Raw genomic sequence first — 115,343 nt, forward strand, 5'->3', positions numbered from 1 at the left:
GCATTGGAACATATTGAAGTTAAAGGCCGGGCACAAACGCTGTACCGGGTTGACTCGTCTAGCCTGGCTACCCGCACCGATACGCCGCTGGATGAAGTGCCGCAAAATATTCAGGTATTGTCGGAAGCATTAATCCGCGATCAGGCGGCGCGGCAAATTACTGATCTGTATCGCAGTATGAGCGGCGTCAGTAGCTTTAGTTATTCTGGCGTAACCTTTCGTGGTTTTCGCCAGGACGAAATTTTATATGACGGCGTGCGCGGTGATCCATTTAACGGCTTTGCAGTGCCACAGCTGTTTAACGTTGCTGAAATTCAGGTGCTAAAAGGCGCTGCCGGCGCCCTTTATGGCAGTATGGCCCCTGGTGGCCTGATTAACTACAGCACGAAAAAACCGACAGCGGTGGCCGAGCGGCAGCTAAAAGTAGGACTGGGTAATGACAGTTTTTACAGCGGCTCGCTTGAGCTAAGCGGCCCGTTAACCGACGACGCTGCCCAGCGTTATCGTGCCGGTATTTACAAAGACAGTGAAAAACCGTTCCGGCAGAACACTGATGTGGAAAACCAGATTATTGATTTAGGTTACGCCATAGATTTCACACAGGACACCACGCTGACACTGCAATACACCGATGTAGAGCAAGACTACGGTGGTGCCCGCCTGCGCGGCGTCGTTACCGATGCTAATGGTAACTTTCTGGCCGACCGTAGCTGGAACCATAACGAAAGCACTGATTTTCAGCGGCTAACCGCCGAAGTGTATCAGGCAAGATTAGAGCATCAGGTTAGCAGCCAGTGGAGCACCGATATTACCGTGCGTGGCTACCAGAATCAGGAGCTGCAAAACTATCATGAACCGCTTTGCAGTTATGACACCGATGGCGATGGCGTTATTGATTATTGCCGCCGCCAGTTTCGCGACCAAAACCGCGAGAATGACTCGTTCAGCCTGACCTGGAATAATATTATTGAATTAAACACCGCTGATATTGAGCATACGCTGTTAGTGGGTGCTGACTATTTTCAGCAGGACTCCTATTTCTCCGGCCGTAACGCTATACCGCTTGAAAACGGCGGTACTGTGCCGGGCTTGAGTTTGCGTGACCCGGTATACGGCCTGACCAGCCGGGCCGATTATAACCTGGACGCCGTAACACCTAACATTACTGATACCAGGACCGAGCATAAGGGCCTTTACCTGCAGGATCAGTTAACACTGTCAGACAACTGGAACCTGCTATTGGGTGTACGCTGGGATAGTTTTGAAGACACCAACAAGCGTAATGGCAGTAAAGTATCGGGTAACGATACGTCGTGGCGGCTGGGTACCACTTACCAGCTAACCGACTATGCCCGTGGTTATCTGGTAGCGGCTACCGGTTTTGTACCGCAGGCAGCAGCCTCACAGGCAGAGGAAGTGGGTGGGCCCTTTGAACCGGAAACCTCGCGTTTATATGAAGCCGGTGTACGCTTTTCGCTGCTAAACGACAGTGTGCGGCTAAATACTGCCGTGTATGAAATTACCCGGAAAAATATTCTGCAGGCCGATCCGCGCGGTGATGTAGGAAATGACGGCCTGGACGATTTAGTGGCGCTGGGCGAAGTGCGCAGCCGTGGTTTTGAGCTGGATGTGTTAGGCGATTTAACCGACAATTGGGTAATGAACCTAAGCTACGCCTATAACGATACCAGAGTAATGCAGGACAACGATGGCATTACCAATGCGTTTAACGGCCGCTTTGCCAATGCGCCACAGCATCAGTTAGGTTTGTGGAGCCGCTATGAACTGCCGGCGCTGCATTCATCTTTTGCTGCCGGTGTCGACTACGTTGGCAAGCAACAGAGTATTGGTGGCCAGCCGGTAAAAGCTTATACGGTGTTTGATATCAGCTGGCAAACCGAATGGCAAAGCTGGCTGGTACAGCTAAACGTAAAAAACCTGTTTGATAAAACCTATGCCAGCAGCGGCTTTATCGACCGTACCGGGCATTTTCCGGGCGAGCCACGCCGGATTTATCTGACAACCACTTACCAGTTCTGATATGACGAACAGGCAATGGTTTGCCCTGCATTCCTGGGCTGGTTTTGTGCTGGGAGCGCTGTTGCTGCTGGTGTGTGTCACAGGTGTACTGGCAGCATTGAGCTATGAAATACAGTACCTGAGTGACAGCAAATACCGCGCACTTAGTAGCCGCAGCGGCCCGGTTAACTGGGCACAGCTGGAGCAAAGCCTGGCAGCAGCCTACCCTGATAGCCAACTGCTAAGCGTGCAGGTGCATCAGCAGGCTTATCTTGCAGGCGAAGCATCATTGGCTACGCCTGAAGGGTTTCGCTTTGCTTATTTTGATCCGGCCAGCGGCAGCCTTACCGGCAGCGGAGACTGGGGACGGTTATCCCGCTTTTTACGAAATTTACATATGTACTTATCCGTAGAAGGTGCGGGTAAGGTTGTAGTAACGTCGCTGAGCTTTTTATTGCTTATATCTGTTATCTCCAGTTTTTATGTCTATCGTAACTGGTGGCAGCAATGGCTACGCAACCCCGGCAAATGGCGTTGGTCAGTGCGTAGCAACTGGGCATCGTGGCACAAGCTTATTGGTTTATGGAGCTGGTGGTTTGTATTGCTGATGACGTTAACTGGCCTATGGTATTTTACCGAGCACTGGCTACTAAAAACACCGCTGCAATTTTACCCACCGATACCAAGAGCTACATTAAGCACCGTAGCGCCAACACAGCCGCTATCGCTGACACAAATAACTGCCATAGCCCAGCAGCATAGACCAGAGCTGGATATCCGTACTGTGCTATATAACAGCAATGCCAAAGCACCAATAGTGGTAACCGGGCAAGCAGGTGATTTACTGCTGCGCGACCGGGCTAACCGTATTTACCTGGATAGCACGGGTAATGTAATGGGTAGCCAGAGCAGCGCCGATTTAGCTGCGTTGGCTTACTTAACCGATATGGCCGACCCGTTGCATTTTGGTAATTTTAGCGGCCTGGCCGTTAAGCTAATTTACGCGCTATTTGGCACCGGCCTGTGTATTTTGGTGGCCGGGGGTATGCGAATGCACTGGCTGCGCACCAAACATAAGCAGCCGTCGCTGGCACGCTGGCTTGGAGTATTTGGTTGGTTAGCGTTACTTGTTGCAATAAGCAGTATTGCCTGGACAGCAGCAGCATTCTCTCAGCGTGAGCTGGAGCGTGCTCCGTTGTCACCGCTACTGGGTACGCTGGTGGTGGCTCAGCCGTCTTGATCTTCTGTTGCCGCCGCTTGCTGATACAGTGTCTCCAGTGCTTCGCGTAATGTGGGGTAAAAACTAAGCTGGCCTGGCACGGGCTTTACCCCTGCTTTAGCCAGAGTTTTTAGTGGCTGAAACTGTAAATCGGCTATTATCAGCTGGGTTTTGCTTTTATGGCACTTATTGATCAGTTTATTCAGAGCAGCCAGGCCACCGGCATCCAGCAAGGGCACGCCGTCCATATACAGTACCAGGCCACGGCTATGGTCACTTAAACGGGCGATATCGGCAAAAATACGATCGGCCGCGGCAAAAAACAGCGGCCCACTGATTTTTAGCACCTGCCAGCCAGAGGGGATCGGTTGTTCAACCTGTTTACGGTTATGGCTGATATCGGTCACCTTGCTCATTTCGGCTATTTCTTTAACAAAGAGTAAGGCTGCCAGCAGAATACCGGCGGTAATGGCGATCACCATATCAAACAGCACGGTAAGGGAAAAACAGGTAATAAATACCCAGATATCGCTGCGCGGGGCGGTTTTCAGTAAGTGCACAGCTTTGGGCGCTTCACTCATATTCCAGGCTACTATTATCAGCAGTGATGCCAAAGCAGCCATGGGTACATAAGATAACACCGGTGCCAGCAGCATCAGCCCCAGTAGCAACACCAGCGCATGCACCATAGCCGCTACCGGCGACTGGGCACCGGCTTTAAAGTTGGCTGATGAGCGTGCCAGTGCGGCTGTAGCGGTAATGCCGCCAAAAAATGGCGTAATAATATTGCCAAGACCCTGGCCGAACAGTTCGCTGTTGGCGCTGTGGCGCCTGCCAGACATACCGTCCAGCACCACAGCACACAAAAGAGATTCAATAGCACCCAGCATGGCCATAGCAAAAGCAGCTGCCAGTAAATCCTTAACCAGTTGCCAGCTAAAGCCTAGTAGTTCGCCATCGGGGCCGGGGCGCAGCCAGGGCCAGTCAAAATAAGGCAGGTAGGGCGGAATACCGCTGCCGCTGGCGCCATCGGGTGTGGTGTAACTAAAGCGCGAGCCTATGGTGTCCAGTTCAGCGCCCACCCCCAGCAGCACTAACGCCAGCAAGGTGCCAATAAACAGCGCCGGTAAATGGGCAGGTATAAAAGTTTTTAGCCTGGGCCACAGCAGCATAACGGCCAGTGTTACTGCAGCAACCAGCAGGCTGGGCCAGGATAATTGTGGCAGCATTTGCCCCAACAGCAGCAGTTTATCAACAAAGTGCTCGGGCATGGTTTGTATTGGCAGGCCAAAAAAGTCTTTAACTTGTAAAGTCGCAATAACCACGGCAATACCGCCGGTAAAGCCTAAGGTGACCGATTCAGGTATGTATTCAATTAAGCGCCCCAGCCGCATGGCCGCCATAACCAGCAGCAAAACACCGGATAGCACAGTGGCAATAAGTAAGCCGCTTAAACCGTACTTTAACGCTACCGGGTACAAGATAACCACAAAGGCTGCAGTGGGGCCGCTGATGCTGTAGCGCGAGCCACCGGTTAGTGCAATAACAAAACCGGCAATAATAGCGGTGTAAAGGCCGTACTGCGGTGCCACGCCAGAGGCAATAGCCAGCGCCATTGCCAGTGGTATGGCAATAATGCCTACGGTAATGCCAGCCAGCAGGTCTTTGCCAAGTTTATTCAGGCTGTAACCTTCGGCCAGCACTTCACGCAGGGCATGGCCAGCACGCAAAGAAAACAGGTGGGATCGGTCAGACATAACAGCATCCACTGTAAAAGCCGCTAAGGGATAAACTTAGTGTAGCGCCAACAAAGGCTTACGCCTATGCGCTTTTAGTATGGTTGTGCTGCTTTAATAATAGCGCAATACTGCTTACCTGAAATAACTACAAGGCCAAGCCAAAAGGAGTCGCTATGATAAAAGCGGTAAAGTTTATTTTGATATCCGGCATATTAATGTTTTGCAGCCTGCTGATAAAAGTACACGCAACCAGCCTGGTGGTTGAAAGCTTTAATATTCGTTACGACAACCCAGCCGATGCAATAAATGCCTGGCCAAACAGGCAGCAGCTGATTTATGCCCATTTAAAAACGCTGCAGCCTGATGTACTGGGGTTGCAGGAGGTGTTGCACCATCAACTTAGCTGGTTAAGCGAGCAATTGCCTGATTACAGCTATATTGGCGTTGGCCGCGACGATGGCGTTATTGCCGGTGAGTTTGTGCCGTTGTTTTACAATAAAAACACCATTAAAAAGCTGGATAGCGGCAACTTTTGGTTGTCTGAAACACCCGATGTTGCAGGCTCAATCGGCTGGCAGGCTCATCTTCCCCGCGTTGCCAGTTGGGGGCATTTTGAAAAAAACGGCAGTGATTTCTTTGTATTTAATGTGCATTTTAGCCATGTAAGTGATGTGGCCCGGCAAAAAAGTGCTGAATTTTTGCTGACACATATTCCGGCTATTGCCGGGAATAAGCCGGTTATTTTAATGGGAGATTTTAATATGCTGCATGATAGCGCCGCATATAAAACGCTCACCTCTGACCGCTTGTTACCGCTGACAGATACCGCAGTTCTGGCAAACGACGAAGTTGTTGGCACCTACAACGGTTTCGCCGCAGGTGACAGCGAGCGTATTGACTATATTTTTATCAGTAACGGCTTAAAAAGCCATAACTACCGCACTTATCAACTAAGCGTTGCCGGCGTATATATTTCTGATCATTTTCCTATTTCGGCGGTAATTACCTTACCGAAAAAGCCATAGTGCAATACAACTGCACTGAGGTTGGCCCCGGTGCAGTCATTTTTAATTACATTTACCCAGATAATAAACAGCTTATAGCCAGGCAGAGTGGCTTACAGATATTGTTTTAACCAGGCGGCAGTTTCTGCGTTAGCTTCAGCATGGTTGGGGTTTAAATCATGGTCTGCGTCAGCGTATTCAATATAGTTATACGGTTGTTTCTTCTGTTTTAACGCTGCGGCCATATTTCTGGCCTGAGATACATCAATTCTGGCATCTTTGTCGCCATGCAACAGCAGAATAGGTAACTGCTGAGGCAGTTTATCCAGCCAACGTAAAACTGAGCGCTTTGCTAATTCAGCACTTTTATTGTTGGCGTAATTGGGGATCAACTTGTCATAAACCTGCATGTCTGGCCTGGTTTCCAATGCGATTTCAAGATCAGACCAACCTGAGTAAATTACTAAAGCTTTAAGCTGTGGCATTCTGACTGCAGCCTGATAGCTCATTATACTGCCACGGCTAACTCCAATCATTGCTATGCGTTTGCTGTCTGATGCTGGCATGCCTTCAATGATAGGGAGCAGGTTAACAACATCATTAACGTCAGCACCGCCGTATTCATCAAGTATCAGGTCGCGGGATGCTGATGTCTCCCATCCGGCAGCACCTCTATATTGGCTAGCAATGACAATATAGCCTTGCTCGGCAAGGTGCATCAGGTTTTGCTGAATGCTACCGTAGTTTAGTGTACTGTTGCGCGGGTTGCCTCCACGGTTATAAATGATAATCGGTAGTTTCTGTTTTTCTGGTGTAGCTTTTGGTTGCAACATGACGCCTTCAACCAAGATACCATCCGATTCATAAACAAAGATTCTGCAATCAATAGTTTGCTGGCGTTTTTCAATATCAATTCTGGGGAACTGTTTGCTAAATACTTCGGTATTAAATTTTGGCCTTTTACTTAGCCAACTCAACCAACTGTCATAGCTGGCAAAGGGGCCTATATAGCAGCTGAAGTTTTCTTTTAGCGAGGCGGCTGTGGAAAACGCCGGTAATAGTTCCGGCCCGGTTTTTGGTTTTGTCTGTTCAGCCTGTACGGCAGTAGCCAGCAGTAAGCTGCTGAGTAAAATCAGAAAAGGTTTCATAGACACTCCTTGTTAATTTACCAGGTACAGTAAATTAACAATACGGAGTTGGCAAGCTTAAAGAAAAACCGCCGCTAAACCAGCCAGCGGTTTTAGGGAGAGTCGGTAAACTTCAGTTCGCACTTTGCAATAGCAGCAGGCCAAATGGTGCCAGTGTATTGCCATCCAGATCAAACGCCCAGCCAGCGCTTAAACCTTTACGGTTAATAGCGCTGATATCCTGCGCGCTGTCACTCAGGTTTAAGATAAACAGGCTCTTACTGCCGTTTAGCTCACGGCTAATTTGCACCACACCGTTTGCGAATTGCGTCACAGCATAGCTACCGTCAGTGCCGAGCTCTGGCCGTTGTTTTTTTTGTGCTATTAAAAATTTATAAAGTGACCAGATGGAATCTGGCTGCGCCTGCTGTGCTGCTACGCTGCGATCTTCTGCCTGCAGTTGCTTAGCGAGAAAATCCGGATACCAGTTAGGGAAGCCTTTACCAAACAGGTGCATTTGTTCTACCCAACTGTTATCGGCTTGGGTAAAGCCTGCCTGTTTGCTGTTGTCCCACAGCATGGGCGCGCGTTTAAATACGTCGTGGCCGCTGCGATCCTGAGTTAGGCCAATTTCTTCACCGTAGTAAATGTAAGGCGTACCGGGCGAGCTAAACAACATGGCTGCTGCCAGTTTGGCTTTGGCATCGTGCTGTTTAAGTTGATAGGCGATGCGTTCCTGATCGTGGTTGGTTAAAAACGGCGCAAAAAAGTGCAGCGGTGCCTCAGATTCTGCACGTTGTTGTACATTCTGCTGTAATACCGAGGCATCTGCTACCTGCTGCTGTGCAGAGTGCATAGTGCCAAACTGCGCTTCGCCCCCGGCGTTGGGCTGCAGCAGGCCAAGAATTTTATAGCCGACTTCAAAATCAAAGCCCTGATCCAGGCCTTTACCTTCACCGTAGTAGCGCGCCGCTACCGGAATATCTACCCAGGCTTCGCCGACTAAGTAAGCCTCGGGGTTAACGCTTTTTACGTACTGGTTAAAATCCTGCCAGTAGGCAATAGTTTCATCGGTGTCGGCCTGAGCATCGGGGCCGCCTTCCATCGCAAAACGCACGGCATCCAAACGGAAGCCCGCCACGCCTTTATCCAGCCAGAATTTAGCCATTTTTTCCATTTCGGCAACGACATCGGGGTGGCGCAGGTTTAAGTCAGGCTGGCTGGCACCAAAAGCGGCGTAGTAATAAGCCTTACGCGTGTCGTTATAGTGCCATACGGCTTCGGGTTTATCATTGTCGCTCCAGGCGTGGCCCCAGCCACTGCCTGCTGGTGGCATATCGTCACGCCAGACAAAGTAATCTTTATATGGCACTTCACCGGCTGCCGAGCGTTTAAACCAGTCATGCTCGCTGGAGATATGGTTAATTACTAAATCCAGTATTACCTTCATGCCTTTGGCATCAGCAGCCTGAATAAAAGCTTCAAACTCGGCCATAGTGCCGTAATCACTTTCTACCTGGTAAAACTCGGTAAAATCGTAACCGTGGTATGAGGGCGCTTCAAACATTGGCGTCAGCCACAGTGCATTTACCCCCAGCTCCTGTAAATAGGGTAGTTTGGCGGTCATGCCGTTAAAGTCGCCGTGGCCATCGCCACTGGTATCATAAAAGCTACGCGGCCAGATTTGATAAAACACGGCATCTTGCCACCAGTCTTTGGCTGCTGCGCTTTCTTTAGTTGCCGCGCTTTGCTGCACGGCGGTTGCTGCCTGTGTAGTATTGGGTTCAGTGCTGTTGGTTGGTGCCGGCTTACAACCGGCCAGTAATAAAGACAGCGCCAGTGCGCTTAAGGTAAAAGCTTTCATTGCGTCCCCGTAAAAGTATTATTTCAGGCACCATTATTTTATGTCGCACTCTGTTGTGTTGAGCGAGATGCAGCAATTTGGTGCAGTTTTGCTGGTTAATGGTTGGTAATAACGCCAAAACAGTGCAACAACAAGATGAATACGTATGCACAGTTTTGCGCAAAATGGCTGCTATCGTGTAGTTTAGGCCAACATAAGAAGCATCATAATAGAATAAAAGTATCCGGGGACCTGTAATGAAACAACCTAAGCTCTCTTTCTGGCAGATCTGGAACCTCAGTTTCGGTTTTCTGGGTGTGCAAATTGGTTTTGCGCTGCAAAACGGTAACGTCAGCCGGATCTTATCTGATCTGGGAGCCGACTTATCATCATTGTCGTTATTCTGGCTGGCAGCCCCGATTATGGGCTTACTGGTGCAGCCTATTGTCGGTGCGGCGTCGGACCGTACCTGGAATAAACTCGGTCGCCGGTTACCCTTTATGCTAGGCGGTGCCATAGTTGCAGCGGCGGCTATGGTATTGCTGCCTAACTCGTCAATGATGGTGGCTTTTATTCCGCCAATGTTGTTCGGCCTGATTATCTTCGCTATTAAAGATGCTGCTTTTAATGTGACCTTTCAGCCGTTTCGTTCTCTGGTATCTGATATGGTGCCGCCGGAACAGCGTAACATCGGTTACTCTGTGCAAACCTTGCTGATCAATATTGGTGCGGTATTTGGCTCTATTTTGCCTTTTGTTTTAACCAATGTGGTTGGGCTGGAAAACGCCTCTAAAGCCGGTGAAGTAGCGCCTTCAGTTATTTGGGCATTTTATATTGGTGCCACCGTGCTGTTGGGTTCTGTGCTGTGGACAGTATTTCGTACCAAAGAATACGCACCTGAGCAATATTACGCCTATAAAGGGCTGGATTCAGAAGCTCAGGCTTTGGCCGAACAGGTGCGCCAGTCGCGCTCGCTGGGTGAGAAGTTAACCGATTTCTGGCAAACCATGAAAAGCATGCCGCGTATTATGAAACAACTGGCGCTGGTGCAGTTTTTCTCCTGGTTTGCGTTGTTTATTATGTGGACCTATTTTCCCGCGGCCATTGCGCAAAACACCTGGGGTGTTGGCGTAGAGTGGTATAACGGCGCCTATATTGCCCAAATGGGTGGTGTTCCGGCGCATATTGCAGCCGCTAAAGGCGCAGCCGGTGACTGGGTTGGTATTTTATATGCCGGTTACTCGCTGTTTGCTGTGCTTTTTTCATTAGTCATGGCCAAACTGGCTAACCTGTTTGGCCGCAAGTTTGTTTATTCAATATCGCTGTTAGCCGGTGGCCTGGGTTATTTAAGCTTTGTGCTGTTTACCGACCCCTCCATGACACATGTAAACCTGTTAATTACTCAGGTAGAAATTCCTAAAGGTGCACTGGGCCTGATGATCCCAATGCTAGGTGTGGGTATTGCCTGGGCGGCTATTCTGGCTATGCCATACGCAATACTGGCTGGTGCCTTACCGGCGAATAAAACCGGCGTGTATATGGGAATTTTTAACTTTACCATTGCCGCACCGCAGATTATCTCCGGCTTAATTGCTGGTTGGATCTTAGGCTCGGTATTTCAAAACCAGGCTGTATATATCGTAATGTTAGCCGGTGCCGCCATGGTGCTGGGTGCACTGTCGGTTTGGTTGATTAAAGAGCAGGACGATACTGCGGCTAAATAGTGTGCTTACTGGCGGTCGCGATAAAAGGTTACGGTATTGCGACCGCTGCGTTTGGCTTCATACAAGGCTTCGTCGGCCTGCTTTAGCAGGGTTTGAAAATCCAGGCCACTGAATTGTTTAGCGTAGGTTGCACCAATACTGATAGTCAGGTTAAGTGGTTTACCTTCAACCGTACCTGCGTGCTGCTCAACTTGCTGGCGCAAGCGCTGGCCAATACAGCGGGCGTCAGCCTCTGAGGTATTGGGCATTACTATGGCAAATTCCTCTCCACCCATACGGCCGATTAAATCTGTTTTACGCAGCACCTGTGTCAAAATTTGTGCGACCTGCTTTAACGCTGCATCTCCCACAGCATGGCCAAAGGTGTCATTGATGCTTTTAAAATGATCCAGATCCAGCATCATCACCGCCAATTGCGTATTGGCACCACCCTTGGTTAGATAAGCTGACGACTCACGCATAAAATGCCGTCGGTTTGGTAGCAGTGTTAATTCGTCTAAATTGGCTTGTTGCACCAGCAGCTGTTCACGGGTGATAAAAAACAACAGTGGTAGTAGTGCCGCTGCTACGGTAGTAAGTAGCATATGGCTGAGTAAAATCAGTTGTAACAAGGCTACTGTGTGCTGGGGTAATGCTGTGTGCCAGTGGTTAAGATACAAATAGGTTTCTGCCAGCATGGCAAATGCATGCAGTGCCAGTGCGCATTGCAACAATCTGCTGGCAAACTGCGGTTTTGTTAAGGCCTGAAGCAACCTTATACACCAGATACAACTTGCGGCAATAGCAATAGCATTAAGCACTGCGGCACTGTGTGAAAACGTGTAGCTGGTACTTAGTAGTAACAAATATGCTATAGCACACATGCTGATAATTCTGAATGGCAGGCCTGCTGAAGGGCCGTGGATAAAGCGGACTAAACCGGTACCAACCAGCAAAGGCGGCAGTGCCAGCAACGCATGCGCCAGTAGCACACTGAGCACAGGCGGCACCTGATACAATCGGCTGGCAGCAAGCAGGCTGGCGATAACAAAAATCAGGCAGGATAACGCCCAATGCCAAAATGCGCTTTGCTGTGGATGCAACTTTGCCAGTAACGCCATATAACCGGCCACCAACAGATTAACTGTTAGTGTCAGAAAGATTAAGGTGGGCAAGTCCAGAACTGGCATATAAAGGTATTGTTAATAAGAAGGCGAATAAATTGTAAATGCAGAGAGGGTAATTAGCCAGTGTTTCTGTTGTGTGCACACGGTCTGGCAGCGGGCATTTTCATTTAATAGCGGGTAAAAAGATTTAGTGCTGTTGATTAATAATGTCTACCACGGCATTGGCTGATTGCACGGCCGACTCCAGCAACGGCACGCCCTCCCATGCCCATGAGCCACAAAAAAACACCTGGCGGCCGCTTTGGCTGTGCCATTGCTTAAGGGCTTTATGCACTTGTGCAGTGCCCGGAGTAACAACAGCACGTTGTAGCGGTATCCGTGCCAGTACGGTATCCGGTTTGGGTTCAAACAGTGGGTTCCAGGTTTGAAACACCGGCACGCTATCTGTAAGCGTAGGTTCTACCTTGTTAACCCAGACAGTAAACATCGGTTTTGTTAGTGTTTTATCCAGCTGAAAATTCAAAGCTGTCCAGTCTTGTTGTTTTAGCGGCATAAAGCGGCTGTCCTGATGCACCCAAAGCTCGCCTGAGTCAAAGCCAATACCTTGCAGTATTTCACGCTCAGCACCAAACTGTGCGTCATCCAAAAAACTTAGCTGGTTAGCCTGGGTGGCAACAATTACCCGGTCGAACACGCCACCATCACCGCATTCATTATAAACCTGCACCCCTTGCCCGACTGTTTTAACCTGCACTACAGGGCTGCCACTATGCAAAGGCAGGTCTTTAGCCAGCGCCTGCACCAGTGCTGAAGTGCCGCCTTCCAGCCTACAAAGCTGGCTGCTGTGCAAAATACCATTCAGTAATAACAGCAACTGCGCTGCGGGCCAGTTTAACAGGTGTTTTTCCTCACAGGTGCAAATGGTGGTAAGAATGGGTAGCACCAGGCCGCGCCAGAACAAGGGATCAAAGTTGTGCTGCTGTAAAATGTCAGCCAGCGTGGCATTGTTCACAGTGGCATCGTTGCTGTGGTGCTCAAGCTGGCGGGTTAGCCGCCGTAGTTGCCAGATACCTAATCCCATGCGCAAGGCGTTGCGGTTCAGGTAGCGCCACGAGCCAATAAAGGGCCAGCCCAGCAGTGGAACTTCGCCACTGCGAAACCAGGTATGCCGGTTAGTCCGGCTGCAGGACGTATTTGTACGCACGTTAAAGGTGCCTATGCCAACTTCTTTGGCCAGCGCAAGCAGGCTGGGCCAGCTTTCGGGGCTCATCACGCGCAAAGGTACATCTACCATGCCGCCATTTACGTTAAGGCGGTGGGCATCCATACCGTGGCAGTTATGAGCTTCAAATACTGTAACATTATGGCCGGCACTGCGCGCCCGGTAGGCCGCCGCTAACCCTGCCATACCGCTGCCAACTACAGCAATAGAGTATCTGGCCCTACGTTCAGCCATCAATGCCCTCCCGGTTCTACATTAGCAACATCTGGCGATGTTGTTTTCAGACAATAGGACACAGTAAAACACATTTCGGCGCCGGGTGTCGCCAAACGGTAAAAATGGTAGGGCTGGGTAGGGTTAAAGTATGCCTATTTCTGTGCGCGATAATAGGCAACCAGCGCATTGGCGTGGCCGTGGCCAATGCCATGCTGCGTTTTTAAAAACGCTACCTGCGCCATATGCGGTTGATCCTTAACGTTATCCAGCAAGGTTAACCAGTGTTGTATGCTCTGGCCGTAGTTTTTTTCAATCGACGGAAAATAAGACGCCGGGCCTTTAACAGCTTGTTCTTTGCTCATTGGGGTTCCTGTTAGCTAAGTGATACTAAGGTGTAGTCGTACCATAGCGGGAAAATTCGACATGGCAAATAAAGAATATTCAAAAAGTATTCTCAACCAAATATGCAACCATAAGGTTGCATATTTGGTTGTGCTGTGCTTTAGTTAAGCCGTAGTAAAACTAAACTCAAATACGAGGCAACTTATGCAAAATATTATTCAGCGCGACCTTACTATTAACGCCACAGCAGAGCGCATATATAACGCCATTGCCACACCAGAGCAGGTGGTAAAGTGGTTTCCCGATACGTTAACAGGCGAATACCGGCAGGGCGCACAAGCGGTATTCAGCTTTGGCGAAAAACACAGAAGCAGTGTTTACATTGAAGCCGCCAACCCTTACAACTACTTTGCTTATCGTTGGGTGCCAGGCGGCAATAATTTTATTGGTGAAGTACTTACTGTACCGCATACTCTGGTTGAGTTTCGTATTACAGAGCTGGAACCGGGCCGCTGTAAAATCAGCTTAACTGAAACCGGCTTTGCCGATTTACCGGCAGATATTGCCGCCAGCAGTCTGGCGCAAAACAGCAATGGCTGGGACTTTATGCTGACACGGCTACAACAATATTTTAGCAAGGAGGGCAAGTGAGCCAGGCTGCTATAGCACAAATATTTAAAGCACTGGGCGACCCGGTGCGGTTGCAGATAGTGCAACGCTTATCGAATGGCGCTGCACTTTGTATGGGTGAACTGTCTAAAGATCTCGGTATTAGCCGCCAGGGCGCGCGTAAGCAAATTCAGGCGCTGGTGTCAGCAAAAGTAGTACAGCTGCACCCGGCCGGGCGCGAAGTAAAAGTGCAGTTAGACTCGGCTGCCCTACAGCAAGGGCGTGATTTTATCACTGCGCTGGAAGCACAGTGGGATCAACGCTTGCTGGCATTAAAGCAGTTTACCGAGCAGTGAATGCCAGAGCGTGTGATATTTAAGGCAGTTGCAGCAGGCGCTCGCTACGCCAGACGCGGGCCAGGCTAATGCAGTCTGCCTCGCGCAGATAAACCATACGAAACGGCGGTAGGATAATTTCACGGATATTGGCCTGATTAAACTCGGGCACTATCCTGCCGGAATCTGGTTGAGCAGTAAGGCGCTGTGCTGCGGCCAAAATATCTGTAATAAACCGCTGGCCAATATGCGGCACGCCTTGCTCCAGATACCAGGCTTTTATCGCCAATAAGTCAGACATTGCCGACTGAGCAAGCTCTAACCGCACTCAGCCGATCCCCAGCAGCTGTTTAGCCTGTTCTGCAGTAATAGTGTTGCCATCACGAATATCCGCCAGGCCGGTGGCAATTGCTTTAACAAAGCGCAATTCTTCAGCGGTGTTTTCGTAATCCTCCAGCGCCTGCACCACGGCAACGCCGCGGCCACGGCTGGTAAGCAGCACTGGCCGGTGGGTGCTATTGGTTTGCGTTACCACTTTACCGGGGTTTATTTTTAAATCCGATAACGGCACCACGTCTTCAGAGAATTTGGTTTGCATCATCAGCTCCTGCTATTAATAGTGTCATTAATAGCACCTGTTAAAAGGTGCCGTCAAGTGGTGTTAGTGTCAGAGATTTAATAATGGCAGGCTTTTCATAGGCACTTTTTATCAATTGCTATATTCCTTGCCAGGCACCACAATGTTTTAGTTAACCCACCACAATCAAACATTAAAGGACAGGACTATGACTCTGCATATTGACCTTATTCCAGTGCTCTCCATCGTTGCCGGCATTTTGATACTGATCCGGCCCAGGATCCTAAACTATGTAGTGGCTATTTATCTGATCGCCGTCGGTGTAATCCAGATTTTTGGCTTGTAAAGTTGATTAACGGGCAAACATAAGCAATCAATTTGTTCTGACTGTTTGCTCTTCATTCCAACGATTGCCGCTAACAAAAGTGGACAGATCATTACACCTAACCCCTTGTTCGCGTATCACCTTAAGGGCTTGTGTGGCCACCAGTTGGCGTAAATAGAATGGCTGATGCACCACAAAATGATGGATAGTATGGGTGCTGCCAAAGTTAAAACAAAATAGCTGCAGCGGCATAAAATACCAGCGATCCAGAATTTGAGTTTGCTGTAGCACGTTATGTACGTTGCCATAATAATGCATATGAGAAGTGATAAAATTTAAACAGAACGAGCGAAGAACGTTAGGGGCGATTAGCACTACTACGGCGAAATCAATGCCTTGCATTAGCCATACTAAGCTCTCTGGATAGGAACCTGCGCTAATGCCGCCGAATAGCGCATCATAGGCGTGGAATAACAAAAACACATACCAAGTTAAAAAGTACAGGCTGGCCAGCGGAAAGCTCGCTTGCAGCAGCTTTTGTACGGAAAAGTTATCGACTTCCCGGCGCAAAATAGCGCGGCGTATAAACAGACCCGATAACCCATCAAACATCACGATAAAACGGCTAAAGCCATAGGCGATGCCATTGCCTACCAGGCGTTCTTCTATATCGTTGGTGCTGCCGGAGACTTTATGATGTAACAGGTGCATACCGCGCCTGTACCAGGGGCTAACTGTGTTAGGGCGCATCAACCAGGTTAGCAGCATCATGCCGTGGTAGATAATTGGCGTGTTACGAAAATACTGACGATGGATCAGATCATGTTCAATTTCATGCGACACGGATGCACACAGTGCGGCCACGATTATACAAACCCAGGCCGGAATTAACTGCAGGTAATATAAACCAGCGGCAGTTACCATCCCCGTTAGGGCAAATAATAAGATACCCAAACCAAGCCAATCCTGGTAGCGCAGGATGGCATAGCGTTCGCGCCAATAATGTTCTTCGGCCCGAATAGCCTGAATGATGTAGCGGACCCGTTGCTGTGCGGATAGCTCATCTGATGCGTTGCTTACTGACATCTACGTAGCCTTTGCAAATAGAGCAGCCTAACAGATAGTTCAGCTGACAGCTGAAATTAATGCACTAAGCACCCTTTCGCTATGTCTGGCATGGCAATGCGGCTTGCACTTTACAGCGTGTTTCAGCCGCTTCTACTGTGCTGAAACTAACGAATATCCAGCACCAACGTGCCGCGGGCTGGTACGGTAAGTTGTTTATCCAGCTTAATGCTTTTACCGGTGATTACCTCTGTTGCGGTTTTGCCTTGTGGTAATACTTCATTAAAACGGGCTAAGTCCAGCGTTACTGCTTTGGCTTGTTTATTCATTACCACCATTACCGTTTGCGTTTCGTTGTAGCGGAAAAAAGTATAAGTGCCATTATCGGGAGCAAAGTGCATTAGCTTGCCGCTGTGAATGGTGGTTGCGGTTTTGCGCCAGTTAAGCAGGGTTTTTACCAACTGCTGGGCGCTTTTTTGTGTGGCGTTTAAACCTTTACCGGTAAAGGCATTAACCTTGTCGCCGGCCCAGCCGCCGGGGAAGTCGGCGCGTACTTTGCCGTCGTCGCGCTGTTTCGGGCTTTGCATCGCGATTTCGGTGCCGTAAAACATTTGTGGTATACCGCGCATGGTAAGCAGGTAGCTAACGGCCATGCGGTACAAGTTAAAATCTTCATCCAGCACAGAAAACAGCCGGGCTGTGTCGTGGTTGCCTTCAAAGGTAACCAGATTAAACGGGTCGGCGTATACATGGTCGTTGCTGAGCATTTCATACAGGCCAATCCAGCCGCTGTTCCAGTCTTCAGCGGTGGTGAGTGCTTTTAACAGCGCCTCATACAGCGGAAAATCCAGCATTGCGGGGGTGTGTGACACATAACCATCTTTATTTTGTTTACCGCGCTGCCAGTACGATACGATTAGCGGGTTGGGGCTCCATTCTTCACCAACGATATTAAAATCGGGGTACTCCTGCATAATACGACGGCCCCATTCGCTTAAAAACTGTTTGTCGGCATAGCTGTAGGTGTCTTCGCGGATACCGGCCAAATTAGCGTATTCCACCCACCAGATACTGTTTTGAATCAGGTAAGTGGCCAGTAGCGGGTGGCGCTGGTTAAGGTCGGGCATGGTGTCGACAAACCAGCCGTCGGTAAACAGTTCGGTGTCGGCTTTGCTGGCGTAAGGATCTTGTATGGTACTGCGGCTGTGGTTGGTGCCAATAAAGGGCACGCCTTGTTGCAGAGTGTCTTGCTTGTTTAGCCAGTTGTCATCGGGTAAGTCGGCTAGCCACCAGTGCTGATGGCCAATATGGTTCAGAATAATATCCTGAATAACCTTAATGCCTTTGGCATTGGCTGCCACAACAAAATCGCGGTATTGCTGGTTAGTACCGTAGCGCGCATCAATATTGTATAAATCGGTGGCGGCATAGCCGTGGTAAGAATAAGCGCTTTGGTTGTTTTCTGTCAGTGGCATAGGCCAGATGGCGGTGTAGCCCATGTTGGCAATATAGGGCAGAGCATTTTGCATACCGGCAATATCGCCGCCGTGGCGGCCGCTGTCATCCTGGCGGTTTGCCTGTTCCAGCATGCCGGGCATGTTGTCGTTGCCCGGATTACCGTTGGCAAAACGGTCTGGGGACAGCAGGTAAATAACATCGGCCGGGTTAAAGCCCTGGCGTTTGGCCGAGTTGGCGCTGCGCTGTAATAGCGGATAGCTATGGCTTAGCACCGTTTCGCCGTTGTGGCTAAAATGCAGGGCAATATCGCCGGGTTTTACATTGCCGGCCAGTGTCAGGTTAACAAACAGGTAGTTAGGGTTGTTGGTGCGGGTTACGCCGCTAAGTGTTACGCCGTCGTACTTTACCTGTGGTTGCAGTTGGGCGATATCTTTACCATATAACATTAACTGCAGTTCGGGGTGCTGCATACCTGCCCACCAGTTGGCTGGCTCCAGCCGTTCAATAACAAAGTTATCCGCCATTACATGGCTACTCACCAGGGTGGTTAGGGCAATAAGGGTTTTGTGGTACATAGCAAAAAGTCCGCTGACACTTGGGTAGCCTATCGTGAAGCAGTGCACCATTATGACGCAAGGTTAGCAGCGGTTTTTGCATACGTATTCAGCTACAACCCGGACCAGTGCCGGTAGCTGTCAGCGGTGTAATGCTGCTATTTGCTGCTGCAAAAAGCGTTGTTCGGGGGCCTGTTTGCAATAACTTAATGCCTGTTGGTAAGCCTGAAGTGCTTCGGCTTTAAGGCCAAGCTGGCGCAGCAAATCCGCCTTGGCGGCGTACAGCAGGTGATACCGGCTTAGTTCACCTTGTAACTCCAACTCGCTTATCAGTGCCAGCCCGGCTGCAGGGCCGTCGCGCATGGCAATAGCAACGGCCCGGTTAAGCGCAATAACCGGCGACGGATCGGCCTGTAGTAGTAAATTGTATAAGCCGCAAATTTCCTGCCAGTCGGTGTGTTCTGCACTTGGGGCCTCGCTGTGAATAGCAGCAATAGCGGCCTGCAGCGTATAAGGGCCAATACGGCGGGTGCGCAATGACCATTGCACTAGCTCACTGCCTTCCTGTATTTCGTTTTGTTGCCATAAACTACGGTTTTGCTGTGGCAGCAATACCAGCTCGCCGTTGGTACTGATGCGGGCGTTGCGCCTTGCATGTTGCAGCAGCATTAGTGCCAGCAAACCTGCGGTTTCGGCATTGGGCAGTAGCTGCAGCATTAAGCGGCCCAAGCGGATGGCTTCATCACTTAAGCTGACATCCAGTAACTGCGCACCCGCGGAGGCAGAATAGCCTTCGTTAAACAGCAGATAAATAACCTGCAGTACGGCATCAAGCCGTTGTGGCAATGCTGCCGGTGGCGGTACTTCGTAAGGGATACGCGCATCACGTATTTTGCCTTTGGCGCGTACTATGCGCTGCGCCACTGTGGTGGGGCTGGTTAAAAAGGCGCTGGCTATTTGCTCGGTGGTTAAGCCGCATACTTCACGCAGCGTCAGCGCCAGCTGTGCATCGGCAGCTAAACTGGGGTGGCAACAGGTAAAGATCAGCCGCAGCTGGTCGTCGGCTATCGGTTGTTGATCCGGCGTATCTTCGGCTGCCAGTTGTTGCAGTATTTCATCCGGCAGTTGGGTCAAGCGGGCCGTTTTACGCAGTTGATCAATAGCTTTAAAACGCCCGGCCGATACCAGCCAGGCGGCTGGGTTAGCTGGTATGCCATCTGTTGGCCATTGCTTAAGTGCAGCATGAAAGGCTTCGTGCAGTGCTTCTTCGGCTAAGTCAAAATCGCCCAGCAGGCGGATCAGCGTAGCCAGCACTTTACGTGACTCATGCCTGTATAGTGCGCTTATCCGCTGTTGTATGCTTATTGCTTCAGCCTCTTGCTTCTGCTGCACGGTTTTTATAGCTCAAGCTGGCGCACGGGCCGTACTTCTACCGAGCCTACCCGTGCTGCCGGTATGCCGCTGGCGATTTGGATTGCTTCGTTTAAATCGTGCGCCTCTACCAGATAAAAACCGGCCAGTTGCTCTTTAGTTTCTGCAAAAGGGCCGTCGGTAATACTGACTTTACCGCTGCGCACCCGGATGGTTGTGGCTGTGCTTACCGGTTGCAGGGCTTCGGCGGCCAGCATACGGCCGCTGCCGTGTATTTTTTCAGCGTAGGCATTGCACTCACTGTCATGCGGGCTGTCGGGCAGGCTATGCAGGGTGTTTTCGTCGCTGTATACCAGACACAGATATTTCATGGTTAAACTCCTTCCGGTGCCAAATCTGACAAAATAGTACCGCTTTCCATATCGAATGGCATTGAGTAATGTTCGTGCACAATTTTCCAGCCGTTGCTGCCATGCTGCCAGCATTGGGTGGCGCGCATCCAGCAGCGTTGCATTTCACCTTTTTCATTGGCGCCGCCGCAGTGGTTAAGGCTGTGGCTGAAAGCCAGTTGGCCATTAGCCTGCACTTTTAACTGATGCAGCTCAAACAAGGATTCGCCGCTGCAAAACTCCATACAGCGCTGCCAGTGGGCGCGGTACGCATCTATGCCTTTAAACTGTAGCTGTGCTATAGCGTCAAAGGCGACAACATCAGCATGATAAAGGCGGGTAATAGCGGCAACATCTTTTGCCCGTACGGCGAGGGTCCAGTTAGCCAGAAGATCGCTGATTTGTTGCGCACTTTGGTTGTTGTTCATACTGTAGTTCCTGTTGTTCACATTGATTGGTATAACTGGTCGCAACAGCGGTGGCTAATTCGACAAAGCTGGCATTATTTTTAGCAACTTCTTTATATCGGGTCGGGTTTTTACTGCGCAAAGTGTCAGCAATTAATCGGTAAATGCGGCATAACACGGCTGACACCACACCGTTTCTTTTATTTTGTCCTATGCTGGAAACAATGGAGTGGTAATAGAAGGGCAAGCCGGATGAAAACGAAGGTTAGTTGCAAGCAGTTTTACCAGTTAATAAGTTGGATTCTGGCACTGATGATTTTTACCGTATTGGCAACAGAGCAGCGTTTTTCTGAGTTTGAACAACGGGTATTTAATGTGGTGATGGCGCCTCAGTTATCAGCAGAAGAGCGCTGGCAGGAGCTGGTGCAGTTGAAAAACGAGCCAGAAAGTGAGTTGCCTGGCAATAAAGCATTGCTGTTAATGCAGCAATGTCGTCTGGCCTACAGGCATAACTTCGGCGATCAAGCCGGCATTCTTCAGCAATCTGCCGCATTGCAGCAGTTAGCTGGGTATCAGCAAGGCGCAGCAGCATACGTTAAATGTCAGCAATACGAGGCGACAGCGCTGGATCATACTGAGCGCATATTTGAAAGAGGCTACCAGGCATATCACGCACTGAACAATACCGATGTAACCTTAATGCATATGTGGCTGGCCTATGATTACGCCAATGAAGCGCTGGAAGCAGGGTATACAGATGAAGGTATTGAAGCCATCAATCGATCACTGAATATTGCGCAATATAATCAGTTGCCAGAATGGGAGGGAGAGAGCCTGGGAGTATTGGCTGTGCTGCAAAGTGTATTAAAGCTTTATGATGAGGCACTTGAAACCAGTAGTCAGGCGCTGGCTATCATTACATCGCCACTTATCGAACGTAATTTGTTATTAAACCGTGGCTACATTTTAACCCAAGCCAAAAAGTTTGATGATGCTATAGCCTTGTATCAGACATTGTTGCAAAGCACTGAAGGGCAGGACCGGCGGTTATTTTTAATGGCAGGGGCAAATATGTCCGGCATTTATAACGAGCAGAATAAGCTGGATGAAAATCTGGCATTGACAGAAAAGCTGGTAGCAGAAGCTGAACTGGAAGGCGACGATTACCTCTGGTCACATGCCGCAATGGCCAGAGCTTATGCTCTGCTTGAGGCGGGCGACAAAGATGCCGCACGATCATTATTCTCCCGCAGCAAGGTATGGTTTGAAAACAACGATGTACTCATGCCGTTAAGTGAAAGCCTGGTGAATTGGGCACACCTGCTTTACCGCAAAGGTTTGTATCAGGACGCTTATGACGCGTTATTGGAAAGTAAGCTACTTAAGACACAAACTGATGAAGCCAGACGTACACAGGATGCTTTGCTAAGTAACGCTGTGCTGGCAACCGAGCAACAACGGCGGACCTTGCTGTTAGTGCAGCAGGCACATGAGCGTGACCGGGCATTGTTAACACAGAAACAGCTGGAGCAGCGTCTTTGGCTGATTGTTATCATTGCAACAATAATGCTAAGTGCGGCAATATTTTACGCCTATTACCGGCTGCGCCATGCACACAGCTTACTGGAAGAGAAAAACCAGCAACTGGATTATGAGAGCAATCATGATCCGCTGACTAAAGTATTTAACCGGCGTTATTTTAACCAGTTTATGCGCTCTAAGCTTGTCGCCAGCAACGATGCCTTATTGCTGCTGATGGATATTGATTTTTTTAAGAAAGTAAATGATACCTATGGCCATCATGCCGGTGATCAGGTGCTACAGATTGTTAGCAAACGGCTGGCCAGCCGGCTGCGGAACGGTGATTGTATTGTGCGCTGGGGTGGTGAAGAGTTTTTGCTGTATATAGACAGGCCGGCAGATATTAATAATTGCCAGATACTGATACAACGGCTGTTGGCTGAGGTAGAAGGCTCACCTATTAAGCTGGATGATGCTGAACTTAAAGTGACCGTCTCAATCGGTTTCGCCTATGTACAGTTAACCACACAAGCAGAGCTGGAACAGCAACTTATGCAAATAGATAGTTTTCTGTATCAGGCAAAACAACAGGGCCGAAACCGTGCGGTTGGTTTATTTTCCGGCGATACAAAAGCGCAATTGCCGACGGTGATTACATCTTCGCCAGCACCGGCTTAATTCTGGTCATGTTGGTAATAACTAAGCTATAGGCTCTTTTTCGGCGGCAGTGCTACGTTGGCAAAAATCAGCCCGGCTACCAGTGCCATTAAAATTAAAAAGGTTTGTTGGCCTACGCGGTCAGATACAACAAAATCCTGGCCGGAAATCAGTGAGTTTAAACCAATATAGGTTTTACTGCCCGGCACCAGTACGATTAAGCCGTGCATGGCAACAATAACGGCTGGTGCATTGGCCAGCCGGGTAAACAGGTTGCTGTATAGGCCAACGGCAAAGGCACCGAGAAAGGCGCCCATCGTATAGTCAAATAATGTCGCGCCGGTAATACTGACACCATAAGCGACAAAGCCAGCAGCCAGCGACCACAATGTATATTTGCCGCGGCTTTTAAACAGCACAATCAGCGAGCTGACCAGAATACCTACCGCCAGCCAGGCAAAATGGCGTGAAATTGGCGGCGGCTTAACAAAATCGACCACACCAAACAGGGCAAAACCAATAGCGATACCCAGCAAGGCGCCAAAATACAGCTTAAACAGCAGCATCAGCGCATCCATAATGCGGGCATTGCCCGATACCAGATGCCGTGCTGCCAGTTCAGCAAAGCCGATGGTTAGCGCCAGGCCCGGAATAAACGAAATAATGGCTGATAACACTGCCAAACGAATATTAATGCCGGGGTCTATATAACTGCTAATGGCGCAGGCAGCAATACCGGCGGCCAGTGCCACTAATGGCTCCAGCATATTGGCAATGCGCGGCGAGCGCGCGGCCCACAGCATAAACAGATAAACCAATAGCGATAATAACGATGACCACAATACATCATTCCAACTGGTGGCCATGAGCATGGCAAAAGCCCCGCCAGATGCCATCATCGCCACTGCGGTGGCCAGCTTACCGTAAGAGCTGGGGCGGGTATCAATAGCATCCAGCAGCGCATCGGCTTCATTAATACTGACTTTACCCTGCAACACCTGATCTACCAGTTCGTCGGTACGCGACAGTGCACCTAAATCCAGATCGCCGGGGTTAACCCGTGAGGCATGGGTGTACTCCTGCTCGTGGCCGTCGGTCCACAGTACAAACGTCATCGAGGTTGGGGAGATAATAAACGAGCCTTTTAAATTCAAATGGCTTGTCAGCTCGGTTAAATGAGCTTCCAGCCGATAGGCCGGAGTGCCGTACTTGTGCAGCATCTTGCCCAGTTTAACGACAAATTTGCGTTTATTATTAAAATCAGCAGTGTACACAAGCGGCATCCGTCAGGTTGGTAACTTGTTCATTGTAATGCAAAAGCGCGCTGTTACCACCTCTGGTTGGTAGTTATTTCCGGTAGTGGCTTATTAGAAATTTTGGCGGCATTCATAAAGCAATCAGATAATAAACAGTTTCCAATAATTGCTTCGGTCAATAGAATGCCAGATACCCAGTACTGGTTTGTTGCACCTTGATATGGAGATTGCATGAGTGAGCTAATTCTTTACACCACTGAAGACGGCCAGAGTAAGATCCAGCTACGGGCTGATAATGGCACGGTATGGTTAACCCAGTTGGAAATGGCGGAATTATTTAATGCCACTAAACAAAATATCTCGCTGCATTTAAAAAACCTGTTTGCTGATGGTGAATTGAGTGAGCATTCAGTTGTCAAGGAATCCTTGACAACTGCTCTGGACGGCAAGAGTTATCGCACTAAGCTGTATAACCTCGATGCTATTCTGGCGGTGGGCTACCGGGTACGTTCCCTGCGTGGTGTGCAGTTTCGCCGCTGGGCCAGCACGGTATTGAGTGAATACCTGCACAAAGGCTTTGTGATGGATGACGAGCGGCTGAAAAACCCGGATGGCCGCCCGGATTATTTCGATGAGATGCTCGGCCGCATCCGCGATATTCGCGCCTCGGAAAAGCGTTTCTATCAAAAAGTGCGCGAGCTGTTTGCCCTTAGCAGCGATTACGATAAAACCGATAAAAGTACCCAGCAATTTTTTGCTGCAGTACAAAATCTGCTGCTGTACGCTGTAACACAGCAAACTGCCGCTGAACTGATTTGCGCCCGTGCTAACCCGAATGACAACCACTTTGGTTTACTCAGCTGGAAAGGCGATAAAGTGCGTAAGCAGGATATTTTGATCGCCAAAAATTACCTGAGCGAAGATGAAATAGATACGCTGAACCGGCTGGTGGTTATTTTCCTCGAAACCGCCGAGCTTAGGGCGAAAAGCCGCATTGAAACCCGTATGGCATTCTGGCAGCAACGTGTTGGTGAAATTATTAGCAGCAATGGTTTTCCGCTGCTCACAGACGTCGCTGCTATCAGCCATGCCAAAATGGAGCAGCTAACTCAGCAGCGTTATGCCGATTTTGACCAGCGCCGTAAAACGCAGGAAGCAATAGTGGCCGACCTTACCGACGAAACCGAGCTAAAAGCGCTGGAAAGTAAACTTAAACACCGACCAACACGATAAGTTTAAATTACCACCGGTGTAAACCGGTGGCAGCAAGGTTTAAGTGTTACCTACCTGATAGTCAGCTGCGTTTTATCCGCCTGCCAGGTAATTTTTATTTTTAACTGCTTACTGGCTTTATCGTACCAGGCCACATTTTGCATACGGTTAAAGCGACTTTGCTGTGGTACCAATTGAATATAGCGGCCATCTACGCTGATGTGCTTAGGCGTGGCTGTTTGGTTATGCACTACCAGTGTAAGCTCACGGCTATCCGGCTTGCCGGTATAATCGCCGCTGCGACGCAATTCAAATTTCTGTTCGCCATCCTGCTTAAGGTAGTAAAAGTTCAGCAACTCAAACTGGCCATTGGCAATAGCATCCGGCGTTTTGCCATCGTCTTCATACATTTCACCTTTGGCGCACTCTACACTTGGGTCGGCATAATAATGCAGTGTCAGCTTGTTACTGGAGTAATCCCGTGTGCTTTGCACCAGTTCAGTCATCGGTACAAAGCTGCCGGCTTTTACCAGCACCGGTATGGTATCCAGCGTTACCGGAATTTCAACGACTCTGACCCCTTGAAAACGTTTGCCGCTGAAATAATCAAACCAGACACCGCCGGGCAATTGCACCGGCCAGCTTGTTACGCCGAGCTCTGTTACCGGCGCGACTAAAAAGGCGTCACCCCAAAAATAACTGTTCTTCTCGTCTATTAGTGCCAGGTTTTGCTCATCCGTAAAGAACAGCGGCCGCATTAATGGCATGCCGGTCAGGCTGTTTTGATACGCCAGCGTATAGTTATACGGCAGCAACTGATAACGCAAATTCAGCCAGGGCCGCAGGGTTTCGATGGTGTCGGTATCGTGAAATACCATTTCTGGTGCGATATGTTCCTGCGCATGTGGCCGGTATACCGGCTGGAACACGCCGTACTGCAGCCAGCGGATATACAGCTCTTTATCGAATTGTTCGCCACCGGCAAAGCCGCCTAAATCAGAGTGGATATAGCCAAAGCCAAACAAGCCCATGCTAAGCGCCAGTTCTACCTGTGGCTTTAAACCGCCCCAGCTGCGATCAACATCTCCGGTCCAGGGCACCATACCAAAGCGCTGGCTGCCTGGTGCGCCTGCCCGCATCATAATAAAAGGCCGCTGCGAGGGGAAATCACGCCGCATGCCGTTGTACACCATATCGGCCCACTGGTGGCCGTAGGCATTATGTATTTCGTTGGCCATGCCAACGGCATGCACTGTATCGTCCGGGTGTACTTCTGGTTCGCCTAAATCGCCCCAAACACCAGCCACGCCTTGCTCAGCCAAGCCTTTATAAATTTGCCAGAACCAGCTTTGGCCTTGCGCGCTAAACACATCAATTAAGCCGGTATTACCAAAGTAAAAATCAAAGGTTTTTGGCTTGCCATCTAAACCCGGCGCTATAGCACCGGCCGCTACCGCTTCCTGCCAGCGTTTTGAGCTGGTAAGCACAAAGGGCTCGGTAACTAAAATGGTGTTAACGCCGTCGGCCTTGAGATCAGCCAGCATTTTTTCCGGTTGTGGAAAGGCGTTTTTATCCCAATCCAGGTTACCCATATGGCCCTGAATATCCGGGCCAAACCAGTATAAATCTAGCACTAAGGCATCAAGCGGCAGCTTTAACTCACGGAATTTTTGCACCACAGAGCGGGTTTCTGCCTCATTGCGGTAACCAAAGCGTGAAGCATAATTACCTAAGGTCCAGCGTGCAGGTAGCGGCTGGCGGCCGGTTAAGGCGGTGTAGTTGTTGACTATTTGCGGATAAGAATCGCCAGCAACAACCACATAGCTGCTGCGGCCGCCTTCAGCGCTAAACTGCATAATGTCAGGCTCAGTGTGGCCTAAATCAGCTTCGCCTTTGGCTGAGTTATCAAACAATAACAAATACTTATTGCTCGACATAACGGCTGGCAGGCTAAAGTACATCTGGCTGGACTCTGTGCTGTAGCCATAATGGGCTTTGTTATACAGCGGGAATTTTTGCCCGCGCCGATCCATACCTAACACGCGCTGGCCGCCGCCCAGCAGTTTTTCGCTATCGCTTAGCGCAAAACGAAAGCCATGCTGTTGCGGCTGTTGTTGACGCTGCTGCTGTTGAAAATAACCTTGCTCTTCTGCCAGCAGTAATTTGCCCTGGTAGTAATAACTAAGCTGTAACGGCGCTTTATTAATTTTTACTGTTAAACTGGCCGAGCCCAGCGTTAAAGCGGCAGCGCTTTCTGTCAGGCGCAGTTGCTGCGGTTCGCTGTGCTGGCTAATTGAAAACGACGGTAATTGCTTTACGCCTTCGCCCTGATAAAACGCTTCTACCACATCGTTTTGGTAAAATGTCAGGCTAAGCTGGCCGCTATCGGTTTGAATAGTTAGTGTATTACCCGTAAGGCTATGTTGCTGGTACTGCGCTGCCTGTGCTGCAACAGTGCAGCACAGTGTGAATAAAACAAAGAATAACCGCTTCATATTAAAGCTCCAGAATAACCGATGCCAGCGGAGCCAGTTGCAACGCCACTGTTCCCGTGCCGTTTGCTACCTGCAGGCTGTATTGTGTATTGGTTAACTTGTCGGTTAACGGGTATTGGCCATCGGTTAGCTGCCATTTTGCAATTAGTTCTGTGGGTACGGTTAAGCCAAAACTTACGTCATTATCGCTGTTAAAGTGGCTGACAATCAGCAGTTTTTGCTTATCGTTATAGCGGACAAACGCCAGTTGTTGTTCGCTGTAGGCTGTGCCTGCTGCCAGGTTGGCACTATGCAGCTCGGTGTAATCACCCATTAGCGCCGGTGCGTTGGCGGTAAAACTAAGCAGGGTTTTATAAAAATTATGCAGCGCCAGCTCGTTGGCACTTAAGCCTGCGCCATCAAACTTGCCGCCGTTCATCCAGCGCTGGTGGTGCGGTACGCCCCAGTAATCAAAAATGGTAGTGCGGCTGGCTTTACCAAAACCGGCATCTGCAGCACCCGGCTCGCCAACGTCCTGACCAAAGTACAGCATGGTGGGCGATGTACTGATCGTTGCGGAGACTACCATAGCAGGCATGCCTTTGCGGGCATCACCGGCAAACTCCGGGCTGGCAATACGCTGCTCGTCGTGGTTTTCTAAAAAGTGCAGCATATGGTGTTCAATATCGGCCATGCGCTGCTGGGTTTCTATCAGGGCAGAAGTAGGGCCTTTACCCTGCATCACCAGTTTTAAGCTATCGTAAAACTCTACTTTGTCGTACAGGTAATCCATTTTACCTAAGCGGATATAGTCGCGGTATAAATGTGGCTGGTACACCTCGGCCAGCAAAAAGGCTTCGGGGTTTTTGTGTTTTATATGCGAGTTTAAATAACTCCAGAATTCTACCGGTACCATTTCAGCCATATCATAGCGAAAACCATCTACGCCTTTATCCAGCCAGTACTGCGTAATATCACGAAATTTATGCCAGGAGTCGGGTACGTCTTTACCCTGCCAAAAGGTGTAATGTGCCTGCCAATCTTTGTCAGCGTAATCGGCCGGTAGTTTATCAAAGTCGTAGCTGCCGTCCGGGCGTACGCCATAGTTAATTTTTACTGTTTCGTACCAGTCATCAAAATCTGGCTGCGCTGCACGCGAGCCATTGCCGGTCCACTTAGCCGGTGTTTCATTAAACCTGCCATCGGCTGCAGGGTGGGCTTCGCCGCCCAGTACTTTATAACTGGCAGGAAAGGCCGGTACACTAAAAGGCTGGCCCGGTACATAGTAAAAGTTATTGTCGCGGGCATATTCCACGCTGGTGTCATCATTGGCACCAAAATCAGTAACACCTGCCGGGTTTGATAATGACTGGTAAGCGCGTGCCACATGGTTAGGTACGATATCAATCAGCACTTTCATATCATGCTGGTGTGTGCGTTTAATTAAGGCTTCAAACTCGGCTAAACGGTTAGCCGGATCGGTGGCTAAATCGGGGTTAACGTTGTAGTAGTCTTTTACTGCGTAGGGTGAACCGGCGCGGCCTTTAATTACGTCAGGGTCGTCATGGCTAATGCCATAAGCGCTGTAGTCACGCACCAAAGCATGGTGTGGTACACCGGTATACCAGATATGGCTGGTACCCATAGCTTTAATGGCGCTGAGGGCTTCTGGCGTAAAGTCGGCAAATTTGCCCACACCGTTTTGCTCCAGCGTACCCCAGGGGGCATTAGTGGTGTTCTGGTTACCAAATAAACGGGTGAATACCTGATACACCACCACTTTATGTTCAGCAGTATTCAGCATAGTGGCATTATGCTCTGTGGGTTCTGCCTTAACAGGCGTGGCTTGTTCCTGTGTTTTGCCGCCGCAGGCCAGCAGCATGCTGCCAGCAAGGCTTAGCAGCAGAATAGTGGCTGTTTTGTTCATCTGTCTACCCTGTATTGTTCTATTTGTGCTGTAAAGTAACCGAGTGTATTACAGCTGGCTTGCCTTTTTATGGTGCATACGTATGCAGGCATGGCTAAACGGCTTATAAACTAAGGTCGCATCCTGCTTTCTTTCCACATTGTTTACACTATGCTGTAACAGAATCAACTTGTTATCGCTATTTTGCGGAGCCTGCCTATGTTTAACTTTAAGCTGAAAAATAAAATGCTGCTGTTGGCGGTTTTGCCAATAGTAACAGTGGTATTAGCGCTGATGCTGCTGATATACAGCCAGATGCGCGCTATGGGGGAAGCAGAAGTTGTGCAGTTTCGCGCTGATATGATGCACGAAAAACAAAATGCACTGGAGCATCATGTTGCTATAGCCATAACTGCAGTGGCACCGTACTTTAGCGGTGGTGAGCCGTCGGCAGAACAGCTGGATACTGCCAAGGCAGTGATCCGCGCCATGAAGTTCAGCGATGATGGTTATATGTTTGTGTACGATTTAGCTGGCGTAAATATAGTGCACGGCTCTAATGCCGCGCTGGAAGGGCGTAACCTGATCGAGTTAAAAGATCCTAACGGTGTACTGCTGATCCGCGATTTAATTGAGGCCGGTAAAAAAGGCGGTGGCTTTGTTACCTATATGTGGGATGAGAAAACCCGCGGTGGCTTAACGCCCAAGCTGGGCTATGCCGCACCCATGTATAATAACCGCTGGGTTTTAGGTTCGGGCTTTTATATCGACGATATTGACCGGCGCGTGGCAGAGCAGGAAAGGCAAATCAGCGAGCGTATCCGTAATACCCTGCTGCTAATCACCGGTGGCGCCATAGTGATGCTGGTGCTGGTGGTATTACTGGCATTATTTGTGGCAAATTTAGTGGTGTCGCCACTGCAAAAAGCCTCAGCAGCATTAATTAACATTGGCCAGGGCGAGGGCGATTTAACCCAGCGGCTGCAGGTAGAAACGTCCGATGAAGTAGGCGAAGTAGCGCGTGGCTTTAATGAGTTTGCGCAGAAAATCCAGCAACTGGTTAATGAGGTAAAACAAGCGGTACTGGCACTGAGCCATTCTGCTTCTACCATGCAGCAAATTGTGCGTTTAACTGATCAGGATGCGGGCCGGCAAAAGGCTGAAACCACTCAGGTTGCAGCAGCAGTGTACCAAATGTCTACCGCCGTGCAGGAAGTGGCCGGTAGTGCCGGTTTAGCTGCCAGTGCGGCGCAGGAGGCCGACAAAGAAGCCGTTGGCGGCCAGCAAAGTGTGTCGCTTACCATCAGTTCAATTAATAAGCTGGCAGATGACGTAAACCGCGCCGGTGATGCTATTGAAAAACTGGGCGCTAATGCTGATCAGATAGGGTCGGTGGTGAATGTTATCCGCGGCATTGCCGAGCAAACTAACCTGCTGGCGTTAAACGCCGCAATAGAAGCTGCCCGTGCCGGTGAGCAGGGCCGTGGCTTTGCCGTAGTAGCAGACGAAGTACGTACACTGGCAACCCGCACGCAGCAAAGCACTAATGAAATTCAGCAAATGATTGATCTGTTTCAGCAGGGCACCCGCGATGCCGTGCAGGTAATGCAGCGTGGTAAAGAGCAATCGCTGCAAACAGTAGCTCAGGCCGATAAAGCCAGCGAGTCGCTGCAAACTATTACTAAATCGGTGAGCACCATTACCCAGATGAATATTCAGATTGCCACCGCAGCCGAGCAACAAACGGCAGTGGCAACTGATATCAGCCGCAGTATTCATGAAATTGCCCAGTTGGCTGATCAGGCTGCAAATAATGCCTCTGAGCTGGCAAAATCGACCGACGAGCTGGGTACTATTGAGCAACGCCTTAGTGCCCTGGTACAGCGGTTCCGGGTTTAACTGCAGGTATTGTATGCGCCGGTGCGGGCCGTTCAGCCAGTGGCCGGCGCACAAACCAACGGCCAAGGTGCCACAGCAGCCACAATGACAACAGTGGAAACACCAGAGTTTGCAGGCTGTACACTACAATTAGCTGAATCAGCTTTTCTACCATATTGTCGGAAAAGCTTTTAACCGCCGCAAACATATCGTTAGCCTGCGCGGCCATTTGCTTCAACCAGCTTAATGAACCTTCATTACCGCTTTGCAGCGGCTGATCTACCCGTTGTAAAGCCGCTGTTTCACCGCTAAGGGCAGCCTCTGCGGCAATACGCTGTGGTTCCAGTACCCAGTCTGACAATTCAGCCACGCCAAAAGCAGCCAACGGTACACCAATGCGGATAACCAGTAACAGGGCAATAAAAATACGTAACAGGTAGGTAGCGGTGCTGCGCCAGGCAGGCGGGCCCAGCAATAACATAACGGCCGACAGCAGAATGCCGGTGCCAAACAACGGCAGGGCCGCCAGTTTGCCAAATTCCAGCAAAAACAGCTGCAGGCCAATAGATGTCATGGCCAGTACCATTAAATCAGAATAGCGTACCGCCATATCCTGCAGCGGTTTTAACAACTGGCCGGGCTTTATACTGGCCACGCCAACACCAACCTGAGCTTCTGATACAAAAGCAATACCGCGGTCAATTAAGCGGGCAGTGGCAAAAGAGGCACTGCTAAGCATTAAGCTGCGTTGCAGGGCGCTATTTGCTCTGTCATCCAGCGGTGACAGCGCAGGGTTTAACAGCCGTTGTTGCAATATACCGCTATAAATACCGGCAGAAAGTGCCAGCAGAAGCAGTAACAACGCAAATAAACGTTGAGCAGGGCTAAGCGTGGTGAGTTGTTTCATGGCAGCCTCCGGTTAACAGCATGGCGGGCGCCTGCTTAAGCCAGTATTAACCATTTTGCTGTTTGGTAATAGTATTGCAGGTAAAGTAAAGGCGCCCTGAGGCGCCTTACGGTTTAAAACGAGTAACTGACACCAAGCATAATATTGTCGGCTTTATTACCTTCCAGGTGGTAGCGGTTAAATACCGCCTGTAAGGCGATGTGCTCGTCCAGTGCATAACTGGCACCAAGCGCCCAGTAGATGTCGGTGTCGCTGGTTTTATAGCGGATCAGGTTATCACCGGCGGTGCTGTTGGTTTCGCTGTTCCAGGCGAATACACCGGCCTGCACAGTAGCTGACCAGCCAGCATGCTGCCATACGTGATAAGACAAGCCGCTACGTACACCTTTTGCCAGCATAGGGCCAATGTCTGATACTGCTTTATGAAACGCTTCCGGGGTCAGTGTTTCACCGCGCATGCTGACACTGGCGTCGCCTAAGTCAACATAGTGTGCCTGTACTGCCAGCCGGGGCGTAAAATAATAGCTCAGCCCCAGCGCCCAGCTTTTCCCGCTGTCATCATATTGCAGTAACTCTGCGTTTGCAGGTAGCTGGGCAAGGATTTCTGCAGTTGACTGCTTAGTTGTGCTTTTACCAAACATAGCATCAAGCGACCAGTTTGCCTGAGTGTTAAAACTTAGCAGAGCGGCTAACAGCAACACGGGCTTTTGCAGCATTTTGCGCCGCCGGCCCAGTGCCAGCCCGGCCAGTAATAACAGTGGCCAGCCATTTAGCACACCACCAGACGATTTATTTACCACTGTAATAACCTCATATGCTGTTATTGATATTGTCACTGTGCCATTAACACTGCCGCCACGCTGATCGCTTACTGTAAAACTAACGGTATCAGTACCGCTATAGCCTGCTTGCGGGGTGTAGCGCAGGGTTTGCGCTGCAGTGATTGTTACACTGCCGTTTTGCGCGCTGGCACTGCTGATAATCAGTGTGTCGCCATCCGGATCACTGGCATTGGCCAGCACATCAATGTCAACCGGTGTTTTATCATTAGTGCTGGCTGTTGCATTGCTTACCAGCGGCGGCCTGTTGTAGTACACCTCCACTGTAACAGTGGCGCTGGCGCTGCCGTTATTACCGTCGCTGATTCCATAGCTAAGGGTGTCAGTACCAATAAAGTCCTGCGCCGGGGTATACAGCAATGTCTGGCCATCATCACTGATGCTTACGCTACCAAATGCTGCTGCTGCCTGATTAATGCTCAGTGTATCGCCATCCGGATCGGTGTCATTTTGCAACACTTCCAGAGTATGGCTTTGGTTCCATTGTACGGAGTAGTTATCGTCTGTAGCTATTGGCAACTGGTTACCATTTAGCACAACGGCAACACCACCCGGGTCAACAATAGTGCCGTTAGCTAAACCGTCGGCATCGTTCGGGCCGCCATCTTCAATGGTCAGCTGAATACACCAGTGGCCGGCTGTTAAACCCGGTTGCCAGTTGCTGCCGCCAGGCGGTGGGCAGAAGCCCGGTTCGCCGGCAGTACTGAACAACTGGTTGCGCTCGTTTTGTACAAAGTTAGTCCAGCCGTTGGCAGGCGTAAACTTACGGTAAACTGCGTTTTGTGGCACAGGTTGCCGCTGTGGTAACACCAGTGCATAGCTCGCACCGGCAGTTGGCAGGTTGCGCAGAATAAAGTCAAAGGTGCCGCCAATATTAGTGGCCTGCATGTCTGGTTCCAGCCATTGCATATCAGCACCGGTTAACTGAATGCCGCCGGTATTGCTAAGCGCCGCGGTAGCACCTTTACGCAGGCAGATACCCGGTTCACCTTCAGCTACAAACTGGGTTACAGTTATCAGTTGCTCTGGCATTACGTTACAGTCAAAGCCTGGGTCCAGATAATCCGGAATACCATTGCCGTTGCTGTCACCCAAACCTTCTACATTGTCCGGGATCAGGTTGTTGTTGCTGTCGCTGCCATCCAGCACCGGCAACACATCCTGTACCAGCAGGTATACTTCGGCGGTATAGCTTAGTGGTTCTGCTGCATTATCTGTTGCGGTTAGCGCTATCTGATAAACACCACTGCTCAGGTTTGCCGGGTTAAATACAAACTGCGATATATCGTTTGAAATATTGGTCAGTGCTGCGTCAGCCTGCCATTGCAGGCTAACTGTATCACCAGGGTTTGGATCAGTAACCTGTGCGGCAACAGTAACGTCACCGGCAGTTTTGCCCACGGTCAGCCGGATTTGATTTTGCTGCTGTGCTTCCAGCATAACCACAGGAGCCAGATTAGCTTCTGTCGCCGTAATGGTTGTGCTGGCATTGGCGCCCAGGTTCAGGCTGTTGCTAAGCGTAACAACAATATCTTTTTCTGCCTGGGTAGTTAAATCAGCGAAGATATCGAAGCTGATGCTGGCACGCAGGCCGGAGCTTATTTGTACTGAACCGGCAGCCAGATTATGTTCTGTCACTGCGCTGGCTGAGCCACTCACACTGTAAGCAACCTCAAGCGGATAAGCCGGAGCCGGGCCATTTAGAATAACCTCAATGGTAACGGTGCTGTTGTTAATAACCGTTTGCGGCTTGCTTAGTGACACCAGAGGATTAATTTGCAGTAGCTGGGTTACAGTGCTGCTAACGCCGTTGGCATCAGTTGCCCGCCAGTATAATTCATGGCGGCCTGACGCAAACAGCGGCGAGCCGTTAACTAACGATACTGCCAGCCGGTTACCTGAGCTATCAACTGCCGTCGCCACACCCACATTTACTTTGGTAAACAGGCCGCTGGCATTAACAATTAAATCATCCGGTGCTGTAATTACCGGCGCATCAGGGTTACTGCCGTCTATTTGCAGGGTAACTTTTGCCTGATCACTAAATTCACCGTCAGTAATGCTGTAGCTAAAGGTGGCTGTACCACTGAAGTTTTCCGGCGCGTTAAATTGCAGTTTATTAGCCTGAATACTCACCAGGCCAATACTGGCTTTGGCAGCGGTAATGGTTAAGGTATCGCCATCCGGGTCAGTATCATTTGCCAGTACATCCAACAGGTAAGTATGGTTGCTGCTAAATGGCAGGGTGAAATTATCATCTACCGCTACCGGAGCTGCATTAACGTTAATCACTTCCAGGTTAAAGGCATCCAGGCTGGCAGTATATTCGCCATCAGACACACTGATCACAATACCGCTGGTAGTGCCCACATGCTCTTTCGCTGGAGTACCGGTTAGTGCGCCTGTAGCAGTATCAAAACTTGCCCAGGTAGGTTTGTTTTCAATACTGAAGGTCAGCGTATCGCCGTCCGGATCCGAGGCAGTTGGCACAAAACTGTAGGCTTCATCTTCATTGACGCTGGTCAACGGTGTACCACTGATTACCGGGGTTTCATTTACATTGATAACTTCAATGCTAAATGCCGCCAGCGAAGCGCTGTACTCGCCGTCAGATACGCTAATTACAATACCGCTGGTAGTGCCCACATGCTCTTTCACCGGAGTACCGGTTAGTGCGCCTGTAGCAGTATCAAAGCTGGCCCAGACAGGTTTGTTTTCAATACTGAAGGTCAGCGTATCGCCATCCGCATCTGTGACGGTGGGCACAAAGCTGTAGGCTTCATCCTGATTAACAGACGTAAGAGGTGTTCCGCTTATTTCCGGAGCGTCATTTACTGCAGTCACTTCAATGCTAAATGCTGCCAGCGAAGCACTAAGCTCGCCGTCACTCACACTGATAACAATACCTGTAGTTGTACCTACATCATCCCGTGTTGGTGTGCCACTTAGTTCGCCAGTCGTTGTACTAAAGCTGGCCCAGGCTGGTTTGTTGCTAATGCTAAAAGTCAGGCTATCGTTTTCAGCATCAGTAGCAACCGGGGTAAACAGGTAAGCGTTGCCACGGGATACCTGAGTTTGCGGTGTTCCGCTAATCTCTGGTGCACTGTTCAACGTAATGCTGTTTGACGCCGCAGAAGCTACGCTGACACCTGCGGAGTTAGTGGCAGTAACAGTGAAGGTGTAGGCTTTACCTCCAGTTAAACCGGTTATGGTTATTGGAGAGCCGTTACCTGATACCGACAGATTATCCGGAGTGGATGTCACGGTATATGAGGTTATGTCGCTACCGCCGGTAAAAGCTGGTGCGCTAAAGGTTATGCTGGCTTCTGTGCCTGACAATGGCGTGGCTGTGCCTATTGTTGGTGCTCCAGGTACAACGGCTGTAACACTAAAGCTGCGGCTAATTTGCGGCGCGGCTAAATAAGCAGCATCGCCCGGTTGATCGGCGTTGATAGTACAGGTGCCGATAGTCACAAAAGCTAAGGTGCCGCTACTGCTAACACTGCACACATCAGTGGTAGATGAACTAAACGTTACTGCTAACCCAGAGCTTGCTGTTGCCGTCAGAGTTGGGGCACTACCGAAAGCCTGAGAGCCGGGATCGGCGAAGGTAATACTCTGGTTAGCTACCGGAACTACAGCACTTGATGGTGCAGAAGGGGCGCTGTTACCTGCCGAGTTGACGGCTACTGCAGTAAAAGTGTAGCTGGTGCCATTCGTTAAGCCGCTAACCGTGATAGGCGAGCTGCTACCGCTGGCTGTCAGGCCGCCCGGAGAAGACGTAATAATATAGTTAGTTATTGGCACACCACCGTTAAATGTGGGGGCTACAAAAGTAACTGCAGCTGTAGTATCACCTATAGTTGCAGTTATTGCAGTTGGTGCACCAGGCACAACTGCATTGACATTGAATGTTTGCTCTACCTGAGGAGCAGCAGAATATGCCGCATCACCGGCTTGATCGGCCCGAATAGTACAAGAGCCTGCCGTGACAAAGTCTAAGGTTGTGCCATTCACAGTACACACGCCAGGTGTTGCGGAGCTGAAAGTAACAACATAAGCGCCACCGGCTGACGAACTTGCTACCAGTGTTGGTGTAGTACCAAAACTCTGCGCTCCGGGGTTAGCAAAGGTAATAGTCTGGTTTGTCACTGGCGTAATCTGGTTGGATGCAGGCGATGCAGCACCGGTACCAGCAGAGTTAGTTGCCGTTACGGTAAAGGTATAGGCGGTACCATTAGTTAAGCCATTAACGGTAATCGGTGAAGCTGCACCTGTACCGGTAAAGCCACCGGGGTTAGAGGTAACAGTATAACCGGTAATATTAACGCCACCGGTATTGACTGGTGCGGCAAAAGCAACGCTTGCTGTAGTATCACCCGCAGTGGCAACAACCGCCGTTGGTATGCCGGGCACTACCGGGTTAACTGTAAAGGTATTACTTACCTGAGCGGCTGGCAAATAACTGGCGTTACCGGCCTGATCAGCATTAATGGTACACATACCTGCGGTAACAAAGGTTAGTGCCCCGCCGCTGGTAATAGTACACACGGCAGTCGATGCAGAGGTAAAGGTTGGCGTTAAGTTAGAGTCCGAAGTTGCCGTTAGCGTTGGTGTAGTACCAAAGTTTTGTGCACCCGGGTTATTAAAGGTAATGGTTTGAATGGCCGCCGGTGTCACGGAGTTAGAAGCTGCTGACGCGGCACCTGTTAAGCTTGAGACGTTGGTTGCAGTTACAGTAAAGGTATAAGCGACACCGTTGGTTAAGCCTGTAACAACAACAGGAGAACCGGAACCCGTGCCGGTAAAGCCACCGGGGCTGGACGTAACGGTATAGCTGCTAATTGCCACACCACCGGTATTAACCGGCGCTGTAAAGGCAACGCTGGCCTGGGTATCACCTGCTGTTGCTACCGGGTTGGTTGGTGCAGCTGGTGCTATTGCATTGACATTAAATGTCTGTTCTACCTGAGGAGCTGCAGAATATGCCGCATCACCGGCTTGATCGGCCTGAATAGTACAAGAGCCTGCCGTAACAAAGTTTAACGTTGTGCCATTAACAGTACACACGCCAGGTGTAGCGGAGTTGAAAGTAACAACATAACCGCCACCGGCTGATGAACTTGCAACCAGTGTTGGCGTGGTACCAAAGTTTTGCGCGCCAGGGTTATTAAAGGTAATCGTTTGCGGCGCTGCCGGTGTAACGGAGTTTGATGCGGCAGATGCCACACTGGTACCTGCCGAATTAGTGGCCGTTATGGTAAAGGTATAAGCCACACCATTGGTTAACCCGCCTACCGTAATCGGAGAGCTTGTACCGGTGCCTGTTAAGTTACCAGGGTTGGACGTAACGGTATAACCGGTAATTGCCGCGCCACCGTTATTGGCTGGTGCGGTAAATGTTACCGAAGCCTGGCCATTGCCAGCTGTAGCAGTACCAACAACAGGGGCATCTGGCACCGTAGGTATATCTACCGTATGCGCAGTACCGCCGGTATAGGCCGGGCTGGCATTGCTTGCAGCATCGGCAATATTGGTGCCTGCACGCAAATCTAGCCGTATTGCACCACTGCCGCTAATGCTATTTACCGTCACAGTATAAACCGCCCCGGAGCCAGCCACACTGGCGATGGTTCCTGCGGCATTGCCGGTTGTTGTTGTTAATGTGAAATCATCGGTAGACACTCCGGTTACCGCTTCACTGAAGCCAACCGCAAAGGTTACTGTGGTTGCATCAGGTAACGAACCGCCCTGCGGTGCAATACTGGTTACTACAGGTACAACATCATCAATTACTGTAACTGTAAATGCCTTCTCGACACTGCCGCCCGCATTATCCGTGGTGCGGATACGCACACTGTATGCCCCCGCCGTCAACGCAGACGAATCATTGGCACGTAAAGATGCACTACTGATGTTAAAGCTGGCGTTATGGGTATCACCAACGCCGGCTACCAAGGTGTAGGTAAAGGTATCGCCTATGTCCGGGTCTGATGTGCTTAATGTGCCGACGCTGGCATTAGCGCCACCACTTTGGGCAACACTGTTATTAGATAAACTTATGTCGGAGGGCAACGTATTGACTGCAGCGGTATATGCCGATGTTGCAGCCTGAATACCGCCATAACCATCATTTGCGGTGACAACCACACGCAGATACTTTTGGGCATCGCTGGCGGTCAGGGTGTAGCTGGCACTATTAGCACCGCCAATAGCTGCCAGGTTGGTACCACTATTGTCATCGGCTCTGTACCACTGGTAGCTATAAGTACGGCCATCACCGTCGGCATCGCTCCAGGCGCCATTGCTGGTTGAAAGAGTACTGCCTACCGCAGTGGTGCCAATGATGCCTGGTGGTACACTGTTAACCGGCACTGAGTTAAGGATCTGCGTATAGGTTGAGTTGGCAGGCGTGGTGCCGCCATTGCCATCGTTGGCGGTAACAACAACCCGCAGGTATTTATGCGCATCACTGGTCGTTAGCGTATAACTGGCCGTGGTGGCGCCAGCAATCGCGGCCATATTGGTGCCAATGTTGTCATCGGCTCTGTACCACTGGTAGCTGTATGTACGGTTATCACCATCGACATCGCTCCAGGTACCATTGGTGGTTGAAAGGACGTTGCCCACAGTAGCGGTACCACTGATACTAGGTGGCGCACTGTTCACAGGCGCAGTGTTGGCGACCTGTGTGTAGGTCGAGTTGGCAGTTGTAATACCACCATTGCCATCATTAGCTGTTACCACCAGTTGAATATATTTATGGGCATCGCTGGTAGTCAGGGTATACGTAGTACCGGTTGCTGACGCAATAGCCGCACGATTGGTGCCGCTGGCATCATCAGCCCGGTACCATTGGCGGCTATAGGTTAGCGTGTCACCATCGGCATCGGTCCAACTGCCGGTGCTACCGGTAAGTGCATTACCTACGGTGGCAGTGCCGGTAATGGTAGGAGCAACATTGTTTACCGGGGCGGCGTTGACAACCAACGGGCCAACCGACAAGTCATCAATACCAAAATAGTTAGCATTAATTTTAAACTGCAACTTACGTACGCTGGCAAAACTGCCAGAAACAGTGCGTGTGGGAGCTGTATTATAAGTACCATTATTACGGGTATAAACAGAACTGGCAGGGTTGGCAAAATTGATGGTAATGGTATCGGTATCGTATACCGCATCATATTTTATAGAGGCGACTTGAACTCCCGAACCATCCAAACCAATAATTTCAAACACATCTGCCGATGGGATTCCCGTGTGGCCAGCAACGGGGCGATAGGTTATAAACCTGACCGAGACCGAATTCGGGATAAAGTCGGTATTATCCGTCTTAGATAGCTCCAGGTATCGGGGCCTGCCGCCTGATCCCCAACCGCCCCCATTTATCCACAACTGACCATTCGCTGAGCCTGCAGGTTCTACGGCCGAGCCCTGAGCAGTAGGTCTGTAATTGCTGTGCGCATATACACTCTGATCCTGGTTAACCGACACTGGCCGAACAGATAAGTCTGAGCCAACAGTTATCGGGCATGTGTTAATTCCGTAATTATCATAGACATAACACGTAGCATCTTGTTCAAAATCATATACCGTCGCTAACACATTGTTATAGGCAAGCAAACGCTTAATGTTAAAGGTCTGCGCCACACCAATAATTTGTTCGCCGGTAAAATACTCTAAGTCCCAGTCAGAAGGCTGTTTGGTTTGTTCGATGCCGGAACCGGTCAAATTCACAGAGCCAGCCACATCAGCGCCGGTTATTTGCGCCAGCTCAGTTACAAAACCTTTGCCCAGCCCGGATTTCGCCACATCACAGCCGAATAACTGTAACTGCCCATCTTCCGTTAACAATGCACCCAATTCTTGCAGTTGTTGTTTGTATTCATTCAGGTTTCTGGCAGAAATAGACTGCCCGGCCAAATAAATTTCACCATCAGCCCCATGCGACAGGATATTTAAAACCTTCACCTGCCCCATGGTTTTTACTTTGGCAATAATTTGTTCAAGTGGCGATTCACCTGCTTTTAATAGCAGCACTTCACCGGATTGCACGGCATCAGATAATATTTCCCACTGATCAAGAGCCGGATCAATCACCGTTAAGATCGCGTTGTCAGCAACAAAGAATTCTTCGTTATTGAGTGAGGCAAGTGATTGCTGATAAGAGTCATCCGCACTTTGGTTAGCCAATAAATGCAGTGACTGAACTGACCGTTTTGCCTGACCAACAGCTTGTGTTGGTGCTGCTGATGTAAAATCGGCTGCGGCTTTCGCCTGAATATAATTTTGGGTTTGCGCCGTTAATTGACGATTTACTGACGACGATAAGACTTCGTCGGCATTGGCAAATTGCCCCTGCAATAAAGCCAGAACTGCCACAAAAGACAAATTTAAGGACAATTTCTGAAACCAGCGATAGCCTGAATAAACCCGGCTCAATTGACCAAGGGCTTTTTTCTGCAATGCACCGACATTTACCTGACGCTCAAGCAGATCCAAATAGCGAAGCACAGCACGGCGCTGTTTGCGTGTAGGTATGACCCGCTCATCAATTTTGTATTTGGCGAGCAACCCACTTTCTTTTAGTAACTTGTGCCCATTCATAACTTGTCCTTTCACATCAGTTTTCATTTATTGATTTTTAAGCCAAACAGCGCCTTGTCCTGCAATGCAAGCTTGAAGAGCATCAGGCCTATCAGGGTCATATAAATTGGTGGGGCCAGGCTCAGTGAGCACTTTCAGGTCAAAAACCTCATCCACCCCGTCCGGTAACAGCACATCACCGATAACTTCTTTTTTTAGTAAATCTACAATAATAAAACCGGGCTTGATGACCCGTTTGGCAATAGGTAAAAAGCCAAAGCTACTGGTTTTTCTTAACCGCGACACACCGATAAACGCGTAGTGCTGATAAAAATCCATGCCTCTTAAAAAGCCCTCTGCCTGAACTAATAATTGGTTTTGCCCGGTGGCAGGATCAAAACAATATAATTGCTCTGCTGCGGAATTCAGGTAGTACAAACGCCCCTGATGCCAACGCGGGCTATGGGGCATAGACAAACCTGTAACGACAGGCACCTGTGTTTGCACATCAATCACGACACCCGTTTCCATACCTGCATTCTGGCGCCAGCTTTCGTTGCTGTTGCTTTGGCTAAACGCCGTTACATAACGGATCTGCTTTTGCTCGTCGGTAGCCATACCATTCAAATGGCAGCAATCGGTAAAACTGACATCGCCGACAAAATTGGGTTGCCAGACACTCTTGTAGTGCAGGTAATCGGTATTATCGATTTGCCCCAGGCAGTTTTGCCCGGTACAAACACCGACCAGACCCTGTTGGGTAAAGGCCAAATCGTGCAAATTGAGGTGGTGTGTTTTGAATTCACGAATGGGATAAAAAATTGAGCGATATAATTCGCTATTTTGAGGGTGCGTTAAACGCGGCTCGTGGCGAAACACAATAACGCCATTGGCCCCGGCAATAGCAAGTAAGGCGCCAGATTTAGCAATTCCCGCCGCTTTTTTTAATCGAAAACCGGATTGCACAATCGATTCGGACTGGCAACCAAATACAAAAACGCGCCCTGCAGTATAAGAAGTAAGTACGATGTTAATACCCAACTGCTGCAATAGAGCTGCTGCATCAGGCGAAAAACGAGCAAGGCTCATTGGCCAGCACCGGCAAAATGTAAGTAGCAACAATGCTCATGGCCATTTATGCCCATGAGGAAATTTAACCGACATAGATCGGTTAGTGATATAGAGCCTGACGGCTGGCTGGAAACAAAATGAAAACGCGTCACTGCAAATCCCTGTTGTACATCTGCAGGCCAAATCAGGTTCAGCTGCAGTTCATTTTGGTGAAATTGTAATCACAACGGGAACTATCCGCCAGTCCCTCAATGAAAATAATAACAATCTAAGCCACAATTTATACTGAACTGCTTGAAATGCCTGCACTAGCGCAACACTCCTTGTGCGGTTAATGCAGGCTAAAAGCAAAAGTTGCTTAATTACGGGAGGGGAACATACCAAATAATGCAATGCAAAATGGTATCACTATATAAGGTTGACGATTTTCATGGGCCTGGCTACCTCCTGTAATTCCCAGCATAGTGGGGGCTAAAGGTACTAACTGGTCAATCAGGTTGCTATAAGCTCTTTGTATCGATGAGCCATCAGCCTGCTCTGAGAGAGAAAGATAAGCACCAGTCCCGTCTGTAATCACATTGTTCCCTCCTGACATTTTCACTGTCATTAAGTGATTATGGGAGGGTATTTCTGTCTGCAGCAAGGTTACAGCAACAGCGCCGTCTGTTTCACCGACAACACGGGGAGTTAAGCCGGGCCCATTGCCCTGATGCATCATGGACCGGCCCTGTAAATTGGGTAAACCAAAATTACTGGTACCATTACCACCATAATTCACCCCCAGGATGGAATACAGCGCCGTATTTTGCTGAATAGGCATCAGCTGGCCTGCGCAGTACGCAAAATTATGCGGTGCAAAACTATAAGGAAACTGCCGGATTTCCCCTACAAATGGTTCTGACATTATGCATCTCCTTAGTTACGTGAAGGGAAAATACCCTGCAAACACAAAATAAAGCTCATTGCCAGAAACGGCATCATGTTTTCGTGCGGCTGACCACCACCAATTTGCCCCACTGCATTGGGCAACAATTGTGCAGTGCGGCCTGTAGTTATAGAAGGACTCTGATAGTGGTAGCCCTTACCAATCAGCTGGCCTGTAGGTGTACTAAGACTGGCGTCTGTATCAGAAACGGACACCGTATGGCTATGAGCCGGTAACTGAGTACTGACAAGCGTGACAGTCTCGGTACCAAAACTTTGCCCCAGAACTCTGGCTGTTAAGCCTGGCCCTGTACCTTGGCCCACTGGCACCCTGCCACGGGCCTCCGGTAAATTAAAACTATTGACTCCATCGCCGCCGTAGGTTGTGCCAATTAGTGCATAGAGCGCGTCATTTTGTGAGATAGCAAGGCTTTGGCCGTTGCAATACGCCCAGTCTCGGGGAGCGAAGGTGCCGGCGAATACCCGAACTTCGCCCATAAAAGGTGCGGACATAATTTGTTCTCCTCAATTACGGGATGGGAATACGCCCTGCAGGGCAATGGAAAAACGTAATACCAGGCTAGGCTGCATATTGGCATGCGGTTGACTGCCTCCTTCTGTAGACAAAGCATCTGTGGCTAAGGTCTTCAGGTTGCTGTCGGGAGTAACATAGTAAAAGCCTGGATCTGACACTGCACACAGGTTGGAGCCCGCCGGCGGGCTTGGGCTGTTAAATAGCCCCGGCGAGTTTTGTGCGTTAAAGTAGTGAATATGCTGGGGTATCTGTGTTACTTGCAAGGTGACATTTTCCAGCCCCCCTGTTTGACCGGGGTTATAGCTCACGCCAGAACCCGGATCAGTTCCACGCCCTAATGGTGTTCTGCCCCGGTAATCCGGTAACCCAAACGTAGTGGTGCCATTACCGCCAAATACGGTGCCCAGCAACGAAAACAGGGCCTGATTCTGGTTAACAGCCATTTGCTGCCCTGCACAGTCCGCCCAATGCCTGGGAGGAAAGGGGAGCGCGAACATTCTTACTTCACCTATAAAAGGCATTGACATAGTTATTGTTCTCCTGATGTGAATGAAAACACCGTAAATTCAGGTGTAAAACACAGCTCACCTTGTGCAGTGTCAGCTCTTTTTTTGTGATACTACAATTTGATATTTATCTGTTGCATAAGGCGACATAAACAGTTGCACTTCACCAAAAGATTGATGGCTAAACAGATAATTACCGCTGGGGCAATGCACCTCTGCATCGCTGCTCAAATCAACCGAGAAAGCTTCATACTCTTCAGTTGTAAAGCGAGGTAAAGAGACCTTCTCTACATTAAGCTGAACTATATTATTGCTGCCGTCCTTCAACTGGATTTTTTGGTTCAGCAAGGCCGTTAATGTATCAAAGTTAAATTGTTCCATTTGATTTCCCGAAATTATGCTCCTGAAGCGATTCCAAATCAGCTTAGAAAAGTAAACTGATAAAAGCCACTAAAAACCATAATTTTTAATAAGTTAATTTCAAAAGGTTTATGCTGTAATTTAGTGCTGAAGCTCAAATAATAATTTTTTGCATCGCTGGCGGATACCAAATCATTAGCTCGTAGGGTTGTTGAATTGCTGTAGTAACAAACCCTAACCGCTGATACAAAACTTTAGCTGCTGTATTTTCCTGCAGCACAGTCAGAGTCATAGGCACTGCTACTGCGGCTGAAGCCTGCTGAAAAGCCTGTACCACTGCTGCGCCTAAACCTTTGCCTCTGGCTGCTGGTATCAACGCCAAATCAATTAACCGCACTTCGTTCGGGCCAAAATCCAGAGTAGCTTTGCCTATGGCTTCCTGATGTTTTTCGATAATAAAATACATGGCATTCGGATACGCATCGCCATAGCCTTGTGTCTGGGCTCTGAATTGCATTTCCATTAGTTCTGCTTTTTGCTCTTCCGGGGCGTCAAGAAATGACAGATCGTCGCGGGTTGACTGATATAGAGACTCCAGAAATACTGTATCTTTTGCCGTTGCCGGACGTACAGATAAGCCATCAGGCAGAGTAAGTTTTTTCAAGGCAGGTCCTTGTTTTAGTTTCTGTTTTAAGCCAGCATAAATAAGAAGTTACCAATTTTCCAGTATTCATTAGCAACAATATAAAACTGATAATACAAAATAAACCGGGAATAAAATATGACAGCATTCTTTGTTTTATCAACCGGCCGTTGTGGTACGCAGTGGCTGGCAGAAACGCTGCAATGCTGGTCTACTAACTTTGTGGTACAGCATGAACCTATACATTTGGGTTACCGGCCGGATTTGAATACACCGCAAAATCCACTGGCGGCTAATGCTGAGCAAATTCAAAATCATTTAACCTATATAAAACGGCAATTGCAGCAGGGGAAAACCTATATTGAAACGGGCTTTCCGTGCTGGCGCCATCTGCATTGGTTTAAACAACAACTGGGTGAAGTAAAGATTATTTATATCCACAGAGAACCCGTTAAAACTGTGCAATCTTTATTAAAACTGAATGCTTTTATTCCGCCGTTTCTGCCTCATCTCCCGGTTAAAAACCTGTTTCTTCCAGGTGCAGAGCAGGAGCTGTTATATCAGCACCAGTCACTCTGGCCACAATTGAGTCCAGCAGAAAAAAATTTATGGTACTGGGCTGAAGTGCAATGGCAAGCCTGGCTCTATCAGCAGCAATGGCCTGTGGATGACTGGCTCAGCCTTAGCTTTAATCAATTATTTACTGCGGATGCCAGACAGCAGTTAGCGCAGTTTTTACATTGTGAAACAGATGTCTCATGGCCTGTTGAACAACCGTTAGACCAGTTTGGAGGCGCCTCAGTACAATCGCTACCAGATTTCCCCATACTGATAAAAATCCCCCAGATACGTGATATTGCTATCCGGCTTGGCTATCAATTTCCTAATTCAACCAGGTTTTGATACACCGGTGTCAGCGTTTGCCTGATATGCTCTAGTTGGTTGGTATTAAACACTTCTAATGCTGTTTTTGTTGCGGCTTTAAACGGTACTCCCCGCTGTTTAGCATCGAATTTATGCCGCTCCAGCCAGTGTCCGGTTTGTTGTATGGTTAGTGTAATATTCACCAGACCGGCCAATGTTGCTGGTGTAGTTTGTTTCAACTGTTCATAGGTAAGGATTTTACATTTTTTCTTAGTCAGTATTTGCTGCATGTAATCTGCCATTAGCTGTATTACTTTTATCCGGTATTCCAGTAAAGGTAAGTTTTGAGGTAGCTGATGCCAGAGCGCAGGCTGTAAGCTAACCATGTGTTTTCCAGATTGTTTTTCATGGGAAGCCAGAATAGCTTCAGGCTGGCGGATTAAACATACAACCTGAGCTGACGGGAACGTTTTTAACCAAACACGCCAGTGTTGTAAGTCCCAGGCATTGCACTTGATAACGAGTTTTTCTTCAGCATGCCGGAAGCGGCCCTGTAGCCTGACGGCCAAATCCAGCATATTTTCCTGCTGAGGTTGCCAGTATGGATCTGCTAATAAATCGCTTATTAGCATCGACTCTGATAATACTTTACATTCAGGTTGCAGCATAAAACTGCCAGACAACAATGTAGAGCCACATCTTGACCAATGAAAAATTAGTAAGGCCGGTTGTATTGGCGGAAGTTTTTCCCGTTGTGCTAATAATTCAGCTACATCGCTATACGGCTGGATAAATTGTGCAAGCAGGCTCTGGCGACTAAGGGCTATATCCTCTTCCAGAAAAGGTAACACTGGTTTAGTAAATGCAGGTATCCAGCGAATTGTTTTTTGCTTCGCCTGATAAGCGCTGGGTTGCCAGCATTGGCTGAATTGCTCAGCCTGCGGGCAAAATGGCAGGCTGTTCTGTTTTGCCAGAAAAAGCTGCACTTGTTCAAAATTGGCTTCAGGCCATTGTAGGTACAATTTTAACAAGCGCACAAACTCATCTAAGCTGGTTTGCTGCGATAAAGTCTGTAACTGTTCAGCGTTGTGTAGCAGGTTGTAATACAGCGTCACGGTAAACATTAATCTGCTACCGGATACATATTAATATATTGCACCATACGGGGTTGATCAGTCATGTTTTTTGAAGGGCCGTGAGGTAGAGCGTGATGCCAGATAATTAAATCGCCAGCTTTGGCAGCTATAGCTTTTACCGGCCATTGGGCCCAGTTTTGCTGCTGCAAAGTATTTTCATCCTGTTGTTGTTGCTGTAACCATTGCTCTATCTGCAGATGAAAGCCTGGTACACAGCAAAAAGCGCCTTGCTGTTCTGTGGTATCTGTCAGGTAAATTAAACCTTGAGTTGCAAACTTCACCGGCGTGCGAAGCTCCATATCCCAGTGCATGCCTGGGCCAGGAAACTTCCAGGTAGCCGTCTGGGGGGGATTAAAACTGACTCTGTCAGTGCTCATAACCAGATCTGTACGTTGCCAGAGTTGTTCAAAAATTTGCCTGATAACTGGCACTTGCCGGTTGGCATCCAGAGCAGGATGACGAAATAGCGGCAACATAATTTTTTCACACAGTGTCAGATGTTGATACCAACTGGCAGGGTGCTCCGGGTCAGCTTGCAGGTGCTGCCATACAGCCTGTCGACTGTGCTCGCATTGTGCCGCAGTAAGTACCGATGGGATAACTAAATAACCATTTTGCCGCCAGAACTCTAATTGCTTTTCTGACAACACTGAAGGTACTGCTGTGGGTTGTCGGGCAGCCGATAGTTCTTTTAACTGACGATTAATTTCCTGTTTTTGTAACTCACTTAACGCGAGTTGCCGGATTTCCTGTTGTAGAGCAGATAAGCTGTCGCAACGATGTAGCAGTTGCATACCAGGTTGTAAACCTGTACCTATTAGATCCAATACTGCCCGGTCAAGATTCCATTCATCAGCAGTTGGTTGTGTAGTGGGCTCAGAAGAGATTTGTAACTTTTTCAGCAGCGTTTTTTGCCATAAACGGTGCAGGTGATAGATACCTTCGCCACTAAGATCACTGCTTGGTGTCAGTTCAATAGAAGCAGTTTGATACTGTAACTGCCATTTGGGTAAATGACCCGACTGATAATTGAATGTTAAGTTTGTGCCGGGAGATAGCCGTACCTGCCGTCGGTATTTGGGCAGAGTGAGCTGACTTTGATTTTCGCGTAACCAGAAGTTCCGGTATACCTGAATTTCGGTACATAGTTTTACATCAACTGCGCAAGCTTCAGACATTGGTACAGGGAATGTTGCTGTGAGTATGCTGGTTTCTCCTTGCTGTAACCGGATTGCACTTTCACTATTCAGATTAAATACCTGCCCCAGTGGGTAACACGCCTGATGTTGGCGGTCGTGCGACTCCAGCTCAGCGCAAAGTTGCACTTGTTGCGGGATCAGGCTGCCACCTGTTGCCAAACAGCGTTGTAAATTAACGAATATTTGAACCTGTGGTTCCTGTTCCAAAAATTGATTCATGGTTTCAGACAGGATTATATCGTAGGTAGTACCTTCTGCCGGCTGCCACACAGTGGCATCAGCGCATACCCAATCTGCAATTCTGTCTCCCAAGTTCAGTGTATTGCACACATTACGAAAGCTTTCGAGAGAAAATGAGTGAATATCCAATGCTGTAATCTGTAGCTGTTTTGCACTAAATAAACCGAGCAGTGGCAAAACCAACCAGCCTAAAGGCCCGGTACCTGCATAGAGTAACTGAACTGGCCGCTCTGGGTTCAGGCGTTCATGCACTGCCTGATATACTCCCTGCATAAATACTCTGCTTCGTTCAACATCTTCAGCACACTGCGCTGCGGTTGTGGGTGATACAGCTTTCCCATAGGGGGTAAGGGTAAAGTCCAAATCTCTGTATTGATCCGGGTGCAGGTCGAGGTTAATGTGCTGGCATAAGCTGGTTAGCAAAGACACAATTAGCGGGCGGGCTTCAGCTGCACCTTTGCACTGTAATATTTTCTTAGCCAACTCTGGCAACATCAGGTCAGTCAGCTTTGGGTGGTGTTGCATTGCATCCGGCATAAATTTGCTCCTTTAAGTGATCATTTACTACGCAGTCCAGTACCAAATTAATGCGCGGCTCTGCACCTTTATTTTCGACTCTGTGTACCTGATCGGCATTGATATACCAAAGCTCACCTGCCCGCATAGGTACTCGTTTTTCATTCACAAAAAAATTTAGCTGTTCATTGGTTTGAAGAGACAAATGTAGCCGGGCTTCTCCATGCTCCAGGCTTAAACCATGATCGCGGTGGGCGTTAATTTCAGCGCCGGGATGCAGGCGCATTAATCGTACCGATTTTAGCTGGTAAGGTAACGTATTTACAAAGTGCAGCAGTGCTGGGCTGTGTTCCAGATAGGGTAAGTTGCTCCAGTTTGCATCGGGGTGAATAGCAAAACTTTGCAAAATACCGTGACTATTAAGATGTTGCGTAGCACAGCGTAAAGCTAATACGTCCCAGCCGCCCTGATAGTCCCGTTTATTAACATGTGCATGCCACTGCTGCAGCAGTAACAAGCTGAGTTCCTGCTGCATTTGCAGGTACTCAGGCACAGTGCCCAGCAAGGCAAAACTACAAATAGTCATAGCTAATTCGTTAACTTTATTTTATAAAAACAGAGGCTAACAGAAAAAAAGCACTATGGAAGCTCTTTGTTTGTAAAATCAATTTTCCGGAACTCTACAGATGACAGACGAACTGCATAAGATATTGGATTTTTTCAGCACTATTGGCATTAGCTGGACGCTGCAGCCGCTGACACAGGCTGGGTTTTTACCGGGGGTACAGATTAAAAACGGTGGCTTGTGTATTGACACGCAGCAGTTGAAATACCCCGGAGATTTACTACATGAAGCCGGCCATATTGCGGTAATGCCTGCTGCCAGCCGGCACTTGTTGCAGGAAGATGTGAGAAAGTCTGCCGGGCAGGGGCCGGCTGAAGAAATGGCTGCTATTGCCTGGTCCTGGGCGGCATTAACCGCTTTACAGTTACCGCCAGAGTTTTTGTTTCATCCTGCCGGTTACAAAGGGGGGTCTGCTGCTTATATCACTGCATTTTCTGAGCAGGGTGGGTTTGGCCACCCGCTGCTAAGCTGGTATGGGCTGTGCCAGCCTGCCGGACAGGCCGGTGGTTATCCACAAATGCAGCGCTGGCTGCGCCCTTAATACAGTATCAGCACAGTTCCCAGCACGGTAAGCGCGGCCCCCAGCCAGGCACCGGTTGCCGGGCTGCGTTTATATATCAGCCATAACAGCGGCAGCACCAATACCGGGCTAACGGAGGATAAAATAGCCACTAAACCGGCATCGCCGTATTTTAAAGCCTGCAATATCAGTGTCATACCCAGCACCATAGAAATACCGGCATTAGCCAACACCAGCAAAAACACTTTTTTGTTCATCGGTAAATAAGCGCGTGCTAATTTAAAACCCAGCATAAAAATAAGCTGGTGCAGCACAAAAGCGGTTGTCATACGCACTGCTGAAGCGGCTATGGCATCTATATCTGTTTCCATCAGAGGCTTTAACATTAAGGTAGCCACGGCCTGGCACAATGCGGCCAGCAAACCCAGCGCCACGCCAGAGGCTAACTGGCTTTGGTTTGCCTCCCATATATGCAGCTCGGTTTTACGTTTACCAAAGAAAATGGCAATCATCACACCGCTTACCAGCAAACTGCTGCCGATAAGTGTCCAGCCCCATAAGGTTTCGCCAAGAAAGAAATACGCCAGCACCACAGAAAACAGCGAGTGCGTAGCAAACAACACACCGGCGCGGCGTGGGCCTAAGCGGTTCATCGCAGCAAATAAGGCGGTGTCGCCAATAAAAATACCGATCACACCGGAGAGCAGTAACAAGCCAAAGCTGCTAAACGCCAATGTAGCCCAGCCACCGCTGATGGCGGCTATCAGCCATAACAGGCTGGCAGCGCACAGCATACGCCAGCGGGTAAAGGCAAAGGCGCCTAAATGGGACGAAGCCTGCGCCGACAACAAACTGCCAAAAGCCCAGCAAGCAGCAGCTGCCAGCGCCATATATTCGTAAGACAAAGTGACACAGCCTTCGCAGAATAAAAACGCAGATTATACGTGGCTACACCGTTAACACCAGAGCTGGCTGACTGGCGTGTTTGTACTAAAACGGTGGGCCAGCTGGGCCTGCAACAACTCGGCGCAGGCCAGCGCATCGGTTACCGCATGATGCGGCCGGTAGGCGGGCAGATTATAACGTAACCGGCTGTCTGCCAGGCGGATCGACACAGGTTTTTGCCCGCGTAGCTGTTGCCACCAGCTTAGCGGTTTGTGCCGGTGCAACCTGGCTTCCAACTCCATAGTGTCAATCACCGGAAAGTGAATACCTTCGCCCAGCCGTGCCTTAAGCGCCGCATTTAAAAAAGGCCGCTCAATGCCGCGGTAATGCAGCACTATCACTTTACCGGCCATAAGTTGCAGTAGATCTGGCAATACTGCGGTTAAGTCCGGCGCGCCGGCAATGTCTGAATGGGTAATACGGTGCAGCGTAACTGATTCATCACTTAGCGCAAAACGCGGTTTTAGCAGCCATTGCCGCGCCTGCGAGCTGTGTAGCTGCTTATAGGTCATCGGCAATAAGCCAATGCTGACAATGCCATTGTTGGCCGGGTTAAGGCCGGTGGTTTCAAAATCCAGCGCCAGCAAGGGCAGGTCAGATACCGGTGTGTCAGCGCTTACGATGCCTGTCTGATAAAAGCGGTGCAGCAGCGGATGGCGCGCATTTTGCGCTTGCTGCTGGTAAAACTGCTGCCAGTTATCAATGTGGTGCTCATTATGGGTGCTGGCACGGTGTTTTAACGCAGATGGCCCCAGATACAGCATAGCTATGCCTTAAAATGAAATTTAAGGAATTTCTGCGCATTACTCAGCACTGAAAAGGCTTCTTTCAAATGCTTGCGCTCAAATTCAGATAACCGCTCGGGCATAACATTATTGTCGGGTGTTTCATCTGCCTGTAAAGCCAGTGCTTGTTGGCGGATACGTGCCATGGCGATGACTTCATAGGCGTCACGTAAATCTTCGCCGCGGCCTTTTGGCAAGACATTGGCAGCAATAATATTACGCAGCCGCTCGAACGAATTAGTGGCGCCACAGCCAAGTGCCAGCGCATGTACACGGATTAAATCTACCATCGGTGCGGTGCCGCGGCGTTTGATATTCAGGCTGTTGTTTTGCCGGCCGTCGTTTTCCATCACAAAGTCTTTAAAAAAGCCCAGCGGCGGTGTGCGCTGTAACGCATTGCGTACCATGCAGGCTAAAAAATGCGGCCGGGCAGCGGCTTTGGCCAGTATTAACTGGTTTAGCTGCTCGGCCCACTGGGTTTGGCCCCACACTGCGTCTAAATCAAAAAAGATATTGCTGTGCAGTAAGCGTTCGGCGCTGGGGTGCTCTATCCAGTCAGTAAAGTATTGCTGCCAAACATTAAGCGGCTGACGCCATTGAGGGTTGGTTGCCATAATATTGCCGCTGCAATAGCTGTAGCCACAGGCAGCCAGGCCGTCGCAAACAAAGCTGGCCAGTTGCTGAAAGTAGGCGTCGTGTTGTTCTGCGATAAAGCTGTTATCCAGAATTAGGGCGTTGTCCTGATCGGTGACGATAAGCTGCTCGTCGCGGGCCATAGAACCCAAAGCTAAAAAACAGTACGGCACCGGCGGCGGGCCCAGTTGTTGCTCGGCCAGCTCCAGCAGGCGTTGCTTAAAACTGCGGCCAATAGCTGCCATAGCACTGCCAATCATTTGCGAGTTAGCATCTTCATTTACCATGCGCACAAAGCAGGCTTTAACATCTTTGCCAAGGGCGCTGAGCTCTTCTACCGACTGCTGACGGAAAATTCTGCTGACCACAAACAGGCTGTTTTGCGACTCGTAGCGGATAATATCTGACAACGCCAGCACGCCAACCGGTTTGGCTTGTTTTAACACCGGCAGGTGGTGCAAATTATGCCGCAGCATCAGCATCATGGCTTCAAACACATATTGCTGATGTTCAACCGTAACCAGTTTTGTTGACATTATCTGGCTGACACTGATCTCGGATTTTAAGCCCGGTGCCACCAGACGGGAGCGGATATCACGGTCGGTAATAATACCGGCCAGAGTACCGGGCCGTGCCGCACCTGGTGTATCCGGAGTATTCTCGTGCAGTATCAACAGGCTGGATACGCTTTGCTCTGTCATGATTTTAGCCGCTTGCCAGACACTGGCGCTGCTGTCCAGACATACCGGCTCGCGCTGTAGCAGAGTACTTATTTTTACACTGAGCAAATCGGCTTTCGCCTGCCGGGCGGCTTTGCCTGATTGGCGTCGCTCGGTATCGCCTACTTCAACGTAATCGGCAAAAAACTCATTGCTGTCAAACAGCTGCTGAAATACCTTGTCGGGAATAAAGTAAATTAACGTATCTTCCAGTGCGGAAGCCGGAAAACGCACCTTGCCGCCGCGCAGCAGGCCTTGTTCGCCAAAAATACCGCCTTCACTTAAGCGGTTATATAAGTCGCCGTTACGGCGGAAGGTTTCCACTGCGCCACTGCGGATTAAATGCAATGCCTGCAGGGGCTCGTTAAAGCGCAGTATTTCGCTGCCAGCCTGGAAATAGCCAACATCAATACTTTGTGCCAGCTGCAATAACTGCGGTTCGGGCAATTCCTGAAACGGCGAATGCCGTTTCAGAAATTCCAGTATTTCAATTTGTTCTATTTCCATGGTGTGTGTTTTCCGCCGGGCTTATTTTTCACCGCCTCATGCTCTGGGCTCAGACATCAGGCCTTTTACCACTGCCACGCAGGCGGCCAGCAGCACCAGGGTAAACGGAAACCCGGTAGATACCGCCATGGCCTGCAGCGCTACCAAACCGCCACCTAAAATAAGTGCAATGGCTACCAGGCCTTCAAAGGTGCACCAGAATACGCGTTGCGGCGTAGGGGCATTTACTTTGCCGCCTGCGGCAATAGTGTCAATAACCAGCGAGCCGGAATCTGATGACGTAACAAAAAACACTACCACCAGAATAATGCCGATAAAGGAGCTGATTTGCGCCAGCGGCAGGGCATCGAGCATAGCAAATAACTGTAAGGGTAGCTCTGCATTTGCTGCGGCTTCATAACCTTGCACCACCACCTGGCTGATGGCAGTACCACCAAAAACGGTCATCCATAATACACAAGCCAGCGAGGGGATTAACAGCACCGAAATTAAAAATTCGCGCACGGTACGGCCGCGCGATACCCTTGCGATAAACATGCCGACAAAAGGCGACCAGCTGATCCACCAGGCCCAGTAAAATGCTGTCCAGCCCTGAGAGAAGTTAATATCTTCTCTGCCAAGCGGATTTGCCAGCGCCGGTAAATGTTGCAGATAGGCACCGAGGTTAGCAACAAAACCGGTGGCAATTGCCAGCGTTGGGCCGGCAATAATGACAAACAGCAGTAACATTGCTGCCAGTATCATATTTACTTCAGATAGCCGCTTTACTCCGGCTTCCAGCCCGGCAACGACAGATACCAGCGCAATCAGTGTAATACCTACTACCAGTAATATTTGCATAGTATTGTTTTGTGGCCAGTCAAACAGGTAATGTAAGCCTGCTGCGGCCTGGGAAGCACCTAAGCCTAAAGACGTTGCCAAACCAAACAAGGTGGCTAAAACGGCAAGAATATCAATAATATGGCCAGGCCAACCCCAAATACGCTCGCCCAGCAATGGATAAAATACCGAGCGGATGGTAAGCGGCAGGCCCTTGTTAAACGAAAACAGCGCCAAACCCAGTGCCAAAATGGCATAAATGGCCCAGGGGTGCAGCGCCCAGTGGTAGATAGTGGCAGCCATACCCAATCGCTCTGCCGCTAAAGCGTCACCCGCTGCGCCACCCAGTGGTGCCCAGTCAACACGTACGCCATCTTCAATATTTACCCCGGCATAAGCGCTACTAAAATGCGATAAGGGTTCAGACACGCCGTAAAACATCAGGCCAATACCCATACCGGCGGCAAACAACATGGAAAACCAACCAGCGTAGCCAAAGTCTGGTGTGGCTTCGGTGCCCCCCAGGCGTACTTTGCCAAGCGGCGATACAATAAGGGCTAAACACAACAACACAAAAATATTGGCTGCTGAGATAAAAAACCAGTCCAGGTTTGCGGTAAGCCAACCGCGAATGCTGCTGAAAACCGGCTCTGCCTGTTGTTTAAAGCTGATCGTCAGCACAACAAACAGTATGACTGCCAGAGCCGATACTAAAAAAACTCTGTTATGAATATCCAGGCCAAAGGGGCCAACCTTTACCAGTATATTGTCCTGGCCTATCTGGTAGTCGGTATCGATTGGGTTAACCTTGCCGTCCGGTATCATCGGATCTTTGTTATCTGTCATGGTGTTATCCTTGTACTGTTATCAAAGCCGAAGCATTTTTTAAAAGTAGTAGCCGATATTAATATTAAAGCGCCGCTCGGTTTCATCGCTGTCACCGGCAATACTGCCACCAACAAACGGCTGATTTCTGGCATGCACTAAATCAAAATAAGTAAACAGGCCGCCAGCGGCGACAGAAAAGCCGGTGACATTCATCATGGTGTCGCGGCTGTTATCAGATTTGTCGTATATCAGGCCGTAGTTGTTATAAAACTGCAGGCCGGTTACCGGGCCCCACTCAACAGGCAGGCTGTAAGCCAGGTTAACAGTGCTGGTTTTCGCTTTGGCAGCAATGCTGTCGTAAAATGCATAGGCACCTACGGCCATCTGATCAATTGCATTACCGTCTATATCATTAAGGTTGTAACGGTATTCGCCATGCTGCAATTGCAGGTTCCAGCGCTGATAATGGCTGTTTAAATGCAATGCCCAGGCATTGTAGCTACCCGCACGCGCGGTGCCATTGTGCAGGCCACCGGCCAGGGCCGAAACACCCAGTTCAGTAGTAAAATCGCTGCTGTGTTCTAGCTGATAGGCAAACCGACCAGCGAAAGTGTTGTACTCGCCCAGTGGTTGCGCCGGGTCGTCATAAATACCATCTTCGCCCTGACGGTAGCCAACAATATCGTACGAGTAACGATCGGCCCGGCTGCTGACAAAACCATCTACGCCGCCCAGTTCGTCATTTTTAAAAAAGCCCAGATCCAACTGCCAGTTATCCGCCAACTGACGTTTAAACATAATGCCCAGATCATGGTCATCTTCCAGGCCCAGGTAATAGTTAGTGCTAAAAAAATAGTTATGCGAGTTATACGGCCAGTTACCAAAAGGCACCTGGGTAATACCGGCCTGTACCTGCCAGTCTTCCGTTAGCTGATAACCGACATAGGCGTATTTCACGGCGGTCATATAATCAAAAAAGCGGATCTCGGCGTTTAACAGCACATCACCGATGCTGCCGTTTAAATTCAGCCGGAAGATGTCAAAGGCAAAGTCGCCACCACGGTTTTTATTACCGTCGCTGTACGAGGTGTGGCTGTAGTTGGTACGGATAGCACCACCCAGGCTTATGCCGTCGGTGTTGTGCTCTGCCGCTTCGCCGGTGTCAGTGCTGGCCGCTGCAGTTTTTTCCTGCAAAGCTGCCTGAGCTACTGCGGTTTTTTCGGTTGCGGCTTCCTGATCTGCCAGGCGCTGTTCCAGTGCTGCAATTTGTGCTTTTAGCGTGGCGAGTTGTTGTTTAATGTCATTTGTGTCATTGGCATGGGCTGAAAAATGAAATAGCCCAACAGCAGCTATCAGACTGATACTGCGAAGTGAAAACATAGTAAATCCTTATTTTTTATCAGAATTAAAGCAGGAGGGCTTTAAAGGATAGCGTAATTTTTTGCTAAGACCAAATTACGCGGCCAACTATTCTGGCAAAAAAGGCGCTGGCCGGGATAAACCGGCAGGCTTTAAAAGATATCAGAGGACAAGTAACGATCACCACGATCGCAAATAATGGCTACGATTACTGCATTGTCGAGTTGCTCGGCCAGTTTAATTGCAGCATGTACCGCACCGCCTGAACTGACACCGGCAAAGATACCTTCTTCACGGGCTAAGCGGCGCATAGCAGTTAATGCGTCCTGCTGGCCGATATCTATAACCTGATCAACCCGGCTTTTATCAAAAAAGCCTGGTAAATAAGCCTCGGGCCAGCGGCGGATGCCGGGAATGCTGGCTCCTTCAGCCGGTTGCAGGCCAATAATTTGTATCGCCGGGTTTTGTTCTTTTAAATAGCGTGACACCCCCATAATGGTGCCGGTAGTGCCCATGCTGCTAACAAAATGCGTAACCTGCTGCTGGCTTTGCTGCCATATTTCCGGCCCGGTGCTGGCGTAATGTGCTGCCGGGTTATCCGGGTTATTAAACTGGTCCAGCACTATGCCTTTACCTTCGGCCTGCATTTGCAGGGCTAAATCACGGGCGCCTTCCATGCCTTGTTCTTTGGTTACCAGTATCAACTCGGCGCCATAAGCACGCATACCGCTTTTACGCTCGGCAGTGGCGTTATCGGGCATAATCAGCGTCATGGCGTAGCCTTTAATGGCTGCTGCCATTGCCAACGCAATACCGGTGTTGCCGCTTGTAGCTTCAATAATACGATCGCCTGGTTTAATTGCGCCGCGCAGTTCGGCCTGCACTATCATATTAAGCGCCGGGCGGTCTTTTACCGAACCGGCCGGGTTATCACCTTCCAGCTTAAGCAATACCGTGCTGTTGGTATGTGCCGCCATACGCTGCAGCTTTACCAGCCGGGTGTTACCAACAGAGTGTTCAATAGTAGGAAAAGGCATAACCGGCACCACAAATTAATAAGCTAAAACTGCCGCCAGTGTAGCGCAAAGCCGCTTAGCTGTTAATGCTTAAGCGCAGCGGAACTAATCTGTGAATCCATATTTGCTTAAAGTAATCCATTGGATTATATTGCTACCATGCTGACGACGATCACCGAATTGCCGGAATACATCAAACGCGCAGATGCCTTACTCACTGAGCAAGAGCGTAAAGCCGTTATTGATTACCTTGCAGAACACCCAAAAGCGGGAGATCTGATGGAAGGTACCGGTGGCATTCGTAAATTACGTTGGAGTCGTGGCAGCAAAGGAAAAAGTGGTGGTGTAAGGGTTATTTATTATTATCACGATGAGCGAATACCACTGTATTTACTCACGCTGTTTGGCAAAAACGAACGGGCGAATTTGTCTAAATCAGACAGAAACGCGTTGTCGAAGTTAGTTAGTATTCTTGTTGATACAGCATTGGAGAAACATTATGGCTAAGGCATTTGACAGTATTGCGCAGGGGTTGCAAGAAGCCATAGAGCTAAATAGAGGACAACCTGTTGCAGCAAAAACGCATCGCCCGGCAGAGGTAGATGTAGCGGGAATTAGGCATAAACTGGGCATGACTCAGTTGGAGTTTGCCGCTAAGTTTTGTATTAGCGTGTCTACCTTGCGGCATTGGGAGCGTGGCGACCGCACGCCACATGGGCCTGCTTTAGCATTGTTGCATGTTGTCGCTAAAGAACCCCAAGCAGTGCTCAGAGCGCTGGCTTAAAAAGCCCGCACTCAACAGCTGAAAAAGTTATGACAGTTACCGCTTAGAAAAGACATTAAGCCCGAGCAGTACATTAATAGAAATAACTACACTGCCGATGCAAACTGAGTTGTCGCAGACTCAACAATTAAAGGGTTCTTAATGAAATTCATCTTAATTTTTATAGCATTAACCTATCCTTTGTCCGGCTTTGCCGATACGGCAGACATTAGCGTAACTAAACGCTCAGCGGATGCCTATATATTAACACCAGCGTATTCCACCAATATTGGTGTCTTTAACACGGCAAAAGGAGTCGTGCTTATTGACCCGATGCCGGGCGAAAACCAGCTGGAAGCGTTAAGTGCACTGGTAAAAAGTATCTTTGGTAAGCAAGTAACTTATATTCTGAACACGCATGATCATAGTGACCATAGCGGTGGCAATGCCTATTTTATTGCCGCTGGTAGTGAGTTTATACAGTCTGCGGCTGCTTTCGCAGATTTTGACACCGTGACGGTGAAATCACACACTGCCAACGATACCATCTTCGTGCATAAGCCAAGTAATACCCTTTTTGTTGGCGATATTTATACTACCAATTGGCACCCGACCTTTTATGCCGGAGGGGTAGCCGGTTTTGTCGCTGCTGTTGATGCGATCTTAAATTTGGGTGATGAAAACAGTCTTATCGTACCGGGCCATGGTGAACCAAGTGACAAGCAGCAGCTCAAGTTGTTCCGGCAAAACACCCTGCAGTGGGTTGCACAAGTAAAAGTGTTGCGTGAACAAGGCCTGACAGTCAGTGAAATTAAAGACAACGCTGAAATACAGCACATCCTGCGCACTTTTAACCCGGAACATAAAACTGATTTTATTCCGCAACCTGCCGTTGAGCGTTTTATCGAAAGAACGCTGACAGTTATCAAAAAGGGTGTGTAACCAAATCATAGGCAGCAGCAGGCTGCCTGAGAGCTGATAGCAAAGATGTGGTTGATTTAGCAACAAATGTTGGCTAGTTTAGCGAGATGTGAAAACAAGATAGAAGAGAGGCTCCTGCGATTGAAGCAGGGATTTTGCCTTTTAATAATATTGTTATGCTCTATCGGGACTGTGAGTAATGGATAACTATTTTCTTGAGTTAGAGGCTGTTCACCCAACATGCCTAGCAAAAATCATTACTGGAGATAAGCTTCCGAAGAAGGTGACAATTTGGGAGTTTACGAATGAGATTAAGCCAATAGATCTGTACTGCTATTTACATGCTAAATACGGAACTCCAAATGGGCTTCAAAATTTTCTTAGAAATGACTCTTCAGATAATCTTATCCATTGGGAGTGGTCTTTAGCAGGCGATTTCGGAATAGTCTCTGTCCAAGGGCATAACTTTCGAACTGAAGTGCACCTTATTGGCGAACACGACGATAAAGGTTTAACACTCGAAGACTTTATCAAACAAATAAAGTCAGATTTCGCAAACCATGGAAAATCCATGAGCTCGGTACGAACAGAGCTTGAAAAATGGACAAGATTTTTAAATCCATACCACCGCATCAACTCTGTCGTTACAAAAAATATTAAATCCTTAAACGCGCTAGATATTAAAGTGGATGCAGATCGGGAGCTAGTTAAATTTAGCGAAGAAAATCTTCCAAATCTGAAGGAAAATTGGAAACATATCCGAGACAAATACGACAACGCGATTGGGATGACATTTGGACTTCGAGCGATGCTCCCTGTGCTTGCGGAGTCATTTGTTAATTTGCTTATTTTTGTGCTTGCCAAACCTGAAATAAAACAAAACGAAAGGTTCTTTCAAAACACCATACGCCAGCCGATAGACATTCGAGTTCAATCACTTCATCTAAATTGTATAGGTTTCATACGTCCTGTCGATTACTCTGATGGTATATGCAAGAAATTCCACACATTGATGAATGAGCGAAATGACTTACTTCATGGCAATGTAGAAGTGAATAAGCTAAAAATCGGGGAAGTATATTTCAAAGGGAAAGTGCCTGTGTTTACTGGATATGAAGATATGTGGCAAAGCGCAATGGGTATTTCTCTGATCTCCGTAAAATACGATACTATTTTCGAAGATCATGCGGTTGTTACCAGCTTTATAGAGTTCATACTTGCCCATTTAACCAAAGACTTAAAAGAGCAAGTGCAACACATCATGACAAATAGTGAGCTTGGATATAACCCGGCAAATGGAAGATTGGGTTCGTTATTTTCAGATAATATTGCTGATTTTCGAGTGAAGTGTAAGTGAAGCATAACAAGTCAAAACACGCGTACCTCGCTACGCTCCGCCGGTGTTTGAAGCTAAGGACTACCAATGGATCAGGATCTGCGGGAACTGTTTGCTCTGCGGTGGGAAGAGAGGAATAGAATTCTTGGTGAGGAGTTTCTTCGGGTCAAGAATGAAATGAATGCTAGAGGGGTATTGCACTCAAGTATGACGATTCAACGTGCGCACAAAGTCATGGTTAATGAGTTTGAGGCGGAAAGAAAGCTTATTTCTGCCACAATCATCGATTTTGTTGGAAACAGCCAGCGAGTCACCTCTACGTCGAAGTTCAAAGATGTAGCCCAAGAAGAGCTTGTTAATAGAAAATCTGCTTTAGAGAATCTGTTTTTATCAGCGTTTAAAAATATTGAGTCTAGGCTGCAAACTTCATCAATGACTTCGCCTTTTGTAAACTTAAATGACTCTTTTCCACTTGCGCAAAAAGAACTGTCTATTGAATTACATAATGCGGTGGTTGCTTATAATAAATCATTTGGTAGCAATTTGACCGATCAGCTCAGAAATAGATTTTTAAATCATCCAATACTCGCTGTGGTGGTTCTGTCTGTTGCGGGAGCCACCTTTATCTTTGGTCTATTCAAGATGCTAGGGTTGGTCAATTTTGGCCAGTGAAGCTAACAAACCGCAACAGTCGCTCCCCTTGGTCGCTGAAACCGGTAAAAGCTTCGGTTATTTGTCGGCCCCTTTGCGGAGCGTTAGCCGCAATTACTGCTAGTGTTTACGCTGCTAAAGCTACTAACTAAGCCGCAGCAAATTATCGCAAATTACCGCTGCCGCTATACCCACATTAAGCGACTCTGCCTCACCAAAAGCCGGAATGGTGATTTTGCGGCTGATCACCCCCTCTAACTCTGCGCTGATGCCATTAGCTTCATTACCCAGCACGATAAATCCACCGGGTTGGCTAATTTTTAAGCTGTGTACCGACTCGCCACCCAAATACGCGCCATACACCGGCAGCGTGGCTTGTGCCAGCAGCGGTTGCAGGTTTTGATAATGCAGTTGCACGCGCAAAAACGAGCCTTTGGCGGCGGCAATTACCTTGGGGTTGTAGCAATCGGCGGTGTCTGGCGAGCAAACAATATGTTTTATACCGTACCAGTCGGCAATGCGGATAATGGTGCCGAGGTTACCAGGGTCGTTTACCTGATCCAATACCAGCACAAAGCCTTGGCTATGCGGCACAAAATCGCTGTGCGCGGGCATTTTTACCACCGCCAAAGCGGCATCGTTGCTGCTAAAGGTGCCAGCTTTTACCAGTTCATCGGCGCTGCATTGCTGCACTAGTGCGGCGGCGGTTACTTGCTTTGGGTAGCGCTGTAAAAAGTGTTCGGTAGCAAAAACAGCCTCTACCTGCCAAGTAGAGGCCAGTAATTCCAGCACGGCTTTTTCGCCTTCAACAAAAAACAGCTGCTCGGCTTTACGGTATTTCTTCTGCTGCAAGGAGCGGATTAACTTGCTCCATTTCTGGCTGATCATTTAGCGAATACCTGCTTACCATTAACGAAGGTTTGCTCTACCTGTACCCGCCATAACTGCTCGGCCGGGATATTATAGATATCGCGATCTACCAGAATAAAGTCGGCCCAGCTGCCGGGCGCCAGGGTGCCCATACTGTTTTCCTGGAAGGCGCCGTAGGCGGCGTCAACAGTAAAAGAGCGCAAGGCTTCAGTTAAGCTGAGTTTTTGCTCTGGCAACCAGCCGCCCACCGGTTGGTTGTCCTGGCTTTGCCGGGTAACCGAGGCATGAATACCATGAAATGGTTCGGCCAGTTCGACCGGAAAATCTGAGCCGCCAACAATAATACTGCCCTGGTCGATAAAATTACGCCAGGCATAGGCACCGCGCAGGCGTGCTACGCCTAAGCGATCACCGGCCATATTTTTATCTGAGGTGGCATGCACCGCTTGCATTGCCGGTAACACATGCAGTTTGGCAAAGCGCGGAATATCTTTTGGCGACACAATTTGCGCATGCTCAACCCGGTGGCGGCTTGCCTGGCGTTTATCCTCCGGCACTAATTGCTCGAAGCGGTCCAGCACCAGGCGGTTAGCTAAATCGCCTATTGCGTGCACGTTGGTTTGAAAACCAGCATCTATTGTCATTTGCATAATTTGCGTTAACTGGTCCGGCTGGGTAACCAATAAGCCTTTTTGCGATGGCTGATCACTGTAGGGCTCGATAAGTGCGGCCCCCCGGCTGCCCAGGGCGCCATCGCCATAAATTTTAACCGAGCGGATATCCAGAAAGTCGGTTTTATCATCAATAATACCGGCTTGCAGCCACTGCGGTAGCTGTGGATCACGCGCCGAAAGCATCGGGTAGATACGCAGCGGCAATTTTTGCTCTGCCGCCAGTTTTTGGTACAGCTTAACGGTGCCGGTATCAACACCGGCGTCGTGTACACTGGTTATGCCCAACGCTAGCAAATGAGAAAATGCTACGTTTAACGCCCGCAGGGTGTCGTTTTCATCGGGTTCGGGTATATGTTGTTCTACCAGCGCCATGGCGTTATCTATTAATACGCCGGTGGGGTTGCCTTTACTGTCGCGGATAATCTCGCCGCCGGGTGGGTCTATGGTGTCTTTAGTAATACCTGCCAGCGCCAGCGCTTTGCTGTTGGCCCAACCGGCGTGGGCGTCAACCCGGGTTAAATACACCGGTTTATTATTAACAGCTTCATCCAGTAATGCGGTGGTAGGAAACTGCTTAGTGGGCCACAATACCTGGTTCCAGCCACGGCCGATAATCCAGGGCGCGTCCTGATTAGCGGCAGCAAATTGTGCCACCCGCGTGACGGCGTCTTGTTCTGTTTCGCTGCCACGCAGTTCTGCCACAGCTAAATATTGCCCTAAGCCCAATACGTGGCCGTGGCCGTCAATTAAACCCGGTAATACCGTTTTACCGTTGCCTGGCAGCTTTTGGGCCTGAGGATATTGGGCTGCTATAGCGCTGTCACCACGTGCCAGCACTTTGCCGCTGGCATCGTCAAACACCAGCACACTGAATTGCTGCAACTGGCGTTGCTGGTCAAAGCCATAACCTTTAATATCTGACAGTACCACCGGTGCGGCGCTGAGGTTGCTGGTAAAAAGGCCGGTAGCAAATAAAGCGCAGGCTAAACTGGCAAAGCGAAACATAAGGTATTGTCCCTGTTTGGTTTTGCTGGCAACTATAGCAATAAAACAGCGCCAGCGGAATCTGGCGCTGGTATTCAGGGGGGGTCGTGTTGCCGGGCTTGTTCAATACGCTCGCGCGTGTCGGGGTGGGTGCTGAGGTATTTTAATAATGTGCTGCTACCTTGATCGTCAGTACTGCGCTCGCTCAGTAATGCCGACATCGCATCGGCGAAAGCTGAGGGCGATTTACCCAGCGCTTTTAATTGCTCAACAGCGAACTTATCAGCTTCACGTTCCATATCGCGTGAAAAAGCACTTTGCAACATGACAGAGCCCGAGCCAAGTAATAAGTCGGCAATGCCTTCAGGGTCGCCAAATAAAATACCGAATACCAGTGCAGCCCCCAGCGACTGGGCAATTAACCGCACACTGTGCTGGCCTTCAACATGGCCTATTTCGTGTAACAGCACGGCCAGAATGGCGTCGGGTTTGTCTTTTAATAAGGTTACCAGTTCATCTGTTATAACTACGGTGCCGTCTGGCAGGGCAAAGGCATTAGCGCCAAAAAAGTCCGATTTATATAAATGCAATTTGTAGCTGTTATATTCCAGCGGTAGCTTTTGCAGTGCCATTTGCCAGTGATACTGCACCGCAGCTTGTTGTGCCGGAGTTAGCTCTGTTGGCTGCAGCGCAGTTTGTTGCAAGGTATAAAATGTTTGCTGCCCCATTTGCTGTTTAACGCTGTCGGGCACCAGCGGCACCGCAGCACTTGCCAGCATGGGCATTAAATCAACGATAATCCACCACAGTAACAAGGGCGACAGAACAACTGCCGCCAGAATAGACAGCTTGTGGCTTTCCAGCCTGGCAGCTGTTTTCGCCGTGCCGGATAACTGTGGCCAGCGAAAACGCGGATTGTCTGGTACAAAGATGGCGCCATCACGCAGTTGTAGCTCAACAGCCAGCCCCGGTATTACACTGCCAAAACGGTAGTCGGCCGGTGTGGCTTCGGTAAGTGCGGTATCATTGTCACTATTGCGAATAATAAGCTGGCCGTTATCTGCGAAAGTGGCAACAGCACGGTATAAGGTGCTGCTGCCGGCATGCTGAAACTGGCCATTAACGGCAGGTGAGGCTGACATCAGGCTAACGACACATCTATGTCAAACAAGCCTGCGGCTTCTTCACCAAATGCACTGCTGCTTTGCTGTACCTGATCAACCAGCGAGTCGGCCTGCGGATATACTGCTATTGTCGTTACGGAAGCCAGATAAGCGGCTTTACGGATTTTTGCCCACGGATACGCCAGGCCCAGGCTGAAAATAATTGCCAGCAGGTTTGTTACTGTTAACCATAAATAGGGCATTACCTGCATTTCAGATTTAAATTTAGCAATGCCGGGCAGTTCGGTGCGCTCGAAGATATGGTTGCGGATCATGCTGTGGTAAATCGCGGCGCTTAAAGCAAAAGCAAAAAAATACATAACAAATACTGCTGCGGTAATAAGCACTGTAGCAACGCCAACGTTTGCGGCGCCGGTAGCGGCCATAACGCCAACTAATACTGCACCGATAATTATCATCACCGTAATAACGCCCATAACGGCAGCCATAGCGACTAAAACAGCGATATAGTATGAGCTGGTGTCGGTATTTATTTGCATTTTCTGGCCACCAAAGCTGGTATTACTGCACATATAACGGTCAATTTTTTTCAATACCCAAGGCATGGCCAGGTAGAAAGTGAACAGAGCCAGCACCGGCAACAATACAAAGTATTTAAATGCGCCGGCATAATCACCGTGAAAGGCAAACCGCACGTTACGGTAACTGGTCATACGCATATTAAATTTAAGGCTTTGTACAATTAACCAGGGTGAAGCTGGCAGAAATAAAAGCGCCAGCACAACTGCCAGCAGCGGCGATAAAGATGATGCAATGAAAAACAGTGCAAAGATAATAACCGCGATAATGCGGCCTTTTAGAATTTGTACCGGTGTAGCCAGATAACGGAATGGCTGGTTTTCAATGCGGGTGTGGCCATAAAAATACTGGTTGGTGCGTACTTTAGCCCAGGCACTGTATATACCTAAGGTAACAATGCTCAGTAGCAGATTGACAATCCAGATACCAAAAAACTCACTGGCCTGACCGCTAAATGCAACCTTGCTGATGCGGGCCTGAGCAGGTTGAGGCACGGAGGTATCTAAGGTGTTTTCCATAAAACTGCTTCCTTTGTTATTTGGGTGTTAAAAAGTAGCAATTATACTGGAAGCTGGCCTACTTTTGACAATAAATATTTAGCAGAATAGTCAAAAAGTACAGCTGATTTCCCGGCATGCTAAATCACTTATTGTTTTTTTATGTTACATATTTAATTTAATGCATTATTGTTTTCTTATATATGGTTAACCTTTTCTGTTTGGTTGGATGAGTGTTTTAACTAGCTGTTCTTAAATGAGATTGTCCGGTTTGTTTACATTGTTCCCTGTGCTGGGAAAAGTGTTTTTCATAACTTACTACTTTAGAAAGAGTAAATATTCTGGCGTGGTTTATGCAATTTTATTATTGACCTGCATTGCTGATGCAGAAGTTAAGCAATAGAACTGCGATAGGTGTAGTAAGACAACGTATAAGGATATTAGTTATGAAACGCAAGACGATGTTATCCCTGTTATTGTTAACAGGAAATTTGCCTGTGTCTGCTGCGATGATTGATTTAACCGGTATAGGTTATGTGACCTATGGTGATTTTAACTCGTATTCTATGCCGATAGCGGCATTGCAGACAGGTTGTGCCAATTTTAACAACAGCTGCCCGTTTTACATCCAATCCGGCCCCGGACAGATCCAGGATCTGGTTGTCGTTGCTACAGGTGCCAGCGGTAACCCGGTAAATACTAATTTTTCCGGTATGGACAATGCCTACAGTACACCTAAAGGTGTCAACGGTTCTAACTTTTTCAGCACAGGCACTACGGCCGATCCTAATCAGGTAACAGCGTTTGTTGGTGATAAAGCCAATACCTGGGATAGCTCTTTGCTGGCACTGAAGAACTATCTGGCTGGCGATGCTATGGCATTCTTTTTTAACAATAACAATCTGAACGGTGCCAATCTGCAAAGCCTGGCGGTATGGGCTCAGATGGAAGTTACTGACAACAGTGGTAACCGGGTTGGTATTTTTGATTTTACCAATAATGCTGGTGCTTATAGTCTGGTTTCTGAAGGTGGTGGAGGCACTTTTCTGGGTAACGTTGCTGACTATAGCTCAGTTGGCAGCGGGCCTGTGGTTGGCAATAACTCGGCTACAGATTATGTACTAGCTGGCGGGCCAATCTGCATTAATTACAGCCTGATCCCCGGCATGCCAACGCCGGTAAGCTGTAGCTCACCTCTGGCGGAAGACGGCCCGGTCAACCATAATCTGGGCGCTGATACCGCTGCTTATGCGGTAATTGCGCCAGAATTAAACACGTTGCTGGAAAGCCTTTTTGCGCTGGACGATCAGTTGTTACAAAGCTACACCTTACACATTGATTTTCGAATGGGGTGTGATCCTTTATTCGGTATGCGTACAGATGAGATCTGTAGCGGCGCACTTTCAGGTTATGGCAAAAATATAAACAATGGTTATGAACAATTGTTTATTGGTACTGCCAGCATTAACAGAGAGCCTCCTACTAGCATTCCTGAGCCAGGTATGCTGTTTATGTTTTGTACCGGTTTAGTTGCTTTACGTTGGCGTTTAGCGTCGCGCCAATAGTTTCTGCAAAATAAAAAACACAGCCTGAGCAACTTTCAGGCTGTGTTTTTATAAACATTTAAGGCTGTGCTTCGTAACCGCTGATATCACCTATGCCGGCAGGCAGCAAGCCTTTTAGCATATCTGGCGTATAAGCTCCGGCGTCGCTCCACAGTACCCAGTCGATATCACCAAGATAACCGCTGCCTCCGGCATCGCCAAGTTGCAGGTAGTTATCGGTATTATTGCTGGCAGGGCGCATGGTTACGCCTTCAAGCTGCACCAGCGGCGTGTTGTTGCCTGCCACATACAAGGCAACATTACCGGTAGTAGGCGATGTTAAGGCAATGGTGAAGTGATAAACCCGGAACTGGCTCATATCCAGCGGATCGGGCTCGTTACCTTTACCGGCGGTAACAGAAGAGCCGTTATCGGCATTTTCCAGTTGTACACCCGAGTTATTGCCGTCATTACGAAACACTATTTTTAACCGGCTGCTGGCGCCGGTTGCGGCGGTGTCGCCCAGGGCAACTTCGGTTTCCAGAATGCGGTTACCACCGGCATTACCTTTCATACCCATTAACAGGGTGAAAAACTTCGGATAAACACCATCTGCCGGGGCTACATTGCTCAGCTTGGCGCGGCTGCGATCGGCTGCATTGGCCAGGCTGTCGAATGTTATGGTGCCATCACCGTTGGCGGTAAACAGGTTTGGCTCGGCTACGCCACCACTTTGCTGTGGCTCAAAGCTGCTTTGTGTGCCATCCGGTAAAGTAATGGCGTTAGCAGCAAAGGGCTGCAGGCTGCCATCATAGCTACCCCAATCGACACTCAGCGGGGGTTCTACCGGGTCAATCGGTACTGGCTCCGGCCCCGGATCGACCGGCTCTGCCGGTGGCGGTGGGGCACACAAACCGGGGCTTGGTGGTGTGTCGATAACACCCACACCGGCGTAAGACAGTACAGTAGCTTTAACATTGTGTACCGGGATCAGGTTACCGCTGTAGTCGTATGGTACGTTCAGCTCACCGGTAGATGCTGCATTCTCGCCTGCAATGACACCGTCGTTCGGGCTTTCCTGCCAGGTAATATTTTCAAAGATATTGTCAATCAGTTGCCAGTAGCCAATTTCCTGGCTGTACAGCGACATTACCGGATTTTTCATATCGGCAAAGTGGTTGTGTTCAATACGGATCACTGCGCCCATGCGCGAATTAATACCGCTTTCCAGCGCGCCATCATAAAAGTTGTTGTAGATATGGCCCTTGCCAAAGCGGAACAGTGGCAGGCGCGAATTAACGTTATACCAATGGTTGTGGTGGTAGGTTAGCGTGCGGTCAAAATTGTCGCTGTCAGATGAGCCTACCAGCGAGGTTTTCCAGCTGTTATGAAATTTATTAAACGAGATGGTAATAAACTGGGCATCGCCTTTGGCATCTACCAGGCCGTCATAGTAGTCTTTTACCTGATCTTCAGTGAGTGCCGGGTCGTCTACTGTCAGGCTGTTGTAGATTTCGTTATGGTCAATCCAGATATTGCGTACCGGGCCTTCCATGCTGATGCCATCGCCCGGTGCGCCCATATTGGCGCGCACATGATGAATGCGCAGGTTGCGGATAATAATATTTTCGGCCCGTACAATATTAAAGCCTATACCGGCCATTTCACCCTGAGTACCCAGACCTATAATAGAAATATCCGATACATCTTTAATGTCAATGCGGCTGTCGTTGGTATTTTGCAGCGTAATAGTGCCGTTTACCCAGATAGTAAGCGGGCGGTTTGGATCTTTATTTTTAATGGCACTGATCATTTCTTCGCCGGTACAAACAGTAACTTCTACTTTGTTTTCGCCGCTGCCGCCGGTGGTGCCACCATTTTCTGCGGCATAGCCGTATACCGTGTCCAGATCTGTCAGATTAACTACACCGGTATCCGGTGCCGGCGTTTCAGCACCGGTATCAGGTTCTAGTGTTGTGTCGTCGTTGTCACTGCTGTTGCAGCCCAGCAACAAACTACTGCCAACCAGAATGGCAAGAAGTGTTTTATTAAACATTGTTAGCTACCCTTTGCTTTAGGCGCTTTACTGTCGTACTACTTAACCGAGAATGTAAGACACCCTGTTGATTTTAAATAATTATTTTTATATGCAGCTATTAATTGTTTTTTGTCTATCGGTGGCAAATTTGGGGTGTGCCAAGGTAGTAATAAGATTGCTGCGGGCATAGTTATGGCCGAAAGGGGCAATAAAGCGCAAGCCGTGGCGATAAAATCACCAGGCTTTAGCGCAAAATGTTCGTATTTGAACCAAATATGGCTGATTAGCCGACATTACCGCCGCTAATTAGGCGTGCCGGGTCGAGCAGTTTTTCCAGTTCGCTACGGCTATAGCTGGTATGTTCCAGGGCAACATCCAGTACCGGCCGTTGCTGTTTATAGGCCTGTTTGGCAATTTCTGCCGCTTTGGCATAGCCAATTAACGGGTTAAGCGCGGTAACCAGAATAGGGTTGCGTGCCAGCGCTTTACTGATATTGTCTTCACGCACGGTGAAGCCTTTAATGGCCTGCTCTGCCAGCGCTTTGCAGCCATTGGCTTGCAGCTCAATGCTCTGCAGCAGGTTGTAGGCAATAACCGGCAGCATTACATTCAGTTCAAAATTACCAGACTGGCCAGCTACAGTGATGGTGGTGTCATTGCCTATTACCTGGGCGCTTATCATGGCAACAGCTTCAGGTATTACCGGGTTAACTTTGCCGGGCATAATAGATGAGCCAGGCTGTAGTGCCGGTAATTCTATTTCTGCCAGCCCGGCAAGCGGGCCGGAGTTCATCCAGCGCAAGTCGTTGCATATTTTCATCAGACACACGGCCAGGGTTTTTAATGCACCGGATGTTGCCACGGCAGTATCCTGTGAGCCAATAGCGCTGAAAAAGTTATCCGCAGGGCGAAAGGGCATGCCGGTGTTGCTACTAAGTTGCCGGCAAAATGCTGCTGCAAAGCGTGGATCGGCATTAATACCGCTACCTACTGCTGTGCCACCTTGTGCCAGCGCCTGCAACTGACTTAACTGGTGCTGCAGTTGTTGTTCAGCAAATTGCAGCTGAGCCAGCCAGCCACCCAGTACCTGGGCAAAGCTAACCGGCATGGCATCCATAAGGTGGGTGCGGCCGGTTTTAATCAGGTGACCTACTTCGGCTGATTTTTCTGCCAGGCGCTGCTGTAATAGCTGTATGGCCGGTAATAACTGCTGTTGGAGTGCCAGCGCAGCGCTAACGTGAATAGCGCAGGGTATGGTGTCGTTACTGCTTTGGCCCAGATTAACGTGATCGTTCGGGCTTACAGTAGCGTTCAGGTTTTGGCTGGCCAGTGTCGCCAGCACTTCGTTTACATTCATATTACTGCTGGTACCGGAACCGGTTTGAAAGACATCCAGCGGGTAATGCCGCATATCGGTTGCTGCCAGCTGAGTATCTGCAGCCTGTATAATTGCCTGGCTGATGCTGTCATCCAGTAAGCCAAGCTGTTGGTTGGCAGCTGCTGCGGCTTTTTTAATTTGCAACAGCGCCTGAATAAACTGCTGTGGCAGCGTTAAACCACTTAAACTGAAGTTTTGCACGGCGCGCTGGGTTTGTGCCTGATATAGCGCGGATGCGGGTACCTGTAATTCGCCCATGCTGTCACGTTCGGTGCGGGTTGTCATAAAGCCTCCTCTGGGTTGGCTGCTGTTAACCTGGTTAGTTGTATCCTGTTTACCGTGTTGGCGCCAGTTAGCAAAGCAAATAGCCGCTGTTGCATATTGCGATAAATATCAGTTTTTGTGCGGTAAAGCTAACTGCCGGTTACTGCTAAACAGGCCGGTTTAAATAGACTTTTCTGGTAGATAACGGTATAAATACTGCCGTTATACCCGACAAACTGATTTTTTATCCCGCCCATGTTGCAAAGGCAATCTGTCTTCTATACTTAGTTAACTGCCTTAAATATCAACAACTTAATCTATAAGATTAATGGCAGAGGCTGGATGTATCGGTTAAGCTTATTCTAATAAGGACGTGCGACAGTTATGACACTCATGTGGATTTTACTTCTGCCGCTGCTGGGAACTCTGGTTCCGCTGCTGGCTGCTAAATGGAACCGCAGTGCCTGCGCACTGGCTACCGCTCTGCCGCCTGCTATTGCACTGATGCTGGTGCTATTACATACCGGGCAAGTATTAAGCGGTGAAACTGTACGTTTTTTCCTGTCGTGGATCCCACTACTTGGCCTGGACATCTCCATACGGCTTGATGGCCTGGCGTACTTATTCAGCCTGCTGATCTTAGGCATTGGCTTGCTGATTATTCTGTATGCGCGCTATTACTTATCTGAGCGCGATTCGATGCCGCGTTTTTATGCCTATTTAATGCTGTTTATGACAGCTATGCTGGGCATAGTATTGTCGGGCAATTTACTACAGCTGTGGATGTTCTGGGAGCTTACCAGTATCAGCTCTTTCCTGTTAATCAGCTTCTGGTGGCATAAAGCTGAAGCACGCCGTGGTGCCCGTATGGCGTTAACTGTAACCGGGGCCGGGGGTTTAGCCCTGTTAGCGGCATTTTTATTAATAGGGCAGGTGGTAGGCAGTTATGATTTAGATGTAGTGCTGGCCAGCACTGATGTGATCCAACAACACAGCTGGTATCCGGTATTGTTAGTGCTGTTTTTGCTGGGCTGCTTTACCAAATCGGCACAGTTCCCGTTTCATTTTTGGTTGCCCAATGCGATGGCAGCACCCACACCGGTAAGTGCTTACTTACATTCTGCCACTATGGTGAAAGCCGGTATTTTCCTGCTGGCGCGCTTTTATCCGGCGCTGTCTGGCACCGAGTTATGGTTTATTCTGGTTAGTTTAACCGGCCTGGCGACCTTGCTGATAGGTGCTTATCTGGCGTTGTTTAAGCATGACTTAAAAGGCTTACTGGCGTATTCCACTATCAGCCATCTGGGTTTAATTACCTTGCTGTTTGGTATGGGTACCGATTTAGCGGCAGTAGCCGGGGTGTTTCATATTATTAACCATGCTACGTTTAAAGCATCGTTGTTTATGGCGGCTGGTATTATTGACCATGAGTCCGGCTCGCGGGATATGCGCAAGCTAAACGGTTTATGGCAATTTATGCCAATAACCGCCACGCTGGCGATGGTTGCAGCAGCAGCAATGGCCGGGGTGCCGTTATTAAACGGGTTCCTGTCAAAAGAAATGTTTTTCGCCGAAACACTGCATCAGCACCTGCTGGGGTCGTTGTCGTGGGTTATTCCGGTATTAGCAACGGTAGCGGCCATTTTCTCTGTTGCTTATTCAATGCGCTTTATCCATGACGTGTTTTTTAACGGCCAGCCAAAGGGCTTAACCAAAACTCCGCACGAGCCACCGCGTTATATGCGTGTACCGGTAGAGGTATTAGTAGCGCTGTGTATTCTGGTGGGTATTTTCCCGGCTTATTTAATTGGTGATCTGCTGCATGCGGCCTCAGCATCGGTGCTCGGTGGTGTGGTGCCGGAGTACAGCCTGGCTATCTGGCATGGCTTTAACCTGCCACTGATGATGAGCATATTGGCGCTGGCGGGCGGTACACTGATTTATGTTAACCGCAAACACCTGTTTGATTTTCAGAATACCTTGCCTGATGTAGACGCACTGAATAGTTTTGAAGGGGGGGTGAAGTCGCTGATTGCCCGCTGTGATCAATTTTATCAGTGGCTCGACAATGGTTCGTTGCAACGCTATATGATGCTGGCGCTGCTAACTTTTGTTGTGCTGGCAGGTGCGCCATTACTGGAACTGGATACCTTGTGGGGAGGGCGTGACGAGTTACCGATTGATGCGGTAAACGCTACCGGGGCTGCAATGTTGCTTATTGCCGCTTTTGCTACTGTAGTGTGGCACCGTAAACGGGTTGTGGCACTGCTGATGATCTCGGTAGTTGGCCTGATGGTATCAATAGCCTTTACCCGCTTTTCTGCGCCGGATCTGGCTTTAACCCAACTTTCGGTAGAAGTGGTAACCGTTATTCTGTTGATGCTGGCGTTGTTCTTTTTGCCGCATAAAACACCCAAACAATCAGAGGCGCCAAGGGTGGTACGTGATGTCAGTATTGCCAGTATGGTAGGTGTGCTGGTTGGCAGTTTAAGTTATGCACTGATGACCCGGCCGCTCAGCAGTATTTCTGAATATTTTCTGGCCAATGCCAAAACCGGTGGCGGTGGCACTAACGTGGTTAACGTTATTCTGGTTGATTTCCGCGGGTTTGATACCATGGGCGAAATTGCGGTATTGGGGATTGCCTCTTTAGGTATTTTCAAGCTGCTTACCCGCATTCCGATATTTAAACCCAGCAGTGACGGTGAAGGCCGGCCCTGGGCAACAGAGCGCCATTCTGTGCTGTTGTCTACCGTAGCACAAAGCTTGTTGCCTCTGGCTATCATGGTATCGGTGTATATTTTCTTCCGCGGCCACAATTTACCCGGCGGTGGTTTTATTGCCGGCTTAATTACTGCTGTGGCAATTATTCTGCAGTACATTGCACAGGGGGTTGACTGGGTTAAAGCGCGGATGGACGTAGAATATCAGCGTGTGGTGGCCGTAGGCTTGCTGATTGCGTTGTTTACCGGTGTGGCCAGTTGGGCATTTGGCAAACCTTTCCTGACCTCCTGGTTTGACTATTTTGATATTCCGTTACTGGGTGAAATTGAACTGGCCAGCGCGATTGCGTTTGACCTGGGTGTTTATATTACGGTTGTCGGCTCGACCCTGCTGATCCTGGCAAGTTTGGGTAAAATGACCACCAGTCACCGGCCTGTACATAAGGATACAATTTAATGGAAACCTTGTTTGCTTGCTGTATCGGTTTTCTTACCGCTTGTGGCGTTTTTCTGATGTTACGCGGCCGCACTTTCCCGGTGGTACTGGGGCTGACGATGCTGTCTTATGCGGTTAATTTGTTTCTTTTTTCTTCCGGCCGCTTAACGCTGCGTGGTGCTGCTGTGCTTGGTACTACTGAGCAATACGCTGATCCCTTGCCGCAGGCGTTGGTGCTTACTGCTATTGTTATCGGCTTTGCGATGACTGCATTTCTGGTGATTTTGGCCATTCGGGCGCGGGCAGATCTAGGTAATGATCATGTAGATGGCAAGTTGCCGGAGTCTGAGCTGTCGAAGAAGGAGAGTCGCTGATGTGGCATCTGATTACTGCGCCTGTTTTACTGCCATTTTTAACGGCACTATTGATCATGCTGCCGCCAGTGCATTATTCGCCAATGCGCCGGCGCTGGTTAAGCATGATCTCCAGCGCCATTCAACTGGTGCTGGTGGTGATATTATTATTGCAGGTACAGCAGCAGGGCTTAATACATTATGCCGTAGGTAACTGGCAGGCACCGTTTGGCATTATTCTGGTTGCCGATACTTTGTCTGTTGTTATGGTTTGTCTGACGTCTTTTCTGGCACTAGGGGCCATTTGCTACGGTAGCGCCGGAGAAGATGAGAAAGGCTCTTTCTTTCATCCGTTATTTCAGTTCCTGCTGATGGGTATTAATGGCGCCTTTTTGACCGGCGACTTATTTAACCTGTTTGTATTTTTTGAAGTATTACTGATAGCGTCTTATGGACTGCTGATCCATGCCGGTGGCAAAAATAAAACCAAAGCAGCAGTACATTACGTGGTACTGAACTTAACCGGTTCGGCTATTTTTCTGTTTTCACTGGCGGTACTTTACGGCACGCTGGGTACACTGAATATTACTGATATGGCAGTGAAGGTGGCGGCACTACCGGCAGAAGATCTGATGCTGGTGAAAGCGGGTGGCCTAATGCTGATGATAGTGTTTGCCTTAAAAGCCGCAGTGTTACCGCTACAGTTCTGGCTGCCAGCGACTTATTCCTCGGCATCCGCACCGGTTGCCGCACTGTTCGCTGTGATGACTAAAATAGGCGTTTATGCGCTGCTACGTGTGTATAGCACCATCTTTGGCGAGAATGCAGGGCCGCTTGCAGGTATGGCCAGTGACTGGTTGTTACCTGCAGGCCTGGCTACGATAGCTTTAGGCGCAGTGGGCGCACTGGCAAGCCCCGATTTTCGCAAACTGGTGGCTAATCTGGTGCTGGTATCTGTGGGTACTCTGGTTAGCCTGGTAGCATTGCAAACTGAGCTGTCTGCTGCTGCCGCGCTTTACTATACCGTGCATTCCACACTGGTAACCGCAGCACTGTTTTTGGTAGCTGATTTAATTGCCAATCAACGTGGTAAAGCAGGTGATCGTTTGGTATCGGGCCGGCGGGTGAGCCAGCCAATTTTGCTTGGCTTTATCTTTATGGTCGGCGCATTAACAGTCGCGGGGTTACCGCCGTTTTCGGGCTTTGTTGGCAAGCTGATGATTTTACAATCTGCTGTTGAGCCGGTAAGCCGGATATTACTATGGAGCCTCATTCTGCTAAGTAGCCTGATGGTTATAGTGGCACTGTCGCGTGCTGGCAGTACGTTATTCTGGCGGGTTAGTGGCACTGAGTCTGGCGGTGGAAAAGCGCCGCCATTGCAGGTTTTTGCTGTTATCTGGCTGTTGCTGGCCAGCCCTTTACTGACGGTGTTTGCCGGGCCGTTAACGACGCTGTCACAGCAAGCCGCGGCGCAATTATATGATACGACTACCAGCAGAAATAGCATTCTTGGTCAGTACCCGGTACAGGAGAGCAAACCATGAGATTTGAGCCTAAATTTCGTTGGCTACCGACGCCTTACCGCAGTGTTTTACTATTTATTGTCTGGTTGTTGCTAAGTCAGAGCATAGAGCCGGTGCACTTGTTTTTTGCATTGATACTGGCGGTGGTTATTCCACTTTTAACTCTCAGGTTTCGTGATCCGCAGCCATTAATAGAGCGCCCTTTGCTGGGGCTGCGCTATATACTGCGGGTATTGGCTGATATTGTCACAGCAAATGCGCAGGTGGCATTGCTTATTCTGGGGCCTAAAGCGCGGTTAAAACCGGCTTTTGTTACCGTGCCGCTGGATTTACAGCACGAGCTGCCTATTACTATTCTGGCAAGCACTGTGTCGATGACACCAGGTACTGTCAGCGCAGAAATTTATCCGAGCAAAGACAGCTTACAACCCGGAGAGCCGATGCCGCAGCGCTGCTTATTAATTCACGTGTTAAACCTGTCTGGTACCGAAGCAGAGCTGATTAATGACATTAAACAACGCTACGAAGCGCCTTTAAAGGAGATTTTCCAATGCTAGATAATGTCATTATGCTGGTGTTTGCCATGATCAGTATCGCCTTGTTGCTAAACCTGTATCGCCTGTTGCGTGGACCCAGTATTCCGGATCGTATTCTGGCACTGGATACTATGTACATTAACAGCATCGCACTGATCATTCTGTATGGCTTACTGATGGAGTCGCCGTTGTATTTTGAAGCGGCGCTGCTGATAGCGATGTTGGGCTTTGTCAGTACAGTGGCGGTGTGTAAATTCCTGCTGCGCGGCGATATTATAGAATAGGAGAGCGTGATGGAACACTGGATTGAGTGGGTAGTAGCATTTTTCCTGTTACTGGGTGGCAGCTTTGTACTGATAGGGTCTATCGGCCTGACTAGGATGCCGGATTTTTTCATGCGTTTACACGGGCCAACCAAAGCTACTACGCTTGGTATGGGGGGTATATTGCTGGGCTCAATATTCTTTTTTTATACCCATGGTGAAACCAGTGTGCATGAACTGCTGATCACTATATTTTTACTGATCACGGCGCCTATCAGTGCACATATGCTGATAAAAACAGCCCTACACTATAAGTTAAAGACCATTGATAAAACGACAGGGAAAGAAAATATACATGCGGCACAGCAAAAACAACACGATAGAAAACCGCTGCCTTAACGGCTTAGTTTTCGTCGAAACCGTTTTTGATCAAATTAACCACAGCGTCCAGCGCCTGCTGGGCATCGGTGCCTTCGGTAGATACCTGCAGCGTTTTACCTTTACTGCTGGCCAGCATCAGTAATGCCAGTACACTGCTGGCATCGGCTGTTTTATCTTCCTGTACCAGCTCTATACGGGCATCAAACTGCTGGCACAATTGCGCCAGTTTGCTGGCAGCTCTGGCATGTAAGCCCAACTGATTAACTATAGTAACCGATTCACTGCATTTGCTCATAATTAGCCCTTAGCTGCATGTCTGAACAACTCACGGTGCCTTACCTGAACATCATCGCGCAGGCTGCGATAGCTCTCTGTCAGGCTTTCTGCAATATACACTGAACGGTGTTGCCCGCCGGTACAGCCAATAGCAATAGTTAAGTAGCTGCGGTTATTGCGTTCAAGGTGCGGCAGCCAGGTACTGATAAAACTGTTAATTTGCCAGATGTACTTCACTACCACCGATTGTGCCGCCAGATAGTCTTTTACCGGTTGATCCAGCCCGGTTAAAGGTTTCAGATCTGGTTCCCAATGTGGGTTGGGTAAAAAGCGTGCATCAAAAACAAAATCGGCATCTTTGGGTATGCCGTACTTAAAGCCGAATGATTCAAACAGGATCACCAGACGGCCGGTTTTCTGGCCTAGAATGCGTTCACGCAGTTGCTCTGCTAACTGGTGCACGTTCAGCTCAGTGGTATCAATGTACAGGTCAGCACGGCTGGATATAGGGTCCAGCAGTTGCTGCTCTTCAGAAATGGCTTCATCAAGTGACATGGCCTGATGTGACAACGGGTGTAAACGGCGGGTTTCGCTGAAGCGTTTTATCAGGCTGGCGTGATCGGCATCCAGATACAGAATGGTCAGTTCGAGTTTTCTGGGCAGATAAGACAGAATTTCGGTTAATTCGTCCGGATCTTTGGGTAAATTACGCACATCAATACTAACAGCAACACGTTCGTACTGACCTATTACGGTAGTAGCCAGCGTCGGCAGTAAATTTACCGGGATATTATCAACACAGTAGTAGCCAAGATCTTCCATTACACGCAGGGCTACAGATTTACCCGAACCGGAACGGCCGCTGACTACCAGTAGCTTCATTTTAACGTTTCTGCCTCACTGTACTGCACCAGCAACTGATATAGCTCCTGGTTGGTTTGTGCATGACGGATTTTTTTAGTCAGCTCTTTCTGGCTGAGTAACTTTGCAATACCGGCCAGAGTGCTCAGGTGCGCCTGACACTGTGCCTCGGGGATCAGAATGGCGCAAAAAATATCGACTGGCTGGTTATCAATAGCGTCAAACGGAATGGCTTCTTTGCTGACCACAAATACCAGCAAAGGTGAAGTAACACATTTTAATTTGCCATGCGGAATAGCAATACCGCCGCCAATACCGGTAGAACCGAGTTTCTCACGTGTTAGCAAGGCTTCAAGAATGCCGTACTCGGTCATCTCTGGTAATTGCTGATGGGCCAGTTCTGCAATGTATTCGAGGATGCGTTTTTTGCTATTAAAAAGAACTGCACTTTTAGTGCAGTTCTCGGCCAGCATAGAGGTTAAATTCATCATAATTTATTTAGTGCCGGGCTATTTTCTCTTTGTGTTTAATGACCTGACGATCCAGCTTGTCTATTAACTGGTCAATTGCTGCGTACATATTCTCGTCTTCAGACACCGCAAATACCTCGCCACCATTCAAATGCAGCTTAGCTTCTGCAATCTGCTTTAATTTTTCCACGTTTAGGATCACATGTACATTATTTATATGATCAAAATGGCGTTCCAGTTTAGCAAATTTGGTGTCAACGTATTCTTTTAATGCCGTTGTAATTTCAACATGACGACCAGTTAGATTGATTTGCATAGACATATTCCTTCTTTTAGGCTGACTTACATCAAGGTCTTGCGTTGATTTGACGGCGGAATAAACAAAGATTCACGATACTTGGCAATAGTACGCCGCGCTACGTTTATGCCTTGCTCAAGCAGAATATCAGCCATTTTACTGTCACTAAGCGGTTTGGCCGGATTCTCCGCCGCCACTAATTTCTTTATAAAGGCGCGGATAGCAGTGGATGAACATTCGCCACCACTCTCTGTACTAACATGACTTGAGAAGAAGAACTTAAGTTCAAAAATACCTCGCGGTGTATGCATGTACTTCTGCGTAGTAACACGTGAAATAGTGGATTCATGCATGCCTACCATCTCTGCTACGTCGTTCAGTACCATAGGTTTCATGGCTTCTTCACCATGCTCAAAAAAGGCTTGCTGTTGCTGCACTATACAGTTGGCCACTTTCAGCAGTGTTTCGTTACGGCTTTCCAGACTTTTTAAAAACCACTTGGCTTCTTGCAGATGTGAGCGGATAAACTGCGTATCGGCACTGCTTTTAGCGGTTCTGGACATTGCTGCGTATTGCTGATTAATACGTACTTTGGGCATGGCGTCCGGGTTAAGTTCTACCTGCCAGCGGCCCTTCACTTTTATTACGCTGACATCGGGTATGACATATTGCTGTTCTTCCCGGATAACATCAGCACCTGGCCTTGGGTTAAGGCTGTGAATTAGCTGCATGACTTCTTTTAACTCGTCTTCTTTGAGTTTAGTCACACGCATCAAAGAACGAAAGTCACGGTTGGCTAAAAATTCAGTATGATCACGGATCAGTTTTTGTGCATCGGCAAGATAAGGTGTAGCAGGATTGAACTGGCGCAACTGTACCAGCAGGCATTCCTGCACTGAACGGGCGGCTACGCCCACCGGGTCAAACAGTTGAATACGTTTTATGACGGCTTCAACTTCATCAGCTTCAATATCGTCCATGCCCAGCGATTCAAGGATCTCATCGCTACTGATGGTTAGCAAACCATTGGGGTCAATGGCTTCAATAATAATTTCGGCAATAACGCGGTCGGTATCGGAAAAAGGCGTTAGCTGCATTTGCCAGCGCAGGTAGTCTTGCAGGGTTTCAGAGGTTTCGCCCTGATAAACGTAGTCTTCGTCGGCACCGTTACCTGCACTGACCGGCGCAGCGCTGACTAAATCATCCCAATTATTGTCCAGTGGCAAATCTTCCTGAATGTTTTGTTCAGTCATGGCCTCACTGGTATCGGGCTCTGAGGGTTCATAGTTGTCGTCAGTTGTCTGGGTTTCAGCAGTGTCTGCATAATCATTCCGTTCAGCCTGTGGCGCCGTTTCTGCGAAGCTGTCAAAATCATCTTCAGCTTCAAGTAAAGGGTTGGCGTCCAGAGCTTCCTGAATTTCCTGTTGCAACTCAATTGTCGATAGCTGTAGCAGGCGTATAGCCTGCTGCAACTGCGGCGTCATGGTTAGCTGCTGTCCTAAGCGAAGTTGCAAAGAGGGCTTCATGTACTTCTACCGTTCTCCTGAATGATACGCTGTTATTATTTTTGCTAACTATAGCCTGAATTGCTCACCCAGGTATACATCGCGCACCTTCTGATCTGCCAGAACCTGCTGCGGTGGCCCGGAGGCTATCAGCTCACCGTGGCTGACAATATAAGCAATTTCACACACATCAAGCGTTTCACGCACATTGTGGTCAGTAATTAATACGCCGATACCACGCTGACCTAAATGCTGAATAATTTTTTTAATATCAAGCACTGAAATAGGGTCAACACCGGCAAAAGGTTCATCCAGCAAAATAAACGCCGGATTAGCCGCCAGTGCTCTGGCAATTTCTACCCTGCGCCGCTCACCGCCGGATAAACTCATACCCAGGCTATGTTTTATATGGCCGATATGAAACTCTTCCAGTAAGTCATCTGCGATTTCTTCGCGTTTGCTGCGGCTGAGATCTTTCCGGGTTTGCAAAATAGCCAGCAGGTTATCGTGTACCGTTAGCTTGCGAAAAATAGAACTTTCCTGTGGCAAATAACCGATACCCTGGCGTGCGCGGGTATGTATAGGGTCAAAGGTGATGTCTTTATCACCCAGAACAATATGGCCCTTATCTGAGGGGACCAGGCCGACAATCATATAAAAAGTGGTGGTTTTGCCTGCACCATTTGGCCCCAGCAAGCCTACAATCTGCCCCGCATTAACTTCAAGGCTGACATCTTTAACCACCTGCCGGCCTTTGTAACTTTTGGCCAGATGCGACGCAACTAACTTCATGGGTTATTTTTTTCCTCTGGCGTGAAAATGGTTGTCACGCGCTTTGATTCGTTGCTCTCGGCACTCAGTTCCTGCTTTTCTACGTTATAACGAATGGTAGATGCTTTTACCACACTGCCACTTTGCGCCAGTTCTGCTTCGCCGCTGAATGTCAGAGTGCGGTTTGATGGCTCATAACGCATTTCTTTGGCCTGAGCAGTAACTTGCTGGCCGTCTGCCAGTAACTGAGAGTACGTAACAGGGTTGCCGGTGGCGATATACACTTCATTACCTTTGCCGGCAGTGGCGTTAATTTCCAGTTGATCGGCTTTTAGCTGCAGTGAGCCCTGAGTAACGACAACGTTGTTACGATAAGTAAGCACATTTTCTTTAACTGAAGATAAATTATCAGCATCTATCTGAATTTGCTGGGTGTAGTCGGGTTGATTTGCCTGTACAGATAAGCTGCACAGTAGCAGGGCTACAGCCGGAAGTATGTTAATCTTCATTACGATATACCGTTTTCTGATGTTGGACTAATTGCAGTGTTCTTTCTGTTAAATCTGCCTGCAAACCAATACCTTCAATGTAAAACCCTTTCCCATGAATGTAGACTGGCTGGTTATTTTGCAACCTGTTATCAGGAAATAACATCTCCAGTGTATCTGTTTCTATGCGCTCAACCAGCTCATTTTGCAGTAAACTTTCAATAACGACTTGTTGCTCAAGAATTATTTTGTCCTGTGGGAACCAGATAGCGTATTTACTGCTGGCTTTCCAACTGGGATGAAACTCTTCATTAAATAACGTATACACCGGTTGCTCGAACTGGGTAAAACCCAGCAATTCAAAGTGTTCCAGCCGTACTGCCGTGACAGAATCAGCGCGGTAACCATTTTCGTTGTACAAGGTTCGGGTAATGTTTTCTGCCACATAGTCGGGTAATAATTCCTGATCCGTTTGCAGTGCATCCAGATTGTCTTCAGGTTCAAACCACAAATAAGCTGCGGTGCCTGCTAATATAAGTACCAGTAAAACAAGCAACTTTCTCATGAACTGCTACCGTCAAAAAGGCCAAAGTGCTGCTGGCTAATCAATATTAAATCACAAAGCTCACGCACTGCACCAAAGCCGCCGGCCATAGTGGTAATATAATGGGCATGCTGGCGCAGGTATGGGTGTGCATCTTTAACTGCCACAGATAAACCGCAGTGCTGCATGACGGCCCAGTCAGGCAGGTCGTCACCTATATAGGCAATCTGTTCCGGCGTTAGTTGCAGTTGCTGGCGCAGATCTGCAAATGCCGCCAGTTTATTTTCCTGTCCCTGGTAAATATAAGGTACCGTTAGTGATGTCATGCGCTGCTGCACTATGGCTGAGTTGCGGCCGGTAATCACTGCTACCTCTATTCCGGCCTGGCGTAGTGCTTTAACGCCGTAGCCGTCGCGGGTATGAAAGGCTTTTAATTCTTCGCCTTGGTTACCCAAATAAATACGGCCATCAGAGAATACGCCATCAACATCACAGATCAGCAGCTTTATGGCTCTGGCTTTATGGGTAATACTGTCAGATACCGGCTGATACAGTGTATTAAACAACGACATTTTACAGTACTCCGGCACGCAGCAAATCGTGCATATTCATTGCGCCAATTGGCGCTTGTGCTTCATCTACCACAATCAGGCCGTTAATTTTCTTCTGTTGCATAATTTGCAGCGCTTCTGCCGCCAACATCTGGGCATTGGCAGTAATGCATTTGCGTGTCATAACTTCTGCAATCAAATTGGTGTGAATGTCGTAGCGTTGATCCAAAATGCGGCGCAGATCGCCGTCAGTAAAAATACCAGCCATCCGGCCCTGTTCATCCACCACTGCTGTCATGCCCAGGCCTTTCTTGGATATTTCCAGTAAGGCATCTTTAATTGATGCTGTTTGTGGTACTACCGGCACCTGTTCGGAGCGGTGCATAATATCGTCAAGTCGTAGCAGCAATTTACGACCCAGGCTGCCGCCCGGGTGTGATAAGGCAAAATCATCAGCCGAAAAACCTCTGGCATCAAGCAGAGCCACAGCCAGCGCGTCACCCATAGCAAGGGTGGCAGTGGTGCTTGCTGTAGGGGCCAGACCCAGCGGACAAGCTTCTTGTTCAACTTTAACACATAAGTGAGCATCAGCCAGTTTAGCCAGTGTTGATACGGGGTTGCCGGTCATGGCAATCAGTTTTATGCCCAGGCGTTTTATCACCGGAATAATGGTCAGTATTTCTGCTGTTTCACCGGAATTAGAAATGGCTATGACGACATCATCGACTGACAGCATCCCCAGATCGCCATGGCTGGCCTCTCCCGGATGAACAAAAAACGCCGGCGTGCCGGTAGACGCCAGTGTTGCGGCAATTTTGCTGCCAATATGGCCTGATTTGCCCATACCAGACACGATAGTTTTGCCTTTACTGTTAAAAATAAGCTGACATGCCAGGTTAAAATCGGCATTCAGATACTGTTGTAGTTGCTCAACTGCGGCAGCTTCAATTCTGAGAACTTCAGCAGCCCTGATACGAAAGTCGGTAGTCATATTACTTCCATCAAGCCCGTATACTGCTAAACAGCAGATACTGATAACCAACAAAACTCGCCAGCAGCAGCAAACCTTCAATGCGGTTTATCCGCCGGATATGGCCAAAACGAAATGACATCACCAGCATCAGTAAAGTTGCACCTATCATCACATAACTGTCGCGGCTACCGGCCATTGGATCCAAGGCTGACGGATGTATCACTGCGCCAATCCCCATAACGGCCAGAATATTAAAAATATTTGAGCCGATAATATTACCAAGTGCCAGATCATCTTCGCCTTTAAGAATACCAATAATGCTGGCGGCTAATTCAGGCAAGCTGGTGCCTATAGCAATAATGGTCAGGCCTATTACCAAATCGCTCATACCGGCGTAACGGGCTATTGTCACCGCACCATGCACCAGCAACTGTGAACTGGCCAGTAACACTAACAGCCCGATAAACACCCATAGCAACGCTTTAGGCAGTGGTGCGTAGTCAGGTATTTCGTTGTTTATTTCGCTGATCAACGGGTCATCACTGCTGGCATTTTTGCCCCAGTACACCATTAAACATAAAAAGCCGGCAAAAGCTGCCAGCAACATAATACCTTCGATACGGGTTAAGTTGTTGTCAGAGATAAAGAAATAACCCAGCAAGGTACACAGTAACATCAGCGGATATTCGCGTTTTAACGTAAGTGAAGATACAGCAATAGGTTTTAACAGCGCAGCGGCACCGATAACCAGCAAAATATTGGTGATATTAGAACCAAGCGCATTGCCGACAGACGTATCTAAGCGGCCGTGCCAGGCGGCATTAGCAGAAACCAGCATCTCAGGTGCTGAAGAGCCCATAGCCACTATAGTCAGGCCAATGATCATTGGAGATATGCCGGCAGAGCGGGCTACAGAAGAGGCACCAAAAACAAAACGGTCTGCACTCCAGAGTAGCAGGACCAGGCCAACAATGACGAAAATAATAGCGAGTAGCAAAGGTGACAATATGCAGTTCCCTGTTCTGTGTAAGTTTTGCGTAAGATATCGCGTGGTATTTTCCTGCTTATCGGCGCGAATTGCAAAAAAAGCTGCCATACGGCGCGAATATCGATTTTTCGCATACTTTGTTACGATTTTATGTAACGACTTTAAGCCGGAACACGTTTACAATAATACAACTTTAGCAGCAGTCTGATTGAAAACATACACTAATGTATGTATATTATTTGCCATTATCAGGTTGTGGAAGCGCAGCAAACAGTATAGCTGCGATAAGCGGGGAGAAGAGTTTGGCTGATACGCTGATTGATATCCAGCACCTGACTTTTAGCAGAGGTGAGCGGATAATTTACCGTGATTTGAATATGCAGTTCGCCCGTGGCAAGGTTACTGCCATTATGGGCCCCAGCGGCATAGGCAAAACGACCTTGTTGCGTTTAATTGGCGGCCAGTTAAAACCGGACAGTGGCTCAATTTTGTTTGAAGGACAAGACATACCGTCGTTGTCGCGGCGTGAGTTGTATCAGGCTCGCAAGAAAATGAGCATGCTGTTTCAAAGCGGCGCTCTGTTTACTGAAATGTCTGTGTTTGACAATGTGGCGTTTCCTATCCGTGAACATACACGTTTGCCTGAAGCATTAATCCGCTTGATTGTACTGATGAAGCTTGAAGCCGTTGGTCTGCGGGGGGCCCGCGACTTAATGCCTGCCGAGTTGTCCGGAGGTATGGCCAGGCGCGCTGCACTGGCCAGAGCAATAGCACTGGACCCTGAGCTGATTATGTATGATGAACCTTTTGCCGGCCAGGACCCTATTTCGATGGGGGTGATTGTGCGGTTGATCCGTTCGTTGAACAATGCGCTGGGGCTGACGTCTGTTGTGGTATCGCACGACGTAACTGAAGTAATGAGTATTGCTGATTATGTGTATGTTGTTGCAGAGCAAACCGTGATTGGGCAAGGAACACCGGAGCAATTGCGCAATGATCCATCTGCATTAGTGCAGCAGTTCCTCAAAGGCGAAGCCGATGGCGCTGTGCCATTCCATTTCAAAGCCGCACCGTACGAGCAGGAATTAATGGAGTTAGCCAGGTGATTGCAGATAAGTTACAGCAACTGGGCGCGGCAACGATTAACAGCATTACCGGTTTTGGCCGTGCTGGCATTATGTTGTTCGGCTCTATTATTGGTATTCCGAATGTTCGTAAAGGCTTACCGTTACTGATAAAACAGCTGTACGTTATTGGTGTGCTGTCTTTATTAATTATTCTGGTATCCGGTTTGTTTATTGGTATGGTGCTGGCGTTACAGGGCTATACCGTGCTGGTGAAATTTGGTGCCGAGCAAATGCTTGGGCCTTTGGTAGCTCTAAGTTTGTTACGTGAGCTGGGCCCCGTGGTTGCCGCTTTACTGTTTGCCGGGCGGGCGGGTAGTGCGTTAACAGCCGAAATTGGCCTGATGAAAGCCACAGAACAGCTATCCAGCATGGAAATGATGGCAGTAGACCCGCTACGGCGCATCATAGCGCCGCGCTTCTGGGCTGGCATAATTAGTTTACCATTATTAGCGATAATTTTTACCGCTGTGGGTATTCTGGGTGGGCATTTGGTTGGTGTTGACTGGCTTGGCGTTGACGGCGGTGGTTATTGGTCTGCTATGCAGGCAAACGTCGATTTTTATGACGATGTTGTCAACGGTATTATAAAAAGTATCGTATTCGCTCTTATCGTTATCTGGATTGCTCTGCACAAAGGCTATGACGCTGTGCCCACCTCTGAGGGTATCAGCCGGGCAACAACACAAACTGTTGTTACTGCATCGCTGGCAGTGTTGGGTTTTGACTTTATTTTAACTGCATTAATGTTTGGTGGATAACATGACCACACGGAAAATTGAAATTTTAGTAGGTTGCTTCATCGTATTAGCAATAGCAGCATTTCTGATGTTGTCGTTGCAAGTTGCCAGCACCGGCATGGGAGCGAGTAGTCAAAATTACCGCTTATATGCGAAATTTGAGAATATCGGTGGTCTGAAAGTACGTTCACCGGTAAAAGTGGGTGGGGTAGTAGTAGGCCGCGTGGCGGCAATACAACTGGATACCACCTTTTACACGCCGGTAGTAACACTGGAAATTAACAGCAATTACAGTAATTTCCCGGAAACCAGCTCACTGGCTATTCTGACATCCGGTTTGCTGGGTGAACAATACTTAGGGTTACAGCCGGGTTTTCTGGATGAAACCGTTGAAATTCTGGTTGATGGTGACTACATCGAAGACACCAAGTCAGCGCTGGTACTTGAAGAGCTGATTGGACAATTCTTATTTAACCGCGGGAACTGATGATGAAACTTTATGCATTCTTAATAGCTTTTCTGGTCGCAGTAAGCGGCTACACTTCTTTTGCGAACGCATCGACAGATACCTACACCGATCCCTATAAGATGATGGAAGTGCTGGCAGACAAAACGTTTAGCCGCATTGCTCAGGATCAAAGTAAAATTCAGGCCGATCCTGAAACACTACGGCTGATTGTTAATGAAGAACTGGTGCCTTACATCGACAGCCGCTACGCTGCGCTGCGCGTTATTGGTAACAGCGCTGATCTGCGTAACACACCAAGAGAAGATTTACTGGCGTTTGTTGATGCGTTTCAAAACTACATGGTTGCTACTTACGCGGGTGTGTTTACTCAGTACCGCGATCAAAAAGTGATGATTGAGCCGGGCCGTATTGCTGAAAATCAGAAAATTATTTCTATCCGCACCCGGGTTATCGACCCTGGTAAGCCTGATATTAACATTGAGTTTAAGCTGCGCCGTGGTAAAGATACTGATAACTGGCTGGTATTTGATATGGTAGCGGAAGGTATATCTTTACTTGATAGCAAAAGAGCTGAGCTGGGCAACCTGATCCGCCAACAAGGCCTTAACAGTGTTACCGCTATGCTGATTGAGAAGGCCAAAGCGCCTATTGCTAAGGTAGAAGAAAAGTGACGCTGAACATCGTGCAGGACGGCGACAGTTTGCGTTTTACCGGTGCGTTAAATCGTGATACGTTAATGCTATATTCACCCTTTACCCTGTTAAATAGCCTGCAAAATTCAGTACGGTTTGATTTTACTGCACTGAATAGCGTTGATACGGCGGGCTTAGCCTGGTTACTGCAACAACTAGCAGTAGCCAAGAGCCAAGGGGTTTCTGTAGCATTATGTAATGTGCCGCAACAGCTGTTATCATTAGCAGATGTCAGTGCGGTCAGGGCTTTGTTGCCTGTTATAGATTAAGGTTTAACTTTGGAAATAAAACAGATTGAGCAGCTGTTAACTGAGCAATTGCAGTTAGCTGAGGTAAGAGTGACTGCAGAAGGTTCTCATTATGCCGTTATTGCAGTGGGCGATTGTTTTACTGATGTCAGCCGTGTTAAACAACAACAAATGATTTATGCACCTTTGATGGCTGCGATAGCTGATGGCTCTATTCATGCTGTCAGTATTAAGACCTTTACGCCGCAGCAGTGGCGTAGAGAAAAACTTCTTAACCCTCCGATGTAGTAATATATGCAGCAATTTTTTGTAACAGGTGGCAAGGCTTTAACAGGGGATGTCACCATATCCGGCGCGAAGAACGCCGCTTTACCAATTCTTTTTGCCAGTTTACTGTCTGAAAAACCTACAACCATCACTAATGTTCCCAAACTGAAAGATATTGAAACCACTGTTAAGCTATTACAGCTGTTCGGTGCAGAGGTCAGTTTTGCGGATAATGTAGTGCAGGTTGATGCCGGTAAAGTACATAACCAGTTTGCCCCCTATGAGCTGGTAAAAACTATGCGGGCCTCTATTTTAGCACTTGGCCCTTTGTTAAGCAGGTTTGGCCAGGCTGAAGTATCGCTGCCCGGTGGTTGCGCTATTGGTGCCCGGCCGGTTAATTTGCACATTGATGGCCTGCGTAAAATGGGGGCCGATATCACAGTTGAAAATGGTTATATCAAAGCGACTGCCAGCCGCCTTAAAGGCGCTCATATTATTATGGATATGGTCAGTGTAACCGGTACAGAAAATCTGCTGATGGCGGCGGTGCTGGCAGACGGTATTACCACTATTGATAATGCGGCGCGTGAGCCTGAGGTAGTAGATTTAGCAATATATCTTAATACCATGGGCGCTAAAATCAGTGGCGCAGGCACTGACAGTATTGTTATTGAAGGTGTTACAGCATTGCGCGGCGGTGAGCATAAGGTACTGCCGGATCGTATCGAGACAGGGACATTCCTGGTTGCAGCAGTGGTCAGCGGTGGTGATGTTACCTGCCGTAGCACTGATCCGGCTGAGCTGGAGGTTGTACTGGAGAAGTTGCGTGAAGCCGGTGCCGATATCACGACGGGAGCCGATTGGATCCGTGCTGATATGACCGGGCGCACATTAAAAGCAGTCAACGTAAAAACAGTACCGCATCCAGGCTTTCCGACGGATATGCAGGCGCAGTTCACTGTGCTTAATGTTGTTGCTCAGGGCGTGGGTATGGTTACTGAAACGATTTTCGAAAACCGTTTTATGCACGTACCTGAATTACAACGTATGGGGGCGCGTATCAGCCTGGAAGGTAACACGGCGGTTTGTCAGCATACAGACAAGCTGATGGCGGCGCAGGTCATGGCAACTGATTTACGTGCTTCTGCCAGCCTGGTAATCGCTGGCTTGGTAGCTGAAGGTACTACGGTAGTAGATCGTATTTATCATATTGACCGTGGCTATGAGCAAATTGAGCACAAGCTCAAGCGGCTCGGCGCTAATATTGAACGGGTAAACGCGGCTTAGGCCGCGTTTTTTAACGGCGTAACTCGCGGGTAACGGCTTTAATATCCAACTGCTGATTATTGCGATCAATAGTTAGTGTTAGTTCGCTGTTTGGTGCAGTCTCGGCAATCATATTCAATGCCTGCTGTACGCTACTAAAGCGGTTGCCGGCAATTTCCAATATAATATCACCAGTTTGTAAACCCGCTTCTGCCGCCGGGCCGTTAGCATTGACCGCAGTAATACTCAGGCCGTATAACGTCTGGCCTGATGATAACAAACGGTCGCCGGCGGCATTGACGACGGCATCACCAGACACGCCAAGGTGGCTGCGGGTAACTTTGCCATGCTTAATCAGCTTTTGCATAACGTTAAGCGCCAGTTTATAGGGTATAGCAAAGAAAATACCCTGAATGTCCTGATTTTCCAGCTGAAAAGCGGCAGCATTAATGCCTACCAGAGTGCCGTTACTGTTTACCAGAGCCCCGCCGGAGTTGCCACGGTTTATGGCTGCATCCATCCGCATAAAATCGATATAACCGCGTGAACTTAAACCAGTATTGCCATTAGCACTAATAATACCCTGAGTAATCGTTTGTCCGAGATTAAGTGGATTGCCTATTGCCAGCACTACGTCACCTACTTGCGGCTCCAACTCGGTGTCTTGCGGAATTACCGGCAAATTCTCCGCCTGCACATACAATACGGCCAGATCGGTGAGTTCATCCTGGCCAATCAGCACTGCTTCCAGCCAGCGGCCATCCTGCAACGCAATTTCAATATGATCAGCGCCGTAAACCACATGGTAGTTTGTCAGAATATAGCCTTGTGAGCTCATTACTACGCCGGAACCAAGCTCTTGCCGTTCGATAGTGCGTGGGCGTAAAGAGCGGGGATCAACCAGGGTGCTGCGGGTGTATACATTAACCACAGCAGGCGCTGCACGCCGTACAGCCTGAGCATAACTGACAGGGGTGTTGTCTTCGCTGGCTTCCGTAGCTTTAAATAGCGGCATTGACAGATGATTAAAAGAGGGAAATACCAGCATTAGCAAAAATGCTAATGCGAGCCCGTAGGCGATGCTTTTAAGCAAAAAAAACAAAAATTTGGCCACGGGATCCGAATTATCTGCAAAGTTTAAGTTAGGCTAGCATAGCATTAATATTGTTTAAGCAGTAGCCATTGGCTACTGCTTAAACCTTTGCTATCAGCGGATTAACACATAAAGATTAGTATTACCGCGCTGAATATTCAGTGCAGCTACACCACTGCGGTTCTCCAGCGCTTTGCGCAGTTCTGCCAGATTGGCAATACGCTGGCGGTTAACACCCACAATTACATCATCCGCCAGTAAACCTATCTGAGCGGCGGCTGAGTTATTGGTTACGGCATCAATTTTTACACCGCCGTTAGTGTTAGACAACTCGGCACCGTCCAGCATCGGGTGCATCTGGTTTGCCGCTACCTGGCCACTGGCTAATTCCTGCAACTTCACTGTTACAGTGCGCTCTTTGCCATCACGTAATATACCCAGCTTGGCTTCGCGGCCAGCTCCCAGCGTACCTACTTTGGCGCGCAGTTCCAAAAACGAGCTGATCCTGTTGCCATTCATGCTGACAATAACGTCGCCGGATTTTAACCCTGCTTTTTCTGCTGCGCTGTCAGGCAGAACTTCATTAACAAAGGCTCCCCGGCTAACACTTAAGTTCATTGCTTCAGTTAAGTCTGCAGTGACATCTTGTCCTCTGATGCCTAAGCTACCGCGCCGAATTTCGCCATGCTCAATAATCTGGTCAACCAGGTTTTTCATCATATTAGACGGAATGGCAAAACCAATACCGATATTGCCACCGTTTGGCCCCAGGATTGCGGTATTAATGCCAATAAGCTCGCCACGCAGGTTAACCAAAGCGCCGCCGGAGTTGCCGCTGTTAATAGCAGCATCGGTTTGGATAAAATCTTCCAGGCCTTCAATACCCAGACCGCCGCGACCCAGGGCACTTATAATACCAGAGGTAACCGTTTGCTCCAGGCCAAAAGGGTTACCAATGGCTACGGCAAAATCGCCAACCCGGGTTTTGTCTGAGTCAGCCAGCGGAATTTGCACCAGCTTTTTCGCTTCAATCTGCAGCAAGGCGATATCGCTTTCCGGATCAGCGCCAAGTTTTTTCGCTTTAAAAGTACGGCCATCTTTTAACCGTACTTCAATGTCGTTAGCATCCTGAATAACGTGGTTATTGGTAACGATATAACCTTTATCGGCATCAATCACCACACCAGAACCCAGGCCTTTAAATGGCCGTTCTTCGCGGTACTCACCCTGGCCACGCTGGCCAAAGAAATAACGGAACGCTTCAGGTAAACGCTGACGTACCTCGCGGCTGCCTTCAACCGAAATATGCACCACTGCCGGTGTTGCCTGTTCCAGCATCGGCGCCAGAGTGGGCATTTCCTGCTCTGATGAGAACAGCGGTATTCTGGCATCTGCTGGTTGTGGCGTTGTCAACAACAGACTGGCAGCAACAGCTGCGCCAAGCAATGACAATTTCTTATTCATAGCGTAATAGTCTCCTTTAACATTGTGCGACTAAGAACGTGTCTTAATAAAAAAAGTTCAGCTGACGGTTTTGCTTTATGTAACAAATTATTCTGTGGCTTTACGTTCCTTAATAATGCCACTGGCTTCGCCGGAATAATCGCGTGGTTGTTGCTCTGCGGTAGAATAAACCCGGCGCTTTTCGTCAATTTGATTTAGTGATTGGCGAATATAAGCCGCGGTATCACCGGAGAGGTAATTAATATCCTGACGTACCGATTCTGTCGGGCGCTCTACCAACTGCATTTTTGAGTCAGCAATATGGCGGGCGATGCGGGCGTAATTGTCCTGCAGTTGGGTCATAAGCTGGTTAGTGGTTTCCAGATGCTCTGAAACATCGTGCCGGTATTGCGTTAACTGCGCCTGGCTTTCCTCCAGCTCCAACTGCAACTTATGCCTGTTAAACTGTTTCAGCGTTAACCAGCGTGCAATGCCAGCACCTATTACTAAACCTGCAAGCAGCCAGGCTGCAGCGTACATATATTCCATAACAACTCCTGCGGGGGTAAATTCAGTAATAAGTGTAACCTAACTTCTTATACAGAGTGGTAAGGCATGTTACTATTAATCCTCTTATTTAAGGCTTGGCATACTAGCTTTCAAGTAGTACTCAGATGACACCACTAGAAAAATACCAGCAAGATTTAACGCGGGATGACTTTCAGCATGATGCAGCGCAGGCTTTTGCTGTTGCTCAGTTGCAACGACTTTACGATGACATAGTCAGTCATCAGCCTATAACGCCATCGCTGTGGCAGCGGTTAACCGGCAAGGCTGTAGTGCAGCAACCGTTGAAAGGTTTGTATTTCTGGGGCGGAGTTGGCCGGGGTAAAACCTATCTGGTAGATACCTTTTACGAATGTCTGCCGACAACGCGTAAGCTACGGATACATTTTCACCGCTTTATGCACCGGGTGCATGAAGAGCTGAAACTGCAAAAAGGTGTCAGTGATCCGTTGGAAAAAGTGGCTGATAAGTTTAAGCAGGAAACTGATATTTTGTGCTTTGACGAGTTTTTTGTCTCAGATATCACAGATGCGATGATCCTCGGCACTTTAATGCAAGCCTTGTTTGCGCGGGGTATTACGCTGGTGGCAACGTCAAATATTGAGCCGGATGGCCTGTATCGTAATGGCTTGCAACGCGCACGGTTTTTGCCGGCAATAGCCTTAATTAAACAGCATACGCAAACGGTTAATGTAGACAGTGGTATTGACTACCGTTTGCGTACACTGGAAAAAGCAGAAATTTATCACTTCCCGCTTGATACACCGGCAGAGACAAACCTGTTGCAGTACTTTAATGCACTGTCTACAGAGCCGCGACAGCAAGATGCGCAAATAGAAGTGGCCAACCGTAAGCTGAGCGCACGGCATGAAGCCGATGGAATTGTCTGGTTTGCGTTTAATGAGTTATGTGAAACTGCGCGTAGTCAGTATGACTATATGGAGCTTAGCCGCTGCTACCATACGGTGTTGCTGTCTGGTGTAAAAGCCATGGGGCGGCACAATGATGATGTAGCCCGGCGCTTTATTGCGCTGGTAGATGAGTTTTATGAGCGGCATGTAAAATTGATTATTTCAGCCGAAGTTGCGTTGGAACAGCTATACAGCGACGGTATTTTAAGTTTTGAGTTTAAACGCTGTATTAGCCGGTTGCAGGAAATGCAATCCCGCGATTATCTGGCTAAAGCGCATCTGCCATAACTTTTTTGCTATTTAAGTGGAAATTTCTGTTTGCAGTGCTGATTTTTGTAATTGGTTAATATATAATCCGCGCCCGGCCTACGTTACAGCCTAATACTGCCGTTAGCCCGGTAGTTTTTGTACTCGAAGGGGTACGCTAACGACACACGCTGCATCAGCCCTGCACGGTGTCAGGTGTAACTAAGTTATTTTTGGATAGATAAATGAAAACTTTTACTGCTAAGCCAGAAAGCGTAACCCGCGACTGGTACGTTGTTGATGCGTCAGGCAAAACACTGGGCCGTATCGCAACAGAAATCGCTGCCCGTTTACGTGGCAAGCACAAGCCAGAGTACACTCCACACGTGGATACCGGTGATTACATCATCGTGGTAAACGCTGAGAAAGTGGCTGTTACCGGTGCTAAGGCTCAGAACAAAATGTATTATTCTCACACTGGCTTCCCAGGCGGTATCAAGGAAATCAGTTTCGAGAAATTGATCGCGAAAAAGCCAGAAATGGTACTGGAACTTGCCATCAAAGGCATGTTGCCAAAAGGCCCGCTGGGCCGCGCTATGTTCCGTAAGTTGAAAGTTTACGCCGGCGCAGAGCATCAGCATGCTGCTCAGCAACCGCAAGTATTAGATATTTAATCGGAGCATAATATGGCACAGAATCAATATTACGGAACTGGTCGTCGTAAAAGCTCAACGGCCCGCGTATTCATCAAAGCCGGTTCAGGTAACATCGTTGTTAATCAGCGTGCGTTAACTGAATACTTCGGCCGCGAAACCGCTTGTATGATTGTTAAGCAACCATTAGAGCTGGTTGGTATGGTTGAGAAGTTCGACCTGTACATCACTGTTAAAGGTGGTGGTATCAGCGGTCAGGCTGGCGCTATCCGTCACGGTATTACCCGTGCACTGATGGAATTTGACGAGTCACTGCGTCCTGCACTGCGTAAAGCAGGCTTCGTTACCCGTGACGCCCGTCAGGTTGAACGTAAGAAAGTGGGTCTGCGTAAAGCACGTAAACGTCCACAGTACTCAAAACGTTAATCGTTTTATCAAGTACCAGAACCCGGCCCTGTTGCCGGGTTTTTTTCGCCTATAATTTGCGTTGTTATATTGCTGCAAACTGGCGGCTAAAGCTTGCCGTATAACGCAAAGCATTAAGATAATACTGATTCAGCCCGCCTTAATCCTTGTGTAAAGCAGGGCTTTTCATTATGATCGGCGATATTTTTTCGATTTATAATAATTGCTGAAATTCAGCCGCTTAAATTCTGTTTAAGCGTTAACGTGGAGATGAGTGGATGAGCAATGCGCCTGTAGATCATGGTCGCCGCCGCTTCCTTACCATTGCAACCTCAGTTGTAGGGGGCGTGGGAGCTATCGGAGCTGCTGTGCCTTTTGTCGCGTCCTGGATGCCAAGTGAAAAGGCAAAACAGGCTGGGGCAGCGGTCAGTGCGGACATCAGTAAGCTTGAGCCGGGCCAGTTAATTCGGGTTGAATGGCGTGGTAAGCCGGTGTGGATTGTAAAGCGGCCTCAAGCAATGCTGGATGAGCTGGCTACGCACGAAAATAAACTGCGTGACCCTGAGTCTGAAGTTGAGCAACAACCTGCTTATGCACAAAATCGTTATCGTTCAAAAAAACCGGAAATCTTTGTTGCGGTTGGTATCTGTACTCACCTGGGGTGCTCACCAACTTATATCATTAACGATTTCGCCGCTCAGGTTGAAGGCGTTAAATCAGGCTTTTTCTGCCCTTGCCATGGTTCTAAGTTTGATATGGCCGGCCGTGTATTTCAAAGCGTACCCGCACCGAAAAACCTGCAGATCCCTCCGTATATGTTTACCGACGACAATACCATCCTGATTGGTGAAGATGAGGGGACTGTCTGATGTTTAAAAATCTGATGAGCTGGATTGAATACCGCTTACCCTTTATGGATAAGATGAATCTGCATGTTATGCAGTACCCGGCGCCAAAAAACTTTAACTTCTGGTACTTCTTTGGCTCGCTGGCCATGTTGGTGCTGGTTAATCAGATCCTGACCGGTATCTGGCTGACGATGAACTATGTACCTTCTGCAGAAGGCGCTTTTGCTTCTGTTGAATACATCATGCGCGATGTTGATTACGGCTGGTTGTTGCGTTATATGCACTCTACCGGCGCGTCGGCATTTTTTGTTGTCGTTTATCTGCATATGCTACGCGGCATGATGTACGGCTCTTACCAGAAACCACGCGAACTGCTGTGGATTTTTGGTATGCTGATTTTCCTGGTGTTAATGGCTGAAGCTTTCATGGGTTACTTGTTACCCTGGGGCCAGATGTCATTCTGGGGAGCACAGGTTATCATTGGTATTTTCGGTACTATTCCGTTTGTTGGTGAAGATTTAACCCTGTGGATCCGCGGCGATTACGTTATTTCCGGCGCTACATTAAACCGTTTCTTTGCATTGCATGTTATTGCGCTGCCACTGGTTCTGGTTGTTCTGGTGTTCCTGCATATTATGGCGCTGCACGAAGTAGGTTCAAATAACCCCGACGGTATCGACATTAAGAAAGATAACGACGGTACGGTTGAACAGACTGAAGCGGATAAGAAATTCACTTTCCATCAATATTTTACCCGGGGTGGTAAGAAAGTTATTGTAGATGCGATACCTTTCCATCCGTACTACACCGTTAAAGACTTATTAGGCGTAGCCGGTTTCCTGCTGATTTTTGCCTGGGTTATTTTCTTCTTCCCTGAAGGTGGTGGTTACTTCCTTGAACCACCTAACTTTGAACCGGCAAATGCTCTGAAAACACCTGCGCACATTGCCCCTGTTTGGTATTTCACGCCGTTCTATGCCATTTTACGTGCTATTCCGCATCCATTTATGGGCGCAGTAGCTATGTTCGCCGCTATTGTGGCGTTAGCGTTGTTGCCTTGGCTGGATAGAGGCAAGGTGCGTTCTCTGCGTTACCGTAGTGGCCTGCACACTGCTAACCTGATCAACTTCTGTATCAGCTTTGTAGCGCTGGGTGTATTAGGTGTGTTGCCAGCTGAAGGTGTCTATACCTTATTGGCGCAGATATTCTCATTTACGTACTTTGGCTTCTTTATTTTGTTGTGGTTCTACAGCAAAAATGAAAAAACCAAGCCATTACCAGTAAGGTTAACCTGATGATGAAGAACTTATTTTCAGTAATTGCATTGGTAGCATCGTCATGGGCGATGGCTGCCGGCCCGGCCGTGCATCTGGACAAAGCACCTATTGATCTGACAGATAAAGCATCACTGCAAAATGGTGCCAGGCTGTTTCAGAATTACTGTCTGGGTTGTCACCAGATGCAGTATCAGCGCTACTCACGTACCTTTAGCGATTTAGGTATTCCGGAAGAAGTAGGTATGGAAAACCTGATGTTTACCGGTGAGAAAGTAGGTGATCATATTACCAACAATATGTCAGCAAAAGACGGTGAAAAGTGGTTTGGTGCTACGCCGCCGGATTTAACTAACGTGGCCCGTGTACGTGGCCCCAATTGGTTATATACCTATCTGCGTAGTTTTTATGCTGATCCGTCACGCCCATTTGGCGTAAACAACGATGTGTTTCCATTGGTGGGTATGCCGCATGTATTGCAGGAGTTGCAGGGTGTACCCTATAAAGCCTATGAAACCAGGTTGGTAGATGGTGCGTCAAAAGAAGTTTATGTTGGTATTAAAACCGACGGCAGTGGTGAGCTTAATGCAGAAGAATATGATCGTGCTGTAGCAGATCTGGTAAACTATCTGGAATATGTTGGTGAACCAACCAAGCTGGAAGCCCGTGCATTGGGTATTAAGGTTATGGTGTTCCTGCTGATTTTCTTTGTACTGGCTTATTTGCTGAAGAAAGAATATTGGAAAGATGTACATTAACTAGTTATATCAACTAGATATGTTTACAGGGGCCTTCGCGCCCCTTTGCCGTTTTTTATTTTACCGGAGGAAGACATGGCGATCACTGCCAATAAACGCCCTGTGATGACGTTGTTCTCAGCAGCTGATGATATGTTCAGTCATCAGGTACGCATAGTACTGGCAGAAAAAGGCGTAACTGTCGATATTCTTCAGGTCGCACAAGATAACTTGCCGGAGGACCTGTACGAAGTAAATCCGTATGGTAGCCTGCCAACTTTGCTTGATCGTGAGCTGGCGTTGTATCAAGCTAATATTATTATGGAATATCTGGATGAGCGTTTTCCGCATCCGCCACTGATGCCGGTATATCCTGTAGCACGTGGTCAGGCCCGGTTGATGATGTACCGAATTGAAAAAGACTGGTATCGCCAGGCTGCGGCCATACTGAATAACGATGACAACGCCGCTACTGCACGCCAGGAGCTGAAAGAAGGTTTGTTATCTATCGCACCGCTGTTTAATGAAGCGCCATTTTTTATGAGCGAAGAGTTTGGTTTGGTTGATTGCTATATGGCCGCCTTATTATGGCGTTTGCCTTTGCTGGGTATTGAGCTGAGCGGCCCGGGCAGTAAAGAGCTGAAAAACTACATGACACGTATTTTTGAACGGGACGCATTCCAGGCATCTTTAACGGATATTGAACGTGAGATCCGCAGAGGAATGAAGTTCTGATGAAGATGACGGCAAACCGTCCTTATTTATTACGGGCGTTTTACGAGTGGATTGTAGATAATAACTGTACTCCTTATCTGGTTGTGGATGCCACTTTTGAGCGTGTAAAAGTACCCACTCAGTTTATTCAAAATGGCCAGATTGTACTAAATGTTACGCCCTCAGCTGTAGGCAACCTGCAGCTGGGCAATGATGCGGTAACTTTTAATGCCCGCTTCGGCGGCCAGCCATTTGCACTTTATATTCCGGTGAATGCCGTATTAGCAATATATGCCCGCGAAAATGGTGCCGGTACAGTATTTACTCTGGAGGAGGAAGAAGAGGAAGCTGATATTTTTAGCGAAAACTTCGATCATGACGATACTCATCCCGAGCCACCCAAGCCAAAGAAAGGCTCGCACCTGAAAGTCATAAAATAAAGAAGCTGCTGTTGCAGCTTCTAGTTTTTTGCTACAGCGACTTGCCAAAATGCCTGGATCAGCGGTTCGTTCAAACGTTTGCTCAGCATGCACACGCCTAAATCAAAGGCTTCAAACTGATACCCCAATTCCAGGCTACGCACCCGGTCACGTACCGGGCTGTGTAACACTACGGCATCAGCTGCCAGTGCAATGCCGGTGCCCAGCGCTACCATAGACACCATAGCTTCATGCCCGTCTACTTTAGCCACTACCGGCGGATTAATGCCGGTATCATGCAGCCAGCGGTCGAAACGGCTGCGTGCCGGGCCGTGTTCAGGCAGGATCACCGGTATATCCTGCCAGGGGATAGGTTGTTTCTGCAGCAAATCATTTACTTTACATGGAATAACCGGTGCAATCATCTGTACCGGAAGCTTGGCGATACTGCGAAAAGCCATGTTTGCCGGTAACATTGTAGGGTGAGCCGCGAGCGCAATATCGGCTTCGTCCAGCCGCACTTTTTCGATAGCGGCTGATGCATCACCTGTAGTCAGTTTTATTTCTGCTTTAGGGCACATCAGGCGAAAGCGGTCCAGAATGGCGGGTAAATGGCTATAACTGGCTGTGACAGTACAAAATAATCTGATCTCCCCGCTGAGTCCGGCACTGGCTAGCTGCAAATCAATTTGCAGCTGATGCCATTCATCCAGCCATACCCGGACAAACTGCTGAAAGCGATGGCCGGCGGGCGTTAGTTTTACTGAGCGCTTGTCACGGTAAAATAACTCAGTGTTTAATTCTTGCTCCAAACGTTGGATCACTCTGGTTAGCGTGGGGGGGCTAACATAAAGTTGTTCGCTGGTTTTGCTGAAATTCAGGCTGCTGGCCAGATGCTGAAACTGCTGCGCGCTGCGGATATCCATCAATTTATATTCCATAAAGTGAAATACAGAGTTGTAAATATATCACTTCACGCAATTATATCCAGCGACTATGATGAGCTCATTAAAGTAAAGCCATTGCTTTGCTTATGCTCGCCAAACCGGTTGGAGCAAACCTTAATAAATTCTGAGATGCAGTATGACAAATTATTTTAATACGCTGAATTTACGTCAGCAGTTAGGTCAGTTGGGCCAATGCCGTTTTATGGATAAATCTGAGTTTGCCAATGGCTGTACACTGCTACAAGGCTGGAACATTGTTATTGTAGGTTGTGGTGCTCAGGGGTTAAATCAGGGCCTGAATATGCGTGATTCAGGATTAAATATCAGTTATGCCCTGCGTGCTGAAGCCATTGCAGAAAAGCGTGCATCATTTCAAAAAGCCAGCAGCAACGGTTTTGTTATTGGTACATACGAAGAGTTAATTCCGACAGCAGATTTAGTATTAAACCTGACGCCGGACAAGCAGCATAGCAGTGTAGTAGACGCCATTATGCCACTGATGAAGCAAGGTGCAACCTTAGCATATTCACATGGTTTTAATATAGTAGAAGAAGGTAAGCAAATTCGTCCTGATATCACGGTAGTGATGGTGGCCCCTAAGTGCCCTGGTACGGAAGTGCGGGAAGAATATAAAAGAGGATTTGGGGTACCAACATTAATTGCGGTACACCCGGAAAATGATCCCAAAGGACAAGGTTTGGAAATTGCCAAAGCATACGCATCGGCAACGGGGGGAGATCGGGCTGGTGTGCTGCAGTCGTCTTTCGTGGCGGAAGTTAAATCCGACCTGATGGGCGAGCAAACCATTCTGTGCGGCATGTTACAAACTGGCGCTATTTTAGCCTTTGATAAAATGGTTGCCGATGGTGTGGAGGCAGGTTATGCCGCCAAGTTAATCCAGTACGGCTGGGAAACCGTTACCGAAGCGTTAAAACATGGTGGCATCACCAACATGATGGACCGCTTAAGTAACCCGGCAAAAATCAAAACCTTCGATTTAGCCGAACAACTGAAACAAAGATTACGGCCATTATTTGAAAAACACATGGACGATATTATCAGCGGTGAGTTTTCGCGCACCATGATGGCTGATTGGGCCAATGATGATAAGAATTTGCTGACCTGGCGTGAGCAAACCCGCTGCAGCGGTTTTGAAAAAGCACCCGTATCGGATGAGAAGATTGCCGAGCAGGATTACTTTGACCGTGGTTTATTGTTAGTGGCGATGGTTAAAGCGGGTGTCGAACTGGCATTTGAAACCATGGTAGACGCCGGCATAGTAGCAGAATCGGCCTACTATGAGTCGTTACATGAAACACCGTTAATTGCCAATACCATAGCGCGTAAGCGTTTGTATGAAATGAATGTAGTGATTTCAGATACAGCAGAATATGGTAACTATCTGTTTGCGCATGCGGCAGTGCCATTATTGAAAGATATGGTAAATGGTTTAAGCAGTGAATATATCGGTAAAGGTATTAACAGCAGTAATGGTGTGGACAACCTGAAGCTGATAGCGGTAAACGATGCTATCCGTCAGCACCCGGTAGAGACAGTAGGTAAAAAGTTACGTGGTTATATGACAGCGATGAAGCGCATAGTGGAATCCAGTCAGTAACCGGACGAATGATGTGGTTAAAGGTGCATAGCAGGCCAGAAGCCGTTGTGTAACCTGACCAATAACGATGTTATACGTGGACCTTGGTTGTTTTGCCCTGCTATGCAGGGCTTTTTTTTATCTGGTATATTAACAACACTTACGCTCTGAGCGGTGTAATGCAGATTAAGGAGCACAGCAGATATGAAAACTATAGCTTTGGTTGCCCATGACGGTAAAAAGCAGGCGTTGCTGCACTGGGTAACTACACACAAAGATTTTTTTGCTGATAAACAACTGGTTGCCACTGGTACCACCGGTAAGCTAGTGGCTGAAGCTTTGCAGCAACCGGTGCAGTGTTTAGCCAGTGGACCGTTGGGGGGCGATCAACAAATTGGTGCTATGATTGCGGAGCAGAAAATTGACTGGCTGGTATTTTTCTGGGATCCGCTGTCATCGCAACCTCATGATCCTGATGTAAAAGCTTTAATACGCTTGGCTGTTGTATGGAACATACCAGTAGCCTGTAATCAGGCTACTGCAGATTTTATTGTTCACTCTTCGCTGTATCAACAGGACTACCAGCGCGAAGTGCCGGATTTTTCGGTATATCAGCAACGGCTGGATAAGGTATCAGGCTGAATTTGCGCTAACAAGTTGCTGCAACAGCTGTATCGCCTGTTGTTTTTCTGCAAAATCCTGCTCATTTGCCAACAGTTGCCGTAGTAATTCAACCGCCTCGGCCTGACGCTGCAGTTTTACCAGCGTGTAAGCGATATGAAAACGGATAGCCGGATCAGTGGCATTCAGTGCATTTGCCTGACGTAATATCGCTACGGCTTGCTGATACTGACCTGATTGCGCCAGTACCCAGCCGTAGGTATCTAAAGAAAATGCCTGTTTAGGTGCCAGTGCCAGCGCTTTTTCAGCATGTTGTAAGGCTTTTTCGGTATCAGAGGTCAGATAGAGGTTAGCCAGGTTATTGTGCAATAACGCATCTTCAGTAAAATCGCCGTTGGCCAGTAATGTTTCATACATAGCAATAGCTTCAGCTGTCTGTTGCTGATTGACATAATGTTCTGCCAGTAATCTTCTAAGCCAGCTTACATCACTGCTAGTATTCAGTGCCTGCTGCGCAGCATCGGTAAAAGCGCGGGTGCCATAGCCTGATTTCGCCAACTGGTACAACTTAACCCAGGCCAGTCTGAACTGAGGATCCTGTGCTATCGCCTTTAAATATACTGTTCTGGCCGCTTCATACTGCTGCTGTGCCGCAGCTATGTCAGCTTGCAACATCAGTATGTTCGGGTCTGATGGGAACTTAGCTGTCAGCTGTTTCAGTTGTTGCTCTGCTTTGCTATATTGCTCAGTGATAAGGTAGTGATTGACCAGTTCCAGTTGTAGCAGCTTATGCTGTGGCGCCAATAACAGCGCATTCTGTAGTGACAGGCCTGACGCTGTAAGATCGGCGCTTTCACGTTGTAGCAGAGCCAGACGCAGCATTTTGTCGGCATCTGCTGTGATCAGGCCAACAAGCAAATTCTGTACTTTTATGCTTTCATCCGGTTGTTTTAATAGCAACAGTAATTGCGCTTTCTTCCATAGCAGGGTTTCATCCATAAAAGCGCGCTTAAGCCCCTGCTCTGTTATGGCTAAGGCTTGCTGGTAACGGCCTTGCTGGAAGTACAAGTCAAATAACAGCTCATCTGCCGGTGGATAGGGTTTACTGGCAACAGTCTTCAGCAGGATCGCTTCTGCTTTTTCAAATTGCCCGGCCCGGAAATATGCAACCCCAAGCAAAGTAGCGGCTGGCTTATGCTGCGGGTAAAGCTTTACCATAGGCTCCAGCAATGTGATTGCCTGTTGATAGCGCTGCTGCTGAATAGCCAGTGTTGCCAGATTAAACTGCGCTGCCGTATGCGCTGGTTGTAACTTTAATATGTGCTCCAGCAAAGAAATAGCATCTTGTGCCTGGCTGCTTTTTATTAATACTGCTGCTTTAAAATTCAGATAATGCACATTATCGGCGTCTTCTGACAGCAATTTATCCGCCAGCATCAGTGCCTGGGCATAATCTTTATTGTCCAAAGCCAGCAAAGCATGGTTTATACGCAGCAGCAAATTATCGCTATGCAGTGCCGATTGCCCGGCAATTAAATCGCGAGCTTGTTGATCCTTAGCTATTTGCTTTAATACCGCAGCATGAAGCAGCGTGAAGTCGATATTATCCGGAAACTGTAAGCGTAAATCCGCAATCAGTTGTTCCGCTTTATATGCCCGGTTTGTTCTTATATAAAGTGTGATTAAGCGCTGTGCCAGTTCCGGCATATTATTAAGCTGGCTTAAATGACGCTCCAGTAGTTGTATTGCCAGGCCATTATCGCCCTGGCGAATATAAACGTCTGTCAAAATAGCCACAGCATTAAGATCTGCCGGCACGGCCTGATTATAAGACACCAGATCACTGCGGGCTTTTTCATAATTGCCATCGACATAAGACAGCAAGGCGCGGGAAAACAGCAGCGACGGCTGATTAACGATCTGTTCTTTTGTCAGTTGCCATAATTTCTCACTTAACTGCGCGCTGACAGCCACGGTATCAGCCTGATTTTGTTTTAATGACGACAACCAGGCTGACAGTAACAAGGCATAAGGATCTGTCGGGGTTTGCTGTAAAATGATTTGCAGCGTTTCTTCTGCCTGGTCAGTTTTATACTGGCTTACGTAATTGCGCAGTAAGGCACGTCTAAGCAAAGGATCCTGTGGGCTTAGCATAACGGCTTGTTCATAGTACTGCTGCGCTTTGGGCAACTGCCCCTGTAATTGCAATAACTCAGCTTTCAGCTGCAATGCCTGAGGGTTAGTGCTATTTTGCTGCAGCGCTTGCCCGATCAGTAATTCGGCTTCTTTTAAGCGCTTTTCTTTTAACAGTAATGCGGCCTGACTGTTTAATAACCGCACAGAGTTTGGTTTAAGTTTACCAGCTAACAGAAAATGCCGGCGGGCGTTGTCAGTGTCATTCAGGTTAAGATAGGCTGCAGCAGCAAATAAGTGCCAGTCAAACTGACTGTCGGCAGAAAGTTTGTAATTCTGGCCTAATGCTATAACCTGTTGATGTTTACCGGTAAATAAATAGCTATTTGCCAGTTCAGCTAACATAAGCTCTATATCGGCACCTTCATGCAGGGCTTCTTCAAACTCGGTAATAGCCTCGTTGAAATAGCCTTTTTGTAGCAAAATTTTTCCCATTAATACTTTGGCAGGGATATGGTCTGGCGTTTGTTGCAGTACATTTTTCAGATGAATATAAGCAGCCTGAGGCTCATTTTGCTGAAAAGCCTGTAAAGCTTTCTCATAATTGCTATCTGCTGAGGCATACAATGCCGTAGGTATGATTAATAAACACCACAAAAATATAATGCAGATTTTATGTCCGTTTAGTGGCATAGCGGGTTCAGGTCCTTTGACAGATTACAGCAAGGCCAAGTGTAGCCTGAGTGAGGTAATATTACATTGGGTTTTGCACTGAATATTGTATAAATGGGTGTGGAGTAAGCAGATATAAGTGCGGCAGTAATAAAGAAGGTAGGCCGCAAACTACGCGGCCACCTAAGGTCCTTTTTCATCATCCATGTTGATACTATCCGTAGTATTTCATCCCTGGCTCCATCCCGGAGTGTCCAAAAGGCATCTTGCCTGGTCCTGCTATCCATAAACATTATCATCCTGATAATGTACTCTCATCCTGAGAGGTCCTGCTTGCTTCCATTGTATTTTCAGCGCCGGTGAAGAATCTGAAAATTCTGGGCCCGTCCTGGGCATGTCCTGTCTGCTACCGCTGTGCTATCCTAGCAAGGTATTGCTTCGTGCATTCATGCTGATGTCCTGTCAGCCTGCTTATCCGTTGACGAGGTAAGTATGCGCTTTGTTGTGAGAGTCTGGCATGGCTTTTTTATAATTTTCACCATGTAATATTATTGTAAAAGTGTGATTTTTTGTAATTTTACTTTATTTTTCATGATGATATTGTTCTTTTGTCTTTCTTCATTTTGTATGAAATAGCGTTTAAACTTACTCTTTTGTGAGATATATCTCACAAAAATGCCGGCCTGAAAGCGGTTAGTGTGGCATGTAGTAAAAAAAGGATAGTTATGGCCAGAGAGCAATTGGGAATTTGTACTGAAGCAAACCTGCATGGTAGTTATTTATTCTTTAATGCCCAAGAAGGGCATGAGCGGGTACTACGGCATAAGCTTGCCCGTTTACCACAGCTATTTGACCGCCTGGCCACGCATTTTTCTGAAGCATTACTTACCAGCGTAGTGGCTATTGGCAGCAATTACTGGGATACGCTTTACCCGGATGCCAGGCCAGCTGGCCTGGGACCTTTTCCTGAATTACCCACTGAGGATATCGACCTTGCACCTGTGCCACTGGATTTACTGATCCAAATTCGTTCTGACCGTCTGGATGTGAATTTTATTGCTTCACAGCAGGTGCTGCAATTGCTACAGGGCCATGCTGAGTTGCAGGAGCATATTCAGGGTTTTCGTTATCTTGATGGCCGCAGCCTTACCGGGTTTATAGATGCACCAGGCAATCCGAAAGGCAAAGCAAAGCGCATTGCAGCCTTGGTTGATCATATCCAGCAGCCGGTTTTCGCCGGTGGCAGTTACTTGTATTTACATTGCTTTAATTTTGATTTCAGTAGCTGGCAGCAACTGAATACTCAGCAGCAGGAAGAAATAATGGGCATGGATAAAGTATCGGGCAAACCTCTGCTGCCGGCACTACAGGCCGCCGATAGCCATTATGTTGTCATGCAGCCAGATACCGCGCAGGGCCTTTTTTTACAGCAGAACATGCCATTTTCACAACCTAAGGTGCAAGGTATGTTGCAGCTAAGCTATTGTGCAGATGCTGATGTGTTGTTGCAGCAACTTAAACGCAGAGTAGGGCTGGCAGAACAAAACCAGGGTTATGATCAGCTGTTAAATTACAACCGTATTGATTTTAGTGCAGCGTTTTTTGTCCCTTCTATAAGTTTTCTTGAGCTGGCAGCTAAACTGTAATCAGGCTAGCTTTCCCTCAAATAGCTTAGTCACCGTTTGTAAAATCTCATTAATATTTTGCACTTTATTAGGGGCAATAAAAATGGTGTCGTCTCCGGCAATAGTGCCAAGCACACCTTCGGCCTTGCCAATAGAGTCAAGCATACGTGCGATAAGCTGTGCTGCACCGGGGCTGGTGCGAATAATGATCATCACATCATTATGTTCGATGTCCAGAACCAGTTGACGCAACGGGCTTTTGGTTGTCGGCATCCCTAATTCAGGAGGAAGGGTATAAACCATTTCCTGTTTGGCATTGCGGGTACGTACTGCACCATATTTGCTGAGCATGCGTGATACTTTTGACTGACTGATATTATCAAAACCGTCATTTTTCAGGGCGTCGACAATTTCACTTTGAGAACCAAATTTTTCCATTTTTAACAGTGCTTTAAAAGCCTGAGTTAACTCTTCCTGTTTGGCTTGCCTGGTCATATAACACTCTTACCTCTTGTTTCGTGTCGTTATCTTAGCAAAGTTCGTCATCGCATTCACTTTGTGAAGTAAAGTACACTAAAATTCGCTAAAATGCTTAGACTTTAGGCTTAAGCTATTTGTGTTTTCAACGCGGTTTCAGTATTGTTGGCGCGTTTTCATTCAACCGTTATCTAGGGAGATAATTATGAAAGTTGCCGTATTAGGTGCCGCCGGTGGTATTGGCCAGGCATTATCGTTATTGCTTAAATTAGATTTACCTGCAGGCACAGACTTAGCGTTATATGATTTGGCGCCGGTAACCCCGGGTGTTGCGGTTGATTTAAGCCATATCCCTACCGCTGTTAAAGTAACAGGTTACGGTAAAGAAGACTTAAACACTGCACTGGCTGGTGCTGATATCGTGATGATCCCTGCCGGTATGCCACGTAAGCCAGGTATGGACCGTTCGGATTTGTTCAACATTAATGCCGGTGTAGTAAAAACTTTAGCTGAGGCGATTGTGCAACAGTGTCCGAAAGCGCTGGTGGGTATTATTACTAACCCGGTAAATACTACTGTAGCTATTGCTGCTGACGTATTTAAAAAGGCTGGTACTTACGACCCGCGCCGCCTGTTCGGTGTAACGACACTGGACGTGATCCGCGCTGAGACTTTTGTCGGTGAATTAAAAGGTAAGAATCCAACAGAAGTGACAGTGCCGGTAATCGGTGGTCACAGTGGCACCACTATTCTGCCATTATTATCACAAGTTGCAGGTGTCAGCTTCTCTGATGAGGAAGTTGCATCATTAACACACCGTATCCAGAATGCCGGAACCGAAGTGGTTGAAGCTAAAGCCGGTGGCGGATCTGCTACGTTGTCAATGGGGCAGGCTGCTGCGCGTTTCTGTATTTCTCTGATCAAAGGCTTACAGGGCGAAAAAGTAACGGAATATGCGTATGTTGAAGGTAACGGCGAATATGCCCGTTTCTTTGCTCAGCCAATTACGCTGGGTAAAAACGGCGTAGAGGCATTACTGCCAATCGGCACTTTAAGTGCCTACGAGCAAAAAGCCATGAACGATATGCTGGGTACACTAAAAGCCGATATCACTTTAGGCGAAGAGTTTGTAAAGAATAACTAAGTTATTTTCAGTATAAAAAAAGGCGCATCAGCGCCTTTTTTTATACCCGGCACATTTAGTGGTTGCGGGACACAGCAATATTGGCCAGCGCCAGTAATGCCTGTTTATATTCTGATTCTGGTACTGCAGCCAGAGCCTGCCGCGCTTTCTCTGCCTCTTGTTCTGCTAGCTGGCGGGTGTACTCAAACGCATTGGTTTCATGCAGCGCTGCCATAATGGCTTCAAAATGCGCCATACCATTACCTTCTGCTATAGCCTCACGTATCAGGCCTTGCTGGGCAGCAGAGCCATGTTTTAAAGCATGGATTAATGGCAGGGTCGGTTTGCCTTCAGCCAGATCGTCGCCGATATTTTTACCAAGCTCGGAGGCGTCAGCCTGATAATCCAGTACATCGTCAATCAGCTGAAACGCGGTGCCAAGGTGCATACCGTAAAGCTTCATACCGTTCACGATAGCTTCAGGTTGATTGGTAATAATAGCGGCTAACTGGGTGGCGGCTTCAAACAGCTTTGCAGTTTTGCAGTAAATAACCTGCATATAGCTTTGTTCAGTGGTGTCGGGATCATTTACGTTCATCAGCTGCAATACTTCACCTTCGGCGATAATATTGGTCGCGTCGGCCAGAATATTCATGATGCGCATATCGTTAAGCGATACCATCATCTGAAACGAACGGCTGTACAGGAAGTCACCCACTAACACACTGGCCTGGTTACCAAACACGGCATTGGCGGTTTGTTTGCCCCGGCGTAAAGTGGACTCGTCTACCACGTCATCATGTAATAAGGTCGATGTGTGGATAAACTCTATAATAGCGGCAACGGTAACATGCTCATTACCCTGGTAACCCAGTGCTCTGGCTGCCAACACGGCTAACAGCGGGCGTAAGCGTTTGCCGCCACTGTTAACGATGTAGATACCCAATTGATTAATCAGGGCCACGTCAGAGTTTAGCTGCGAGAAAATGTGCTGATTAACAGCTTTCATATCTGTAGATGATAGCTGCTGGATCTGTTCGAGCGTCATGAAAAACAACTGCTTAAACCATAGAATGTCGCTAATTCTACACCATTGGGCGGGCTGTCCCAAAGCAAAACCGGATCCTTTTGTCAGCAGAGTGATCTTTTTTATATTACTACTTGCGGGGGTAGGGGAAATTGCGTACAATTCGCGCCCTGTGAATTGAATTAACACGCCCCTTAACCAAGCGATGGCGTGCTTTGTACGGAGTTAACTATGTACGCGGTTTTCCAAAGTGGTGGCAAACAGCACCGTGTGACGGAAGGTCAAACTCTACGTCTAGAAAAACTAGATTTAGAAACCGGCGCAACAATCGAATTTACACCGTTGATGGTCGCTAATGGCGAAGATATCAGTATCGGTGCACCTTTAGTAGAAGGTGGTAAAGTAGTAGCGGAAGTGGTCACTCATGGCCGTGGCGATAAGCTTAAAATCGTTAAATTCCGTCGTCGTAAGCATTCACGTAAACAGATGGGCCACCGCCAGTGGTTCACTGAAGTGAAAATTACCAGCATCAGCGCGTAACAGGAGTATCGACACATGGCAAGTAAGAAAGGTGTAGGTAGCACTCGTAACGGTCGCGATTCAGAAGCTAAACGCTTAGGTGTTAAGCGCTTCGGTGGCGAAACAGTTTTAGCTGGTAGCATCATCGTACGTCAGCGTGGCACTAAGTTCCACCCGGGCACTAATGTTGGTATCGGTAAAGACCACACTTTATTCGCTTTAACTGAAGGTAAAGTGAAGTTTGAAGTGAAAGGCGAGTACAACCGCAATTTCGTAAGCATTGTCAGCGAGTAAGCTGATAGGCTTCAGAAAAACCCCGCCTGAGTGCGGGGTTTTTTATTAAACAAGTACAGCAAGTTGCATAATGTAATGTTAGCGGCACACTTGTACTTAACCTACGTTATACTTATGCCAGTTAAGTTGTTAACTGGTTTTAATCTGATTAATCAGGACGCGCCCGATGAAGTTTGTAGATGAAGCGGTAATTCGAGTTGAAGCCGGCGACGGTGGCAACGGCATTATCAGTTTTTTACGTGAAAAGTTTATATCAAAGGGTGGCCCTAACGGCGGCGATGGCGGCGATGGCGGCGATGTTTATCTAGTAGCAGATGAAAACCTGAACACTTTGGTGGATTACCAGTTCGAAAAGTTTCATCGTGCTGAGCGCGGTGAGAACGGTGGCAGTGTAAATTGTACCGGCAAACGAGGCGTTGATCTTGAACTGCGGGTACCGGTAGGTACACGCACCGTAGATGTGGATACCGACGAGATAATGGGTGATTTAACCCGTCACGGTCAGCGTTTACGTGTAGCCAAAGGCGGTTGGCACGGTTTAGGTAATGCGCGTTTTGCCACCAGCACTAACCGTGCACCGCGGAAAAAAACTAATGGTACACCGGGTGAAATTCGTAACTTGCGACTGGAGTTATTATTACTGGCAGACGTAGGCTTACTTGGTTTGCCTAATGCAGGAAAATCGACGTTAATTCGTGCTGTGTCAGCGGCAAAACCCAAAGTGGCTGATTATCCTTTTACAACATTAGTACCTAACCTTGGTGTCGTGCGGGTTGAGTCTCATCGCTCTTTTGTTATTGCCGATATCCCGGGGTTGATTGAAGGTGCCGCTGAAGGTGCCGGTTTAGGTATTCAGTTTTTAAAACATTTAGAGCGTTGCCGTTTATTGTTACATGTTATTGATGTGCTACCGGCTGATGGCTCAGATCCTGCTGAAAATGCCGTGACCATCGTGCAGGAACTGGCGAAATACAGCAAAAAGCTGGCAGGTAAACCACGCTGGCTGGTATTTAATAAGCTGGATTTGGTTATGGAAGATGAGCTGGATGAGATCATTGCCAGTGTTACTGCGGCGTTAGATTGGGAAGGCCCGGTATTTAAAATTGCCGCTGCTGCCCGTACCAATACTGAACGCCTGGCAGCTGATATTCTGAATTATATTGAGCTGTTGCCGGTAGATAAGCCTGCTGAATTGCTTGCTGATCCGGTGAGCTTTAAGTGGGATGACATTCCGGCAGATATGCAGCCGGTTATTGATGAAGACGACGATGATGATGATTTTGACGATGACGATTATGATGTCGAGGTTATTTATCAGCGTTAAGGCAAGCTTATGATTATCTCCATGGTAGCAGCGATGGCTGCCAATCGTGTTATAGGTAAAGATAACCGGATGCCCTGGCATTTACCGGCAGATCTAAAGCATTTTAAGGCCGTAACACTGGGTAAACCGGTAGTGATGGGCCGTAAAACCTTTGACTCTATTGGCCGGGTGTTGCCCGGGAGGCGTAATATTGTTATTAGCCGCCAAACAGTAACGGATCCGCGTGGCGCAGAATGGGTTAATAGCTTAACGCAAGCTTTTGAGTTATTGCATGACCAGCCTGAAGTCATGGTGATTGGCGGCGCTGAGATATACCGGCAGTGCTTGCCCTTAGCGCAGCGGTTGTATTTGACGGAGATATCATTGGAAACAGAAGGTGATGCCTGTTTCCCTGATTATCAGGCTGCTGGCAACTGGGAAGTGGCAGAGCAAAGTTTTATGCCGGCAGATGATAATAACCCGTATGATTGTCGTTTTATTACCCTGATACGTAATTAGCTACTGCTGGCTATATTTGCACCTGCTGCTGCATATTGTTAAGATGCTTCAGGTTGTGTTCAGCAAGGAGTAGTAAATGAGATTATTACCAACGTTGTTTTGCGGTGCTGCTTTGAGTATTACCGCACTGGTATCGCCGGTTGCGGTAGCAGATGATCAGTTAGCTGCTTCTATGTGTGATTATGTGGCAGCTGATGATAAAAACCGTCTGAGAAAAGTTCTTAGTGACTATCGTCTGCGTTTGCGCAATATATACGATGGTGTGGTATGTAACGGTGAAAGTCTTATCCGGCATGCTTTTAAAAACAATGCTGCAGATGTTGGCGAGTTTATTGTTAAACAGTTACCGGGGTCTGCTGTTAGTGCATCAGGTGATATTGCCTGGGCTGAAGCAAACGGCTTTACGGCTTCACCATTACTGGCTGTGCTGAAAAGCCGTGCCGGTGAAGGTGACTAAAATTAGTATGTAAATAAAAAAATCCGCCAGCTGGCGGATTTTTTTATTGTTAGCAGTTAAATCAAACTTTGAACTGATCTACAGAAACACGTAACTCTTCTGCCAATCTGGCTACTTCATGGCTTGATTCAGAAGTTTGTTCTGCACCTGAGGCCGTTTCTTCTGCAATAGAAACAATCGACTCCAATAGTTTGCTAATCTCATGCGATACCTGATTTTGCTCTTTAGCCGCATCGGATATTTGTGTACTCATATCATGTGCCAGGTGCACTGCATGGGTAATAGAGTCCAGTGCTTTGGTTGCCACCTCAGTTTTTGCCACACAGTTTTCAGCTTGCTTTTTACCTTTATTCATTGCTTCTACTGCAGCCTGGGCACCGCTTTGCAGCACCTGGATCATTGCCTGAATTTCCTGCGTAGAAGCCTGGGTCTTACTGGCCAGCGAACGGACTTCATCGGCTACAACTGCGAAACCACGGCCTTGCTCACCGGCGCGGGCGGCTTCAATAGCTGCGTTTAATGCCAGCAGGTTAGTTTGCTCGGCAATACCCCGTATTACATCCAGAATACTGCCGATAGAGGCGCTGTCTTTGTGTAATTTATTGATAACAACCGAAGCCTGTTCAACCTCGTGTGACAGCTGGAGAATAATAGATTTATTTTCCAGAGAAATGCCTTTCACACGCTCTGCTTCATTGTCAGCATTTTTAATTTCCGCAACTGCATCGTTAGAGCTTTGCAGTACGCCCTGTGCTGTGCTGCTCATCTCTGTGGTAGCTGTTGCTGCCTGGGTAACCTGAGATTTCTGCTCACGTATAGCTTGTGTGGTTTGTACCGTAATGGCTGAAGTTTGTTCAGATGCTGCTGCCAGTTGAGTAGAGCGGGAAATAATGCCCTGGATCAGTTGCTGCAAGTTAGCAATAACCTTATTGCAGTTACGGGCCAGCTCACCAAACTCATCTTGGGCGCTGTCATCCAGTTTTTGTGTCATATCACCGGAGGCCACTACGCCCAAGATTTGATTTACCTTAGCCAGAGGAATAGAAATACTGCGCACAGTCAGCGTTGCAATAACAACGGAAACAATAATTGAGATCAGCACCACGATGAAAATCAGCGTAATAGCGTTAGATACGCCTGAAGCTGAGTCTTGCTGAATCTTTTCTGCTGCCGTGCTGGCCTGATTTAACAGGCCGGCAAGGCTGGCCATAGCACTGGCGGTTTGTTGTTCTGCAGAAGCCAGCAGTGCCGTTGCATCTGCAGTGCTTTGCAGCCGCCGGGCTTTTAACTCAACAATACTGTTGTTGCCAGCCAACAGAGTGTTAATTTCAGCAAATTTTTCCGCTAAATCATCAACCAGACTTACCTGGCCTGCAGTTTCCGTTTTGATTGTTTCAAATTGATCATTAAGCTCTTTTAACCGGAAGGCAATTTCATTGCTGATGGTATTGGCAGTGGTGTCTGATGTCGTACGGTTTAAATCTACTACGTTGCTGATTAAGGTGTTTATACCCGTCTCAATGCCGGTTGCAGCCTGGTAAGAACGCGGAAAGCGGCGCTGTACATCACGCGTGTCTGTAAAATCCAGAATTAATGAGGCTGTATCATCGGCTTGAGTTTCAAGCTCAGCAAGTTTGCTTTCAATGTTGTCACGCAGAGTTAAGTTATTTTCCAGTTGCTGGAATAATTGCGTAGTGACAGGAGTAAAGTTGC

General features: G+C 48.3%; 106 protein-coding genes (2 of these 106 only partly in view). 48 read left to right on the forward strand and 58 right to left on the reverse strand.

Features of this window, described 5'->3' with window-relative positions; all coding sequences use genetic code 11:
- Both M2404_RS04450 and M2404_RS04455 read left to right on the forward strand, forming a co-directional pair.
- A protein-coding gene (locus M2404_RS04450; protein ID WP_259238524.1) for a TonB-dependent siderophore receptor crosses the window boundary here: on the forward strand, nt 1–2,040 show its 3' portion. Its footprint begins 108 nt before the window's first position; the window shows 2,040 of its 2,148 coding nt (coding positions 109–2,148); the start codon falls outside the window, past its left edge; the stop codon is at nt 2,038–2,040.
- A gap of 1 nt (nt 2,041) precedes the next feature.
- Nucleotides 2,042–3,259 (forward strand): PepSY-associated TM helix domain-containing protein, encoded by a 1,218-nt coding sequence (locus M2404_RS04455; protein WP_259238525.1) that lies wholly within the window; start codon nt 2,042–2,044, stop codon nt 3,257–3,259.
- On the opposite strand, the gene dauA is transcribed toward M2404_RS04455, so the two are convergent.
- Nucleotides 3,247–4,995, reverse strand: a complete 1,749-nt coding sequence (gene dauA, locus M2404_RS04460) for a C4-dicarboxylic acid transporter DauA (protein WP_259238526.1) — start codon at nt 4,993–4,995, stop codon at nt 3,247–3,249. The genes M2404_RS04455 and dauA overlap by 13 nt on opposite strands.
- A gap of 155 nt (nt 4,996–5,150) precedes the next feature.
- On the opposite strand from dauA, the gene M2404_RS04465 reads away from it, so the two are divergent.
- The gene (locus M2404_RS04465) at nt 5,151–6,002 is read left to right on the forward strand and encodes an endonuclease/exonuclease/phosphatase family protein (protein ID WP_259238527.1); all 852 of its coding nucleotides are present in this window, start codon (nt 5,151–5,153) and stop codon (nt 6,000–6,002) included.
- 92 nt (nt 6,003–6,094) lie between these two features.
- Here the strand turns inward: M2404_RS04465 and M2404_RS04470 are convergent, their stop codons facing one another.
- Together M2404_RS04470 and M2404_RS04475 are read right to left on the reverse strand one after the other, a co-directional pair.
- On the reverse strand, nt 6,095–7,129 hold the full coding sequence (locus M2404_RS04470; RefSeq protein ID WP_259238528.1) for an alpha/beta hydrolase family protein: 1,035 nt from the start codon (nt 7,127–7,129) through the stop codon (nt 6,095–6,097).
- A 112-nt stretch (nt 7,130–7,241) separates the two neighbouring features.
- On the reverse strand, nt 7,242–8,972 hold the full coding sequence (locus M2404_RS04475) for an alpha-amylase family glycosyl hydrolase (RefSeq protein WP_259238529.1): 1,731 nt from the start codon (nt 8,970–8,972) through the stop codon (nt 7,242–7,244).
- A 236-nt stretch (nt 8,973–9,208) separates the two neighbouring features.
- Between M2404_RS04475 and M2404_RS04480 the strand changes: the two genes are divergently transcribed.
- A complete protein-coding gene (locus tag M2404_RS04480) occupies nt 9,209–10,675 on the forward strand; it encodes an MFS transporter (protein ID WP_259238530.1) in 1,467 nt (488 codons plus the stop codon).
- 5 nt (nt 10,676–10,680) lie between these two features.
- On the opposite strand, the gene M2404_RS04485 is transcribed toward M2404_RS04480, so the two are convergent.
- The 3 genes from M2404_RS04485 to M2404_RS04495 all read right to left on the reverse strand — a co-directional run bounded on the left by M2404_RS04485 (nt 10,681) and on the right by M2404_RS04495 (nt 13,581).
- On the reverse strand, nt 10,681–11,829 hold the full coding sequence (locus M2404_RS04485; RefSeq protein WP_259238531.1) for a GGDEF domain-containing protein: 1,149 nt from the start codon (nt 11,827–11,829) through the stop codon (nt 10,681–10,683).
- A gap of 139 nt (nt 11,830–11,968) precedes the next feature.
- Nucleotides 11,969–13,237 (reverse strand): FAD-dependent oxidoreductase, encoded by a 1,269-nt coding sequence (locus tag M2404_RS04490; protein WP_259238532.1) that lies wholly within the window; start codon nt 13,235–13,237, stop codon nt 11,969–11,971.
- A gap of 134 nt (nt 13,238–13,371) precedes the next feature.
- Nucleotides 13,372–13,581, reverse strand: coding sequence for a DUF4287 domain-containing protein (locus tag M2404_RS04495; protein ID WP_259238533.1), 210 nt, complete (start codon nt 13,579–13,581; stop codon nt 13,372–13,374).
- A 184-nt stretch (nt 13,582–13,765) separates the two neighbouring features.
- Here M2404_RS04495 and M2404_RS04500 point away from each other — a divergent pair, with 184 nt between their 5' ends.
- Nucleotides 13,766–14,212 carry an SRPBCC domain-containing protein gene (locus M2404_RS04500; RefSeq protein WP_259238534.1) on the forward strand — a complete coding sequence of 149 codons (447 nt, stop codon included), beginning with the start codon at nt 13,766–13,768 and terminating at the stop codon, nt 14,210–14,212.
- Entirely contained in the window at nt 14,209–14,526 is a 318-nt protein-coding gene (locus tag M2404_RS04505) for an ArsR/SmtB family transcription factor (protein ID WP_259238535.1), read from the forward strand. The genes M2404_RS04500 and M2404_RS04505 overlap by 4 nt, the downstream gene beginning before the upstream one ends.
- Before the next feature lie 19 nt (nt 14,527–14,545).
- On the opposite strand, the gene M2404_RS04510 is transcribed toward M2404_RS04505, so the two are convergent.
- The gene (locus M2404_RS04510) at nt 14,546–14,833 is read right to left on the reverse strand and encodes a type II toxin-antitoxin system RelE/ParE family toxin (protein ID WP_259238536.1); all 288 of its coding nucleotides are present in this window, start codon (nt 14,831–14,833) and stop codon (nt 14,546–14,548) included.
- Entirely contained in the window at nt 14,834–15,103 is a 270-nt protein-coding gene (locus tag M2404_RS04515; RefSeq protein WP_259238682.1) for a type II toxin-antitoxin system Phd/YefM family antitoxin, read from the reverse strand.
- A gap of 187 nt (nt 15,104–15,290) precedes the next feature.
- Between M2404_RS04515 and M2404_RS04520 the strand changes: the two genes are divergently transcribed.
- Entirely contained in the window at nt 15,291–15,428 is a 138-nt protein-coding gene (locus tag M2404_RS04520) for a DUF3096 domain-containing protein (RefSeq protein ID WP_259238537.1), read from the forward strand.
- 27 nt (nt 15,429–15,455) lie between these two features.
- On the opposite strand, the gene M2404_RS04525 is transcribed toward M2404_RS04520, so the two are convergent.
- The 5 genes from M2404_RS04525 to M2404_RS04545 all read right to left on the reverse strand — a co-directional run bounded on the left by M2404_RS04525 (nt 15,456) and on the right by M2404_RS04545 (nt 20,672).
- Nucleotides 15,456–16,493, reverse strand: coding sequence for a fatty acid desaturase (locus M2404_RS04525; protein WP_259238538.1), 1,038 nt, complete (start codon nt 16,491–16,493; stop codon nt 15,456–15,458).
- A 146-nt stretch (nt 16,494–16,639) separates the two neighbouring features.
- The gene (locus M2404_RS04530) at nt 16,640–18,505 is read right to left on the reverse strand and encodes a glycoside hydrolase family 13 protein (protein ID WP_259238539.1); all 1,866 of its coding nucleotides are present in this window, start codon (nt 18,503–18,505) and stop codon (nt 16,640–16,642) included.
- 120 nt (nt 18,506–18,625) lie between these two features.
- Nucleotides 18,626–19,876, reverse strand: coding sequence for an RNA polymerase sigma factor (locus M2404_RS04535; protein ID WP_259238540.1), 1,251 nt, complete (start codon nt 19,874–19,876; stop codon nt 18,626–18,628).
- A 5-nt stretch (nt 19,877–19,881) separates the two neighbouring features.
- The gene (locus tag M2404_RS04540; protein WP_259238541.1) at nt 19,882–20,226 is read right to left on the reverse strand and encodes a YciI family protein; all 345 of its coding nucleotides are present in this window, start codon (nt 20,224–20,226) and stop codon (nt 19,882–19,884) included.
- Nucleotides 20,227–20,228: 2 nt separating this feature from the next.
- Complete coding sequence (locus tag M2404_RS04545; RefSeq protein ID WP_259238542.1) at nt 20,229–20,672, reverse strand: YybH family protein; 444 nt, start codon at nt 20,670–20,672, stop codon at nt 20,229–20,231.
- Nucleotides 20,673–20,903: 231 nt separating this feature from the next.
- On the opposite strand from M2404_RS04545, the gene M2404_RS04550 reads away from it, so the two are divergent.
- On the forward strand, nt 20,904–22,850 hold the full coding sequence (locus M2404_RS04550) for a tetratricopeptide repeat-containing diguanylate cyclase (RefSeq protein WP_259238543.1): 1,947 nt from the start codon (nt 20,904–20,906) through the stop codon (nt 22,848–22,850).
- 26 nt (nt 22,851–22,876) lie between these two features.
- Here M2404_RS04550 and M2404_RS04555 read toward each other — a convergent pair whose 3' ends face one another.
- Nucleotides 22,877–24,103 (reverse strand): threonine/serine exporter family protein, encoded by a 1,227-nt coding sequence (locus M2404_RS04555; RefSeq protein ID WP_259238544.1) that lies wholly within the window; start codon nt 24,101–24,103, stop codon nt 22,877–22,879.
- 213 nt (nt 24,104–24,316) lie between these two features.
- Here M2404_RS04555 and M2404_RS04560 point away from each other — a divergent pair, with 213 nt between their 5' ends.
- Nucleotides 24,317–25,318, forward strand: a complete 1,002-nt coding sequence (locus M2404_RS04560) for a virulence RhuM family protein (protein WP_259238545.1) — start codon at nt 24,317–24,319, stop codon at nt 25,316–25,318.
- A gap of 50 nt (nt 25,319–25,368) precedes the next feature.
- Here M2404_RS04560 and M2404_RS04565 read toward each other — a convergent pair whose 3' ends face one another.
- Nucleotides 25,369–27,792, reverse strand: a complete 2,424-nt coding sequence (locus tag M2404_RS04565) for a glycoside hydrolase family 31 protein (RefSeq protein ID WP_259238546.1) — start codon at nt 27,790–27,792, stop codon at nt 25,369–25,371.
- A 1-nt stretch (nt 27,793) separates the two neighbouring features.
- Nucleotides 27,794–29,698: an alpha-amylase family glycosyl hydrolase gene (locus tag M2404_RS04570; protein WP_259238547.1), complete on the reverse strand. Its 1,905-nt coding sequence runs from the start codon at nt 29,696–29,698 to the stop codon at nt 27,794–27,796.
- A gap of 198 nt (nt 29,699–29,896) precedes the next feature.
- Here M2404_RS04570 and M2404_RS04575 point away from each other — a divergent pair, with 198 nt between their 5' ends.
- Nucleotides 29,897–31,576, forward strand: coding sequence for a methyl-accepting chemotaxis protein (locus tag M2404_RS04575; RefSeq protein ID WP_259238548.1), 1,680 nt, complete (start codon nt 29,897–29,899; stop codon nt 31,574–31,576).
- Here the strand turns inward: M2404_RS04575 and M2404_RS04580 are convergent.
- The 8 genes from M2404_RS04580 to M2404_RS04615 form a co-directional block, all read right to left on the reverse strand.
- The gene (locus tag M2404_RS04580) at nt 31,545–32,462 is read right to left on the reverse strand and encodes a hypothetical protein (protein WP_259238549.1); all 918 of its coding nucleotides are present in this window, start codon (nt 32,460–32,462) and stop codon (nt 31,545–31,547) included. The genes M2404_RS04575 and M2404_RS04580 overlap by 32 nt on opposite strands.
- A 113-nt stretch (nt 32,463–32,575) precedes the next feature.
- Nucleotides 32,576–41,908 carry an Ig-like domain-containing protein gene (locus M2404_RS04585; protein WP_259238550.1) on the reverse strand — a complete coding sequence of 3,111 codons (9,333 nt, stop codon included), beginning with the start codon at nt 41,906–41,908 and terminating at the stop codon, nt 32,576–32,578.
- A gap of 27 nt (nt 41,909–41,935) precedes the next feature.
- Nucleotides 41,936–42,976 (reverse strand): TIGR03032 family protein, encoded by a 1,041-nt coding sequence (locus tag M2404_RS04590; RefSeq protein ID WP_259238551.1) that lies wholly within the window; start codon nt 42,974–42,976, stop codon nt 41,936–41,938.
- Between the two features lie 340 nt (nt 42,977–43,316).
- Nucleotides 43,317–43,862 carry a phage tail protein gene (locus tag M2404_RS04595; RefSeq protein WP_259238552.1) on the reverse strand — a complete coding sequence of 182 codons (546 nt, stop codon included), beginning with the start codon at nt 43,860–43,862 and terminating at the stop codon, nt 43,317–43,319.
- An 11-nt stretch (nt 43,863–43,873) separates the two neighbouring features.
- Entirely contained in the window at nt 43,874–44,395 is a 522-nt protein-coding gene (locus M2404_RS04600) for a phage tail protein (RefSeq protein WP_259238553.1), read from the reverse strand.
- 12 nt (nt 44,396–44,407) lie between these two features.
- Nucleotides 44,408–44,944 carry a phage tail protein gene (locus M2404_RS04605; RefSeq protein WP_310503063.1) on the reverse strand — a complete coding sequence of 179 codons (537 nt, stop codon included), beginning with the start codon at nt 44,942–44,944 and terminating at the stop codon, nt 44,408–44,410.
- A gap of 72 nt (nt 44,945–45,016) precedes the next feature.
- Nucleotides 45,017–45,304: a DUF6916 family protein gene (locus tag M2404_RS04610; protein WP_259238554.1), complete on the reverse strand. Its 288-nt coding sequence runs from the start codon at nt 45,302–45,304 to the stop codon at nt 45,017–45,019.
- A 133-nt stretch (nt 45,305–45,437) separates the two neighbouring features.
- Nucleotides 45,438–45,947: a GNAT family N-acetyltransferase gene (locus M2404_RS04615; protein ID WP_259238555.1), complete on the reverse strand. Its 510-nt coding sequence runs from the start codon at nt 45,945–45,947 to the stop codon at nt 45,438–45,440.
- Nucleotides 45,948–46,064: 117 nt separating this feature from the next.
- Here M2404_RS04615 and M2404_RS04620 point away from each other — a divergent pair, with 117 nt between their 5' ends.
- Nucleotides 46,065–46,829, forward strand: coding sequence for a hypothetical protein (locus tag M2404_RS04620; RefSeq protein ID WP_259238556.1), 765 nt, complete (start codon nt 46,065–46,067; stop codon nt 46,827–46,829).
- Here M2404_RS04620 and M2404_RS04625 read toward each other — a convergent pair.
- The 3 genes from M2404_RS04625 to M2404_RS04635 are packed head-to-tail and all read right to left on the reverse strand — an operon-like array spanning nt 46,802 to nt 50,467.
- Nucleotides 46,802–47,914 (reverse strand): hypothetical protein, encoded by a 1,113-nt coding sequence (locus tag M2404_RS04625; RefSeq protein WP_259238557.1) that lies wholly within the window; start codon nt 47,912–47,914, stop codon nt 46,802–46,804. The genes M2404_RS04620 and M2404_RS04625 overlap by 28 nt on opposite strands.
- Nucleotides 47,914–49,902 carry a phytanoyl-CoA dioxygenase family protein gene (locus M2404_RS04630; protein ID WP_259238558.1) on the reverse strand — a complete coding sequence of 663 codons (1,989 nt, stop codon included), beginning with the start codon at nt 49,900–49,902 and terminating at the stop codon, nt 47,914–47,916. The genes M2404_RS04625 and M2404_RS04630 overlap by 1 nt, the downstream gene beginning before the upstream one ends.
- On the reverse strand, nt 49,865–50,467 hold the full coding sequence (locus M2404_RS04635) for an aspartyl/asparaginyl beta-hydroxylase domain-containing protein (RefSeq protein WP_259238559.1): 603 nt from the start codon (nt 50,465–50,467) through the stop codon (nt 49,865–49,867). Before M2404_RS04635 ends, M2404_RS04630 begins: the two co-directional genes overlap by 38 nt.
- Nucleotides 50,468–50,567: 100 nt before the next feature.
- Between M2404_RS04635 and M2404_RS04640 the strand changes: the two genes are divergently transcribed.
- The gene (locus tag M2404_RS04640) at nt 50,568–51,047 is read left to right on the forward strand and encodes a hypothetical protein (RefSeq protein ID WP_259238560.1); all 480 of its coding nucleotides are present in this window, start codon (nt 50,568–50,570) and stop codon (nt 51,045–51,047) included.
- Here M2404_RS04640 and M2404_RS04645 read toward each other — a convergent pair.
- The 6 genes from M2404_RS04645 to cysM form a co-directional block, all read right to left on the reverse strand.
- The gene (locus M2404_RS04645; RefSeq protein ID WP_259238561.1) at nt 51,044–51,931 is read right to left on the reverse strand and encodes a DMT family transporter; all 888 of its coding nucleotides are present in this window, start codon (nt 51,929–51,931) and stop codon (nt 51,044–51,046) included. The genes M2404_RS04640 and M2404_RS04645 overlap by 4 nt on opposite strands.
- A gap of 51 nt (nt 51,932–51,982) precedes the next feature.
- Nucleotides 51,983–52,735: a 3'-5' exonuclease gene (locus tag M2404_RS04650; protein WP_259238562.1), complete on the reverse strand. Its 753-nt coding sequence runs from the start codon at nt 52,733–52,735 to the stop codon at nt 51,983–51,985.
- Nucleotides 52,736–52,737: 2 nt separating this feature from the next.
- The gene (locus tag M2404_RS04655; RefSeq protein WP_259238563.1) at nt 52,738–54,615 is read right to left on the reverse strand and encodes a DUF294 nucleotidyltransferase-like domain-containing protein; all 1,878 of its coding nucleotides are present in this window, start codon (nt 54,613–54,615) and stop codon (nt 52,738–52,740) included.
- Nucleotides 54,616–54,651: 36 nt separating this feature from the next.
- Nucleotides 54,652–56,280 carry a BCCT family transporter gene (locus M2404_RS04660; RefSeq protein ID WP_259238564.1) on the reverse strand — a complete coding sequence of 543 codons (1,629 nt, stop codon included), beginning with the start codon at nt 56,278–56,280 and terminating at the stop codon, nt 54,652–54,654.
- Between the two features lie 39 nt (nt 56,281–56,319).
- Nucleotides 56,320–57,642, reverse strand: a complete 1,323-nt coding sequence (locus M2404_RS04665; RefSeq protein ID WP_259238565.1) for a porin — start codon at nt 57,640–57,642, stop codon at nt 56,320–56,322.
- Between the two features lie 131 nt (nt 57,643–57,773).
- Nucleotides 57,774–58,658: a cysteine synthase CysM gene (cysM, locus tag M2404_RS04670; protein WP_259238566.1), complete on the reverse strand. Its 885-nt coding sequence runs from the start codon at nt 58,656–58,658 to the stop codon at nt 57,774–57,776.
- Between the two features lie 138 nt (nt 58,659–58,796).
- On the opposite strand from cysM, the gene M2404_RS04675 reads away from it, so the two are divergent.
- The 5 genes from M2404_RS04675 (at nt 58,797) to M2404_RS04695 (ending at nt 62,329) form a co-directional block, all read left to right on the forward strand.
- Nucleotides 58,797–59,144: a type II toxin-antitoxin system RelE/ParE family toxin gene (locus tag M2404_RS04675; protein ID WP_259238567.1), complete on the forward strand. Its 348-nt coding sequence runs from the start codon at nt 58,797–58,799 to the stop codon at nt 59,142–59,144.
- Nucleotides 59,137–59,421, forward strand: coding sequence for a helix-turn-helix domain-containing protein (locus M2404_RS04680; protein ID WP_259238568.1), 285 nt, complete (start codon nt 59,137–59,139; stop codon nt 59,419–59,421). The genes M2404_RS04675 and M2404_RS04680 overlap by 8 nt, the downstream gene beginning before the upstream one ends.
- Nucleotides 59,422–59,562: 141 nt before the next feature.
- On the forward strand, nt 59,563–60,342 hold the full coding sequence (locus M2404_RS04685; protein WP_259238569.1) for an MBL fold metallo-hydrolase: 780 nt from the start codon (nt 59,563–59,565) through the stop codon (nt 60,340–60,342).
- A gap of 178 nt (nt 60,343–60,520) precedes the next feature.
- Nucleotides 60,521–61,678, forward strand: a complete 1,158-nt coding sequence (locus M2404_RS04690; RefSeq protein ID WP_259238570.1) for a hypothetical protein — start codon at nt 60,521–60,523, stop codon at nt 61,676–61,678.
- A gap of 66 nt (nt 61,679–61,744) precedes the next feature.
- Nucleotides 61,745–62,329: a hypothetical protein gene (locus M2404_RS04695; protein WP_259238572.1), complete on the forward strand. Its 585-nt coding sequence runs from the start codon at nt 61,745–61,747 to the stop codon at nt 62,327–62,329.
- Nucleotides 62,330–62,452: 123 nt separating this feature from the next.
- On the opposite strand, the gene M2404_RS04700 is transcribed toward M2404_RS04695, so the two are convergent.
- From M2404_RS04700 to M2404_RS04715, 4 genes are all read right to left on the reverse strand, one after another.
- Nucleotides 62,453–63,196: a TrmH family RNA methyltransferase gene (locus M2404_RS04700; protein WP_259238573.1), complete on the reverse strand. Its 744-nt coding sequence runs from the start codon at nt 63,194–63,196 to the stop codon at nt 62,453–62,455.
- Nucleotides 63,193–64,857: an amidohydrolase gene (locus M2404_RS04705; protein WP_259238574.1), complete on the reverse strand. Its 1,665-nt coding sequence runs from the start codon at nt 64,855–64,857 to the stop codon at nt 63,193–63,195. The genes M2404_RS04700 and M2404_RS04705 overlap by 4 nt, the downstream gene beginning before the upstream one ends.
- A 74-nt stretch (nt 64,858–64,931) precedes the next feature.
- Entirely contained in the window at nt 64,932–65,978 is a 1,047-nt protein-coding gene (locus M2404_RS04710; RefSeq protein ID WP_259238575.1) for a M48 family metallopeptidase, read from the reverse strand.
- A complete protein-coding gene (locus M2404_RS04715; RefSeq protein WP_259238576.1) occupies nt 65,978–67,057 on the reverse strand; it encodes a YjgN family protein in 1,080 nt (359 codons plus the stop codon). The genes M2404_RS04710 and M2404_RS04715 overlap by 1 nt, the downstream gene beginning before the upstream one ends.
- Nucleotides 67,058–67,482: 425 nt before the next feature.
- On the opposite strand from M2404_RS04715, the gene M2404_RS04720 reads away from it, so the two are divergent.
- Nucleotides 67,483–68,601 carry a hypothetical protein gene (locus M2404_RS04720; RefSeq protein WP_259238577.1) on the forward strand — a complete coding sequence of 373 codons (1,119 nt, stop codon included), beginning with the start codon at nt 67,483–67,485 and terminating at the stop codon, nt 68,599–68,601.
- 58 nt (nt 68,602–68,659) lie between these two features.
- On the opposite strand, the gene M2404_RS04725 is transcribed toward M2404_RS04720, so the two are convergent.
- Nucleotides 68,660–70,636, reverse strand: coding sequence for a pectate lyase family protein (locus M2404_RS04725; protein WP_259238578.1), 1,977 nt, complete (start codon nt 70,634–70,636; stop codon nt 68,660–68,662).
- A 265-nt stretch (nt 70,637–70,901) separates the two neighbouring features.
- Nucleotides 70,902–72,281 (reverse strand): class II fumarate hydratase, encoded by a 1,380-nt coding sequence (locus tag M2404_RS04730; RefSeq protein WP_259238579.1) that lies wholly within the window; start codon nt 72,279–72,281, stop codon nt 70,902–70,904.
- Between the two features lie 363 nt (nt 72,282–72,644).
- Here M2404_RS04730 and M2404_RS04735 point away from each other — a divergent pair, with 363 nt between their 5' ends.
- Genes M2404_RS04735 through M2404_RS04760 form a run of 6 tightly spaced genes read left to right on the forward strand, consistent with a single transcriptional unit; the run spans nt 72,645 to nt 78,493 of the window.
- The gene (locus tag M2404_RS04735) at nt 72,645–75,440 is read left to right on the forward strand and encodes a monovalent cation/H+ antiporter subunit A (protein ID WP_259238580.1); all 2,796 of its coding nucleotides are present in this window, start codon (nt 72,645–72,647) and stop codon (nt 75,438–75,440) included.
- Entirely contained in the window at nt 75,440–75,793 is a 354-nt protein-coding gene (locus M2404_RS04740) for a Na+/H+ antiporter subunit C (RefSeq protein WP_215398237.1), read from the forward strand. The genes M2404_RS04735 and M2404_RS04740 overlap by 1 nt, the downstream gene beginning before the upstream one ends.
- On the forward strand, nt 75,793–77,316 hold the full coding sequence (locus tag M2404_RS04745; RefSeq protein WP_259238581.1) for a monovalent cation/H+ antiporter subunit D: 1,524 nt from the start codon (nt 75,793–75,795) through the stop codon (nt 77,314–77,316). The genes M2404_RS04740 and M2404_RS04745 overlap by 1 nt, the downstream gene beginning before the upstream one ends.
- Nucleotides 77,313–77,852, forward strand: a complete 540-nt coding sequence (locus M2404_RS04750; protein WP_259238582.1) for a Na+/H+ antiporter subunit E — start codon at nt 77,313–77,315, stop codon at nt 77,850–77,852. The genes M2404_RS04745 and M2404_RS04750 overlap by 4 nt, the downstream gene beginning before the upstream one ends.
- Nucleotides 77,846–78,115, forward strand: a complete 270-nt coding sequence (locus M2404_RS04755) for a K+/H+ antiporter subunit F (protein WP_068233961.1) — start codon at nt 77,846–77,848, stop codon at nt 78,113–78,115. Before M2404_RS04750 ends, M2404_RS04755 begins: the two co-directional genes overlap by 7 nt.
- A gap of 9 nt (nt 78,116–78,124) precedes the next feature.
- Nucleotides 78,125–78,493, forward strand: coding sequence for a Na+/H+ antiporter subunit G (locus M2404_RS04760; protein WP_259238583.1), 369 nt, complete (start codon nt 78,125–78,127; stop codon nt 78,491–78,493).
- Nucleotides 78,494–78,497: 4 nt separating this feature from the next.
- On the opposite strand, the gene M2404_RS04765 is transcribed toward M2404_RS04760, so the two are convergent.
- Genes M2404_RS04765 through M2404_RS04815 form a run of 11 tightly spaced genes read right to left on the reverse strand, consistent with a single transcriptional unit; the run spans nt 78,498 to nt 86,218 of the window.
- On the reverse strand, nt 78,498–78,770 hold the full coding sequence (locus M2404_RS04765) for an HPr family phosphocarrier protein (RefSeq protein ID WP_259238584.1): 273 nt from the start codon (nt 78,768–78,770) through the stop codon (nt 78,498–78,500).
- A 2-nt stretch (nt 78,771–78,772) separates the two neighbouring features.
- A complete protein-coding gene (gene rapZ / locus M2404_RS04770; protein ID WP_068233953.1) occupies nt 78,773–79,633 on the reverse strand; it encodes an RNase adapter RapZ in 861 nt (286 codons plus the stop codon).
- Nucleotides 79,630–80,103, reverse strand: coding sequence for a PTS IIA-like nitrogen regulatory protein PtsN (ptsN, locus tag M2404_RS04775; RefSeq protein WP_259238585.1), 474 nt, complete (start codon nt 80,101–80,103; stop codon nt 79,630–79,632). Before ptsN ends, rapZ begins: the two co-directional genes overlap by 4 nt.
- Before the next feature lie 7 nt (nt 80,104–80,110).
- Nucleotides 80,111–80,398: a ribosome hibernation promoting factor gene (gene hpf, locus M2404_RS04780; RefSeq protein ID WP_092796140.1), complete on the reverse strand. Its 288-nt coding sequence runs from the start codon at nt 80,396–80,398 to the stop codon at nt 80,111–80,113.
- A 26-nt stretch (nt 80,399–80,424) separates the two neighbouring features.
- Complete coding sequence (locus tag M2404_RS04785) at nt 80,425–81,906, reverse strand: RNA polymerase factor sigma-54 (RefSeq protein WP_259238586.1); 1,482 nt, start codon at nt 81,904–81,906, stop codon at nt 80,425–80,427.
- A 48-nt stretch (nt 81,907–81,954) separates the two neighbouring features.
- A complete protein-coding gene (gene lptB / locus M2404_RS04790) occupies nt 81,955–82,677 on the reverse strand; it encodes an LPS export ABC transporter ATP-binding protein (protein ID WP_215398230.1) in 723 nt (240 codons plus the stop codon).
- A complete protein-coding gene (gene lptA, locus M2404_RS04795; protein WP_259238587.1) occupies nt 82,674–83,165 on the reverse strand; it encodes a lipopolysaccharide transport periplasmic protein LptA in 492 nt (163 codons plus the stop codon). Before lptA ends, lptB begins: the two co-directional genes overlap by 4 nt.
- The gene (lptC, locus tag M2404_RS04800) at nt 83,155–83,709 is read right to left on the reverse strand and encodes an LPS export ABC transporter periplasmic protein LptC (protein WP_259238588.1); all 555 of its coding nucleotides are present in this window, start codon (nt 83,707–83,709) and stop codon (nt 83,155–83,157) included. Before lptC ends, lptA begins: the two co-directional genes overlap by 11 nt.
- The gene (gene kdsC, locus M2404_RS04805) at nt 83,706–84,260 is read right to left on the reverse strand and encodes a 3-deoxy-manno-octulosonate-8-phosphatase KdsC (protein WP_259238589.1); all 555 of its coding nucleotides are present in this window, start codon (nt 84,258–84,260) and stop codon (nt 83,706–83,708) included. Before kdsC ends, lptC begins: the two co-directional genes overlap by 4 nt.
- A gap of 1 nt (nt 84,261) precedes the next feature.
- Entirely contained in the window at nt 84,262–85,230 is a 969-nt protein-coding gene (locus M2404_RS04810; protein WP_259238590.1) for a KpsF/GutQ family sugar-phosphate isomerase, read from the reverse strand.
- Between the two features lie 10 nt (nt 85,231–85,240).
- A complete protein-coding gene (locus M2404_RS04815) occupies nt 85,241–86,218 on the reverse strand; it encodes a calcium/sodium antiporter (protein ID WP_259238591.1) in 978 nt (325 codons plus the stop codon).
- 284 nt (nt 86,219–86,502) lie between these two features.
- Here M2404_RS04815 and mlaF point away from each other — a divergent pair, with 284 nt between their 5' ends.
- Genes mlaF through murA form a run of 7 tightly spaced genes read left to right on the forward strand, consistent with a single transcriptional unit; the run spans nt 86,503 to nt 91,027 of the window.
- The gene (mlaF, locus tag M2404_RS04820; protein WP_259238592.1) at nt 86,503–87,306 is read left to right on the forward strand and encodes a phospholipid ABC transporter ATP-binding protein MlaF; all 804 of its coding nucleotides are present in this window, start codon (nt 86,503–86,505) and stop codon (nt 87,304–87,306) included.
- Nucleotides 87,303–88,085, forward strand: a complete 783-nt coding sequence (gene mlaE, locus M2404_RS04825; protein WP_259238593.1) for a lipid asymmetry maintenance ABC transporter permease subunit MlaE — start codon at nt 87,303–87,305, stop codon at nt 88,083–88,085. The genes mlaF and mlaE overlap by 4 nt, the downstream gene beginning before the upstream one ends.
- Before the next feature lies 1 nt (nt 88,086).
- On the forward strand, nt 88,087–88,551 hold the full coding sequence (gene mlaD / locus M2404_RS04830; RefSeq protein WP_259238594.1) for an outer membrane lipid asymmetry maintenance protein MlaD: 465 nt from the start codon (nt 88,087–88,089) through the stop codon (nt 88,549–88,551).
- Nucleotides 88,551–89,204 (forward strand): MlaC/ttg2D family ABC transporter substrate-binding protein, encoded by a 654-nt coding sequence (locus M2404_RS04835; protein WP_259238595.1) that lies wholly within the window; start codon nt 88,551–88,553, stop codon nt 89,202–89,204. The genes mlaD and M2404_RS04835 overlap by 1 nt, the downstream gene beginning before the upstream one ends.
- Nucleotides 89,201–89,494, forward strand: coding sequence for an STAS domain-containing protein (locus tag M2404_RS04840; RefSeq protein WP_259238596.1), 294 nt, complete (start codon nt 89,201–89,203; stop codon nt 89,492–89,494). Before M2404_RS04835 ends, M2404_RS04840 begins: the two co-directional genes overlap by 4 nt.
- A gap of 9 nt (nt 89,495–89,503) precedes the next feature.
- Nucleotides 89,504–89,761 (forward strand): BolA family protein, encoded by a 258-nt coding sequence (locus tag M2404_RS04845; RefSeq protein WP_259238597.1) that lies wholly within the window; start codon nt 89,504–89,506, stop codon nt 89,759–89,761.
- 6 nt (nt 89,762–89,767) lie between these two features.
- Nucleotides 89,768–91,027 (forward strand): UDP-N-acetylglucosamine 1-carboxyvinyltransferase, encoded by a 1,260-nt coding sequence (murA, locus tag M2404_RS04850; RefSeq protein ID WP_259238598.1) that lies wholly within the window; start codon nt 89,768–89,770, stop codon nt 91,025–91,027.
- Between the two features lie 10 nt (nt 91,028–91,037).
- Here murA and M2404_RS04855 read toward each other — a convergent pair whose 3' ends face one another.
- From M2404_RS04855 to M2404_RS04865, 3 genes are all read right to left on the reverse strand, one after another.
- A complete protein-coding gene (locus M2404_RS04855) occupies nt 91,038–92,054 on the reverse strand; it encodes a trypsin-like peptidase domain-containing protein (protein WP_259238599.1) in 1,017 nt (338 codons plus the stop codon).
- A 159-nt stretch (nt 92,055–92,213) separates the two neighbouring features.
- Nucleotides 92,214–93,563, reverse strand: coding sequence for a Do family serine endopeptidase (locus M2404_RS04860; protein WP_259238600.1), 1,350 nt, complete (start codon nt 93,561–93,563; stop codon nt 92,214–92,216).
- Nucleotides 93,564–93,650: 87 nt separating this feature from the next.
- Complete coding sequence (locus tag M2404_RS04865; protein ID WP_259238601.1) at nt 93,651–94,091, reverse strand: Z-ring associated ZapG family protein; 441 nt, start codon at nt 94,089–94,091, stop codon at nt 93,651–93,653.
- Between the two features lie 125 nt (nt 94,092–94,216).
- Between M2404_RS04865 and zapE the strand changes: the two genes are divergently transcribed.
- From zapE to M2404_RS04905, 8 genes are all read left to right on the forward strand, one after another.
- On the forward strand, nt 94,217–95,308 hold the full coding sequence (gene zapE / locus M2404_RS04870; protein ID WP_259238602.1) for a cell division protein ZapE: 1,092 nt from the start codon (nt 94,217–94,219) through the stop codon (nt 95,306–95,308).
- 203 nt (nt 95,309–95,511) lie between these two features.
- Nucleotides 95,512–95,940: a 50S ribosomal protein L13 gene (rplM, locus tag M2404_RS04875; protein ID WP_134052690.1), complete on the forward strand. Its 429-nt coding sequence runs from the start codon at nt 95,512–95,514 to the stop codon at nt 95,938–95,940.
- A gap of 12 nt (nt 95,941–95,952) precedes the next feature.
- Nucleotides 95,953–96,345: a 30S ribosomal protein S9 gene (gene rpsI / locus M2404_RS04880; RefSeq protein ID WP_068233894.1), complete on the forward strand. Its 393-nt coding sequence runs from the start codon at nt 95,953–95,955 to the stop codon at nt 96,343–96,345.
- A gap of 257 nt (nt 96,346–96,602) precedes the next feature.
- A complete protein-coding gene (gene petA / locus M2404_RS04885) occupies nt 96,603–97,193 on the forward strand; it encodes a ubiquinol-cytochrome c reductase iron-sulfur subunit (RefSeq protein WP_259238603.1) in 591 nt (196 codons plus the stop codon).
- On the forward strand, nt 97,193–98,467 hold the full coding sequence (locus M2404_RS04890) for a cytochrome b (protein ID WP_259238604.1): 1,275 nt from the start codon (nt 97,193–97,195) through the stop codon (nt 98,465–98,467). The genes petA and M2404_RS04890 overlap by 1 nt, the downstream gene beginning before the upstream one ends.
- The gene (locus M2404_RS04895; RefSeq protein ID WP_259238605.1) at nt 98,467–99,204 is read left to right on the forward strand and encodes a cytochrome c1; all 738 of its coding nucleotides are present in this window, start codon (nt 98,467–98,469) and stop codon (nt 99,202–99,204) included. The genes M2404_RS04890 and M2404_RS04895 overlap by 1 nt, the downstream gene beginning before the upstream one ends.
- A gap of 75 nt (nt 99,205–99,279) precedes the next feature.
- Complete coding sequence (gene sspA, locus M2404_RS04900) at nt 99,280–99,918, forward strand: stringent starvation protein SspA (protein WP_092796102.1); 639 nt, start codon at nt 99,280–99,282, stop codon at nt 99,916–99,918.
- Between the two features lie 5 nt (nt 99,919–99,923).
- The gene (locus M2404_RS04905; RefSeq protein WP_259238684.1) at nt 99,924–100,337 is read left to right on the forward strand and encodes a ClpXP protease specificity-enhancing factor; all 414 of its coding nucleotides are present in this window, start codon (nt 99,924–99,926) and stop codon (nt 100,335–100,337) included.
- A 20-nt stretch (nt 100,338–100,357) separates the two neighbouring features.
- On the opposite strand, the gene ilvY is transcribed toward M2404_RS04905, so the two are convergent.
- Entirely contained in the window at nt 100,358–101,257 is a 900-nt protein-coding gene (gene ilvY, locus M2404_RS04910; protein WP_259238606.1) for an HTH-type transcriptional activator IlvY, read from the reverse strand.
- Nucleotides 101,258–101,399: 142 nt separating this feature from the next.
- Between ilvY and ilvC the strand changes: the two genes are divergently transcribed.
- Both ilvC and M2404_RS04920 read left to right on the forward strand, forming a co-directional pair.
- Entirely contained in the window at nt 101,400–102,881 is a 1,482-nt protein-coding gene (ilvC, locus tag M2404_RS04915; RefSeq protein ID WP_259238607.1) for a ketol-acid reductoisomerase, read from the forward strand.
- Between the two features lie 183 nt (nt 102,882–103,064).
- Nucleotides 103,065–103,502: a methylglyoxal synthase gene (locus tag M2404_RS04920; RefSeq protein ID WP_259238608.1), complete on the forward strand. Its 438-nt coding sequence runs from the start codon at nt 103,065–103,067 to the stop codon at nt 103,500–103,502.
- Here M2404_RS04920 and prsT read toward each other — a convergent pair.
- Complete coding sequence (prsT, locus tag M2404_RS04925; protein ID WP_259238609.1) at nt 103,494–106,271, reverse strand: XrtA/PEP-CTERM system TPR-repeat protein PrsT; 2,778 nt, start codon at nt 106,269–106,271, stop codon at nt 103,494–103,496. The two genes, M2404_RS04920 and prsT, sit on opposite strands and share 9 nt — an antisense overlap.
- A gap of 740 nt (nt 106,272–107,011) precedes the next feature.
- Here prsT and M2404_RS04930 point away from each other — a divergent pair.
- Nucleotides 107,012–107,932, forward strand: a complete 921-nt coding sequence (locus M2404_RS04930) for a Dyp-type peroxidase (protein ID WP_259238610.1) — start codon at nt 107,012–107,014, stop codon at nt 107,930–107,932.
- On the opposite strand, the gene argR is transcribed toward M2404_RS04930, so the two are convergent.
- Nucleotides 107,933–108,406, reverse strand: a complete 474-nt coding sequence (gene argR / locus M2404_RS04935) for a transcriptional regulator ArgR (protein WP_215398205.1) — start codon at nt 108,404–108,406, stop codon at nt 107,933–107,935.
- A gap of 187 nt (nt 108,407–108,593) precedes the next feature.
- On the opposite strand from argR, the gene mdh reads away from it, so the two are divergent.
- The gene (gene mdh, locus M2404_RS04940) at nt 108,594–109,532 is read left to right on the forward strand and encodes a malate dehydrogenase (RefSeq protein ID WP_259238611.1); all 939 of its coding nucleotides are present in this window, start codon (nt 108,594–108,596) and stop codon (nt 109,530–109,532) included.
- 55 nt (nt 109,533–109,587) lie between these two features.
- Here the strand turns inward: mdh and ispB are convergent, their stop codons facing one another.
- The gene (gene ispB, locus M2404_RS04945; protein WP_259238612.1) at nt 109,588–110,559 is read right to left on the reverse strand and encodes an octaprenyl diphosphate synthase; all 972 of its coding nucleotides are present in this window, start codon (nt 110,557–110,559) and stop codon (nt 109,588–109,590) included.
- Nucleotides 110,560–110,769: 210 nt separating this feature from the next.
- On the opposite strand from ispB, the gene rplU reads away from it, so the two are divergent.
- The 5 genes from rplU (at nt 110,770) to M2404_RS04970 (ending at nt 113,630) form a co-directional block, all read left to right on the forward strand.
- On the forward strand, nt 110,770–111,078 hold the full coding sequence (gene rplU, locus M2404_RS04950) for a 50S ribosomal protein L21 (RefSeq protein WP_068233856.1): 309 nt from the start codon (nt 110,770–110,772) through the stop codon (nt 111,076–111,078).
- Nucleotides 111,079–111,093: 15 nt separating this feature from the next.
- Nucleotides 111,094–111,351 (forward strand): 50S ribosomal protein L27, encoded by a 258-nt coding sequence (rpmA, locus tag M2404_RS04955; protein ID WP_068233853.1) that lies wholly within the window; start codon nt 111,094–111,096, stop codon nt 111,349–111,351.
- A gap of 166 nt (nt 111,352–111,517) precedes the next feature.
- Nucleotides 111,518–112,675: an Obg family GTPase CgtA gene (cgtA, locus tag M2404_RS04960; RefSeq protein ID WP_259238613.1), complete on the forward strand. Its 1,158-nt coding sequence runs from the start codon at nt 111,518–111,520 to the stop codon at nt 112,673–112,675.
- A gap of 9 nt (nt 112,676–112,684) precedes the next feature.
- Nucleotides 112,685–113,173: a type 3 dihydrofolate reductase gene (gene folA / locus M2404_RS04965; RefSeq protein ID WP_405047772.1), complete on the forward strand. Its 489-nt coding sequence runs from the start codon at nt 112,685–112,687 to the stop codon at nt 113,171–113,173.
- A gap of 76 nt (nt 113,174–113,249) precedes the next feature.
- On the forward strand, nt 113,250–113,630 hold the full coding sequence (locus tag M2404_RS04970) for a DUF3718 domain-containing protein (protein WP_259238614.1): 381 nt from the start codon (nt 113,250–113,252) through the stop codon (nt 113,628–113,630).
- A 61-nt stretch (nt 113,631–113,691) separates the two neighbouring features.
- Here the strand turns inward: M2404_RS04970 and M2404_RS04975 are convergent, their stop codons facing one another.
- Nucleotides 113,692–115,343 carry the 3' portion of a methyl-accepting chemotaxis protein gene (locus M2404_RS04975; RefSeq protein WP_259238615.1) on the reverse strand. The gene runs 361 nt beyond the window's last position, so the window shows 1,652 of its 2,013 coding nt (coding positions 362–2,013); the start codon falls outside the window, past its right edge — the gene reads right to left on this strand; the stop codon is at nt 113,692–113,694.

This window comes from Rheinheimera pacifica (assembly GCF_024809855.1).
Taxonomy (GTDB): domain Bacteria; phylum Pseudomonadota; class Gammaproteobacteria; order Enterobacterales; family Alteromonadaceae; genus Alishewanella; species Alishewanella pacifica_A.

Excerpts from the sequence above, each read along its gene's own strand:
- M2404_RS04455 (WP_259238525.1), top strand. The coding sequence starts at position 2,042 with ATGACGAACAGGCAATGGTTTGCCCTGCATTCCTGGGCTGGTTTTGTG.
- dauA (WP_259238526.1), bottom strand. The coding sequence starts at position 4,995 with ATGTCTGACCGATCCCACCTGTTTTCTTTGCGTGCTGGCCATGCCCTG.
- M2404_RS04465 (WP_259238527.1), top strand. The coding sequence starts at position 5,151 with ATGATAAAAGCGGTAAAGTTTATTTTGATATCCGGCATATTAATGTTT.
- M2404_RS04470 (WP_259238528.1), bottom strand. The coding sequence starts at position 7,129 with ATGAAACCTTTTCTGATTTTACTCAGCAGCTTACTGCTGGCTACTGCC.
- M2404_RS04475 (WP_259238529.1), bottom strand. The coding sequence starts at position 8,972 with ATGAAAGCTTTTACCTTAAGCGCACTGGCGCTGTCTTTATTACTGGCC.
- M2404_RS04480 (WP_259238530.1), top strand. The coding sequence starts at position 9,209 with ATGAAACAACCTAAGCTCTCTTTCTGGCAGATCTGGAACCTCAGTTTC.
- M2404_RS04490 (WP_259238532.1), bottom strand. The coding sequence starts at position 13,237 with ATGGCTGAACGTAGGGCCAGATACTCTATTGCTGTAGTTGGCAGCGGT.
- M2404_RS04495 (WP_259238533.1), bottom strand. The coding sequence starts at position 13,581 with ATGAGCAAAGAACAAGCTGTTAAAGGCCCGGCGTCTTATTTTCCGTCG.
- M2404_RS04500 (WP_259238534.1), top strand. The coding sequence starts at position 13,766 with ATGCAAAATATTATTCAGCGCGACCTTACTATTAACGCCACAGCAGAG.
- M2404_RS04515 (WP_259238682.1), bottom strand. The coding sequence starts at position 15,103 with ATGCAAACCAAATTCTCTGAAGACGTGGTGCCGTTATCGGATTTAAAA.
- M2404_RS04520 (WP_259238537.1), top strand. The coding sequence starts at position 15,291 with ATGACTCTGCATATTGACCTTATTCCAGTGCTCTCCATCGTTGCCGGC.
- M2404_RS04525 (WP_259238538.1), bottom strand. The coding sequence starts at position 16,493 with ATGTCAGTAAGCAACGCATCAGATGAGCTATCCGCACAGCAACGGGTC.
- M2404_RS04530 (WP_259238539.1), bottom strand. The coding sequence starts at position 18,505 with ATGTACCACAAAACCCTTATTGCCCTAACCACCCTGGTGAGTAGCCAT.
- M2404_RS04540 (WP_259238541.1), bottom strand. The coding sequence starts at position 20,226 with ATGAAATATCTGTGTCTGGTATACAGCGACGAAAACACCCTGCATAGC.
- M2404_RS04545 (WP_259238542.1), bottom strand. The coding sequence starts at position 20,672 with ATGAACAACAACCAAAGTGCGCAACAAATCAGCGATCTTCTGGCTAAC.
- M2404_RS04550 (WP_259238543.1), top strand. The coding sequence starts at position 20,904 with ATGAAAACGAAGGTTAGTTGCAAGCAGTTTTACCAGTTAATAAGTTGG.
- M2404_RS04560 (WP_259238545.1), top strand. The coding sequence starts at position 24,317 with ATGAGTGAGCTAATTCTTTACACCACTGAAGACGGCCAGAGTAAGATC.
- M2404_RS04565 (WP_259238546.1), bottom strand. The coding sequence starts at position 27,792 with ATGAAGCGGTTATTCTTTGTTTTATTCACACTGTGCTGCACTGTTGCA.
- M2404_RS04570 (WP_259238547.1), bottom strand. The coding sequence starts at position 29,698 with ATGAACAAAACAGCCACTATTCTGCTGCTAAGCCTTGCTGGCAGCATG.
- M2404_RS04575 (WP_259238548.1), top strand. The coding sequence starts at position 29,897 with ATGTTTAACTTTAAGCTGAAAAATAAAATGCTGCTGTTGGCGGTTTTG.
- M2404_RS04580 (WP_259238549.1), bottom strand. The coding sequence starts at position 32,462 with ATGAAACAACTCACCACGCTTAGCCCTGCTCAACGTTTATTTGCGTTG.
- M2404_RS04585 (WP_259238550.1), bottom strand. The coding sequence starts at position 41,908 with ATGAATGGGCACAAGTTACTAAAAGAAAGTGGGTTGCTCGCCAAATAC.
- M2404_RS04590 (WP_259238551.1), bottom strand. The coding sequence starts at position 42,976 with ATGAGCCTTGCTCGTTTTTCGCCTGATGCAGCAGCTCTATTGCAGCAG.
- M2404_RS04595 (WP_259238552.1), bottom strand. The coding sequence starts at position 43,862 with ATGTCAGAACCATTTGTAGGGGAAATCCGGCAGTTTCCTTATAGTTTT.
- M2404_RS04600 (WP_259238553.1), bottom strand. The coding sequence starts at position 44,395 with ATGTCCGCACCTTTTATGGGCGAAGTTCGGGTATTCGCCGGCACCTTC.
- M2404_RS04605 (WP_310503063.1), bottom strand. The coding sequence starts at position 44,944 with ATGTCAATGCCTTTTATAGGTGAAGTAAGAATGTTCGCGCTCCCCTTT.
- M2404_RS04610 (WP_259238554.1), bottom strand. The coding sequence starts at position 45,304 with ATGGAACAATTTAACTTTGATACATTAACGGCCTTGCTGAACCAAAAA.
- M2404_RS04620 (WP_259238556.1), top strand. The coding sequence starts at position 46,065 with ATGACAGCATTCTTTGTTTTATCAACCGGCCGTTGTGGTACGCAGTGG.
- M2404_RS04625 (WP_259238557.1), bottom strand. The coding sequence starts at position 47,914 with ATGTTTACCGTGACGCTGTATTACAACCTGCTACACAACGCTGAACAG.
- M2404_RS04630 (WP_259238558.1), bottom strand. The coding sequence starts at position 49,902 with ATGCCGGATGCAATGCAACACCACCCAAAGCTGACTGACCTGATGTTG.
- M2404_RS04635 (WP_259238559.1), bottom strand. The coding sequence starts at position 50,467 with ATGACTATTTGTAGTTTTGCCTTGCTGGGCACTGTGCCTGAGTACCTG.
- M2404_RS04640 (WP_259238560.1), top strand. The coding sequence starts at position 50,568 with ATGACAGACGAACTGCATAAGATATTGGATTTTTTCAGCACTATTGGC.
- M2404_RS04650 (WP_259238562.1), bottom strand. The coding sequence starts at position 52,735 with ATGCTGTATCTGGGGCCATCTGCGTTAAAACACCGTGCCAGCACCCAT.
- M2404_RS04655 (WP_259238563.1), bottom strand. The coding sequence starts at position 54,615 with ATGGAAATAGAACAAATTGAAATACTGGAATTTCTGAAACGGCATTCG.
- M2404_RS04660 (WP_259238564.1), bottom strand. The coding sequence starts at position 56,280 with ATGACAGATAACAAAGATCCGATGATACCGGACGGCAAGGTTAACCCA.
- M2404_RS04665 (WP_259238565.1), bottom strand. The coding sequence starts at position 57,642 with ATGTTTTCACTTCGCAGTATCAGTCTGATAGCTGCTGTTGGGCTATTT.
- cysM (WP_259238566.1), bottom strand. The coding sequence starts at position 58,658 with ATGCCTTTTCCTACTATTGAACACTCTGTTGGTAACACCCGGCTGGTA.
- M2404_RS04675 (WP_259238567.1), top strand. The coding sequence starts at position 58,797 with ATGCTGACGACGATCACCGAATTGCCGGAATACATCAAACGCGCAGAT.
- M2404_RS04680 (WP_259238568.1), top strand. The coding sequence starts at position 59,137 with ATGGCTAAGGCATTTGACAGTATTGCGCAGGGGTTGCAAGAAGCCATA.
- M2404_RS04685 (WP_259238569.1), top strand. The coding sequence starts at position 59,563 with ATGAAATTCATCTTAATTTTTATAGCATTAACCTATCCTTTGTCCGGC.
- M2404_RS04690 (WP_259238570.1), top strand. The coding sequence starts at position 60,521 with ATGGATAACTATTTTCTTGAGTTAGAGGCTGTTCACCCAACATGCCTA.
- M2404_RS04695 (WP_259238572.1), top strand. The coding sequence starts at position 61,745 with ATGGATCAGGATCTGCGGGAACTGTTTGCTCTGCGGTGGGAAGAGAGG.
- M2404_RS04700 (WP_259238573.1), bottom strand. The coding sequence starts at position 63,196 with ATGATCAGCCAGAAATGGAGCAAGTTAATCCGCTCCTTGCAGCAGAAG.
- M2404_RS04705 (WP_259238574.1), bottom strand. The coding sequence starts at position 64,857 with ATGTTTCGCTTTGCCAGTTTAGCCTGCGCTTTATTTGCTACCGGCCTT.
- M2404_RS04710 (WP_259238575.1), bottom strand. The coding sequence starts at position 65,978 with ATGTCAGCCTCACCTGCCGTTAATGGCCAGTTTCAGCATGCCGGCAGC.
- M2404_RS04715 (WP_259238576.1), bottom strand. The coding sequence starts at position 67,057 with ATGGAAAACACCTTAGATACCTCCGTGCCTCAACCTGCTCAGGCCCGC.
- M2404_RS04720 (WP_259238577.1), top strand. The coding sequence starts at position 67,483 with ATGAAACGCAAGACGATGTTATCCCTGTTATTGTTAACAGGAAATTTG.
- M2404_RS04725 (WP_259238578.1), bottom strand. The coding sequence starts at position 70,636 with ATGTTTAATAAAACACTTCTTGCCATTCTGGTTGGCAGTAGTTTGTTG.
- M2404_RS04730 (WP_259238579.1), bottom strand. The coding sequence starts at position 72,281 with ATGACAACCCGCACCGAACGTGACAGCATGGGCGAATTACAGGTACCC.
- M2404_RS04735 (WP_259238580.1), top strand. The coding sequence starts at position 72,645 with ATGACACTCATGTGGATTTTACTTCTGCCGCTGCTGGGAACTCTGGTT.
- M2404_RS04740 (WP_215398237.1), top strand. The coding sequence starts at position 75,440 with ATGGAAACCTTGTTTGCTTGCTGTATCGGTTTTCTTACCGCTTGTGGC.
- M2404_RS04745 (WP_259238581.1), top strand. The coding sequence starts at position 75,793 with ATGTGGCATCTGATTACTGCGCCTGTTTTACTGCCATTTTTAACGGCA.
- M2404_RS04750 (WP_259238582.1), top strand. The coding sequence starts at position 77,313 with ATGAGATTTGAGCCTAAATTTCGTTGGCTACCGACGCCTTACCGCAGT.
- M2404_RS04755 (WP_068233961.1), top strand. The coding sequence starts at position 77,846 with ATGCTAGATAATGTCATTATGCTGGTGTTTGCCATGATCAGTATCGCC.
- M2404_RS04760 (WP_259238583.1), top strand. The coding sequence starts at position 78,125 with ATGGAACACTGGATTGAGTGGGTAGTAGCATTTTTCCTGTTACTGGGT.
- M2404_RS04765 (WP_259238584.1), bottom strand. The coding sequence starts at position 78,770 with ATGAGCAAATGCAGTGAATCGGTTACTATAGTTAATCAGTTGGGCTTA.
- rapZ (WP_068233953.1), bottom strand. The coding sequence starts at position 79,633 with ATGAAGCTACTGGTAGTCAGCGGCCGTTCCGGTTCGGGTAAATCTGTA.
- ptsN (WP_259238585.1), bottom strand. The coding sequence starts at position 80,103 with ATGATGAATTTAACCTCTATGCTGGCCGAGAACTGCACTAAAAGTGCA.
- hpf (WP_092796140.1), bottom strand. The coding sequence starts at position 80,398 with ATGCAAATCAATCTAACTGGTCGTCATGTTGAAATTACAACGGCATTA.
- M2404_RS04785 (WP_259238586.1), bottom strand. The coding sequence starts at position 81,906 with ATGAAGCCCTCTTTGCAACTTCGCTTAGGACAGCAGCTAACCATGACG.
- lptB (WP_215398230.1), bottom strand. The coding sequence starts at position 82,677 with ATGAAGTTAGTTGCGTCGCATCTGGCCAAAAGTTACAAAGGCCGGCAG.
- lptA (WP_259238587.1), bottom strand. The coding sequence starts at position 83,165 with ATGAAGATTAACATACTTCCGGCTGTAGCCCTGCTACTGTGCAGCTTA.
- lptC (WP_259238588.1), bottom strand. The coding sequence starts at position 83,709 with ATGAGAAAGTTGCTTGTTTTACTGGTACTTATATTAGCAGGCACCGCA.
- kdsC (WP_259238589.1), bottom strand. The coding sequence starts at position 84,260 with ATGTCGTTGTTTAATACACTGTATCAGCCGGTATCTGACAGTATTACC.
- M2404_RS04810 (WP_259238590.1), bottom strand. The coding sequence starts at position 85,230 with ATGACTACCGACTTTCGTATCAGGGCTGCTGAAGTTCTCAGAATTGAA.
- mlaD (WP_259238594.1), top strand. The coding sequence starts at position 88,087 with ATGACCACACGGAAAATTGAAATTTTAGTAGGTTGCTTCATCGTATTA.
- M2404_RS04835 (WP_259238595.1), top strand. The coding sequence starts at position 88,551 with ATGATGAAACTTTATGCATTCTTAATAGCTTTTCTGGTCGCAGTAAGC.
- murA (WP_259238598.1), top strand. The coding sequence starts at position 89,768 with ATGCAGCAATTTTTTGTAACAGGTGGCAAGGCTTTAACAGGGGATGTC.
- M2404_RS04855 (WP_259238599.1), bottom strand. The coding sequence starts at position 92,054 with ATGCTGGTATTTCCCTCTTTTAATCATCTGTCAATGCCGCTATTTAAA.
- M2404_RS04860 (WP_259238600.1), bottom strand. The coding sequence starts at position 93,563 with ATGAATAAGAAATTGTCATTGCTTGGCGCAGCTGTTGCTGCCAGTCTG.
- M2404_RS04865 (WP_259238601.1), bottom strand. The coding sequence starts at position 94,091 with ATGGAATATATGTACGCTGCAGCCTGGCTGCTTGCAGGTTTAGTAATA.
- zapE (WP_259238602.1), top strand. The coding sequence starts at position 94,217 with ATGACACCACTAGAAAAATACCAGCAAGATTTAACGCGGGATGACTTT.
- rplM (WP_134052690.1), top strand. The coding sequence starts at position 95,512 with ATGAAAACTTTTACTGCTAAGCCAGAAAGCGTAACCCGCGACTGGTAC.
- rpsI (WP_068233894.1), top strand. The coding sequence starts at position 95,953 with ATGGCACAGAATCAATATTACGGAACTGGTCGTCGTAAAAGCTCAACG.
- petA (WP_259238603.1), top strand. The coding sequence starts at position 96,603 with ATGAGCAATGCGCCTGTAGATCATGGTCGCCGCCGCTTCCTTACCATT.
- M2404_RS04890 (WP_259238604.1), top strand. The coding sequence starts at position 97,193 with ATGTTTAAAAATCTGATGAGCTGGATTGAATACCGCTTACCCTTTATG.
- M2404_RS04895 (WP_259238605.1), top strand. The coding sequence starts at position 98,467 with ATGATGAAGAACTTATTTTCAGTAATTGCATTGGTAGCATCGTCATGG.
- sspA (WP_092796102.1), top strand. The coding sequence starts at position 99,280 with ATGGCGATCACTGCCAATAAACGCCCTGTGATGACGTTGTTCTCAGCA.
- M2404_RS04905 (WP_259238684.1), top strand. The coding sequence starts at position 99,924 with ATGACGGCAAACCGTCCTTATTTATTACGGGCGTTTTACGAGTGGATT.
- ilvY (WP_259238606.1), bottom strand. The coding sequence starts at position 101,257 with ATGGAATATAAATTGATGGATATCCGCAGCGCGCAGCAGTTTCAGCAT.
- ilvC (WP_259238607.1), top strand. The coding sequence starts at position 101,400 with ATGACAAATTATTTTAATACGCTGAATTTACGTCAGCAGTTAGGTCAG.
- M2404_RS04920 (WP_259238608.1), top strand. The coding sequence starts at position 103,065 with ATGAAAACTATAGCTTTGGTTGCCCATGACGGTAAAAAGCAGGCGTTG.
- M2404_RS04930 (WP_259238610.1), top strand. The coding sequence starts at position 107,012 with ATGGCCAGAGAGCAATTGGGAATTTGTACTGAAGCAAACCTGCATGGT.
- argR (WP_215398205.1), bottom strand. The coding sequence starts at position 108,406 with ATGACCAGGCAAGCCAAACAGGAAGAGTTAACTCAGGCTTTTAAAGCA.
- mdh (WP_259238611.1), top strand. The coding sequence starts at position 108,594 with ATGAAAGTTGCCGTATTAGGTGCCGCCGGTGGTATTGGCCAGGCATTA.
- ispB (WP_259238612.1), bottom strand. The coding sequence starts at position 110,559 with ATGACGCTCGAACAGATCCAGCAGCTATCATCTACAGATATGAAAGCT.
- rplU (WP_068233856.1), top strand. The coding sequence starts at position 110,770 with ATGTACGCGGTTTTCCAAAGTGGTGGCAAACAGCACCGTGTGACGGAA.
- rpmA (WP_068233853.1), top strand. The coding sequence starts at position 111,094 with ATGGCAAGTAAGAAAGGTGTAGGTAGCACTCGTAACGGTCGCGATTCA.
- cgtA (WP_259238613.1), top strand. The coding sequence starts at position 111,518 with ATGAAGTTTGTAGATGAAGCGGTAATTCGAGTTGAAGCCGGCGACGGT.
- folA (WP_405047772.1), top strand. The coding sequence starts at position 112,685 with ATGATTATCTCCATGGTAGCAGCGATGGCTGCCAATCGTGTTATAGGT.
- M2404_RS04970 (WP_259238614.1), top strand. The coding sequence starts at position 113,250 with ATGAGATTATTACCAACGTTGTTTTGCGGTGCTGCTTTGAGTATTACC.